111 protein-coding genes and 1 pseudogene (1 of these 112 only partly in view) are annotated in these 111,384 nt (G+C 60.9%); 50 read left to right on the top strand and 62 right to left on the bottom strand.

What is annotated here, in order from left to right; genetic code table 11:
• Positions 1-1,348: the start of a pyruvate, phosphate dikinase gene (gene ppdK, locus ACQZ40_RS08830; protein ID WP_448747784.1), read on the bottom strand. It extends 1,379 nt beyond the left edge of the window; only the first 1,348 of its 2,727 coding nucleotides appear in the window; the start codon lies at positions 1,346-1,348; its stop codon lies beyond the left edge, outside the window.
• A gap of 228 nt (positions 1,349-1,576) precedes the next feature.
• Between ppdK and ACQZ40_RS08825 the strand changes: the two genes are divergently transcribed.
• The gene (locus ACQZ40_RS08825; RefSeq protein ID WP_448747783.1) at positions 1,577-2,554 is read left to right on the top strand and encodes a VOC family protein; all 978 of its coding nucleotides are present in this window, start codon (positions 1,577-1,579) and stop codon (positions 2,552-2,554) included.
• A gap of 323 nt (positions 2,555-2,877) precedes the next feature.
• On the opposite strand, the gene ACQZ40_RS08820 is transcribed toward ACQZ40_RS08825, so the two are convergent.
• The 4 genes from ACQZ40_RS08820 to ACQZ40_RS08805 form a co-directional block, all read right to left on the bottom strand.
• Complete coding sequence (locus ACQZ40_RS08820; protein ID WP_448747782.1) at positions 2,878-6,345, bottom strand: chromosome segregation SMC family protein; 3,468 nt, start codon at positions 6,343-6,345, stop codon at positions 2,878-2,880.
• An 84-nt stretch (positions 6,346-6,429) separates the two neighbouring features.
• On the bottom strand, positions 6,430-7,110 hold the full coding sequence (locus ACQZ40_RS08815) for a DsbA family protein (protein WP_065654295.1): 681 nt from the start codon (positions 7,108-7,110) through the stop codon (positions 6,430-6,432).
• A gap of 207 nt (positions 7,111-7,317) precedes the next feature.
• A complete protein-coding gene (locus ACQZ40_RS08810) occupies positions 7,318-7,776 on the bottom strand; it encodes a hypothetical protein (RefSeq protein ID WP_448747781.1) in 459 nt (152 codons plus the stop codon).
• A gap of 112 nt (positions 7,777-7,888) precedes the next feature.
• Positions 7,889-8,419 (bottom strand): DUF721 domain-containing protein, encoded by a 531-nt coding sequence (locus ACQZ40_RS08805; RefSeq protein WP_448747780.1) that lies wholly within the window; start codon positions 8,417-8,419, stop codon positions 7,889-7,891.
• A gap of 97 nt (positions 8,420-8,516) precedes the next feature.
• Between ACQZ40_RS08805 and mutY the strand changes: the two genes are divergently transcribed.
• Both mutY and ACQZ40_RS08795 read left to right on the top strand, forming a co-directional pair.
• Positions 8,517-9,620 (top strand): A/G-specific adenine glycosylase, encoded by a 1,104-nt coding sequence (mutY, locus tag ACQZ40_RS08800; RefSeq protein WP_448747779.1) that lies wholly within the window; start codon positions 8,517-8,519, stop codon positions 9,618-9,620.
• Positions 9,617-10,231: an HAD family hydrolase gene (locus tag ACQZ40_RS08795; protein ID WP_448747778.1), complete on the top strand. Its 615-nt coding sequence runs from the start codon at positions 9,617-9,619 to the stop codon at positions 10,229-10,231. Before mutY ends, ACQZ40_RS08795 begins: the two co-directional genes overlap by 4 nt.
• Positions 10,232-10,561: 330 nt before the next feature.
• Here ACQZ40_RS08795 and ACQZ40_RS08790 read toward each other — a convergent pair whose 3' ends face one another.
• Positions 10,562-11,707 carry a site-specific DNA-methyltransferase gene (locus ACQZ40_RS08790; protein WP_065654299.1) on the bottom strand — a complete coding sequence of 382 codons (1,146 nt, stop codon included), beginning with the start codon at positions 11,705-11,707 and terminating at the stop codon, positions 10,562-10,564.
• A 237-nt stretch (positions 11,708-11,944) separates the two neighbouring features.
• Here ACQZ40_RS08790 and ACQZ40_RS08785 point away from each other — a divergent pair, with 237 nt between their 5' ends.
• Positions 11,945-13,045 carry a hypothetical protein gene (locus ACQZ40_RS08785; protein WP_448747777.1) on the top strand — a complete coding sequence of 367 codons (1,101 nt, stop codon included), beginning with the start codon at positions 11,945-11,947 and terminating at the stop codon, positions 13,043-13,045.
• Here the strand turns inward: ACQZ40_RS08785 and ACQZ40_RS08780 are convergent.
• Positions 13,005-13,466, bottom strand: coding sequence for a DUF1284 domain-containing protein (locus ACQZ40_RS08780; RefSeq protein ID WP_174035755.1), 462 nt, complete (start codon positions 13,464-13,466; stop codon positions 13,005-13,007). The genes ACQZ40_RS08785 and ACQZ40_RS08780 overlap by 41 nt on opposite strands.
• A gap of 45 nt (positions 13,467-13,511) precedes the next feature.
• Entirely contained in the window at positions 13,512-14,192 is a 681-nt protein-coding gene (locus ACQZ40_RS08775; RefSeq protein WP_448747776.1) for a GntR family transcriptional regulator, read from the bottom strand.
• A gap of 222 nt (positions 14,193-14,414) precedes the next feature.
• Here ACQZ40_RS08775 and ACQZ40_RS08770 point away from each other — a divergent pair, with 222 nt between their 5' ends.
• Both ACQZ40_RS08770 and ACQZ40_RS08765 read left to right on the top strand, forming a co-directional pair.
• Positions 14,415-15,104 carry an HAD family hydrolase gene (locus ACQZ40_RS08770; protein WP_003520496.1) on the top strand — a complete coding sequence of 230 codons (690 nt, stop codon included), beginning with the start codon at positions 14,415-14,417 and terminating at the stop codon, positions 15,102-15,104.
• A 13-nt stretch (positions 15,105-15,117) separates the two neighbouring features.
• A pseudogene (locus ACQZ40_RS08765) lies at positions 15,118-15,309 on the top strand (BrnA antitoxin family protein); the annotation flags it as partial.
• 253 nt (positions 15,310-15,562) lie between these two features.
• On the opposite strand, the gene ACQZ40_RS08760 reads toward ACQZ40_RS08765, so the two are convergent.
• A complete protein-coding gene (locus tag ACQZ40_RS08760; protein WP_448747814.1) occupies positions 15,563-16,102 on the bottom strand; it encodes a PilZ domain-containing protein in 540 nt (179 codons plus the stop codon).
• 264 nt (positions 16,103-16,366) lie between these two features.
• On the opposite strand from ACQZ40_RS08760, the gene thrC reads away from it, so the two are divergent.
• From thrC to ACQZ40_RS08740, 4 genes are all read left to right on the top strand, one after another.
• Positions 16,367-17,764, top strand: a complete 1,398-nt coding sequence (thrC, locus tag ACQZ40_RS08755; protein ID WP_448747775.1) for a threonine synthase — start codon at positions 16,367-16,369, stop codon at positions 17,762-17,764.
• 21 nt (positions 17,765-17,785) lie between these two features.
• Positions 17,786-19,084: a M16 family metallopeptidase gene (locus tag ACQZ40_RS08750; protein WP_065654303.1), complete on the top strand. Its 1,299-nt coding sequence runs from the start codon at positions 17,786-17,788 to the stop codon at positions 19,082-19,084.
• Between the two features lie 93 nt (positions 19,085-19,177).
• Positions 19,178-19,777 (top strand): GNAT family N-acetyltransferase, encoded by a 600-nt coding sequence (locus ACQZ40_RS08745; protein ID WP_174035709.1) that lies wholly within the window; start codon positions 19,178-19,180, stop codon positions 19,775-19,777.
• Positions 19,774-22,689, top strand: a complete 2,916-nt coding sequence (locus tag ACQZ40_RS08740) for a sensor domain-containing phosphodiesterase (RefSeq protein ID WP_125144714.1) — start codon at positions 19,774-19,776, stop codon at positions 22,687-22,689. Before ACQZ40_RS08745 ends, ACQZ40_RS08740 begins: the two co-directional genes overlap by 4 nt.
• Positions 22,690-22,885: 196 nt before the next feature.
• Here ACQZ40_RS08740 and ACQZ40_RS08735 read toward each other — a convergent pair whose 3' ends face one another.
• The 3 genes from ACQZ40_RS08735 to ACQZ40_RS08725 all read right to left on the bottom strand — a co-directional run bounded on the left by ACQZ40_RS08735 (position 22,886) and on the right by ACQZ40_RS08725 (position 25,066).
• Entirely contained in the window at positions 22,886-23,992 is a 1,107-nt protein-coding gene (locus tag ACQZ40_RS08735; RefSeq protein WP_448747774.1) for a zinc-binding metallopeptidase family protein, read from the bottom strand.
• Positions 23,993-24,160: 168 nt separating this feature from the next.
• A complete protein-coding gene (locus ACQZ40_RS08730) occupies positions 24,161-24,352 on the bottom strand; it encodes a CsbD family protein (protein WP_448747773.1) in 192 nt (63 codons plus the stop codon).
• Between the two features lie 108 nt (positions 24,353-24,460).
• Positions 24,461-25,066: a YqgE/AlgH family protein gene (locus ACQZ40_RS08725; RefSeq protein WP_448747772.1), complete on the bottom strand. Its 606-nt coding sequence runs from the start codon at positions 25,064-25,066 to the stop codon at positions 24,461-24,463.
• Between the two features lie 160 nt (positions 25,067-25,226).
• Between ACQZ40_RS08725 and ACQZ40_RS08720 the strand changes: the two genes are divergently transcribed.
• A complete protein-coding gene (locus ACQZ40_RS08720) occupies positions 25,227-26,075 on the top strand; it encodes a protein-disulfide reductase DsbD domain-containing protein (protein WP_065654306.1) in 849 nt (282 codons plus the stop codon).
• 199 nt (positions 26,076-26,274) lie between these two features.
• The gene (locus tag ACQZ40_RS08715; RefSeq protein WP_078051154.1) at positions 26,275-26,760 is read left to right on the top strand and encodes a peroxiredoxin; all 486 of its coding nucleotides are present in this window, start codon (positions 26,275-26,277) and stop codon (positions 26,758-26,760) included.
• Positions 26,761-26,989: 229 nt separating this feature from the next.
• Here ACQZ40_RS08715 and ACQZ40_RS08710 read toward each other — a convergent pair whose 3' ends face one another.
• From ACQZ40_RS08710 to coxB, 12 genes are all read right to left on the bottom strand, one after another.
• Complete coding sequence (locus tag ACQZ40_RS08710; RefSeq protein WP_065654307.1) at positions 26,990-27,298, bottom strand: Dabb family protein; 309 nt, start codon at positions 27,296-27,298, stop codon at positions 26,990-26,992.
• A gap of 135 nt (positions 27,299-27,433) precedes the next feature.
• Positions 27,434-27,874 carry a ribonuclease HI gene (rnhA, locus tag ACQZ40_RS08705; RefSeq protein ID WP_065654308.1) on the bottom strand — a complete coding sequence of 147 codons (441 nt, stop codon included), beginning with the start codon at positions 27,872-27,874 and terminating at the stop codon, positions 27,434-27,436.
• Complete coding sequence (locus ACQZ40_RS08700; RefSeq protein WP_065654309.1) at positions 27,871-28,839, bottom strand: homoserine kinase; 969 nt, start codon at positions 28,837-28,839, stop codon at positions 27,871-27,873. The genes rnhA and ACQZ40_RS08700 overlap by 4 nt, the downstream gene beginning before the upstream one ends.
• Before the next feature lie 92 nt (positions 28,840-28,931).
• Complete coding sequence (gene ispH / locus ACQZ40_RS08695) at positions 28,932-29,978, bottom strand: 4-hydroxy-3-methylbut-2-enyl diphosphate reductase (RefSeq protein WP_003521111.1); 1,047 nt, start codon at positions 29,976-29,978, stop codon at positions 28,932-28,934.
• A gap of 77 nt (positions 29,979-30,055) precedes the next feature.
• Complete coding sequence (locus ACQZ40_RS08690; protein WP_065654834.1) at positions 30,056-30,790, bottom strand: SURF1 family protein; 735 nt, start codon at positions 30,788-30,790, stop codon at positions 30,056-30,058.
• 10 nt (positions 30,791-30,800) lie between these two features.
• Positions 30,801-31,187 carry a DUF983 domain-containing protein gene (locus tag ACQZ40_RS08685; RefSeq protein WP_003521108.1) on the bottom strand — a complete coding sequence of 129 codons (387 nt, stop codon included), beginning with the start codon at positions 31,185-31,187 and terminating at the stop codon, positions 30,801-30,803.
• Between the two features lie 291 nt (positions 31,188-31,478).
• The gene (locus ACQZ40_RS08680) at positions 31,479-32,354 is read right to left on the bottom strand and encodes a cytochrome c oxidase subunit 3 (RefSeq protein WP_003521107.1); all 876 of its coding nucleotides are present in this window, start codon (positions 32,352-32,354) and stop codon (positions 31,479-31,481) included.
• Between the two features lie 61 nt (positions 32,355-32,415).
• Positions 32,416-33,033, bottom strand: a complete 618-nt coding sequence (locus tag ACQZ40_RS08675) for a cytochrome c oxidase assembly protein (RefSeq protein WP_065654310.1) — start codon at positions 33,031-33,033, stop codon at positions 32,416-32,418.
• Between the two features lie 32 nt (positions 33,034-33,065).
• Positions 33,066-33,197 carry a hypothetical protein gene (locus ACQZ40_RS08670; protein WP_003521105.1) on the bottom strand — a complete coding sequence of 44 codons (132 nt, stop codon included), beginning with the start codon at positions 33,195-33,197 and terminating at the stop codon, positions 33,066-33,068.
• Positions 33,197-34,150 carry a heme o synthase gene (gene cyoE / locus ACQZ40_RS08665; RefSeq protein ID WP_003521104.1) on the bottom strand — a complete coding sequence of 318 codons (954 nt, stop codon included), beginning with the start codon at positions 34,148-34,150 and terminating at the stop codon, positions 33,197-33,199. The genes ACQZ40_RS08670 and cyoE overlap by 1 nt, the downstream gene beginning before the upstream one ends.
• 385 nt (positions 34,151-34,535) lie before the next feature.
• Complete coding sequence (gene ctaD / locus ACQZ40_RS08660) at positions 34,536-36,236, bottom strand: cytochrome c oxidase subunit I (RefSeq protein ID WP_003521103.1); 1,701 nt, start codon at positions 36,234-36,236, stop codon at positions 34,536-34,538.
• Between the two features lie 16 nt (positions 36,237-36,252).
• Positions 36,253-37,116 carry a cytochrome c oxidase subunit II gene (gene coxB, locus ACQZ40_RS08655; protein ID WP_003521102.1) on the bottom strand — a complete coding sequence of 288 codons (864 nt, stop codon included), beginning with the start codon at positions 37,114-37,116 and terminating at the stop codon, positions 36,253-36,255.
• A 443-nt stretch (positions 37,117-37,559) separates the two neighbouring features.
• On the opposite strand from coxB, the gene ACQZ40_RS08650 reads away from it, so the two are divergent.
• From ACQZ40_RS08650 to ACQZ40_RS08635, 4 genes are all read left to right on the top strand, one after another.
• Positions 37,560-38,084, top strand: a complete 525-nt coding sequence (locus tag ACQZ40_RS08650; protein WP_003521101.1) for an invasion associated locus B family protein — start codon at positions 37,560-37,562, stop codon at positions 38,082-38,084.
• A gap of 82 nt (positions 38,085-38,166) precedes the next feature.
• On the top strand, positions 38,167-39,582 hold the full coding sequence (gene tldD / locus ACQZ40_RS08645) for a metalloprotease TldD (RefSeq protein WP_448747771.1): 1,416 nt from the start codon (positions 38,167-38,169) through the stop codon (positions 39,580-39,582).
• Between the two features lie 202 nt (positions 39,583-39,784).
• Complete coding sequence (locus ACQZ40_RS08640; protein WP_003521098.1) at positions 39,785-40,222, top strand: bleomycin resistance protein; 438 nt, start codon at positions 39,785-39,787, stop codon at positions 40,220-40,222.
• A 3-nt stretch (positions 40,223-40,225) separates the two neighbouring features.
• Positions 40,226-40,900, top strand: coding sequence for an HAD family hydrolase (locus tag ACQZ40_RS08635; protein ID WP_338810101.1), 675 nt, complete (start codon positions 40,226-40,228; stop codon positions 40,898-40,900).
• Here the strand turns inward: ACQZ40_RS08635 and ACQZ40_RS08630 are convergent.
• The gene (locus tag ACQZ40_RS08630; protein WP_065654313.1) at positions 40,889-41,197 is read right to left on the bottom strand and encodes a pyrophosphohydrolase domain-containing protein; all 309 of its coding nucleotides are present in this window, start codon (positions 41,195-41,197) and stop codon (positions 40,889-40,891) included. The genes ACQZ40_RS08635 and ACQZ40_RS08630 overlap by 12 nt on opposite strands.
• Positions 41,198-41,351: 154 nt before the next feature.
• On the opposite strand from ACQZ40_RS08630, the gene ACQZ40_RS08625 reads away from it, so the two are divergent.
• Complete coding sequence (locus ACQZ40_RS08625; protein WP_035263541.1) at positions 41,352-42,131, top strand: sulfite exporter TauE/SafE family protein; 780 nt, start codon at positions 41,352-41,354, stop codon at positions 42,129-42,131.
• Positions 42,132-42,161: 30 nt separating this feature from the next.
• On the opposite strand, the gene pdxH is transcribed toward ACQZ40_RS08625, so the two are convergent.
• Entirely contained in the window at positions 42,162-42,782 is a 621-nt protein-coding gene (gene pdxH / locus ACQZ40_RS08620) for a pyridoxamine 5'-phosphate oxidase (RefSeq protein ID WP_080852561.1), read from the bottom strand.
• 56 nt (positions 42,783-42,838) lie between these two features.
• Between pdxH and ACQZ40_RS08615 the strand changes: the two genes are divergently transcribed.
• The 4 genes from ACQZ40_RS08615 (at position 42,839) to ACQZ40_RS08600 (ending at position 46,189) form a co-directional block, all read left to right on the top strand.
• Entirely contained in the window at positions 42,839-43,288 is a 450-nt protein-coding gene (locus ACQZ40_RS08615) for an RT0821/Lpp0805 family surface protein (protein WP_065654315.1), read from the top strand.
• A 211-nt stretch (positions 43,289-43,499) separates the two neighbouring features.
• The gene (locus tag ACQZ40_RS08610) at positions 43,500-44,615 is read left to right on the top strand and encodes a DnaJ C-terminal domain-containing protein (RefSeq protein ID WP_448747770.1); all 1,116 of its coding nucleotides are present in this window, start codon (positions 43,500-43,502) and stop codon (positions 44,613-44,615) included.
• A gap of 131 nt (positions 44,616-44,746) precedes the next feature.
• Positions 44,747-45,565, top strand: coding sequence for an enoyl-ACP reductase FabI (fabI, locus tag ACQZ40_RS08605; RefSeq protein WP_003521090.1), 819 nt, complete (start codon positions 44,747-44,749; stop codon positions 45,563-45,565).
• Positions 45,566-45,595: 30 nt separating this feature from the next.
• A complete protein-coding gene (locus tag ACQZ40_RS08600; protein WP_065654316.1) occupies positions 45,596-46,189 on the top strand; it encodes a histidine phosphatase family protein in 594 nt (197 codons plus the stop codon).
• A gap of 246 nt (positions 46,190-46,435) precedes the next feature.
• Here ACQZ40_RS08600 and ACQZ40_RS08595 read toward each other — a convergent pair whose 3' ends face one another.
• Positions 46,436-46,696: a DUF1344 domain-containing protein gene (locus ACQZ40_RS08595; protein WP_003521088.1), complete on the bottom strand. Its 261-nt coding sequence runs from the start codon at positions 46,694-46,696 to the stop codon at positions 46,436-46,438.
• Positions 46,697-46,779: 83 nt separating this feature from the next.
• Here ACQZ40_RS08595 and ACQZ40_RS08590 point away from each other — a divergent pair, with 83 nt between their 5' ends.
• The 3 genes from ACQZ40_RS08590 to ribB all read left to right on the top strand — a co-directional run bounded on the left by ACQZ40_RS08590 (position 46,780) and on the right by ribB (position 49,432).
• Complete coding sequence (locus ACQZ40_RS08590; protein ID WP_448747769.1) at positions 46,780-47,103, top strand: hypothetical protein; 324 nt, start codon at positions 46,780-46,782, stop codon at positions 47,101-47,103.
• A gap of 42 nt (positions 47,104-47,145) precedes the next feature.
• The gene (gene aroC / locus ACQZ40_RS08585) at positions 47,146-48,240 is read left to right on the top strand and encodes a chorismate synthase (RefSeq protein ID WP_448747768.1); all 1,095 of its coding nucleotides are present in this window, start codon (positions 47,146-47,148) and stop codon (positions 48,238-48,240) included.
• A gap of 91 nt (positions 48,241-48,331) precedes the next feature.
• The gene (gene ribB, locus ACQZ40_RS08580) at positions 48,332-49,432 is read left to right on the top strand and encodes a 3,4-dihydroxy-2-butanone-4-phosphate synthase (protein ID WP_003521085.1); all 1,101 of its coding nucleotides are present in this window, start codon (positions 48,332-48,334) and stop codon (positions 49,430-49,432) included.
• 162 nt (positions 49,433-49,594) lie between these two features.
• Here the strand turns inward: ribB and ACQZ40_RS08575 are convergent, their stop codons facing one another.
• Positions 49,595-50,788 carry a winged helix-turn-helix domain-containing protein gene (locus tag ACQZ40_RS08575; RefSeq protein WP_448747767.1) on the bottom strand — a complete coding sequence of 398 codons (1,194 nt, stop codon included), beginning with the start codon at positions 50,786-50,788 and terminating at the stop codon, positions 49,595-49,597.
• A 113-nt stretch (positions 50,789-50,901) separates the two neighbouring features.
• Here ACQZ40_RS08575 and ACQZ40_RS08570 point away from each other — a divergent pair, with 113 nt between their 5' ends.
• The 7 genes from ACQZ40_RS08570 (at position 50,902) to dxs (ending at position 57,243) form a co-directional block, all read left to right on the top strand.
• Positions 50,902-51,582: an energy-coupling factor ABC transporter ATP-binding protein gene (locus tag ACQZ40_RS08570; protein WP_448747766.1), complete on the top strand. Its 681-nt coding sequence runs from the start codon at positions 50,902-50,904 to the stop codon at positions 51,580-51,582.
• On the top strand, positions 51,579-52,184 hold the full coding sequence (locus ACQZ40_RS08565; RefSeq protein WP_443405455.1) for an energy-coupling factor transporter transmembrane component T family protein: 606 nt from the start codon (positions 51,579-51,581) through the stop codon (positions 52,182-52,184). Before ACQZ40_RS08570 ends, ACQZ40_RS08565 begins: the two co-directional genes overlap by 4 nt.
• Positions 52,185-52,215: 31 nt before the next feature.
• Positions 52,216-52,779, top strand: coding sequence for a biotin transporter BioY (locus ACQZ40_RS08560; RefSeq protein WP_142843959.1), 564 nt, complete (start codon positions 52,216-52,218; stop codon positions 52,777-52,779).
• A 25-nt stretch (positions 52,780-52,804) separates the two neighbouring features.
• Positions 52,805-53,740 carry a histone deacetylase family protein gene (locus tag ACQZ40_RS08555; RefSeq protein ID WP_443405457.1) on the top strand — a complete coding sequence of 312 codons (936 nt, stop codon included), beginning with the start codon at positions 52,805-52,807 and terminating at the stop codon, positions 53,738-53,740.
• Positions 53,741-53,742: 2 nt separating this feature from the next.
• On the top strand, positions 53,743-53,997 hold the full coding sequence (locus ACQZ40_RS08550) for an exodeoxyribonuclease VII small subunit (RefSeq protein ID WP_003503059.1): 255 nt from the start codon (positions 53,743-53,745) through the stop codon (positions 53,995-53,997).
• A gap of 303 nt (positions 53,998-54,300) precedes the next feature.
• Positions 54,301-55,224, top strand: coding sequence for a pirin family protein (locus ACQZ40_RS08545; protein WP_065654322.1), 924 nt, complete (start codon positions 54,301-54,303; stop codon positions 55,222-55,224).
• A gap of 99 nt (positions 55,225-55,323) precedes the next feature.
• On the top strand, positions 55,324-57,243 hold the full coding sequence (gene dxs / locus ACQZ40_RS08540) for a 1-deoxy-D-xylulose-5-phosphate synthase (RefSeq protein WP_080856026.1): 1,920 nt from the start codon (positions 55,324-55,326) through the stop codon (positions 57,241-57,243).
• A gap of 41 nt (positions 57,244-57,284) precedes the next feature.
• Here the strand turns inward: dxs and ACQZ40_RS08535 are convergent, their stop codons facing one another.
• The gene (locus tag ACQZ40_RS08535; protein WP_433821938.1) at positions 57,285-57,647 is read right to left on the bottom strand and encodes a nuclear transport factor 2 family protein; all 363 of its coding nucleotides are present in this window, start codon (positions 57,645-57,647) and stop codon (positions 57,285-57,287) included.
• A gap of 107 nt (positions 57,648-57,754) precedes the next feature.
• Here ACQZ40_RS08535 and ACQZ40_RS08530 point away from each other — a divergent pair, with 107 nt between their 5' ends.
• Both ACQZ40_RS08530 and ACQZ40_RS08525 read left to right on the top strand, forming a co-directional pair.
• On the top strand, positions 57,755-58,549 hold the full coding sequence (locus ACQZ40_RS08530) for a helix-turn-helix domain-containing protein (RefSeq protein ID WP_448747765.1): 795 nt from the start codon (positions 57,755-57,757) through the stop codon (positions 58,547-58,549).
• A 5-nt stretch (positions 58,550-58,554) separates the two neighbouring features.
• On the top strand, positions 58,555-58,863 hold the full coding sequence (locus tag ACQZ40_RS08525) for a putative quinol monooxygenase (RefSeq protein ID WP_448747764.1): 309 nt from the start codon (positions 58,555-58,557) through the stop codon (positions 58,861-58,863).
• 45 nt (positions 58,864-58,908) lie between these two features.
• Here the strand turns inward: ACQZ40_RS08525 and ACQZ40_RS08520 are convergent, their stop codons facing one another.
• The 3 genes from ACQZ40_RS08520 to ACQZ40_RS08510 are packed head-to-tail and all read right to left on the bottom strand — an operon-like array spanning position 58,909 to position 60,195.
• The gene (locus ACQZ40_RS08520; protein WP_078051174.1) at positions 58,909-59,280 is read right to left on the bottom strand and encodes a nuclear transport factor 2 family protein; all 372 of its coding nucleotides are present in this window, start codon (positions 59,278-59,280) and stop codon (positions 58,909-58,911) included.
• Between the two features lie 39 nt (positions 59,281-59,319).
• A complete protein-coding gene (locus tag ACQZ40_RS08515; protein WP_220317971.1) occupies positions 59,320-59,703 on the bottom strand; it encodes an ACT domain-containing protein in 384 nt (127 codons plus the stop codon).
• A gap of 39 nt (positions 59,704-59,742) precedes the next feature.
• The gene (locus ACQZ40_RS08510) at positions 59,743-60,195 is read right to left on the bottom strand and encodes an Lrp/AsnC family transcriptional regulator (protein ID WP_078051176.1); all 453 of its coding nucleotides are present in this window, start codon (positions 60,193-60,195) and stop codon (positions 59,743-59,745) included.
• A gap of 119 nt (positions 60,196-60,314) precedes the next feature.
• Between ACQZ40_RS08510 and ACQZ40_RS08505 the strand changes: the two genes are divergently transcribed.
• A complete protein-coding gene (locus ACQZ40_RS08505) occupies positions 60,315-61,277 on the top strand; it encodes a nucleoside recognition domain-containing protein (protein WP_448747763.1) in 963 nt (320 codons plus the stop codon).
• 184 nt (positions 61,278-61,461) lie between these two features.
• On the opposite strand, the gene ACQZ40_RS08500 is transcribed toward ACQZ40_RS08505, so the two are convergent.
• Entirely contained in the window at positions 61,462-63,483 is a 2,022-nt protein-coding gene (locus tag ACQZ40_RS08500) for a methyl-accepting chemotaxis protein (protein WP_448747762.1), read from the bottom strand.
• A gap of 268 nt (positions 63,484-63,751) precedes the next feature.
• Between ACQZ40_RS08500 and ACQZ40_RS08495 the strand changes: the two genes are divergently transcribed.
• Both ACQZ40_RS08495 and ACQZ40_RS08490 read left to right on the top strand, forming a co-directional pair.
• The gene (locus ACQZ40_RS08495) at positions 63,752-64,504 is read left to right on the top strand and encodes a TlyA family RNA methyltransferase (RefSeq protein ID WP_448747761.1); all 753 of its coding nucleotides are present in this window, start codon (positions 63,752-63,754) and stop codon (positions 64,502-64,504) included.
• Positions 64,501-65,751, top strand: a complete 1,251-nt coding sequence (locus tag ACQZ40_RS08490) for a class I SAM-dependent RNA methyltransferase (protein ID WP_125144732.1) — start codon at positions 64,501-64,503, stop codon at positions 65,749-65,751. Before ACQZ40_RS08495 ends, ACQZ40_RS08490 begins: the two co-directional genes overlap by 4 nt.
• Here ACQZ40_RS08490 and ACQZ40_RS08485 read toward each other — a convergent pair whose 3' ends face one another.
• From ACQZ40_RS08485 to ACQZ40_RS08475, 3 genes are all read right to left on the bottom strand, one after another.
• Positions 65,752-66,075, bottom strand: coding sequence for a hypothetical protein (locus ACQZ40_RS08485; RefSeq protein ID WP_065654334.1), 324 nt, complete (start codon positions 66,073-66,075; stop codon positions 65,752-65,754).
• Between the two features lie 89 nt (positions 66,076-66,164).
• Entirely contained in the window at positions 66,165-66,923 is a 759-nt protein-coding gene (locus ACQZ40_RS08480; protein ID WP_448747760.1) for a crotonase/enoyl-CoA hydratase family protein, read from the bottom strand.
• A gap of 10 nt (positions 66,924-66,933) precedes the next feature.
• The gene (locus ACQZ40_RS08475) at positions 66,934-68,718 is read right to left on the bottom strand and encodes an acyl-CoA dehydrogenase (protein WP_448747759.1); all 1,785 of its coding nucleotides are present in this window, start codon (positions 68,716-68,718) and stop codon (positions 66,934-66,936) included.
• A 221-nt stretch (positions 68,719-68,939) separates the two neighbouring features.
• On the opposite strand from ACQZ40_RS08475, the gene ACQZ40_RS08470 reads away from it, so the two are divergent.
• A complete protein-coding gene (locus tag ACQZ40_RS08470) occupies positions 68,940-69,935 on the top strand; it encodes a transporter (protein WP_125144734.1) in 996 nt (331 codons plus the stop codon).
• A 57-nt stretch (positions 69,936-69,992) separates the two neighbouring features.
• Here the strand turns inward: ACQZ40_RS08470 and ACQZ40_RS08465 are convergent, their stop codons facing one another.
• The 4 genes from ACQZ40_RS08465 to ACQZ40_RS08450 all read right to left on the bottom strand — a co-directional run bounded on the left by ACQZ40_RS08465 (position 69,993) and on the right by ACQZ40_RS08450 (position 73,698).
• Positions 69,993-70,508: a BA14K family protein gene (locus ACQZ40_RS08465; protein WP_065654338.1), complete on the bottom strand. Its 516-nt coding sequence runs from the start codon at positions 70,506-70,508 to the stop codon at positions 69,993-69,995.
• A gap of 217 nt (positions 70,509-70,725) precedes the next feature.
• Positions 70,726-71,187: a BA14K family protein gene (locus tag ACQZ40_RS08460; protein WP_065654339.1), complete on the bottom strand. Its 462-nt coding sequence runs from the start codon at positions 71,185-71,187 to the stop codon at positions 70,726-70,728.
• Between the two features lie 176 nt (positions 71,188-71,363).
• Positions 71,364-72,446 carry an FAD-binding oxidoreductase gene (locus ACQZ40_RS08455; protein WP_035237666.1) on the bottom strand — a complete coding sequence of 361 codons (1,083 nt, stop codon included), beginning with the start codon at positions 72,444-72,446 and terminating at the stop codon, positions 71,364-71,366.
• Between the two features lie 7 nt (positions 72,447-72,453).
• Positions 72,454-73,698 (bottom strand): aromatic ring-hydroxylating oxygenase subunit alpha, encoded by a 1,245-nt coding sequence (locus ACQZ40_RS08450; RefSeq protein WP_078051484.1) that lies wholly within the window; start codon positions 73,696-73,698, stop codon positions 72,454-72,456.
• 332 nt (positions 73,699-74,030) lie between these two features.
• On the opposite strand from ACQZ40_RS08450, the gene ACQZ40_RS08445 reads away from it, so the two are divergent.
• From ACQZ40_RS08445 to ACQZ40_RS08435, 3 genes are read left to right on the top strand one after another with little or no spacing between them, the layout of a single operon-like run.
• Positions 74,031-74,639, top strand: a complete 609-nt coding sequence (locus ACQZ40_RS08445; RefSeq protein WP_065654341.1) for a DUF6656 family protein — start codon at positions 74,031-74,033, stop codon at positions 74,637-74,639.
• A gap of 53 nt (positions 74,640-74,692) precedes the next feature.
• Positions 74,693-75,670: an L-threonylcarbamoyladenylate synthase gene (locus tag ACQZ40_RS08440; protein ID WP_448747758.1), complete on the top strand. Its 978-nt coding sequence runs from the start codon at positions 74,693-74,695 to the stop codon at positions 75,668-75,670.
• Between the two features lie 50 nt (positions 75,671-75,720).
• Positions 75,721-77,154 carry an FAD-binding oxidoreductase gene (locus ACQZ40_RS08435; RefSeq protein WP_448747757.1) on the top strand — a complete coding sequence of 478 codons (1,434 nt, stop codon included), beginning with the start codon at positions 75,721-75,723 and terminating at the stop codon, positions 77,152-77,154.
• 14 nt (positions 77,155-77,168) lie between these two features.
• On the opposite strand, the gene ACQZ40_RS08430 is transcribed toward ACQZ40_RS08435, so the two are convergent.
• Positions 77,169-77,687, bottom strand: a complete 519-nt coding sequence (locus ACQZ40_RS08430) for a glycosyltransferase family protein (protein WP_003521054.1) — start codon at positions 77,685-77,687, stop codon at positions 77,169-77,171.
• A gap of 289 nt (positions 77,688-77,976) precedes the next feature.
• Here ACQZ40_RS08430 and ACQZ40_RS08425 point away from each other — a divergent pair, with 289 nt between their 5' ends.
• The 3 genes from ACQZ40_RS08425 (at position 77,977) to ACQZ40_RS08415 (ending at position 81,382) form a co-directional block, all read left to right on the top strand.
• Positions 77,977-79,134, top strand: coding sequence for a PA0069 family radical SAM protein (locus ACQZ40_RS08425; RefSeq protein ID WP_161987664.1), 1,158 nt, complete (start codon positions 77,977-77,979; stop codon positions 79,132-79,134).
• Positions 79,135-79,470: 336 nt separating this feature from the next.
• Positions 79,471-80,124 (top strand): ribonuclease HII, encoded by a 654-nt coding sequence (locus ACQZ40_RS08420; protein WP_448747813.1) that lies wholly within the window; start codon positions 79,471-79,473, stop codon positions 80,122-80,124.
• A gap of 82 nt (positions 80,125-80,206) precedes the next feature.
• Positions 80,207-81,382, top strand: coding sequence for a peptidase S41 (locus ACQZ40_RS08415; protein WP_448747756.1), 1,176 nt, complete (start codon positions 80,207-80,209; stop codon positions 81,380-81,382).
• Between the two features lie 111 nt (positions 81,383-81,493).
• Here the strand turns inward: ACQZ40_RS08415 and ACQZ40_RS08410 are convergent, their stop codons facing one another.
• The 13 genes from ACQZ40_RS08410 to ACQZ40_RS08350 form a co-directional block, all read right to left on the bottom strand.
• On the bottom strand, positions 81,494-81,658 hold the full coding sequence (locus ACQZ40_RS08410; protein WP_433821944.1) for a hypothetical protein: 165 nt from the start codon (positions 81,656-81,658) through the stop codon (positions 81,494-81,496).
• Between the two features lie 53 nt (positions 81,659-81,711).
• On the bottom strand, positions 81,712-82,197 hold the full coding sequence (locus tag ACQZ40_RS08405) for a F0F1 ATP synthase subunit B (protein ID WP_020810758.1): 486 nt from the start codon (positions 82,195-82,197) through the stop codon (positions 81,712-81,714).
• A 1-nt stretch (position 82,198) separates the two neighbouring features.
• Positions 82,199-82,840, bottom strand: a complete 642-nt coding sequence (locus ACQZ40_RS08400) for a F0F1 ATP synthase subunit B (RefSeq protein WP_059760786.1) — start codon at positions 82,838-82,840, stop codon at positions 82,199-82,201.
• Positions 82,841-82,919: 79 nt separating this feature from the next.
• Positions 82,920-83,147, bottom strand: coding sequence for a F0F1 ATP synthase subunit C (locus tag ACQZ40_RS08395; RefSeq protein ID WP_003494147.1), 228 nt, complete (start codon positions 83,145-83,147; stop codon positions 82,920-82,922).
• Between the two features lie 72 nt (positions 83,148-83,219).
• Complete coding sequence (locus ACQZ40_RS08390) at positions 83,220-83,969, bottom strand: F0F1 ATP synthase subunit A (protein ID WP_080856012.1); 750 nt, start codon at positions 83,967-83,969, stop codon at positions 83,220-83,222.
• 60 nt (positions 83,970-84,029) lie between these two features.
• Positions 84,030-84,395, bottom strand: coding sequence for an AtpZ/AtpI family protein (locus ACQZ40_RS08385; protein WP_035261818.1), 366 nt, complete (start codon positions 84,393-84,395; stop codon positions 84,030-84,032).
• 270 nt (positions 84,396-84,665) lie between these two features.
• Positions 84,666-85,829, bottom strand: a complete 1,164-nt coding sequence (locus tag ACQZ40_RS08380; protein ID WP_065654347.1) for a cell wall hydrolase — start codon at positions 85,827-85,829, stop codon at positions 84,666-84,668.
• 367 nt (positions 85,830-86,196) lie between these two features.
• A complete protein-coding gene (locus tag ACQZ40_RS08375; RefSeq protein WP_065654348.1) occupies positions 86,197-88,116 on the bottom strand; it encodes a potassium transporter Kup in 1,920 nt (639 codons plus the stop codon).
• A gap of 15 nt (positions 88,117-88,131) precedes the next feature.
• Positions 88,132-89,109 (bottom strand): magnesium transporter CorA family protein, encoded by a 978-nt coding sequence (locus ACQZ40_RS08370; RefSeq protein ID WP_065654349.1) that lies wholly within the window; start codon positions 89,107-89,109, stop codon positions 88,132-88,134.
• Between the two features lie 340 nt (positions 89,110-89,449).
• Positions 89,450-90,583 carry an Mrp/NBP35 family ATP-binding protein gene (locus ACQZ40_RS08365; protein ID WP_174043997.1) on the bottom strand — a complete coding sequence of 378 codons (1,134 nt, stop codon included), beginning with the start codon at positions 90,581-90,583 and terminating at the stop codon, positions 89,450-89,452.
• A 118-nt stretch (positions 90,584-90,701) separates the two neighbouring features.
• Complete coding sequence (locus ACQZ40_RS08360) at positions 90,702-91,925, bottom strand: CmpA/NrtA family ABC transporter substrate-binding protein (protein ID WP_174043995.1); 1,224 nt, start codon at positions 91,923-91,925, stop codon at positions 90,702-90,704.
• Between the two features lie 78 nt (positions 91,926-92,003).
• A complete protein-coding gene (locus ACQZ40_RS08355) occupies positions 92,004-92,744 on the bottom strand; it encodes a helix-turn-helix transcriptional regulator (RefSeq protein WP_078051191.1) in 741 nt (246 codons plus the stop codon).
• A gap of 211 nt (positions 92,745-92,955) precedes the next feature.
• A complete protein-coding gene (locus ACQZ40_RS08350; RefSeq protein WP_174043993.1) occupies positions 92,956-93,825 on the bottom strand; it encodes an IclR family transcriptional regulator in 870 nt (289 codons plus the stop codon).
• A gap of 71 nt (positions 93,826-93,896) precedes the next feature.
• Here ACQZ40_RS08350 and ACQZ40_RS08345 point away from each other — a divergent pair, with 71 nt between their 5' ends.
• Genes ACQZ40_RS08345 through ACQZ40_RS08330 form a run of 4 tightly spaced genes read left to right on the top strand, consistent with a single transcriptional unit; the run spans position 93,897 to position 97,130 of the window.
• On the top strand, positions 93,897-94,679 hold the full coding sequence (locus tag ACQZ40_RS08345) for an SDR family NAD(P)-dependent oxidoreductase (protein ID WP_065654354.1): 783 nt from the start codon (positions 93,897-93,899) through the stop codon (positions 94,677-94,679).
• Positions 94,679-95,593 carry a 2-dehydro-3-deoxygalactonokinase gene (locus ACQZ40_RS08340; protein ID WP_174043989.1) on the top strand — a complete coding sequence of 305 codons (915 nt, stop codon included), beginning with the start codon at positions 94,679-94,681 and terminating at the stop codon, positions 95,591-95,593. Before ACQZ40_RS08345 ends, ACQZ40_RS08340 begins: the two co-directional genes overlap by 1 nt.
• A 15-nt stretch (positions 95,594-95,608) precedes the next feature.
• A complete protein-coding gene (locus ACQZ40_RS08335) occupies positions 95,609-96,238 on the top strand; it encodes a 2-dehydro-3-deoxy-6-phosphogalactonate aldolase (protein ID WP_003521032.1) in 630 nt (209 codons plus the stop codon).
• Between the two features lie 4 nt (positions 96,239-96,242).
• A complete protein-coding gene (locus tag ACQZ40_RS08330) occupies positions 96,243-97,130 on the top strand; it encodes an SMP-30/gluconolactonase/LRE family protein (protein ID WP_080856007.1) in 888 nt (295 codons plus the stop codon).
• A gap of 268 nt (positions 97,131-97,398) precedes the next feature.
• Here ACQZ40_RS08330 and ACQZ40_RS08325 read toward each other — a convergent pair whose 3' ends face one another.
• Positions 97,399-98,751, bottom strand: coding sequence for a putative bifunctional diguanylate cyclase/phosphodiesterase (locus ACQZ40_RS08325; protein WP_003521030.1), 1,353 nt, complete (start codon positions 98,749-98,751; stop codon positions 97,399-97,401).
• Between the two features lie 86 nt (positions 98,752-98,837).
• The gene (locus tag ACQZ40_RS08320; RefSeq protein WP_448747812.1) at positions 98,838-100,457 is read right to left on the bottom strand and encodes a response regulator; all 1,620 of its coding nucleotides are present in this window, start codon (positions 100,455-100,457) and stop codon (positions 98,838-98,840) included.
• 409 nt (positions 100,458-100,866) lie between these two features.
• On the opposite strand from ACQZ40_RS08320, the gene mutL reads away from it, so the two are divergent.
• Positions 100,867-102,699: a DNA mismatch repair endonuclease MutL gene (gene mutL, locus ACQZ40_RS08315; RefSeq protein WP_448747811.1), complete on the top strand. Its 1,833-nt coding sequence runs from the start codon at positions 100,867-100,869 to the stop codon at positions 102,697-102,699.
• 148 nt (positions 102,700-102,847) lie between these two features.
• Positions 102,848-103,069: a DUF2093 domain-containing protein gene (locus ACQZ40_RS08310; protein ID WP_174038849.1), complete on the top strand. Its 222-nt coding sequence runs from the start codon at positions 102,848-102,850 to the stop codon at positions 103,067-103,069.
• A gap of 193 nt (positions 103,070-103,262) precedes the next feature.
• Here ACQZ40_RS08310 and lpxK read toward each other — a convergent pair whose 3' ends face one another.
• From lpxK to ACQZ40_RS08280, 6 genes are all read right to left on the bottom strand, one after another.
• Positions 103,263-104,309: a tetraacyldisaccharide 4'-kinase gene (lpxK, locus tag ACQZ40_RS08305; RefSeq protein ID WP_448747755.1), complete on the bottom strand. Its 1,047-nt coding sequence runs from the start codon at positions 104,307-104,309 to the stop codon at positions 103,263-103,265.
• Positions 104,310-104,458: 149 nt separating this feature from the next.
• Complete coding sequence (locus ACQZ40_RS08300) at positions 104,459-105,196, bottom strand: HAD family hydrolase (protein ID WP_448747754.1); 738 nt, start codon at positions 105,194-105,196, stop codon at positions 104,459-104,461.
• Positions 105,190-106,512 carry a lipid IV(A) 3-deoxy-D-manno-octulosonic acid transferase gene (gene waaA / locus ACQZ40_RS08295; protein WP_003521024.1) on the bottom strand — a complete coding sequence of 441 codons (1,323 nt, stop codon included), beginning with the start codon at positions 106,510-106,512 and terminating at the stop codon, positions 105,190-105,192. The genes ACQZ40_RS08300 and waaA overlap by 7 nt, the downstream gene beginning before the upstream one ends.
• Positions 106,513-106,728: 216 nt before the next feature.
• Positions 106,729-106,968, bottom strand: coding sequence for a DUF4170 domain-containing protein (locus ACQZ40_RS08290; RefSeq protein WP_003494094.1), 240 nt, complete (start codon positions 106,966-106,968; stop codon positions 106,729-106,731).
• A gap of 61 nt (positions 106,969-107,029) precedes the next feature.
• Positions 107,030-107,836, bottom strand: a complete 807-nt coding sequence (locus ACQZ40_RS08285; protein ID WP_080856002.1) for a 3'(2'),5'-bisphosphate nucleotidase CysQ — start codon at positions 107,834-107,836, stop codon at positions 107,030-107,032.
• Positions 107,837-107,929: 93 nt separating this feature from the next.
• Positions 107,930-109,276 (bottom strand): TldD/PmbA family protein, encoded by a 1,347-nt coding sequence (locus ACQZ40_RS08280; RefSeq protein ID WP_003522934.1) that lies wholly within the window; start codon positions 109,274-109,276, stop codon positions 107,930-107,932.
• Positions 109,277-109,392: 116 nt separating this feature from the next.
• Here ACQZ40_RS08280 and ACQZ40_RS08275 point away from each other — a divergent pair, with 116 nt between their 5' ends.
• A complete protein-coding gene (locus ACQZ40_RS08275) occupies positions 109,393-111,222 on the top strand; it encodes a monovalent cation:proton antiporter-2 (CPA2) family protein (RefSeq protein ID WP_448747753.1) in 1,830 nt (609 codons plus the stop codon).
• The last annotated feature ends 162 nt before the right edge of the window (positions 111,223-111,384 follow it).

The following is a 111,384-nucleotide window of genomic DNA, read 5'->3' as shown; positions in this document are numbered from 1 at the left end:
GAATATCTTCCGGGCTGGTTTCGATGCGCACCAGAATGACACGGCGGCCTTCGGCTTCCGCCGCAACCGCCTCTTCCGCAGTGAAGACGATTTCGCCCGTCGCCGCCCCCGGCGAAGCCGGCAGGCCGGAGCCGATGATCGGGCGCGATGTGCCGGGATCGATGGTGGGGTGCAGCAGCTGGTCGAGCGACGAGGGCTCGATGCGGCAGACGGCCTCCTCCTGCGAGATCAGCCCTGCCTCCACCATATCGACGGCGATCTTCATGGCCGCGCGGGTGGTGCGCTTGCCGGAGCGGGTCTGCAGCATCCAGAGCTTGCCGCGCTCGATGGTGAATTCCAGATCCTGCATGTCGCGATAGTGGTTTTCCAGCCGCTTGCAGATCGCCAGAAATTCGCTGAACGCCTCCGGCATCAGCTTTTCCATCGAGGGCTTGTCGGAGCCGGAGGCCAGACGCGCGGCCTCGGTGATGGATTGCGGCGTGCGGATGCCCGCCACCACATCTTCCCCTTGAGCGTTGACGAGGAATTCGCCGTAAAGCTCCGCCTCGCCCGTCGAAGGATTGCGGGTGAAGGCGACGCCGGTTGCCGAGGACGAGCCGAGATTGCCGAAGACCATGGCCTGAACGTTGACCGCCGTGCCCCAGTCGCCCGGAATATTGTGCAAATGGCGGTAGGTCACGGCGCGGTGGTTGGTCCAGCTGGCGAAGACGGCGCCGATTGCGCCCCAGAGCTGGACATGACAGTCCTGCGGGAAGGCTTCGTCCAGCTCATCCTCGATCAGCTTTTTATAAAGCGAAACGACATGCTGCCATTCGACGGCCGACATGTCGGTATCGTATTCGTGGCCGAGGCGGCCTTTCTCGTCCTCGAGAATTTCCTCGAACAATTCGTGGTCGAGGCCCATGACCACATCTGCATACATCTGGATGAAGCGGCGGTAGCTGTCCCAGGCAAAACGGGCGTCGCCCGCATCGTGGCCCAGCGCCTCGACGGTGCGGTCGTTGAGACCCAAATTCAGCACGGTATCCATCATGCCGGGCATGGAGGCGCGCGCGCCGGAACGGACGGAGATGAGCAGCGGCGAGTGGCTGCCGCCGAAGGTCTTGCCGGTCACGGTTTCCATGCCGTGCAGGCCAGCCATGACCTGCAGCTTCAGCTCTTCGGGAAGATCGCGGCCGTTCTTGTGATAAAGCGCGCAGGCATCGGTTATGATGGTGAGGCCGGGGGGAACGGGAAGGCCGAGACTTGCCATTTCAGCAAGGTTCGCGCCCTTGCCGCCCAATATCGCAACGTCACCTGCCCTGCCTTCGGCAGCACCGTTGCCGAAGGTATAAACCCACTTTTTCATTCCACGCTCTCCACCCAGAAGCGTTGTCATTTTTCTATCATCTACAGCATTGGCGGCACGTTGGAAACGCCGCAACGTGCAGTTTACATCGCAGTGCAGCATAATTGCGGCAAATTGCGCGCAAGAATTGCCGCAAAGGCCGAATAACGGCATGATTGACGCATTCGTGTAATGCGCTGAACTGGAGTGTTGCCTAAGCCATTCAAATCGCCGACAAAGAGATTATTCATGCAATTTACCCGCCGCCATACGCTTAAATTTGCCGGAATTTCCTGTGCCGCCAGCGCGCTTGCCGGGGCGCTCAGAGCCGAAGGCGCAGTGCCCGTCGCAGGCGCCGCCTCCGCCCTTCCCTTCGCGCTGACGACGCCGATGCATATCGGCCAGGCCGCGCTGCGCGTGCGCGATCTCGACCAGATGATCGAGTATTACCGTTCAGTGCTGGGCATGAACGAGGTGGAGCGCACGGCCAGAGGCGTGACGCTTGGCGTCGGCACCGTGCCGCTGCTCGATCTGGTGCACAAGCCGGCGGCGGATTTCGAAAGCCCCACCTCCGCCGGCCTGTTCCACATCGCCTACTTGATGCCCTCGCGCAAGGATCTGGCGCGCTGGCTGGTACATGCGGCGCTGAAACAGGTGCCGCTTACCGGTTTTGCCGATCACAATGTCAGCGAGGCGATCTATCTCAACGATCCCGAGGGCAACGGCATCGAGGTTTACAGCGACCGGCCGAAGGATACATGGGTGTGGAGCGGCCGCGTGGTGAAAATGGGCACCGAACCGCTCGATGTCGATGATCTGGTGAAGCTGACCGATACCAAAAGAAGCGATTACGAGGCTGCCCCGCCGGGAATGCGCATCGGGCATGTTCACCTGCGGGTCGGCGAAATCGCCCGCGCCCGTGCCTTTTATGAAACGGCCATCGGCCTGCAACCGACGCAGGATGCGCGCTCCGATGCCTCGTTTCTCTCTTCCGGCGGATATCATCATCATCTGGCGGTGAATACATGGAACAGCCGTGGCGCGAAGGAACGCAACGCCATGGAAACCGGCCTCGACTGGTTTTCCCTCACCATTCGCAACCCCGCCGATCTGGAGGCGCAGAAAACGCGGCTGCGGGCCGCCGGTTATGTGCTGGTGGAGATGGAAAATAACGTCGTGGAAGCGATAGACCCCTGGGGCACGCGGCTGCGGCTGGTGCCAGGGTGAGTGGTCCATACGCTCGATGCGAAGCGGGTGCTACAAAAAATGCTCACACAACGTCGTCTGAACACCACAGAGCCTCACCGCCCCCTTCCTCATCAAGTCAGTCGTATTCGTCAGCCGGCAAAAAGACCTTGCGAGGCCGTTGCAGCGGCCTCGCAAGGCAGTCCACCCGGTACAGGAAACCGGATGGCGGGGTTGGGAAAGCACACTGAGGCTCATGGCAAGACATAGCAAAATGCCGCGGGTTTGCGCTCACCCGAATGGGTGAGACGACGAGATAAATTCATGTTGAGCAAAAGTCAGGATCGAAATGCGGCCTGGCAGTTTCAGACGGCTTCGCGCAGCTGTTCGGCGGTCTGCAAATCGACAGACACCAGTTGCGACACGCCCTGTTCGGCCATCGTGACGCCGAAGAGGCGGTTCATGCGCGCCATGGTGATGGGATTGTGGGTGATGATGACGAAGCGGGTTTCGGTGGAGGCCACCATCTCATCCATCAGGTTGCAGTAACGTTCGACATTGTGGTCGTCGAGCGGCGCATCCACTTCGTCCAGCACGCAGATGGGCGCGGGATTGGTGAGGAAGACCGCGAAGATCAGCGCCATGGCCGTCAGCGCCTGTTCGCCGCCGGAAAGCAGCGTCATGGTCTGCGGTTTCTTGCCCGGCGGGCGGGCGAGGATTTCCAGGCCCGCTTCCAGCGGATCGTCGGATTCAATCAGCTGCAATTCCGCCGTGCCGCCCCCAAAGAGATGGGTGAACAGCCGCTGGAACTGCGAATTGACCACATCGAACGCGGCGATCAGCCGTTCGCGGCCTTCGCGGTTGAGGTTCTGGATGCCGGCACGCAGCTTGCGCACGGCATCGATGATGTCGTCGCGCTCCTTGATCAGCGCCTCGAGCTTGGCGGAAAGCTCGGCCTGCTCTTCCTCGGCGCGCAGATTGACCGCGCCCAGCCTTTCGCGTTCGATCTTCAGCCGGTCGAGATCGCGCTCGACATCGCGAATATCGGGCTTCGGCTGGTCGGGACCGAGGCCGGTCAGGCGCAACGCCATATGCGGCTCGGTATTCAGCGTTTCGCGGATGCGGTGTTCGGTTTCCTGCCGCTTTTCGCGGGCGGAGACCAGCCGTTCTTCGGCGCGGCCGCGCTTTTCGCGGGCTTCGGCCAGTTCAGAAAGCGCCGTTGCGGCCAGCCGGTCAGCGGCGCGCTGCAGGTTTTCCGCCTCGGCCAGCCGGTCGGCGGCCTCGCGGCGGGCATCTTCGGTCTTCTGCAACTCATTGAGGAGGTTGCGGCGTTTCTCGTCGAATTCTTCCGGCGCTATGTCCAGCTCGGCGATTTCCTCGCGCGCCTCTTCCTCGCGTTCGCGCAGGGTGGCGATGTGATCGGCCGCACTTGCCGCCCGCGATGCCCAAGTGGAACGCTCCTGCCCGATTGCCTGAATTCTGCGCTGGCGGCTTTCCGCCTCGCGGCTCACGCCTTCATGGCGGGCGCGGGCCTCCGCCAGAAGGCCGCGGTCGGTCGCGACTTCAAGCTGGCTTTCGCGCAGTCGCAGATCCAGCACGGAAAGATCGGGCGCGTCTTCCATTTCAATGCGGGCGTTTTCTTCCTGAACGGCGATCTCATCGATCTGCGCGCCGATCTGGTTCAGTGCTTCGGACACGATATCGCGACGACGCAGCAGATCGCCAGAGGCCCGTTCGGCCGCAGTCAGCGCCTCGCGCGCCTCGGCAAGATGGCGGGTCGCAAGACGGCTTCTGTCGCGCACTTCCGAGAGCCGCAATTCGCTGCTGCGGATATCTTCGGTTTTCGCGGCAAGCTGGTCTTCGGCCTCGTCCAGAATGGAGCGGGCCTCATCCAGTTCTGTCTCGATTTCAGCGAGGCGGTTCTTCTGCGACAGGCGAAGTGCTGCGGCACCCGGCGCATCGGCACTGGCAATGTGACCGTCCCAGCGCAGCAGCGCGCCTTCACGCGTCACCAGCCGCTGGCCAGCCTTTAAATGCGGCAGCAGGAGCAGGGCCTCCGCCGTGTCGGCGACGACGCCGATCTGCGCCAAAGCGCGGCGTAGGGCTTCCGGCGCCTGCACATAATCCAGAAGCGGTTTCGCGCCCTGAGGCAAGGCGGGATCACCCGCGCCATCGCCATTTCCGGCCCAATAGGCGGGTGCTGCGGGATCGAGCGGGCTTTCGAGATCGTCGCCGAGGGCGGCACCCAATGCCGCCTCGAAACCACGCTCCACCGTCATTTCTTCCGCCACCGGCGTAAAGCTGCCATTGGCGGCGGCGCTGGAGGCAAGGATTTTGGTGATGGTGCGCGCTTCCGTGTCAAGCGCGTTCAGCCGGTTCCGCGCCGTTTCCAGCGGCGCGCGCGCCAGCGCTTCGGCGGAACGCGCCTCCGCGACGGCGGCTTCGGCTTCCTCCACCACGATCAGGGCATCCTCGACCGCGATCTCCGCCGCCTCGACCGCTTCTCGCCGTTCGGAAGGATCGGGAAGACCGGAGAGCTTTTCGTCGATGGCATCGATCTCGGCGGATGCCTCCTGCGATTGCCGTTCCAGCCTCAGCTTGCGATCCGAAAGATCGCGGATCGCCCGCTCCAGTTGCTGGCGCGCGGCGGACGCCTCTGCCCGTTCGGCGGTAATCGCGGTGAAGATGGCTTCGCTTTCCGCCAGTTTGACAGCGGCGGCTTCAAAGGCTTCGCGCATCTCTTCCGCATGGCGGCCGGAATCGGAGAGGATTTCCAGAAGTTCGGCCTCTTCCTCATCGAGCCGCGCGAGTATCTGGGCATTATCGGAGACCAGCCGTTCCTCGCGGATAATATCCTCGCCAAGCTGCGACAGGCGGCGGGCCAACTCATCGCGGCGGCGCAGCAAGCGGTTGGCCTCGTCATCCAGCTGGGTGCGGGCAATCTGCAGGCGTTGCAGGGCGGCGGCGACTTTCGCCTCGTCCTCGCGCAGCTCCGGCAGCTTCAGGCTGGCAATGCCCTGCTGCTTGGCCGCTTCCATCTGGGCCTGCGCTTTTTCGGCGACGATGTTGGTGGCCTGATTGAGCGCGCTTTCCGCCTCGCCTTCGGCTTCCTTCGCCTCGACCCAGCGGATGTGCAAAAGGGTCGCTTCACGGGCGCGGATGTCGGCTGACAGCATCTTGAAACGGTTGGCCTGCCGGGCCTGACGTTTCAGGCTTTCGATCTGGCTTTCCAGCTGGGCGGTCACATCTTCCAACCGCTCCAGATTGGTTTCGGCGGCGCGCAGGCGAAGCTCGGCTTCGTGGCGACGCGAATGCAGGCCGGAAATGCCGGCCGCCTCTTCCAGCAGCTGACGGCGGGCCTGCGGCTTGGCGTTGATGAGTTCGCCGATGCGCCCCTGCCCAACCATGGAGGGAGAGCGCGCGCCGGTGGAGGCATCCGCGAACAGAAGCTGCACATCCTTGGCGCGGGCTTCCTTGCCGTTGATGCGGTAGACGGAGCCGTTTTCGCGCTCGATGCGGCGCGTCACCTGAATTTCATCGGCGTCGTTGAAGGCGGCGGGTGCGGTGCGGTCGGAATTGTCGAGATAGAGACCGACTTCGGCGGTATTGCGGGCCGGGCGATTGCCGGAACCGGAGAAGATGACGTCATCCATGCCGGAGGCGCGCATGTTCTTGTAGGAATTCTCGCCCATCACCCAGCGCAGCGCTTCGACCAGATTGGACTTGCCACAGCCGTTCGGACCGACAACGCCGGTAAGCCCCGGCTCGATGATGAATTCGGAAGGCTCGACGAAAGACTTGAAACCGACGAGGCGGAGCTTGTTGAACTTCATGCCGTCACGCCCCGGCAAGAATATGGGCAATAAAAAACGGGCGTGCGGAAATATCCGCCGCCCGTTTCTTTCAGGGTCCGGCGATCAGAGCAGCTTGTCGATGACAGCCGACATGGTTTCAACCGACATGTCTCCTGCGTATTTCTTGCCGTTGATGATGAAAGTCGGCGTGGAGTTGATGCCGAATTCCGTCGCACCGCGTTGCATCGTTGCGTTCACATCATCCAGAAGTTTCTGGTTCGTCAAGCAGGCCTCGAAAGACTCCTGTGAGAAACCGGCCATTTTCGACATTTGCAGCAGGGCGGCGCGCGCATCCTGTGCGACAGCCCAGCTCTGCTGCTGCTTGAACAGCATGGAAACGAAGGGGAAATATTGACCTTCCGGTGCGCAGCGCGCCAGCATGAAGGCGGCAGCGGCGCGCGGATCGAACGGGAATTCGCGCAGCACGAAATAGACCTTGCCGGTATCGATGTACTTCTTCTTGATCTCTTCGAAGGTCTTGTTGTGGAAGTTGGCGCAGTGCGGGCAGGTCATCGACATATATTCGACGATCTTGACGGGTGCGTTGGCATCGCCGAGCGCTGCTTCCGGCAGCGGGCCGGGCTTCATCACCGCAGCCATATCCACATCGCCGGTGGATTCAGGCAGTTCCTGCGCCTCGGCGATACCGGGCGTGAAGGCGAACGGCAGGGCCGTGGCAACGGCAGCAAGAGCAACGCCGCCGAGGAGGCTGCGTCTGGTAATATTCAATTCGGAAATCGGCATGGAAACACCCGTGTTGATTTGAAACTGCCTGATGCGCAATTCGCTAACCCGATACCACCAGCACCGGCAGCGCGACAAGCGGGCTATGGAACTTCCTTGTCAAAGAATCGTGACTTCGAGAAGGCGAAAACGCAAAAACAACGAAGAGAAACAAGCCCTGAATACAGAGGGTGCGGGCAATGGTCGCAGCGAGCGCCCCTTATGAGCTCAACGCGATAGACCAAACTGGATTTCGATATTGTGATAAGACGAGCCGTGCCCGTTCCAGCCGTGATAAATTTCACGGCTCTCACCCGAGAAATGGTGGCGAGACATTTCTATCTCCGCAACCAGCGGGGCATATCCTTTGGTGAATAACGATCTCAGCGATCCTTGATACACCCTGCTTGCAACGATGATTGGTTCGAGATGATGAAGCTCGATTGTCTCATCCCACTGCACGGGTTTTCTTATCGGGCGGCATATCTCCCAATCAAACAGGGTTTTGCTATCTCTTGGCAGGTTGTGGGAAATGAAAATCCAAGGCCCATCGGCTTCCAGGCGGTGCTCGGCCAGCTGTCTGTCTATGATTGCCGAATATTCGGCAGCAGCCTGCCTGACATCGGGTATCCGCGGACGTTGACCAAAACGCACACCCCACATTTCTGGTGTTTCCTTGATTTCCATCGGCATACTCCTTTGAGCCATGGAGTAATTCGGAAATCGTCGGCCAACAAATTGAAATCGAGAATGAAATTCTATTTACCGCGTAATCAGAAGCCGCCTCTGAAATTTCTTCCTATTTCAAAGTTCGTTGCGGTGGCTTCTTCTGCAATACCGCCGTGCCCAGCCTCTCCACCGCCTTGCGCAGCGCCTCGCTCTCGATGCCGTCCATCATGTCATCGAGACGTTTTGCCGCATCGCCGCGCAGGGGTTGCGGTTTGCGCCTGCGGGTAGTGGTTTGCGAGACCGGCTTCTGCACGATCCTGATCTGGCGCACCGCCGGAAAGCCGAAAAAGCCGTTGATGCGGGCAATCAGTTCGCCCTGCGCATGGGTGAGGAACAGGGCGCGCGCGCCTTCGCAGGCAATCGTCAGCACGCCCGGCTGATAACCGCCGCGATCCGGCCCCTCGTCGCGGCGCGGCCAGGTGATCTTTTCCGGCCGGGTGCAATCGGCGAAGTCGTCACCGGCGATCTCGTCCCAGGAACCGAGCAGCGCGGTGTTGATGCCGGCGCGTTTCGAGAGCACGGGGTCCATGATGCCATTGGCGACTTCGGCGATCTGGACGACGCCCTTCTTTTTGCCGGCGCCGCTCTGGGGATAACGCATGTTTCACTCGCGATTTTGGAGAGGGCGATCCACATTTTCTTGATCGCCCGCTACGGATGTCCCAACTATAGGCCAAATCGAACAGAAACGGCAAACAATGCTTCAAAAAACCGCCTCGTCGTCTTATGCGCAGATGCTGCTCGCATGGTACGACCGGCACCATCGCGAACTGCCATGGCGCACGTCTCCCGCCATGGCGGCACGGGGAAAACGCGCCGATCCCTATCACGTCTGGCTCTCCGAGGTCATGCTGCAGCAGACGACGGTGCAGGCGGTAAAGCCCTATTTCCTCAAGTTTCTCGCAGCGTGGCCAAGCGTCAACGATCTGGCGGCGGCACCAGTCGAAGATGTCATGGCCGCCTGGGCGGGGCTTGGATATTATGCCCGCGCCCGCAATTTGAAAAAATGCGCGGAAGCCGTGGCGAATGAGCATGGCGGCGTCTTTCCAGATACGGAAGAAGGTCTGAAGCAGTTGCCCGGCATCGGCGATTATACGTCCGCCGCCGTCGCGGCCATTGCATTCAATCGTCAGGCGGCAGTGATGGACGGCAATGTGGAGCGCGTCATTTCCCGGCTCTTTGCCATCGATGCTCCCCTGCCCGGATCAAAGCCTGCGATGAAAGCTAAGGTAGCAGAGTTGACGCCTGCCGACAGGCCCGGGGATTTCGCCCAGGCGATGATGGACCTCGGCGCAACGATCTGCACGCCGAAACGGCCCGCCTGCGCGCTCTGTCCGTTCAACGGCCACTGTCTTGCGCTTGCCCATGACGAGCCGGAGCGTTTTCCGGTCAAGGCCGCGAAGAAGGCAAAGCCGGTGCGGCTCGGGGCTGCCTTCGTGGCGGTGAATGAAAGCGGTGAAATCCTGCTCCGTCGGCGCATCGAAAGCGGGCTTCTCGGCGGCATGACCGAGGTGCCGACAACGGCATGGACCGCCCGCGTGGACGGCGGCACGGAGGCGAGCCATGCGCCCTTTGCCGCCGGCTGGCAGGCGGCGGGCGTTATCGTGCACGTCTTCACCCATTTCGAACTGCGGCTCACCGTCTATCGCGCGCAGGTGTCGGACGGCCTTAAAACCGGCCCGGATGACGGATGGTGGGAGCCGGTTACAAATCTTGACGCGCAGGCGCTGCCAACGGTGATGAAAAAAGTCATCACGCAGGCTATTCCATCCGCATTCGATGAAAGCAGGAAATTTCGATGACCAAGATTGAGCATATCGTATTCGACATCGGCAAGGTGCTGATCCACTACGATCCGCATATTCCCTATAGCCGCCTCATCCCCGATGCCGACGAGCGCAAATGGTTCTTCGAGAATGTCTGCACCCATGACTGGAACCTCGAGCAGGATCGCGGCCGCCGCTGGGAGGATGCCGAAGCGCTGCTGGTGGAGCAGTTCCCGGATCGGGAAGAGCACATCCGCTCCTTCCGCAAGTTCTGGCACGAGATGGTCTCGCATTCCTATGACGACAGCGTCGCGATCATGGTCGCCCTGATCGACAGCGGCTACGACGTGACAATGCTGACCAACTTCGCCTCCGACACCTTCCGCGAGGCGCGGAAAATGTTCCCCTTCCTCACTTTGCCGCGCGGCGTCACCGTTTCCGGCGATGTCAAGCTGTTGAAGCCTGACGTGGCGATCTATGATCTGCACGCGAAGGAATTCGACCTCAATCCAGCCAACAGCCTCTTCATCGACGATACGCTCGTGAATGTGGAAGGCGCGAAAGCGGCGGGCTGGCAGGCGGTGCATTTTACCGGTGCTGAGAAGCTAAAGCAGGATCTGCGGGACTTCGGGGTGGAAGTCCGATAAATTCCCAGATCGGGAAAAGAAATTGGCGCAGGCGGAAATGGCGGTCTCCGGCCTGCGCCAGTCCTGCCGCAAGCGGCATCGGACGCAATGTTTTTGTGATTTTTCCGAACCGGATTTTCACAACCATTGCTCTGATTTGAGACAGTATTGCCGATCTCTTGCGCGAAACTTGTCTTGCTAAAATAGTATACTCGAAAACACCAACGCCCGACACCGAAGTGCCGGGCGTTGGTCGTTCTCCATCCGGGACTGAAGGTACTAAACCGGACGGAGACATAGGCTGACAAGGGCGGGCGGTGGATCGTTGCGTCTAAGCCTTTTGGGCTTTGACTATTCGGCCTTTGCCAGTTCACTGCGGATGATCGCTCTCAGATCGTCGATCGGCTTCAGCGTGTCGCCGTCTTCGAAATGCCAGAACGTCCATCCGTTGCATGCGTCGAGACCCTGCACCTTCGCGCCGAGGCGGTGAATGGAGCCGGCGGTCCCGGCGGATGCCAGAGTACCATCGGCACGAATAATGGCGCTATAACGGCGTCTTGCATCCGTCAGCACCTGGCCCGGGCGGACGAGGCCGCTTTCCACCAGTGTGTTGAAGGCAACACGCGGCTCGGCCTTCTTGCCGGTCATCACGGTCAGTTCCGCTTTGCCGAGCGGCTCGACGGCGGCGATGCGGGCGGATGCCGCGTCGATATAATCCTGTTCGCGCTCGATGCCGACGAAGTGGCGGCCGAGACGTTTTGCAACGGCACCCGTGGTGCCGGAGCCGAAGAACGGGTCGAGCACGACATCGCCCGGCTTGGTGGAGGCCATGATGATGCGCGCCAGCAGCGCTTCCGGCTTCTGGGTCGGATGCACCTTCTTGCCGTCGTCACCCTTCAGCCGCTCGTTGCCGCTGCAGATCGGGAACAGCCAGTCGGAGCGCATCTGCACATCGTCGTTGGAGGCCTTCAGCGCATCGTAGTTGAAGGTGTAGTTCTTGGCTTTCGGATCGCGGCTGGCCCAGATCATGGTCTCATGCGCGTTCTGGAACCGGCGGCCCTTGAAGTTCGGCATGGGGTTGGTCTTGCGCCAGACGATGTCGTTCAGGATCCAGAAATCGAGGTTCTGGAGCATGGAGCCGACGCGGAAGATATTGTGATAGGAGCCGATGACCCAGATGGTGCCGTTCGGCTTCAGGACGCGGCGGCAGGCGAGCAGCCAGGCGCGGGTGAAGGCGTCATAGGCCTCAAAGGAGGCGAACTGGTCCCACTCGTCATCGACGGCATCGACCAGCGACTGATCGGGACGGTGCAGGGTGCCGCCAAGCTGAAGGTTATAGGGTGGATCGGCGAAAATCGCATCCACAGACTGGCTCGGGAGGGCATCCAAGGCAGCGACACAATCACCTTTGATGATGCTGTCTTTCCAGGCGTCGCTCTCGCCCGCACGATCAAAACCGGCACGCCGAAAATCGGCCAGCGGAAAAACTGCTGCCATTGGTACTCGCTCCATACGCTTACTCTCTACTGATGCTTATGGTTACCGAAGATGGTTATCAAAGCCTGAACAAGTCACGGAAAATGCGAAATAAATGGCTGTCGCGGCCTGCAGGCGCGATTTGCGGCGGCCGGCGGGGGAACCCGAAGTCGGGCAAAAACGTTGTGCACAACGGGTTCTTCTGTCCCCGCATATCGGCGCGGCAGGAAGAGCCATTATGGCAGGGGGTAATCCGCAATGGGGTCCGTGATGAAAATGGCTTCTTTTTCCATGAATGTCGTCTGCGCCGCACTTTTCGCAACGGCGCTGCCGGCGCCATCGCAGGCGCAGCAACCGGCCCCGCAATATAACGTCGTCACCGATGCGGTCCTGTTCGATGGCGGCCCCTCGCTCGGCAATAGCGACAGGGTGCGGTGGGATTTCTACAAGGCGGACCGTTCCGGCGGGCTTACCGACGACAATGCCGGCGGCTCCTATGACGCCACCTTCGAGGCGAAACTGCCGGCGGGCAAATATGTCGGGGTGGCGGCGCTGGGCAATGTGACCCGCGAAGTGGCGTTCGAGGTGAAGGACGGAAGCATCGCGAGGCCGAAGGTGAATTTCGACGCTGCGGAATTGACCGTCGTGCCGAAACGTAGCGCCGGCGGCGATGTGGAAACGCAGGCGAAGACGGAAATCACCAAGGACGATTTCAAGGACAGCGTCTACGGTCAGAATACCGTCTTCGTGCCGGCCGGAAACGTCGTCCTCACCGGCAGCATCGGCCCGGCGCGGGCTGAGGAGACGCTTGCCATCAAGGCGGGCGAAAAGATCAGCCACGAGCTGGTCATTCCAAGCGGCGTGGTGATCGCCAAGGCCGTTTATGCGGAGGGCGGCAGGGCTGTGGAAACGGACGATATCCGCTTCGAAGCGATGTCGGCCAAGGAAACGCTGGACGGCACGCGTGAGACCATCAACGGCATTTACGGCACCGGCAAGATCATGGAAATGCCCGCCGGCGATTTCGTCATGCGCGCGCGTCTGGGCAAGGTGACGGTGGAACAACCATTCACCGTGACTGCCGGAAAACGAACCGAAATCACCCTCGATCTCGATGCGGGCGTTCTCGCCATCAAGGCGCCCGGTGCAGAACGGATCGATATCGTTGAAACCACCAGGGATCTTCAGGGCACGCAGAAGGAGATTTCCGGCCGTTACGGCACGCAGCATCAGGAAACCCTGCATCCCGGCGAATATTCGGTGAAGGTGAGCTACGACAAGAAATCCGGCCGCGAGCCGAAGGAGATCAAGGCGACGGTCAAGGCCGCCGAGAGAACCGAGACGGATGTGCCGGAGTAGGTCTCGGCCTCCGGCCGGCCGAAAGCTCCGGACGTTCGCCGATTTTCACGCCTGCGAAACCTGATGCCGCGATACGGTCGCACAGTCTTATCCACTGACAGCCTCGACAGGCAGGCCTGATCTCGCCTGCGGCGAAAGCCAGACGCATCTTCGCAAGAAAGTCGGGCGTTGCCTGCAACCGCTTGCCGGCAGTCAGTGCCTCGCCCAAAAGCGCCGACACCGAAAGGCGGGCTGTCTCATCCCGCTGCACCACGCCTTCGTTGAAACAGTGGGCATGGCTTTCACACAACAGGCCCTCGCAAATATCGTCCGGGCCCTCCACCAGCTCGATATCTTCCTCACCGGCGTTCAGGCGGGCGGCGACACGGTCGTAATTTTCGACGAAGCCGGACGTATATCCCTTGCCCACATAGGTGAGCATACAGAGAAGATGGTGGGGCCGGAGGCGGACGGTCACGGGCCCGCCCTATCCGACGATGGCGAAGGCGTCGCGCACCGAGCCGGACGAGGTGCGGATCGCCTTGCGGCCGATCCATTGCACATGCCCGTCAAGGATACGCACCGCCTCTTCGGCGCGGCCGCCGCGCAGCGCATCGATGATCGCGCGGTGATCGGTATCGGTGCGGCGCTCCCAGCCGGCGCGCCAGGCGGAAAACAGGAAGCGGGCGCTCGCCGCATGCAACCCGTCGATTGCCTCCATCAGGCGCGGCATGTTGCAGGGCGCGGTGATGAGACGATGGAAGCGGCGGTTGGCCTCCTCCCAATGCTGCACATCGACGGCGCTGTCGCCCTCGAGCGTTGCCGCCTCCGCGTGGTCGAGAATGGCGGGCGTCATGTTCGGAATGGCGTGGCGCAGCGCCAGAACTTCAAGGGCGGCGCGCATTTCCGCCACCTCGCGCACATCGTCAAGGCCGAAATCCGCCACCCGGACACCCCGGCGCGGAATGCTGGCGGCAAGCCCCTGCGCTTCCAGCCGGCGGAATGCCTCGCGCACCGGCACATGCGACGCGCCGAATTCGGCGGCGATGTGATCCTGCCGCAACCTTTCGCCCGGCGACAGCTCGCCGCGAACGATGCGCTCGGCGAGCGTGCGGCTGATGCGCGCGGCGATGGTGTCTTCGGGCGTGTTTTTCACTGTCTTGGGCATAACATCCCATAACGCATATGGCGCGACCGTGTGTAGCGGTTTTTGCGCGAAAGAGGAACGCCAAACCAAATATTCGAGGCGGCACAGTCGCTTACTCAGGCCGACCGAGCTATGAGCCTGATGGGACCGACCTTTGCGGGTGAACCGGTTGAGCTTGGCGCGGACATGGTCTAAAAGCCCGGCATCATTTTCTTCCAGCCAAATCCGATACAGGGAGCGCCCATGAGCGGCTTCGACCTCATTATTTTCGACTGTGACGGCGTTCTGGTCGATTCCGAAATCATCGCGGCGCAGGTGGAATCCCGCCTCTTGACCGAAGCCGGATATCCGATCTCCGTAGAGGAAATGGGCGAGCGTTTCGCCGGCATGACCTGGAAGAACATTCTTCTGCAGGTGGAAAGCGAAGCCAGCATTCCGCTCTCCGCCTCGCTGCTCGACAAATCGGAAAAGCTGCTCGACATGCGGCTGGAACGCGACGTGAAAATCATCGAGGGCGTGAAATTCGCCCTGTCGCGCCTGACCACGCCGCGTTGCATCTGCTCGAACTCATCGAGCCACCGCCTCGACATGATGCTGACGAAGGTGGGCCTGAAGCCCTATTTCGCGCCGCATATCTATTCCGCCAAGGACCTTGGAGCCGACCGCGTGAAGCCGAAGCCCGACATCTTCCTGCATGGCGCGGCGCAATTCGGCGTTTCCCCCGACCGCGTGGTCGTGGTCGAGGATTCCGTGCACGGCATCCATGGCGCAAGAGCCGCCGGCATGCGCGTCATCGGCTTCACCGGCGCATCCCACACCTATCCGAGCCACGCCGACCGGCTGACGGATGCGGGCGCCGAAACGGTGATCTCGCGCATGCAGGACCTGCCGGCCGTGATTGCGGCGATGGCGGAGTGGGAAGGCGCTTTTTGAGGAGGTAGCTGTGGTGGCATCCCAGACGCAAAAGGAATTCGTACCCGGCCAAGGCTATACCGAAGCGGATTGGGATGCTGTCGACTTTCCCGAAATGACAGATGAAGAGCTGGCAAATGCGCGTCCCGCGAGGGCCGTTTTGCCGCCAGCTTTTTTTGAGGCTGTGGAGGAGTATCGAAACTCCCGTAGCCGCCCGTCAGCGGAGAAGGCGACGGCTGTGGGAAAACCCTCCGGTTAAAACGCATGGAAAGTCGTAGACCTCTCCTCCGTCATGCCGGACTTGATCCGGCATCCAGTCACGGCGCGTCTGCGCCGTGAGAAGAGTCTTTTGCGATCAATGACTTGATCGCGCTGGACCCCGGATCAAGTCCGGGGTGACGGAATTCGGACCTTTGCGCGCAATCAGAACCGAAGCCTGCCGAGCAGCCTCCGGTTTTTTTGACATTTCGCCCGTCAAATCACCGGCGCTTGGTCTTGGCCTTTGCGCCCTGCTCCGCGAAGCCGATGAAGACGCTGACCGACTTCGGTGCGCCGCCCGGTCCGTTGGGGATGGCGACGTGGTCGTTGTTGAAGATGAACTGCGTGCCGGCCCCGCCTGCCGGAACATCGACGGCAAAGGCGGTGGTGTCGCCGTATATCTCGCCGTCGCCGTCCTTCACCGTCACGCGGATCGGCACGGTCACGCGGCCGGGCTTGGCCATCGGGCCGGGAACGAGGCGGCCCTGGGCCAGCACGTTTACGGTGAGCGTCGATTCATTGGCGGTGCACGAACGCGTCGTATCGGACAGCGAGACCTGATAGGCGAGTTTCTGCGGATCGTCCTTGGCGCCACCGGCGTAGACGCGATGAACGGCGTTGGCATCGAGAACCGTCACGGCCGGGCAATTGGCCTGAACCACGGCAGCCGTCGGTGCGGCCTGCGCCGCCGGCGGGTTGACGGCAAGCGAGTCCGACGGGTTGGAGGAATTGCATCCTGCAACAACGACGAGAAGCGACATCGCGGCGGACAAACGCAAGAAATTCCCTGACACTCTTCTAAATCCTCTCCCTTGTCCCGGAACAGAACCGGAGACGCTGTTTATTGACCTTTCACCCAGGTTGGCGATGGTCTATAGCAGCGACGCCGGAAAAAATCGATTGGCATGTTCGGTTTTGCTTGAATTTTCAGAAAAGCCCTTCATTAGCTCGCCAATCGCCTCATTCCGGTGAGACGCTGCGGACAAAGACGCCGATCGCATCGGTAACGGATAAGGGACTATCTCGTGGAATATGTATCGACCAGGGGTGCGGCCCCTTCGCTTGGTTTTTGCGACGCGCTTCTGGCGGGCCTTGGCCGTGACGGCGGGCTTTACGTTCCGCGCAAATGGCCTTCCATGTCGAAGAAGGAAATCCGCAACCTGCGCGGCAAGTCCTATCAGGATGTCGCCTTCGAGGTTCTCTACCGTTTCACCGGCGGCGAGATTCCGGCAGACAAGTTCAAGGCGATGATTGACGACGCCTATGCGACCTTCCGCCATCCTGCCGTCGTGCCGCTGACGCAGACCGGCCCGAACACCTTCGTTCTCGAGCTTTTCCACGGCACCACGCTCGCCTTCAAGGACGTGGCGATGCAGCTTCTCGCCCGCCTGATGGACTATACGCTTTCCGAACGCGGCGAGCGCGCCACCATTGTCGGCGCAACCTCGGGCGATACCGGCGGCGCGGCCATCGACGCCTTTGCCGGGCGCGAGCGCACCGATATCTTCATCCTTTTCCCGAACGGCAAGGTCTCTCCGGTGCAGCAGCGCCAGATGACGACCTCGACCGCTTCCAACGTGCATGCGCTGGCGATCAACGGCAATTTCGACGATTGCCAGACGCTGGTGAAGGAGATGTTCAACGACGTGAAGTTCCGCGATGGCGTGAAGCTTTCCGGCGTCAACTCCATCAACTGGGCGCGCATCATGGCGCAGGTGGTCTATTATTTCACCGCGTCGCTTTCGCTCGGCGGCCCCGACCGGAAGATTTCCTTCACCGTTCCGACCGGCAATTTCGGCGATATCTTCGCCGGTTACGTCGCCAAGAAGATGGGCCTTCCGATCGACAAGCTCGTCATCGCCACCAATGACAACGACATTCTGGCGCGCACGCTGAAGACCGGCCGTTACGAGATGCGCGGCGTCAAGCCGACCACCTCGCCTTCGATGGACATCCAGATTTCATCCAACTTCGAGCGGCTGCTGTTCGAAGCCTATGGCCGTGATTCCGCTGCGGTAAAGGCATCGATGGACGGCCTCAAGCAATCCGGATCCTTTGAAATTCCGCCGCACGCGCTGAAATTCATCAGACGCGATTTCCGCGCCGGCCGCGCCACCGAAAAGCAGGTGGCGGCAACGATCCGCGACACGCTTGAGAAAACCGGCTACCTGATCGACCCTCATACGGCGACCGGCGTTTTCGTGGCGGAAAAGTACGAAAAGGCGTCAAGCCCGATGGTCGTTCTGTCGACCGCTCACCCGGCTAAATTCCCGGCCGCTGTAAAATCCGCTTGCGCAATCGAGCCTGCGCTTCCAGTATGGTTAGCTGACATTATGAACCGGGAGGAGCGTTTCGACATTCTGGATGCGGAGCTCAAAGCCGTGGAAACCTTCATCGGCAAAAACGCACGCGCCGGCAAATAGAGACGCGGAAAGACGTTGAGTATGAGAGTAAATGTGACCCGGCTTTCGTCCGGGTTGACCGTTGTGACGGAAAAAATGCCGCATCTCGAAAGCGTCGCTCTTGGGGTGTGGATCAAATCCGGTTCCCGCAACGAGACGACTGCCGAACACGGCATCGCCCATCTTCTCGAACATATGGCTTTCAAGGGCACGGCGCGCCGCACTGCCCGGCAGATCGCCGAAGAAATCGAAAATGTCGGCGGCGAAGTCAACGCCGCGACATCGACCGAAACGACCTCCTACTACGCCCGCGTCCTGAAAGACCACGTTCCCCTCGCCGTCGATATCCTTGCCGACATCCTGACGGAATCGCTGTTCGACGAAGACGAGCTGGAGCGGGAGAAAAACGTCATCCTGCAGGAAATCGGCGCGGCGACCGATACGCCCGACGACGTGATCTTCGACAATTTCTCCGGTGTCGCCTATCGCGACCAGACCATCGGCCGCCCGATCCTCGGCACGCCGGAAACCGTTCAATCCTTCACCACCGGCCAGATCAGGCATTATCTCGCCCGCAACTACACGACGGATCGCATCTTCGTCGTGGCGGCCGGTGCTGTCGATCACGAAAGCTTCGTGAAGCAGGTGGAAGAGCGTTTCGCCTCGCTGCCGCAGCTGCCCATTGCCACACCGGTTATGGAAAAAGCGATCTATACCGGTGGCGAAATCCGCGAAACCCGCGACCTGATGGATGCGCAGGTGCTCCTCGGCTTCGAGGGCAAGGCCTATCACGCCCGCGATTTCTATTGTTCGCAGATTCTCGCCAATATACTGGGCGGCGGCATGTCCTCCCGCCTGTTCCAGGAGGTGCGCGAATATCGCGGCCTCTGCTATTCCGTCTATGCATTCCACTGGGGCTTTTCCGATACCGGTATCTTCGGCGTGCATGCGGCCACCGGCGGCAACGACCTGCCGGAACTGGTGCCCGTCATTCTGGAGGAACTTCGCAAGTCCTCGCAGACCATCCATCAGGAAGAAATCGACCGCGCCCGGGCGCAGATTCGCGCGCAGCTGCTGATGGGCCAGGAAAGCCCGGCCGCCCGCGCCGGCCAGATGGCCCGCCAGATGATGCTTTACGGCCGGCCCATCCCCAATGAGGAGATGATGGAGCGGCTTGGCGACATCACCCGCGCGCGCCTGACCGATCTTGCGGGACGGCTGTTTTTCGATACAGTTCCGACATTGTCCGCAATTGGCCCGCTCGAACATCTGCCGCCTCTTTCCGACATCACTGCGGCGCTTTCCGCGCAGCAGCCCGCAAGGATAAAGGCGAACGGATAAACCGATATGAGAGCGGGATTTAAAGGCGAAGACCGCTCATCTTTTTCGCCATCCCGCTCGCGGATGGCGATGTCTGCCGCACAGGGATCGTGAATGCTGCGTTTTCTTTCCCGACATAGCGACACGCCCGAACTGCGCAACGCCAATCACCTTCTCAGACTGCCGCGCTACGGCGATTTCAAGCAATGGCATGTGCTGCGCTCCGAAAGCCGGCAGTTTCTCCAGCCCTGGGAGCCGACCTGGCGGCCAGACGAACTGACGGAAGGCGCCTTCCGCATGCGCGTGGTACGCAATGGCCAGGAATTTTCCTCCGGCACCGCCGTTTCCTTCCTGCTGTTCGAGAAAGAAACGCTGCTGGTCGGCGGCATCACCATCGGGTACATCCGCCGGGGTGCGGCGCAAAGCTGCATGATCGGATACTGGATCGGCGAGCGGCACGCCGCCCAAGGCCATATGTCTGCCGCATTAAAATTGGTAATACCATACATCTTTAACGGACTTCAGTTGCACCGTATCGAGGCAGCCTGTATTCCGGAAAACTTCAAAAGCATCCGGCTTCTCGAAAATGCCGGGTTCCAGCGGGAAGGCCTCCTGCGGGAATATCTGAAAATCAATGGCCAATGGCGGGATCATATGATGTTTTCCCTTCTTGCCGACAAGCAAAGCTCCGGCGGAACGAAGTACGATACATGACCTACAATCACACTGCGCCTTGCCTTGCGAAACGTCTGGCGGCAATCGCGCTGGCTGCGCCGTTTTTCCTGCTTTTCCTGCTTTTCTCTTCCTATTCCTACGCCTTCGAGCCGGTGAAGATTTCCCGTGACGACACGGCGCTCGACCTGACGGCCACCACCGATATCTATGCCAACCAGGGCGAAGCCTTTCAGGTCTCGACCGCGCCCGGACCGGACGGTATCCGCCGCCGTATCGAGGTGCGCGCCAGTTCCACCGACCACCAGGGCGACTGGGCGGTTTTCGCACTCGCCAACGTCTCCGAAGAGCAGCTGGAGCGCGTGATCGTCGCGCCGCATTTCCGCCTCGTGAATTCCAAGCTGTTCTGGCCCGATCTCGGCTCGCAGCGCATCATGGCGATCACGCCGAGTGAGGGCTTTGCGCTCGACCGGCAGCCGAGCCCGGATGCCGACGTGTTCCGCATCACCCTCAATCCCGGCTCCGTCATCACCTTCGTCGCCGAGCTTTCCACGCCGCAGCTGCCGCAGCTTTATCTGTGGGAGCCGGAGGCCTACAAGGACACGATCAACGCGTTTACGCTCTATCGCGGCATCGTGCTCGGCATTGCCGGCCTGCTCGCCGTGCTTCTGACCATCCTTTTCGTGGTCAAGGGAACCTCCGTTCTGCCGGCCTCGGCCGCGCTCGCATGGGCAGTTCTAGCCTATATCTGCGTCGATTTCGGCTTCCTCGAAAAGCTCATCACCGTCACCTCAAGCGATCAGCGAATATGGAGGGCGGGCGCGGAAGTGGCGCTCGCCTCCAGTTTCGTGGTCTTCCTGTTCACCTATCTCAATCTCAATCGATGGCATGCGCATCTCGGTTATGCGACCTTTGCCTGGGTGGTGGGTCTGGCGCTGCTGTTCGGCGTCGCCATCTACGATCCCTCGGTCGCCTCCGGCATTGCGCGCGTGTCCTTCGCGCTCACCGCAACGGCCGGCATCGCCCTCATCGTCTATCTCGGTTTCAACAAATATGACCGGGCGATTTTGCTGGTTCCCTCCTGGGCGCTGATCCTCGTCTGGCTGTTCGGCAGCTGGCTGACGGTGACGGGACAACTGGACAACGACATCGTGCAGCCGGCGCTCGGCGGCGGGCTGGTGCTGATCGTGCTGTTGATCGGCTTCACCGTCATTCAGCACGCCTTTGCCGGCAGCGCCTATCAGCAGGGTCTCTTCTCCGATCTCGAACGCCAGTCGCTGGCCTTGACAGGCAGCGGCGATACGGTGTGGGACTGGGATGTGACGCGCGACCGTATTGTCACCACGCCCGACATTTCCAACCGGCTGGGGCTGGAACCCGGCGCCATGCACGGTGCGGCACGCAACTGGCTGCCGCGCCTGCACCCTGATGACCGCGACCGGTTCAAGGCGACGCTCGACGTGCTGCTTGACCATCGCAAAGGCCGCCTCAACCACGAATTCCGCATTCGCGCCGAAGACGGTCATTTCCACTGGCTGCAAATCCGCGCCCGCCCGGTTCTCGGCTCCAACGGCGAAATCATCCGCTGCGTCGGTACCATCACCGACATCACCGAGCAGAAGAACTCCGTCGAGCGGCTGTTGCAGGATGCGATGAACGACAATCTGACCGGGCTTCCGAACCGGCAGGTTTTCCTCGACCGCCTGCAATCGATCCTCAACCTGTCTTCCGACAGCGACGGCGTGCGCCCGACCGTGATGGCCATCGATATCGACCGCTACAAGCTGGTCAACGATACGCTCGGCATTGCCGCCGGTGACAATATCCTCATTGCGCTGACCCGTCGTCTGCGCCGCCTGTTGAAACCGCAGGATACGCTGGCGCGTCTTGGCGGCGATGAGTTCGGCCTGATCCTGACCTCGGAGCGCGATCCGCAGCGTGTGGCCGATTTCGCCGATGCGGTGAACAAGGCGATCATGGTGCCGATCAATTTCGCCAATCGCGAAATCATCCTCACCGCTTCCATCGGCCTCGTTTCGTGGATCGACCAGCAGGAAAGTGCGGCAGGACTCTTGAGCGATGCGGAACTCGCCATGTATCGCGCCAAGCGCGCTGGCGGAAACCGCGTCGAGCCCTTCCGCCCTGCCTTCCGCACGTCGGGCACCGACCGGCTGCAAATGGAAAGCGACCTTCGCCGCGCCATCGAGCGCAAGGAGCTGTCGCTGGCCTACCAGCCGATCGTCAAGCTCGACGATGGCGAGCTGGCCGGTTTCGAAGCGCTGATGCGGTGGGAGCACCCCAAGCGCGGCAATATTCCGCCGAGCGAGTTCATTCCGATTGCGGAGGCCTCCGGCCTGATCGAGCCGCTCGGCATGTTCGCGCTGGAACGGGCGGCGACCGATCTGATGGACTGGCAGCACGCCATCGAGAAGATGCCGATCTTCATTTCCGTCAATATTTCCAGCGCGCAACTGCTGAACAATGAATTGTACAACGACGTGCGCGGCATGCTGACCCGCACGCGCTGCAATCCGCAGCAGCTGAAGCTGGAACTGACGGAATCCGTCGTCATGGAAAACCCGGAGCAGGCGCGGCTGGTGCTTTCCAAGCTCAAGGAGACGGGCTTAAGCCTCGCCATGGACGATTTCGGCACCGGCTATTCATCGCTTGCCTATCTCACCCGCTTCCCCTTCGACACAATCAAGCTCGACAAGGCGCTGGTTGCCAATACCAGCGACAAGCGCAATGTTCTCCTGCGCTCCGTCATCGCCATGGCGCGGGCGCTCGACATGCAGGTCGTGGCGGAAGGCATCGAGACGCCCGAGGATGCTGCCGAACTGGCGCGCATGAACTGCCATTTCGGCCAGAGCTTCCTGTTCGGCACTCCGGTTTCGGGCGATGCGGCGCTGAAGCTTCTGCGAGAACGGTTCCAGCCGACGAAGCGGGCTTCGTAAGCGGAGTATTGGAACGCGAGGTAGGCTACCTCCGTCATTCCGGCCTTGAGCCGCAATCCAGCCGCCGCGCGTCTGCCCGGCGGAAAGACTCCTTTCAGCCCAAGGACTTGGGCTGGCTGGATACCGGCTCAAGGCCGGTATGACGGGAGAAGAAAACCGCGCTTCTCCTGATCAGGACACTCCGCCTGCCGCACATTTACTGCACTACCGCATTCTGCACGGCCATCGGCGACTCATCCGCCGTCACCCTCCCATGCAGCAGGTCATGAATGAATTCCATCTTCACCACCACCGGCGGTGTCAGCACGAAGGGATAGAGGTCAGCCTCCCCCATGCTGCGCTGGATGGAATTGATGGCGACACTGAGCGGAATCCACGCCTTGACCAGCTGCGCGGCGCTGCGGGCTTTGTAAGGATCAAACGTCACCTCGGCCGCCATTTCCTCATGCCCATCAGGATCGATTGCGACGCCGAAGGCGCGCGCCGTCTCCAGCGTATCGACGATATGCAGATAATGGGCGAAACACTCGGCGAAATCCTCCCACGGGTGGACCGAGGCATAGGAGCTGATGAAGCTTTCCTGCCAGTCGGGGCGTGGTCCGCCATCGTAATTGCGTTGCAGGGCAGCGCCGTAATCCTCGCGCTCATCGCCGAAGACGGCGCGGCAGGCTTCCAGCCGGTTTGCGTCCCGCACCAGCTTATTCCAGATAAAGTGCCCTACCTCATGGCGGAAATGGCCAAGCATGGTGCGGTAGGGCTCGTTCATATTGGCGCGCACCTGCTCGCGCGTTGCATCATCAGCCTCTGCGGCGCGAATGGCGATGAGGCCCTCATCGTGACCGGTCATGGCGGGAATGACGGAACCATCGGGCGCCACCGCATCCACCAGAAAGTCGAAGACGAGGCCACCGGCAGGGTCCGCATCGCGGTTGGGATGCGGCAAGCCAAGCCGCAGGATCGAATAGAACAGATGCCGCTGAGCCTGGCTGATGCGGCGCCATTGCTCAACCCCCTGCTCCGTCGCAATATCAGGCACCAGGCGATTGTGGCTGCAAGCCGGACAAAAGGCGCTTTCGCTTTCCGCCGGCACCGACCAGTTGCAGATGTCGTTCACCTCATTGGCGCAGAACCGCACCTGTTTTTCCGGCTGCGCGACGATCTGCCAGTTCGGTTCACCCGCGGGCGCCAGCGCCTCCATGGAAAGCCGTTCCGGCACAAAGGCCAGGCGATGGCCGCAGGCGACGCAGAATCGATTGTCGAAATGAACAGGCTGGCCGCAGGATGCGCAGGAGAAAAGCTTCATGGATGAAACCCTTGCGATGGTTCGGGAGAAGGAAGGAAGACATGAAATGCGAAGGCGACTGCGTGGCGACTGGATCGCCCTATTCCCTCACACGACAAGAGCGCATGTGCGAGAACACATGCGCTCCGCGCGCCGCATCGTGAGAGAGGCGTCATGCTTCATTCGGAATTACATGCGGTCGACAGCGCCCTTGACGGCATCCTTCGCCTTGCCAACGGAGGTCTGAACCTTGCCCTTGGTTTCCTGGGCCGCACCCTTGGCGCGCAATTCATTATTGCCCGTCGCTTCACCGACGCTCTTCTTCACCTTGCCAGCAACTTCGTTGGCTTTACCGGAGATCTTGTCAGATGTGCTACCCATATTACTGCTCCCTAGTTGAGCCGTACTGTCTGTTCGGCTTTCCGCGTTAGTAACGTCAGGGGTCAGGATTTGGTTCCAGCCAAAAAATGGTCGAGAATAAAAGTGGGTTCAGGCGTGTCCGGCATCCGTGGAGAGCATGCGGGCATCGACACCCATCAGGGCCAGCGCCCGCTCATATTTATTGTCCAGGCCACGGTCGAAAATCAGCTCTTCCGCGGCGGGGCAATTCAGCCAGCCATTATTGGCGATCTCGTTTTCCAGCTGGCCCGGACCCCAGCCGGCATAACCGAGCATCATGGTCGCCTTTTGCGGGCCGCGACCGTTGGAAATGGCGCGGACGATATCGAGCGTTGCCGTCAACGAAATGTCATCGCTGACCGGAATGCTGGATTCGCTTAAATAATCATCCGAATGCAGCACGAAACCCCGGCCGGATTCCACCGGGCCCCCGCACTGGATCGGGAATTCGCGGGTGCGGTTGGGCAGCATGATGGCGTCGTTGCTGTCCACCAGTTTCAGGTGCAGCAGAATATCCGTAAAGGTGATCTGCTGCGGCCGGTTGATGATGAACCCCATGGCGCCGGCATCCGAATGGGCGCAGATATAGATCACCGAACGGGCAAAATTGCCGTCGTCCAGCCCCGGCATCGCGATGAGGAACTGACCATCGAGAAAGCCACGTTCGCGTTTGTCCATCAGGGTTGAAAAGCTCACCGGCGCCTCCAGCAGACCGCATTCCGTCATTTAACGAAAACGGCGTTCGCACTTCGACAAAGGACAGGATGCGGCATCGCGCCCGATCAATCAACCGAAAATGATGAACCGCACGAATTCGTAACTGGTCCCCCGGGCGATGTTGGGTTAGACGGAAAGCATGAGCGCCAGAATATTCTTTCGATTTTCACATTTCCGTTTTGCAGCGGCATTTGCTGCCCTACTTGGCGGCGCTGAAGCCGCCCAGGCCGAGATTACCGACTGGGCGAGAAGCGAAGGCGGCCAGATGCGCGTGGCGAGCCTTGCCATGGATGCCGACGGCGTGGTGCGCGGCGTGCTGCAGATCGAGCCTAAGGACGGCTGGATCACCTATTGGCGCGAACCGGGCGAAGCGGGCATACCGCCGCAGATCACGCCCGATCCGGCAAGCGGCGTAACGCTCACCACCATGGCCTATCCGGTTCCGAAGCTGATCGAAAACGGCGACATCACCGATATCGGCTACGACCACGCCGTCAGCCTTCCGTTTCAGCTGAAAGCCACGGACCCGGCGGCAGGCGGGAAAATCGATCTCACCGCCTTCATCGGCGTGTGTCAGAATATCTGCATTCCCTTCGAGGCGAAGTTTTCAATCGAGCGCGGCAATGCCGGTGATGACGACCACGAGGAGCGGCGATTGCTGGAGGAGGCGCGCGAAACGCTGCCCGAGGCGGCCTCCGACGATTTCAAGGTGATCGATTTCCACATCACGCCCGACAAGACCATGCTCGGCGTGCAATTGCAGCTTCCGGAAAACGCGCCGAAGGAGACCGAAATCTTCATCGCCGGTCCCTCGGGCTTTGCCTATTACGAGCCGCAGAACCTGGTGCGCGACAAGCGCAAGCTCTCCTTCTACATGAACATCAAGGGCCTGCCGAAAACCTATCAGGTGCAGGGCAATAGCTGGCCTATCCTGGTCAAATCCGGCGATCGGGCCATGGAAACCATGCTGAACTTCCCGAAACCCTGAGCAGCGTTTCAGCGCTGGAAACCAGCTCGAAAACCGCATGGCAGATTTCATTTCCGTGCTCAGGATCCTGTCAGCTTCATTCTCAATCTGACGGGATCCGGACGCCTTGTTTTCGTTTGTCTGCCCGGGAAAACCGGGTTCCACTTTTCCCTGCCAAACTCTATAGTCGCGCGAACCGAACGGCTATAGGAGCACGGACATGACCATCAAGATCGGCGAAAAACTGCCTTCCGCAACTTTCAAGGAAAAGACGGCCGACGGCCCGGTGGAAACCACCACGGACGCGCTTTTCGGCGGCAAGAAGGTGGTTCTCTTCGCCGTTCCCGGCGCTTTCACCCCCACCTGCTCACTGAACCATCTGCCGGGTTATCTCGAAAACCGCGACGCCATTCTTTCCAAGGGCGTGGATGACATCGCCGTCGTCGCCGTCAATGACTGGCACGTGATGGGCGCATGGGCGCAATCCTCCGGCGGTCAGGGCAAAATCCACTTCCTCGCCGACTGGGACGCGGCTTTCACCAAGGCGCTCGGCCTCGATGCCGATCTTTCCGCCGGCGGCCTCGGCGTGCGCTCCAAGCGCTATTCGATGCTGGTGGAAGACGGTGTGGTGAAGTCGCTCAACGTGGAAGAGAACCCCGGCCAGGCGACGGTCTCTGCCGCTGCGGCGATGATCGAGCAGCTTTGAGGGCGAGCCTGGTCCCTCGTTGCATGTAAAGGCTCCTGCTTCCCGTCATGCCGGACTTGATCCGGCATCCAGCCACGGCGCGTCGGCGCCGTAGGAAGAGTCTTTCGCGATCAAAGACTTGATCGCACTGGACCCCGGATCAAGTCCGGGGTGACGGCGCCTTTCATGATACGATTCTGCTATAGGCATTCACATTGCAGGAATAAAGGGCGGCCCCGCCGCCCTCCACTCAAACATTCATATCGAACACCAGAAGCCCGGCCAGACCGCCATCGGTGAGCGACACGAGACGTTCCCCCACTTCCATGTGCTTGGGATGGGCGAGATAGTCGTCGCGGGCCTCGGGGCTCTCCAGCGTCACGATGAAACCGTCGACAAAACCGCCATTCAGCCCCTCGGGTGAGACATTCTGGCCGTATTTCACATCGATGATGCCGGGTATCACATCCTTCAGGGCGGCAATCGCCTCGAATATTGCGTGTTTTTCAGAAGCGGCCGTTGCAGCCTTGAAGCGTAGAAATACACAATGCAGGATCATCCGGATTTCTCTCCTCCGTTGAGCGCTACCGGAGCGCCCCTTGACGACAAGATAGGTCGGGTTTCGGTTTTCACAACCCCCGATAACGGGGCCGCCGGCTCGGATTTGCCCGGCCTGAAATAGAGCAGGCTTCCATTACCGCCGTTTGAAGGGCTCCATGCCCTTTCGCGCCAATTCGTCGGCGCGTTCGTTTTCCGGGTGGCCGGCATGGCCCTTGACCCAGTGCAGGGTAACCTTATGGCGCTGCTGCGCCGCTTCCAGCGCCTGCCATAGTTCAACATTCTTGACCGGCTTGTTATCGGCGGTTTTCCAGCCCTTCTTTTTCCAGCCGAAAATCCACTTGGTGATGCCGTCCTTCACATAGGCGCTGTCGGTATAAAGATCGACCTCGCAGGGGCTTTTCAGCGCATTGAGCGCCGAGATCGCCGCCATTAATTCCATGCGGTTATTGGTGGTCTCGGCCTCGCCGCCCAAGAGTTCCTTCTCCACCTCACCGTAACGCAGCACGGCGCCCCAGCCGCCGGGACCGGGATTGCCGGAGCAGGCGCCATCGGTGAAAATGTCGACATGTTTCATTCGCCCGCCAGCCCATATTCGGCGACAGTGGCGATGGAACGGTGGAACCGCAGCTTGCGCAGATATTCCAGCGGGTCCTTCTTGACCACCAGCGCGCCTTCCGGCGTCGTCAGCCAGTCATAAAGGCGGGTGAGGAAGAAACGCAACGCGGAACCGCGCGCCAGAAGCGGCAGCGCCTCCAGCTCCGCTTCGCTCAGCGGGCGCACCGACTGGTAACCTTCCAGCAGCGCCTTGCCCTTGGTGACGTTGTAAGCGCCATCCTTTTCGAAGCACCAGGCATTGAGGCAGATCGACACGTCATAAGCCAGCAGGTCGTTGCAGGCGAAATAAAAATCGATCAGGCCGGACAGTTCATCGCCAAGGAAGAACACATTGTCCTGGAACAGATCCGCATGGATGACGCCGGCCGGCAGATCTTTCGGCCAATGGGCGGCGAGATAATCGATTTCCGGGCGAATCTCGTCTTTCAGGCCCTTCTCCACCTCGTCGGCGCGGTCTTCGGACTTGTCCCAAAGCACCTTCCAGCCTTCGACGGAGAGCGCATTCGGCCGCTTAATTTCGAAGCCTTCACCCGCCAGATGCATGGCGGCCAGCGCCTTGCCGACTTCGCGGCAATGTTTCGCTTCCGGCTTTCTCAGCCACATGCCCTCGAGAAAGGAAATGAGCGCCGCCGGCCGGCCCGATAGCTCTCCCAGCAACTCGCCATCCTTGCGCGGCAGCGGCAGGGGGCAGGACAGGCCCTTGGCGGCCAGATGCTGCATGAGGCCGAGGAAGAAGGGCAGATCGGATTTCTCCACGCGCTTTTCATAAAGCGTGAGAATCAGCGGGTCCTTGGTGGTATGCAGCAGGAAATTGGAGTTTTCGACGCCTTCGGCAATGCCCTTGTAGGAGGTGAGGCTGCCGACGTCATATTGCGTGAGGAAATTCCTCAGATCATCTTCGGTGATGTCCGTATAAACTGCCAATTTCAAATCTCTTGATGAAGGATGGAGTGGAAATCTCGGGTGGAGATGACGCAGGTGGGACGGAAACCGCCCGCATTCAGCGCCATCCCGCTTCAGATGCCGGCGGCGGTTTTCGGCGGCAGCGCATCATTGGCATTGCCGTTCACGAAAGCCATGTCGTCCGTCGTCAGCTCGATGCTGCGTAGCTCGCGATTGACGAGGAAATGTTCCGTTTCCTCGACCGTCACGGCGAGATCGAGCGTCGTATCGAAACGCGCCTTGAAGGCCTCGATGATCTCATCGACGATGACCTCCGGCGCGGATGCGCCGGCCGAAAGGCCGACGGTGCGAATATCGCCGATTTCATTCCAGTCGATTTCCGAGGCCCGCTGCACCAGCACGGAGCGCTGTGCACCGGCCCGCAGCGCCACTTCCACAAGCCGCTTGGAATTGGAGGAATTGGGGGCGCCAACGACGATGAAGAGGTCGCAACCGGGGGCCGCCTGCTTCACCGCATCCTGACGGTTGGTGGTTGCGTAACAGATGCTGTCGGCGGCGGGCGCCTGAATGGCCGGGAAACGTTCCTGCAGCCTGGCGATGACGCCGGCCGTGTCATCGACCGAAAGTGTCGTCTGGGTGACGAAGCCGAGATTTTCGCGGTCCGCCGGTTCGTAACGGCCGGCATCTTCCACCGTCTCGATCAGCGAAACCGTTCCTTCCGGAAGCTGGCCCATGGTGCCGATGACCTCGGGGTGGCCGGCATGGCCAATCAGCACCACATGGCGGCCAAGGCGCTGGTGGCGCATGGCCTGCTTGTGGACCTTGGAGACCAGCGGGCAAGTGGCATCGAGATAAAACAGATTACGCGCCTGCGCATCCTCCGGCACGGATTTCGGCACGCCGTGGGCCGAGAAAACCACCGGCTGCTCGCGGTGCTCGGCCGGAATTTCATGCAGTTCCTCGACGAAAACCGCGCCCTTGGCTTCCAGCCCTTCCACCACATAACGGTTGTGCACGATTTCGTGGCGGACATAGACGGGTGCGCCATAGGCCTTCAGCGCCAGCACGACGATCTGGATCGCCCGGTCCACGCCCGCGCAAAAGCCGCGCGGTCCGCACAGCCTTATCGTCAAAGGGGGTTTGGAAACGGCGATGTTCATTCCAGCTCCTTGGCCTGCTCCTTGGGCCGTGCTTCATGGCCTTGCCCGACAAGCTGCCTTACCGGACGGGCTGTGCTTTATTCACCCTGCGCCTTACCGTTCCGGAAATAGGCAAAACCGGCGACGATGACAAGGGCCGCCGCCAACCCATACCACGTTATCGCATATTGCAGGTGATTGTTGGGCAAATCTATCAGCGTCACGCCACCCTGCGGCCAACCGCCCGGGTTAGGCGCGGTGTCAGCATCCACGAAGAGGTGGACCAGCCGGTCGGGCGGGATATCGGCGCTGGAGGCCATGGCCGCCAGATCCTTCCAGTAGAAGATGTTCTTGGCGATATCGTTATCGGGCAGCAGCGAGGACGGTTTGGCAACCAGCGGCGCGCGCGAAAGCCCGGTGATCGTCACCTCACCGGCAACCTGCCCGTTGGGCCGTTTGGCCGGTTCTTTCATCTCGAAGGGCACGAATCCGCGATTGACGAAGAGAATGCGGCCATCGGCGAGTGTCAGCGGCGTATAGATGTAATAGCCCGTTTGCCCCTGATGGGTGGCGAAGAAATGCCGCTCGCGGGCATGATCGAAGGTGCCGGAAAGACTGACCGTGCGGTATTCGATATCGCCGCCGCTTTTCGCGATCGCCTCTATATCGGAGAGGGGCACCGGGCTCGCGCTCCGCCGCTCCTCGATATCGGCAATCAGCGCCTCTTTCCAGTAGAGACGCTTCACCTGCCAGGTGCCGAGCCCGAGAAGAATGGCAAGCGCCAGCAGCACCAGCGGCGCGGCGAACCAGACCCGCCTTTCCGCCGCCTTCATGTGGGAAACGTCATTCACGATCAAGCCTGCCTTCGCTTGCATTGTTGCGGTATTGCAGCGCAATCATGATCCCTTTCAGCTTGCGCAGCAGCACGAGGGAGACAATCACCGTAAACGGCAACCACAGCATGACATGCACCCAGACCGGCGGCGCAAAACGCTGATCGAACCAGAGCGCCAGCCCGACGACCAGAAAACCGACGATCAGCATGACGAAAACCGCCGGGCCATCGCCCGCATCGGCAAAACCGTAATCCAGTCCGCAGGCGCTGCAGGCGGGTTTTATGGTCAGAAAGCCGTCGAACAGCCGTCCGTTGCCGCAACGCGGGCAGCAGCCTTTCAAGCCCACCTTGATGGGATCGACCGGCGCGAAATTGCCGTTTGATGGTTCAGACATGACGACCTCCCGCGAAGTTGCCCAAAGCCCGAGGACGACAGCGAGCCTGTTGGAAGCGTGCTTCTAAACCAAGGCAGTCATCTGTCGCTCGGCTTTGCTGCTTGTTTCTTCTCCCCGCCGGGGAGAAGGTGGCCCGAAGGGTCGGATGAGGGGGCTAGCTCTCCGAATATCTCTACCGTAGCCCCCTCATCCCGCTGCCGCGGACTTCTCCCCGGCGGGGAGAAGAAACACGTGGCACCTGCTCGCTCCACAGGATGCCTTGCTGCGGACCCAGTCCTCTATCCGACGCAATCAGCCGTGCAGCGGCGCGCCCCAGCCACCCCAGATATAGATGGCGAAGAACAGGAACAGCCAGACGACGTCCACGAAGTGCCAGTACCAGGCAGCCGCCTCGAAACCGAAATGCTGCTTGGGCGTGAAACCGCCGCCAACGGCGCGGAACAGGCAGACCAGCAGGAAGACCGTGCCGACGAAGACGTGGAAACCGTGAAAACCGGTGGCCATGAAGAAAGTCGCGCCGTAGATCGAATTCTTGAAGTCGAACGGCGCGTGCATGTATTCGTAAACCTGCACGGTGGAGAACAGGACGCCGAGCGCGACGGTGAGCAACAGACCGGTGATCAGGCCCTTGCGGTCATTGTGCAGCAGGGCATGGTGCGCCCAGGTGACGCAGGTGCCCGACAAAAGCAGGATGACGGTGTTATAGAGCGGCAGGTGCCAGGGATCGATCACCTCGATGCCCTTGGGCGGCCATTGCCCGCCGGTATATTCGAGGCGCGACGCCTGAATTGCCTCGTGCGGGAAGAGGCTGGCATCGAAATAGGCCCAGAACCACGCCACGAAGAACATCACCTCCGAGGCGATGAACATGATCATGCCGTAACGCAGGTGAAGCGAGACGACGCGGGTGTGGTTGCCCTCATGGGCTTCCTTGATCGTGTCGGACCACCATGCGTACATGGTGTAAAGCACGATGACGAGGCCGATATAGAACAGCCAGGGATTGGCCAGTTCCGCGCCGAACAGCTTGAAGGAGCCGCCCGACAGGTAACGCATGTAACAGACGCCACCGAAGGTCAGGATGAAGGCGCCGATCGAGGCCAGAAGCGGCCAGGGGCTTGGATCGATAATGTGGTAGTCGTGGTTCTTCTGATGCGTATCTGCCATTGCGACAATCCCCGAATGTCTCTTCCCTGATCCGGCCTTCGATAAAAGGCCAGATCTCCTCTCACAATTTGCTTTCGCCAGATGAAGTCTTTACCGGCAAGGACGCAACCGGTTTTTCGGTTTTGGCCGGATAAAACGTATAGGACAGCGTTAAAGTATGAATGCTCTTGGTCTCGCGCGCCGTGGCGATGTCAGGATCGACGAAGAACACCACCGGCATCTCCAGCGTTTCACCCGGCTGCAGCGTCGTTTCGGTGAAGCAGAAGCACTCCACCTTGTTGAAATAGGCGCCGGCTTCCATCGGCGTGACGTTGAAGACCGCCGTGCCCGTGGTCGCCACGGGTGAACGGTTCGTCGCCTTGAACGTCACCTGCACCGTTTCGCCGATCTTCGGCATGACCTTTTTGTCGACCGGCTGGAAATCCCAGTTGAGGCCGTTCGACGTATTGGCGTCGAAGGTGACGTTGATGGTCTTGTCGAGGATGACGTCGGAATATTGCTCGACGCGCTGGGTGGTGCCGTTATAGCCGGTGACACGGCAGAACAGCGTATAAAGCGGTACGGCGGCATAGGCCATGCCGATCATGGCGCAAAAAAACACCAGACAAAGCACGAGGATGGAGCGATTGCTCACCCGCTGCCTGCCGGTGCCTGCCGTCTGCGCTTCCATATTCGCCATCTCCTCCTCCTCCTCTCCCCTCAATCAGCGCGTCAGTGCGAGCCGATCTTGATGATGGTGATGATGTAGAACAGCACCACCAGGCCGGCGAGCAGGACGCCGAGCGCGATGTTTCGCCCACGTCTCGATTTTTTCTGCGCCGCGCTCAGTTCCACCGTTTCCATCACAGGACTCCCGACATGACGGCCTTCAGGGCCGGCGCGAAATGATCGGCCAGAAGGCCGGAGAAAATCGCAAAAAGGTAAAGCACCGAATAGGCGAACATCTTCTTGGCCGGCAGCATCTTCTCGTCGCCCTCAGGCATGCGCCGGACATCGAGCGAACAGTAGACGAAGATAGCGCTCAGAACGGCGGCGAAAATGCCGTAACCGGCACTCGCAAGGCCGGTGAAATAAGGCGCAACGGCCGCGGCCGCCGTCAGCACCGCATAAACGATCATCTGGTTCTTGGTGGAGCGTTCGCCGACCACGTTCGGCATCATGGGAATGCCGACGGCGCCGTAATCGCGCATCTTGAACAGCGCCAGCGCCCAGAAATGCGCCGGTGTCCACAGGAAGATGATGAGGAACAGGATGATGCTGTCCAGCGAAACGCCGCCGGTGACGCAGGCCCAGCCGAGCATGGGCGGGAAAGCGCCGGCCGCGCCGCCGATGACGATGTTCTGCGGCGTCGAGCGTTTCAGCCACATCGTATAGATGACGGCGTAAAAGAAGATGGTGAAGGCGAGCAGGCCGGCGGAGAACCAGTTGACCGCAAGGCCGAGAATGACCACCGAAAAGGCCGACAGCGTCAGCCCGAAGGCCAGCGCCTCGCGCGGCGCGATGCGGCCGGACGGGATCGGCCGCCGGGCGGTGCGGCTCATCACGGCGTCGATATCGGCATCGTACCACATGTTGAGCGCACCGGATGCGCCCGCGCCAACGGCGATGCAGAGAATGGCGATGATGCCGAGCACCGGGTTGATTTCACCCGGCGCCAGCACGAGACCCGCAAAGGCCGTGAAGACGACGAGCGACATGACGCGCGGCTTCAGCAATTCGAAATAATCGCGCGCGCCGGCTTCCGAAAGTTCGGAGCCCTTCACGCCCAGCATGTCGCGATTGTCGATAATGCTCATTTCCTGTCCTGTTTCCTTCGAACGCCGCGTGAAGCGACGTCCCCTGCACCGGCCCGAAAAAAATGTGATTTCCGGCATGCGCGATGCGTCAATTCATGGGTCCCGAACGTCCTGGCATGAGCGGCGCCGGGCAAAACCGATGCCATTTTCCGGCTTTTCGCCGCACCCTGCCGCCATTCGTCTGCGCTTGCATTTCATAAAGGCCAGATTTGGCATTTATCACGTCCGGGGCATGTATCACGTCGGACGGCAGGCATCGCTTGGACAAAATGTCACGCGGCAGGAGAGCCTGCCCGTTCGGGAAACGGCACGGACCGAACCGCGCCGTCCCTCATTTTCAGCGCCGGGAATTCGCAGGCCCTGCCCGCGCCTTCCGGCCCGCGCATCAGCGAATGCGCGGCAGCTGTTCCCACTGGTGGTAGGGCGGCGGCGAAGACAGCTGCCATTCAAGCGTCGTCGCACCTTCACCCCAGGGGTTGTTGCCGGCGATCCGCTTCTTTGCGAAGGCTTCCCAGACGCAGAAGAGGAAGATCAGCACGCCGACGGCCGAGATGTAGGAACCGTAGGAGGATACCATGTTCCAGCCGGCATAGGCATCGGGATAATCGATGTAGCGGCGTGGCATGCCCGCAAGACCGAGGAAGTGCTGCGGGAAGAACACGAGGTTCACGCCCACGAACATGACCCAGAAATGCAGCTTGCCGAGGAACTCGCTGTACATGTAGCCGGTGATCTTCGGGAACCAGTAATACCAGCCGGCAAAGATCGCGAAGACCGCGCCGAGCGACAGAACGTAGTGGAAGTGCGCCACCACGTAATAGGTATCGTGCAGCGAACGGTCGAGACCGGCATTGGCGAGCTGGACGCCGGTGACGCCGCCGACCGTGAACAGGAAGATGAAGCCGATCGCCCAGACCATCGGGGTCGAGAAGGTCAGCGAACCGCCCCACATGGTCGCGATCCACGAGAAGATCTTGATACCCGTCGGCACCGCTATGACCATGGTGGCGAAGACGAAATAACGCTGCGCTTCGAGCGACAGGCCGACCGTGTACATGTGGTGGGCCCAGACGATGAAGCCGACGGCGCCGATGGCAACCATGGCATAAGCCATGCCGAGGTAACCGAAGACCGGCTTCTTGGAGAAGGTGGAGACGATGTGGCTGATGATGCCGAAGCCCGGCAGGATCAGGATGTAGACTTCCGGATGGCCGAAGAACCAGAACAGGTGCTGGTAAAGGATCGGGTCACCGCCGCCTTCCGGCGAGAAGAATGCCGTGCCGAAGTTGCGGTCGGTCAGAAGCATGGTGATGCCGCCTGCCAGAACCGGCAGCGAAAGCAGCAGCAGGAACGCGGTGACGAGGACCGACCAGGCGAAGAGCGGCATCTTGTGCAGCGTCATGCCCGGGGCGCGCATGTTGAGGATGGTGGTGATGAAGTTGATCGCACCGAGGATCGACGACGCGCCCGAAACGTGCAGCGCGAAGATCGCCAGATCCACCGCCGGTCCCGGCATGCCGCTGGTCGATAGAGGCGGATACATGGTCCAGCCGCCACCGACACCGTAGGCGCCCGCAGGGCCCTCGACGAAGAGCGAGAGAATGAGAAGGATGAAAGCCGGAACGATCAGCCAGAAGGAAATGTTGTTCAGGCGCGGGAAAGCCATGTCCGGAGCGCCGATCATGATCGGGATCATCCAGTTGGCGAAACCGCCGATCAGCGCCGGCATGACCATGAAGAAGATCATGATCAGCGCGTGCGCGGTGGTGAACACGTTGAACATGTGCTTGCCGCCATCGATGGCGGCGTCACCCTCGAAGCCGTAAACCATGGACGCCAGACCGTGGAAAATCTGGATGCCCGGCTCCTGCAGCTCCATGCGCATGACGACGGAAAGCCCGCCGCCGACGATGCCGGCGATGATCGCGAAGATCAGATAGAGAGTGCCGATGTCCTTGTGGTTGGTCGACAGGAACCAGCGGGCGAAGAAGCCCGGCGTATGGGAATGATGCGCATCATGCGAATGATCGTCATGTGCGGAATGACCATGCGAGTGATGATCGTCGTGTGCGGAAGGTCCAGCCATTGTCCTCACTCCAGAGTCAGTTGGTTTCGTTGGCGGCAACGTCGACGGTGCGCGGAGCGCCATCGACAGAGGCCATCAGCGCCCGGTTCGCGCCGCTCAGGTCAGAAGCGGCGGCGGTGAGCCAGGTGTTGTACTGCTGTTCGGAAACCACCCGAATGGCGATTGGCATGAAGGCATGGTCCTTGCCGCAAAGCTCGGAACACTGACCGTAATAAAGGCCCTCTTTTTCCGCCTTGAACCAGGTTTCGTTCAGGCGGCCGGGAACGGCGTCGATCTTGACGCCGAAAGCCGGCATGGCGAAGGAATGGATCACATCCGTCGGTGCGGCGGTGACGAGCAGGCGAACGGTCTTGCCGACCGGAACGACCATTTCATTGTCTACCGCCAGAAGACGCGGATAGCGGGCCCTGTCTTCCTTGCCCGCGGCGGCGCGATCCTGGTCCTTCAGCATGTAGCTGTCGAAGGAAACCGGCTCGGCGCCTTCGGCGGCCGTATATTCATAGCTCCACAGCCATTGCGTGGCGGTCGCCTTCAGCGTCACGTCGGGGTTTTCCGGCTGCGTGAGCTGCGCGTTCAAGAGATTGAACGACGGGAAAGCAAGGAACAGAAGAATGAGAACCGGCGCCAGCGTCCAGACCACCTCGATCGCCGTGTTATGGCTGGTCTTGGAAGCCACCGGATTTTTCGCGGCGCGGAATTTCAGGGCGACGACGATGAGCAGCGCAAGAACGAAAAGCGTAACCGGAACAATGAACCAGAGCGTATATTGTTCAAACCAGCGTATTTCGTGCATGATCGGCGTGGCGGCCTCCTGCATGCCCATTTGCCAATGCACCGGCTGATCGGCGTGGGCGCCGACAGCCGTGAGCAGACAGGTCATCCCCGCCAGTGCTGCGTAAATCCTATTCGTCACGGTACCCTCTCCCTCACGCGTCTGATCTAGATCAATCACAGACGCAGAATCCATGCTTATGGTACTAACTTCAAACCACAGTTTGTCCTCTGCCGCAATATGCGTCGGGACACGGATGCGCCCCAATTTTGCCATTGGTCAATCCACGGCGACTTTCTCTCACCTCATGTCTCGCCGGACCGGCCGAACGCGGTTTCAAACAGCCCAAATGCGACAAAGTCCCTTCTCACAGCCGGTTTTGCCGCCAGTTTGATCGCCGGATAATGAATGTCGCGCCGGGCAAATCAGACGCCCATACCGCAAGACAGGTCCTATTTCCGCCCAACTCCGCTGGAATTGAAGGCCTGAGGCTTTTTTTTCCGGATTATGGCGTCAAAATAGCCGCACTGATTCGAATCCCAGAGGTATCCATGCGTCTTTCCCCGCTCGCGCGCACTTTTCTTGCCGCCGCCGGTCTTGCCATCATCGCTCCCGCCGCTGCGGCGCTGGCGCAACAGCAGCCGCCCGGCACGCCGAAGTCGACGCACGGAGCATGGTCTGTCATCTGCGACAAGCCGGCGGGCGCGTCCGAAGAACAATGCGCGCTGATGCAGAACGTGATCGCCGATGACCGCCCGGAAGTGGGGCTTTCGGTGGTGGTGCTGAAGACGGCCGACCGCAAGTCGCGCATCCTGCGCATCCTCGCACCGCTCGGCGTTCTTTTGAAGGATGGCATGGAGCTTTATATCGACAATAATAATATCGGCCGCGCCTATTTCACCCGCTGCTTCTCCGAAGGCTGCTATGTGGAAGTGGATATTGACGACGAGCTGCTGAAGGTTCTGCGCGCCGGCAAGAATGCGGTTTTCGCGCTGCGCGAAGCCGTGGATCAGGATCGCGTGGGTATTCCGATCGAGCTTTCCGGCTTTGCCGAGGGCTACGACGCGCTTCCTTAAAGCCTGCCATTGCCGGACAGCCTTGCGTCCGTCCGCTCCAGTGCCTAAATCGGTCATTGAACGATAATGACTGGAGCCTCCCATGACCGACGATCTTGTAAAACTCTTCGATTGCGACGAAACGCAATTGCGCAAGCTCGTCGGCGAGGCGCTCGCCGGCGCTGACGATGGCGAGCTTTTCATCGAACATGCCCAGGCCGAATCGCTGACTTTCGATAATGGCCGGCTGAAGGGCGGTTCCTTCAACACCGATCAGGGTTTCGGCCTGCGCGCCGTCGCCGGCGAAACGGTGGGCTATGCCCATGCGGGCGAGCTGTCGCAGGGCGCGCTGAAACGTGCTTCCGATGCGGTGGGTGCGGTGACCAAAGGTTATTCCGGCTCCTATGCCGCAGCACCGCAGCGCACCAACAAGAAGCTCTACGGCGACGAGAACCCTATCGGCAGCCCGAGCTTCGAGGAGAAGGTGAAGCTCCTCACCGATATCGACGCCTATCTGCGCGATAAGGACGACAAGGTCCGGCAGGTGACGGCGACCATTTCCGCAAGCTGGCAGGTGGTGGACATCCTGCGGGCCGACGGCCATCGCGTCAGCGATATCCGGCCGATGACCCGCATCAATGTTTCCGTCGTGGCGGGCGAAGGCGACCGGCAGGAAAGCGGCTCCTACGGCATTGGCGGCCGCGTCGGCTTCAGCGATTTCATCACCACGGAAAACTGGCAGCACGGTGCGGATGAAGCGCTGCGCCAGGCGCTCGTCAACCTCACCGCCATCGACGCGCCGGCCGGCACCATGGATGTGGTGCTCGGTTCCGGCTGGCCGGGCGTGATGCTGCACGAGGCGGTGGGCCACGGTCTGGAAGGCGATTTCAACCGCAAGAAAACCTCGGCCTTCGCCGGCCTGATGGGCGAAATGGTTGCCGCCCCCGGCGTGACCGTCGTGGATGACGGCACCATCGACAGCCGCCGCGGCTCGCTGACGATCGACGATGAAGGTACGCCTTCCGGCTATAATGTGCTGATCGAGAACGGCAGGCTGGTCGGTTACATGCAGGACCGGCAGAACGCCCGGTTGATGGGCGCCAAGCCCACCGGCAACGGCCGCCGGCAGGGCTACGCCTATGTGCCGATGCCACGCATGACCAATACCTACATGCTTTCAGGCGACAAGGCGCCGGAAGAGATCATCGCCTCCGTGAAGAAGGGCATCTATGCCGTTTCCTTCGGCGGCGGCCAGGTGGATATCACCTCCGGCAAATTCGTGTTCGGCTGCACCGAGGCCTACCTCATCGAAAACGGCAGGATCGGCGCGCCGGTAAAGGGCGCGATGCTGATCGGCAACGGGCCGGATGCGATGAAGCGCGTCTCGATGATCGGCAACGATTCCAAGCTCGATACGGGCATCGGCAATTGCGGCAAGGCCGGACAATGGGTGCCGGTCGGCGTCGGCCAGCCGCATCTGCGCATGGACCAGATCACCGTCGGCGGTACGAAGGCTTAGTTCCGCGGTGCATGGGCGGTCGTGGGAGACGTCGAACCTGTCGTGACAGTCCTCACCCGCAGCGTTGCCGCGCTGGCAGCCCAGAACCCCACACATGGCTGCCATGATGAGGTTTCCTCTGGCATGCGGCCGGTAAGACGGTAAGATCATCCCTCATGGCAGGCCCCTCCTCCCAACCCGGGCCTGCGCGGCAAAGGAGACCATGACCATCATACGAAATGCCCTCGTTCCTGAACTCGCCGTCAGCGACTGGCAGAAAAGCCGCGCCTTTTATTGCGACCTGATCGGTTTTCACGTGGTCTATGAGCGCCCCGAGGAGGGTTTCACCTATCTGGCGCTGGGGGATGCCCAGCTGATGATCGACCAGATCGGCGCGACCCGGACATTCGTGACGGACAATGCCGCGCTCGAATTTCCGCTCGGCCGCGGCATGAACCTGCAACTTGCCGTCCCTTCCCTGCAACCCATTCTCTCCCGGCTGGAGCGATCCTCCATCGACCTCGTCATGCCGCTGGAGGAAAAATGGTACAGGCGCGGCACGGTCGAAGTGGGCAACCGGCAATTCATCGTCGCCGATCCGGACGGTTATCTGATCCGCCCGTTCGAGAGCCTCGGCGAACGCCCCTTCCGGTTCGGTTAAGCCATGCTGCCTTTTCTTCCGCAGGCCGTGGTTTTCGACATGGACGGATTGCTGATCGAGAGCGAGAGGCTCTATCGCGATTCATTTCTGGCTGCCTCGGATGAAGGCGGCCATGGCATGAAGGTCGAGACCTATCAGAAGGTCTGCGGCAGCCCGTGGGACGTCATCACCGGCACCATCTTTGCCGACTATGGTGCGGATTTTCCCATCGACAGCTTCCGCGACGCCTGGCTCCGGCATCTTGGCATGCTGATGGCGGAGGGCGTGGCGCTGAAGCCGGGCGTCATCGACATTCTCGATCTGCTCGACCGGCTCGATATCCGCCGCGCCATCGCCACCTCGTCGCGGCACGATTCGGTGACGCGCCATCTCGGGCCTCACGATCTTCTCAAACGTTTCGACACCATCGTCGCACGCGGCGACTATACCGAACCGAAACCCGCACCCATGCCCTATCTCACCGCAGCCCGACGGCTTTCGCTCGATCCGGGCCGCTGCCTTGCGCTGGAGGATTCGTACTCAGGCGTGCGCTCCGCGACATCGGCGGGCATGATGACGATCATGGTGCCGGATGTGGCGCCGCCGACCGAGGAAATGCGGAAGAAGTGCATTGCCGTTGCAAGCGACCTGCATGCGGTGGCGGCCATGTTGGAAAAGCTGGAGCCTTCAGGGTTTTGACGGCGTAAAGCGCCACTTACGCTCGATTGCTCCTTCAATATCGAGACCGTTATAATGGGCCAGCAACAGCACATGGCCGAGCAGATCGGCGGCTTCATCGGCCAGATCCCGCTTCATCTCCTCTTTGCTCCTGCCCTTAATGCGCCCCCGTCCTGTCAGCCGATTCCAGGCCTGTGTGACCTCGCCAACCTCTTCCTGAAGCTTCAGCATGTACCAGTCCGGGTCGCGGAATATTCCGTTTTCAGCGGCATATTTTTGCGAGGCCTCTTCAAACCGAGGCATCATGTCAGCAAACATTTGTTCATCCTTTGTTCATGCGCTACAACTCTAATCATGATTCTCTGACGGCGTCGACCCGTCAGGGCGTCACGCCGCCATGAACTGAAATTTCCGCGACATGTACATGCAGGCGGGATAGAGAAAACATATTCGAACAATCGTGCCATCGCCCATGTCCCACCTCGATTTTTTCTCGTCCCTCATCACCGCGCATAGTCCGACTCTGCTCGCCATGTTTGCGGGCGCCGCCTTTCTCGCCGGCCTTGCCCGCGGCTTTTCCGGTTTCGGTGCGGCGCTCATCTTCATCCCGCTCGCAAGCGCCATCGTCGGGCCGCGTGTCGCCTCGGCAGTGCTGCTGGTGGTGGACGCCGTGCTGACGCTCGGCATGATACCGCCCGCATGGCGCATGGCGGACCGACGCGAAGTCTTCATCATGGCGGCCGGCGCCTTTGTCGGCGTGCCGCTTGGAACCATGCTGCTTTCCAACGGCGATCCGCTGACGCTGCGCTGGATCATCTCCGCCGTCGTCGTGATGCTGCTGTTGTTTCTGCTTTCCGGCTGGCGTTACAGCGGCCGGCCGAAGACGCCGCTGACCCTCTTCACCGGGTTTCTGGCCGGGCTGTTTTCGGGTGCTGCGCAACTGGGCGGTCCGCCGGTCGTCGCCTATTGGCTCGGCGGCGCGCTCAAAGGCGCCTTCGTGCGCGCCAATGTCATTTTATATTTCGCGATTTCGACCGTGATCTCCACCGGCAGCTATTTCGTCAGCGGCCTGTTCACCGCCGATGTCTTCGTCTTTTTCCTGCTCGCCCTGCCCTTTTACGGGGCCGGGCTTTATGCCGGCGCGCGACTGCACGGGCTTGCCGACGAGGCGGCGTTCCGGCGCATCTGCTATGGGCTGATCGCCATCTCCGCCGTCATCGGCCTGCCGCTGTTCGATTCGCTGCTGAAATAAGCAGGCCGAAAATGGCCTGCCCGACCGCCCTTACGGATACATGCGGACCTTGGACCATGCACCGTCAGGCGTCTCGCGGCGGAATTCGATGCGGTCATGCAGGCGGAACTTGCGGTCGTGCCAGAATTCGATGCTAAGCGGCCGGATGCGGAAGCCGGACCAGTAGGACGGGCGCGGAATATCGCCGATGGCATATCTGGCGGTATATTCCGCCACGGCCTTTTCCAGTGCGAAACGGCCTTCGAGAGGACGTGACTGCTTGGAAGCCCAGGCGCCGATGCGGCTGCCGCGCGGGCGCGAGGCGTAATAGGCATCCGCCTCTTCGTCGCTCACGATCTCCACCTCGCCGCGCAGGCGCACCTGTCGCCGCAGGCTTTTCCAGTGGAAACACATGGCCGCTTTTTTCTGGCCGAGGATCTCCTGGCCCTTCTGGCTTTCGAAATTCGTGTAGAAAACAAAGCCGCGGTCGTCGACGCCTTTCAGCAGCACCATGCGCACATTCGGCAGGCCATTTTCGTCCACGGTGGCAAGGGCTACCGCGTTGGGATCGTTGATTTCGGAAGCCGTCGCATCTTTCAGCCATTCGGCAAAAAGCGTGAACGGTTCATTTTCTTCCGTGAAGTCACTGGATGTTAACCCCGTTTCCGACATATTGACTAAAATGCTCCCGAGCTGATTTGGACCCCAGAGATGATCTCTGGTGAAAGATGGTGACCGTCATAGCAAAGTCGAACAGTCGAACAAAGAGCCTCCTTTCGTCGGTAGCGGAAGTTTCCGCCGTCGTGTCAATGCTTGTGGTGCTGAGCGGCTGCGTAAGCCTCGACCTGTTCGGCGGCGACAAGGTCGACCGCTCGCTTTCCACGGCCTCCATTCCCAACCAGCCGAACAATGCGCCGCAGACGGACGATGCGACGATCCGCAATGCGGTGACGTCGGCCGATCTCGCCAAGCTCGCCGACCAGCCGCTTCCCTGGGCCAATGCCGCCACCGGCAGCGCCGGCGTCGTCACCGCCATTCACGAAGACAAATCCAGCGGCTTCGTCTGCCGCGATTTCAGGACGACGCGACACTCCTTCGAGGGCGTTGCGAGCTATGCGGGACAGGCCTGCCTCTCGGAAACCGGCGAATGGCTGCTGACCCGCTTCGAGCAGAAATAATCTGTTTACCCTTAAATATGGAATAGAGCCGGGCCGGGTGCGGCGCGCTTCCTCCGTAAAGGAGTGATTAGCAACTTATTGCAACAGTCGACGTTGATTAAACCGAGGGCGTGCAGGCGAATGATCGCGGGCATCCCTTTTCGGAGGGGTTAGTTTCAGGATTGCGCCATGAAGGGCGGCAGCGCCTGAGCCAACGTAACTGGTGTTTCGCATGCGCGATCCATATTCTATCCTCGGCGTAAAACGTGACGCCCGCCACGAGGAAATCAAGGCCGCCTGGCGCACGAAGGCGAAGACCGTCCATCCGGACGCCAATCGCGACGATCCCGACGCATCGGCGCGATTCGCCGAGATCGGGCAGGCCTATGATCTTCTCAAAGACCCGAAAAAGCGCGATCTCTACGATCAGGCCCGCAGGGCAGCCGAAAAGAAGCAGCGCGGCGAAACCATCATGCAGCAGCGGGAAGCCGCGCGCGAGGCTGCCGAGCGCGCCAAGGCCGCCGAAAAGCTGATGGAGGAACTGGCCCGTGCGGACGCCCGCAACCGGGCGCAGACCGGCCAGAAAACCGACGCCAAGGCGGAATCCGCCGAAGATATCGTCGAACGGATTTTTGGCGCGGAAGCACAGAACGATCCCAAGGTGCAGCAGGCGGCCGAAGCGGCAAAGGCTGCCGCGGGCACCGCAAAAAGCGATATGCCGGGTGCCGGCGAGACCGCGCAGCCCGGCGCCGGCGATGACAGGACAGCGCCCGCATCGCTCGCCGCCAATCTTTTCAGCGCTCTGGTGCGCCGTTTCCGCACGCCGCAGCCGGCTGCCGAAAAAGCGCCGGACATCACCGCGGAGGCCACCGTCACGGTCGCCGATCTGCTGGAACACAAGTGGATTACCGTGTCGCTTGCCGACGAACGCGAGGTTCGTTTCCAGCTCGAAGCCGGCATGAGCGACGGACACGTGGTCCGGCTGAAGGGACAGGGGCTGAAGCTACCCAACATGGCGCGCGGCGACCTTGCCGTGACATTGCTGACCGCCCGTGACGACGCGTTTTCCCTTCGTGGCTTCGATATTCACACGACGCTGCCGATCTCGCTCAGCGATGCGGTTCTGGGGTGTGAAACGAAAGTCAGGACTCCGCTCGGTGAGGAAAACATCACCATTCCGGCCTGGTCCGGCTCCGACCGTGTGCTGAGGCTTACCGGCAAGGGGCTCGCCGACGGCAAGGGCGGACAGGGCGATCTCGTCATCGAATTGCGCATCGTTCTCTTGGAAAAGCCGGACGAAAAGGTGACCGACCTGATGCGGCACATGCGCGAAGGCCTTTATTTGTGAAAGTTTTGCGAATAGCCGGGACAACGCACCCTTTGTTACGCTCCCTAACAGTTGATGATCTTTGGCAATCTTGAACAGGATTGCAGCCTATGCCATAGGCAGGACCGATCAAAAGTACTAGGGAGCATAAAATGGCTCAGGCATCCGGCCTCATGGCTGGCAAACGCGGCCTCATCATGGGTGTCGCCAATAATCGTTCCATCGCTTGGGGCATCGCCAAGGCCTGTGCCGACGCGGGCGCGGAAGTTGCGCTGACCTGGCAGGGCGACGCGCTGAAGAAGCGTGTCGAGCCGCTGGCGCAGGAACTGGGCGCCTTCATGGCCGGTCACTGCGATGTGACCGATCTCGAGACGATCGATGCGGTTTTTGCCGGGCTGGAAAAGCACTGGGGCAAGATCGACTTCGTCGTGCACGCCATCGCCTTTTCCGACAAGGATGAGCTGACCGGCCGTTACCTCGATACCAGCCGCGACAATTTCAACCGCACCATGGACATTTCCGTCTTCTCGCTGGCCGCCGTTGCCAAGCGCGCCGAGCCGGTCATGAATGACGGCGGCTCGATCATCACGCTGACCTACTACGGCGCCGAAAAGGTCATGCCGAACTATAACGTCATGGGCGTGGCCAAGGCTGCTCTCGAGGCCAGCGTGCGTTATCTCGCCGTCGACCTCGGCAATCGCGGCATCCGCGTCAACGCCGTTTCCGCCGGCCCGATCAAGACGCTTGCAGCTTCCGGCATCGGCGACTTCCGCTATATTCTGAAGTGGAACGAATACAATGCGCCGCTGAAGCGCACCGTTTCCATCGAGGAAGTCGGCAAGTCGGCGCTTTACCTGCTGTCCGACCTTTCGACCGGCGTGACCGGCGAAATCCACCATGTCGATTCCGGTTACCACACCATCGGCATGAAGGCGGTGGATGCGCCTGACATTTCGGTGGTGAAGGACTAAGCCTGAAAAGTGTAAGAACGGGGTATCGCCTTGCTCGTCTATGTGATCCGGCACGGACAAACGGACTGGAATGCGATACGCCGGCTTCAGGGCCAGAAAGACATTCCGCTCAACGATTTCGGCCGCCAGCAGGCGGTCGGTAACGGCAAACTGCTTGCGCAGCTGCTGGGGGAACAGGCCACGGATTTCGACTACGTGGCAAGCCCGCTCGGGCGCACGCGCGAGACCATGGAACTGATGCGCGGCGCGATGGGCCTCGATCCCAAGGCCTATCGAACCGACGATCGCCTGATCGAAGTTTCGTTCGGCGACTGGGAAGGGCAAACCCTGCCGGAGCTGAAAAAAGAGTTCCCGGACCGGGTGAAGGCGCGCAAGGCCAACAAGTGGGATTTCATTCCCCCCGGCCAGGATGCCGAAAGCTATGAAATCCTCTCCTGGCGCATCGGCGCATGGCTTTCCTCCGTCGAGGTTCCGACGATATGCGTCTGCCACGGCGGCGTCATCCGCTCGATCTTCCGGCTGGTCTCCGGCATGGACAAGGACGAGGCGTCAAGGACGCAAATTCCGCAGGACCGGATTTTGAAGGTCGAGATCGACAGGAACAGCGCGGAGTGGATTTGGTGAGGCGCAGGGCATAACCCTCTGCATCGTCCTACTCGAGCAGCCCGTATATTTGGCGCAAAGGCCGCCGCGTATTTCTTCTCCCCGCCGGGGAGAAGGTGGCCCGAAGGGTCGGATGAGGGGGCAACTATAGCTATAGACCGCACCCTTGCCCCCTCATCCCGCTGCCGCGGACTTCTCCCCGACGGGGAAGAAACAAGAGGCATCCGCTCGTTTCAGAACGGAGGTTTTGGCGTGAGGGGCTGGTGCTTACTGCACGACCTGAAGATCGTCGACCACGCGTTTCCCATCCACTTCCGTGTAGAAAACCACGACCTTCACGCCCGCTTTCAGACCTTCGAAATTAAACTCTTCCGGCACGCGATAGGTCTTGCCGTCGTTGAGCGTAATGCTCAGCCCATTTGCATCGATCTTGCTGATCGTGCCTTCCACGTCGACGCTCTGGGCGTAGCCGTTGATCGGCATCAGGAGGTTGGCGGTGGCCAGAAGGGCGGCAATCATCATACGCATCGATCTAGCTTTCGTGGATTTGCGTGAAAACCTTACATGCATGAAGAATTGCCTTTCGAATGTGGCGGAAATTGCCCGCAACCATGACATTTTCGGCCCAATTGATGAACGGATTTGGGATCGTGTTCAAGCCGTTAGTGATTTTTACACCGCATTTCCCGGCAATATTGGAAAACTCCGGATTAACGTGGAAAACGACGGCGCTTTTACATTTTCGTCATTTCGAAAAACGTCTTCGGCCGGCGCGAATCGCCCCGTTGCCCTCTTCCCCGTGCCACGCCAGAGATGAGGGCGCGGACATGCGGGTCTCCAGTCAGGGCGCCGTGCCCTGCACTTATCCCGCCGCAGCGAAAGAAAGGCTTTTGCCTTGCCCGGATTTTCCACTAAGACAAATCCGCTTGTTTTAAACGGCGCTCCCCGCAGGCGCCCTGTTTTCCGGTTTTGAAAATATGTCGCATAACAGTTTCGGTCATCTTTTCCGCGTTACCACCTGGGGAGAAAGCCACGGGCCTGCACTTGGCTGCGTGGTGGATGGCTGCCCGCCCGGCATTCGCTTCACCCTTGACGAGGTGCAGCACTGGATGGACAAACGCAAACCGGGCCAAAGCCGTTTCGTGACCCAGCGCCGCGAGGATGACATCGTCAAGGTTCTCTCCGGCGTGATGCTGGATGAGGACGGCGAGACGATGATAACCACCGGCACGCCGATTTCCATGCTGATCGAAAATACCGACCAGCGCTCCAAGGATTACGGCGAGATCGCCAAGCGCTTCCGCCCCGGCCATGCGGATTTCACCTATGACCTGAAATACGGCATTCGCGACTATCGCGGCGGCGGACGTTCTTCCGCGCGCGAGACGGCGGCGCGTGTCGCGGCCGGTGCGATTGCCCGCAAGGTGGTGCCGAGCCTCAATGTGCGCGGCGCGCTGGTGCAGATCGGCAAGCACAAAATCAACCGCGACAACTGGGATTGGGCTCAGGTCGACCAGAACCCGTTCTTCTGCCCGGATGCCGCCATGGTGCCAGTGTGGGAAGAGTATCTCGACGGCATCCGCAAGGCCGGCTCCTCCATCGGGGCCGTCGTCGAAGTGGTGGCGGAAGGGGTTCCGGCCGGCATCGGCGCGCCGATCTATGCCAAGCTCGATCAGGATATCGCCTCCAGCCTGATGTCGATCAACGCCGTCAAGGGCGTGGAGATCGGCGAAGGTTTCGCCTCGGCCGAGCTTTCCGGCGAGGAAAATGCCGATGAGATGCGCATGGGCAATGACGGCAAGCCGATCTTCCTGTCCAACCATGCCGGCGGCATTCTGGGCGGCATCGCGACCGGCGAGCCTGTCATCGCCCGCTTTGCCATCAAGCCCACCTCCTCCATTCTGACGGAGCGTCTTTCCATCGATACCGACGGCAACAATGTGGATGTGCGCACCAAGGGCCGCCACGACCCCTGCGTCGGCATCCGCGCCGTGCCTATCGGCGAAGCGATGATCGCCTGCACCGTTGCCGACCATTATCTGAGGGATCGCGGCCAGACCGGCCGGCTTTAGCGGACCGAAAAGTGTGAAGCGGTTTTCGGACAATCCGCTAAAGAAACAAAAAGAGCAACGAACCGTTGCTCTGAAGTGAGGGGATATCGCCATGGCCTATGACCAGAAACGCGTCGTGGACGCCATCCGCGCTTTCGAAGCCGGTGAAATCGTTGTCGTGACCGATGATGACGACCGTGAGAACGAAGGCGATCTGATCATTTCGGCGGTTCACTGCACGCCGGAGAAGATGGCGCTGATCGTGCGCCACACCTCCGGTATCGTCTGTGCGCCCATGCCGCGCGAGGAAGCCAAGCGGCTGAACCTCAACGCCATGGTGGCGGAAAATGACAGCGCGCATACCACGGCCTTCACCGTCAGCGTCGATTTCAAGCACGGCACCACGACAGGCATTTCCGCCGATGACCGCACGCTCACGGTGCGCAACCTTGCCAATCCCAATGTCGGCGCTTCCGATTTCACCCGGCCGGGCCACATCTTCCCGCTGATTTCCCGCGAGGGCGGCGTCTTGATGCGCTCCGGCCATACCGAAGCGGCGGTCGATCTCTGCCGGCTCGCCGGCCTGCCGCCCATCGGCGTCATCAGCGAGCTGGTGAATGACGACGGCACGGTGATGCGCGGCCCGCAGGTGCTGGATTTCGCCGAAAAACACGGCATGAAGCACGTTTCGGTCGCCGATCTCATCGCCTATCGCCAGCGCAAGGAAACGCTGGTGGAGATGGAATCCTCCTTCACCATCGAAACGCCCTTCGGACCAGCCAAGGCGCAGACCTATTCCCTGCCCTGGGACCCGATGCAGCATATGGCGGTGATTTTCGGCGATATCCGCGACGGCATCGACATTCCCGTGCGCCTGCACCCGGAAAATGTCGCCGACGACGTGTTCGGCGACCGCCAGCCGGTGCGGCATTATATGCAGAAGATCGCCGAAGAAGGCCGCGGCGTCATCGTCTATCTGCGCGAAGGCTCGGTCGGCGTCGGCCAGGTGGCCGGACGTCGCAAGGCCCGTGATCCGGATGAGGCGCATGCGCAGGCCCGTTCGCGCGAAAACGAATGGCTGGAAATCGGCCTCGGCGCGCAAATCCTGAAAGACCTCGGCATCAGCTCCATCAAGCTGATGACCACCCGCGAGCGGCATTACGTCGGTCTCGAGGGGTTCGGCATCAAGATTTCGGCGACTGATATCGGTTGATTTGGGGTCGTCGCGGGAGCGCTTCGGTTTGGTGCGCTCTCCGCCCGCTCTACGTCATCCTCGGCCTTGTGCCGAGGATCTGCGAACGCTTTCAACACGTTGTCCGTTGCAGATGCTCGGGACAGGCCCGAGCATGACGAAAGACCGTGGCCTGGGAAGCAATTATACCTCCCGCCACCCCTCCAGATAGTTCACGCTCTCGACCCGTGTGAACTTCGCAAGCCGCGACAATTCCGCATCGAGCTTCTCCAGCCGACCAGCCGAGGCACGGACACCAGGCTCCAGCCACAGGCGGCGCACATCCAGCGTGCCGCGCTTGCGATCCGCCTTCATGTCGATGCGGCCGATCAGCCTGTCACCCTCCAGAAGCGGGAAGACATAATAGCCATATTGCCTTTTCGGCTCGGGCACGAAGACCTCGATGCGGTAATAGAAGCCGAACAGCCGCTCCGTGCGATTTCGGTCGCGCAGCAGCGGGTCGAAGGGGCTGAGAACACGGACGCGGGCGGAAGGTTCCGGCACGTCGGTCAGGTCGGCGGTGAAATCGGCAAAGGCAAAAGACGGGCGGGCATTGTCTCCATCGCTGGAGAGAAGCGAGACCTCGCAGAGTTCATCGCGATGGCTTTTGACCCAGTCCCTCGCCTCCTGCGGGGTGACGAGATCGAAAAAGGCAGCGATTTCGCCATGGGTGGCGAAACCCAGACGCTTCAGCGCCTCGCGGCAGGCCCAGTCGACAAATTCAGCGTACTCCACCTCGGTTTCGTGATGCTCGCCGGGAATCACCCGTTCGGCGAGATCATAGACCTTCTGGAAATTGACGCGGCCGGCAATCGCGAGCTTGCCGGTGTGCCAGAGATATTCAAGTGCGGTCTTGGAGGGATGCCAGTTCCACCAGCCGCCGGACTGGTGCCCCTCCTCCTTCAGCTCCCGCGCCAGAACCGGACCGGTGGCGGCAATCCGCTCCAGCGTTTCGCCGAAAGCCGCATCGAAACCCTCGCCGTGCCATTTGCGCCACCGCTCCTGAATAATCGGCTCGCGACGGCGGAAACGGTGCTTCCAATAGGGATAAAACTCCATCGGCAGGATGGAGGCGTCATGTGTCCAGTGCTCGAAAAGCGCGCGATCCTTTTCCAAAAGCGTGGTCAGATGGCCGCGCCTGTAGGTCTGGTTGCGGGAGAAAATAATCTGGTGGTGGGCGCGCTCCACCGTGCCGATGCTGTCCACCTGCACGAAACCGATATCGGTGATGAGCTGCAACAGGCCATCCTTGGAAAGCGCCTTGCCGGGCGGAGAGGAAAGCCCCTGCCGCGCCAGAAAAATCCGCCTTGCCGCTTCGTTCGAAACCTTGATCGCCATGGCACAGAAGGTAGAACGGCTTTTTCAGGATTGCAATGTTCTTTTTTTGTTCCTTGTTTCACTTCTGTTGATGACGGGGTATAGAACCGGAAAAAGAGCGCGAGGATGTAAGCTTGGAAATCCGTTTTAACGCCGCCGGCGTCGCTTTCGAGGGCCGGCAGGCCCTGCAGCCGCTGTCTGTGACATTGACGGAACGGCGCATCGGCGTGATCGGCCTCAATGGTTCCGGCAAGACCACCTTTGCGCGGCTGATCAACGGGCTGAACAAACCGAGCGAGGGCAAGGTTTCGGTGAACGGCCTCGACACCGTGAGCGACGCCAAGGCGGTCTTGCAGGCGGTCGGCTTCATCTTCCAGAATCCGCAGAACCAGATCATCCTGCCAATCGTGCGTGACGATGTCGCCTTCGGGCTGAAGCGGCTCGGCCTCGGCAAGGCCGAAACCGAAGCCCGGGTGAAAGCCGTTCTCGCCCGGCTCGACATACCTCACCTCGAAGAACGGCGCGCGCATGAGCTTTCCGGCGGCGAATTGCAGCTTGCAGCGCTGGCGGCGCTTCTGGTCACCGAACCGCAGCTCCTCATTCTCGATGAGCCGACAAACCAGCTCGATCTCAAAAACCGAGCCACCGTGGAAAAGACCATGGCGGCGCTGTCGCAGGCGCTGATCGTCATCACCCACGATCTGCCGCTGGTTGCGGGTTTCGACCGGGTGCTGGTTTTCCATGAAGGCGCGCTGGTTGCCGACGCCGCCCCCGAAGAAGCGGTGGCGCGCTATCTGGAGGTGGCATCGCGATGAAATCGCTGCATGTGGAAGGCACTGGCTGGCTCTACCGCGTCTCGCCGCGCCTCAAGCTGCTGATGCTCATGGGTTTCAGCATCGCATTGTTCCTCACCCGCGATCTGCTGGCTCTTGTATGCGCGACGGTTCTGGCCGCCCTTATTCTGGGCGCTACGCGGCTGCCTTTCAAGGATATCGGCCTGCGGCTGCGGCCGGTGATGCTGACCATCTTCCTCGTCGCCGCCTTCAGCTACCTCCTGCTTCCGGCCCATGATGCCAGTGTCAATCTTTTGCGGCTGACGGCGCTGGCGCTGCTTGCCACCGCCGTCACCATCACCGTCAGCATCTCGCAATTCATGGACGAGATCGCGCTCGCCGCCGCCCCGCTGGAAAGGCTGGGGCTGGTGAAGGCCGCCGATATCGGGCTTTCGGTCGGGCTCGTCGTGCGGTTCGTGCCTGAAATCGTCAACCGTTACCATGCGGTGCGCGATGCGCATCGGGCGCGCGGCCTGCCTGTGCGGATGGCCACCATCATCGTGCCGCTGGTGATTATGACGTTGAAGGATGCCGATGCCATTGCCGACGCCATTGACGCGCGCGGTTTCAGAGGCCAAAGCTGACGGCCAGATAACCATCCGGAGTTTCCGAGCCATGACGACCCGCGACCTTGTGCTGATTTCGCTGTTTTCCGCCATCATCATCGCACTCGGGCTTCTGCCGCCGATCACGCTCGGTTTCATCCCCGTGCCGATCACCGCGCAGTCGCTCGGCGTCATGCTGGCCGGTGTCGTGCTGGGCGCGAAACGCGGTACGCTGGCGGTTCTCCTGACGATCCTGATTGCCGCCATCGGCCTGCCTGTGCTTTCGGGCGGGCGCGGCGGCCTTTCCATCTTCACGACGCCGACCACGGGCTTCCTGATCGGCTGGATCGCGGCGGTTTTCGTCACCGGCACGCTCTCGGAAAAACTCGTCAATCGCGGCCAGTCCGCTCTGACACAGGGCATCGGTTTCTTCGTCGCCAGCCTGATTGGCGGCGTGGTCGTGCTTTATGCTTTCGGCATCACCTATCTGGCGCTGGTCGTCGGGCTCGGTTTCGAAAAGGCCTTCATGGGTTCGCTCGCCTTTATCCCGGGCGATGCGCTGAAGGCCGTGCTCGCCGCACTTGCCGGCCGCGCCGTGATGGTCGGTTATCCGCTTCTGCCGCAGCGCGCCTGAACGGACTTTCTTCGGGAGGAAAAGAATGGCGACGCGTTTATACGAACATCCGATCTTCCTGGAGCATATCACGCCTCCCGGCCACCCCGAGCGGCCGGACCGCCTGCGGTCGCTGAACATCGCGCTCGAACACCCGAATTTCGAGCGGCTGGAACGCAAAGAAGCGCCGCAGGCGAATGAGGATGCGGTGCTGCTGGCGCATCCGGAGGAGCATCTGCTTGCCATCATGCGGCAGATCCCCGAAGAGGATGGCGAGATCAACCGCGTCGAGGCCGACACCTACGTCTCGCAAAAAAGCCTGCAGGCGGCACTGACCGGCATCGGTGCCGCCATGGCGGCGGTGGATGACGTGTTTACCGGCGCTGCCGATAATGTCTTCGTCGCCGCCCGCCCCCCCGGCCACCATGCGGAAACCGCAAAGGCCATGGGCTTCTGTCTTTTCAACAATGTGGCGATTGCCGCCCGCCATGCGCAGAATGCGCACGGCGCGGAGCGCGTCGCCGTCATCGACTGGGACGTGCATCACGGCAACGGCACGCAGGATATCTTCTGGAACGACACCTCCGTGCTGTTCTGTTCCACCCACCAGATGCCGCTTTACCCGTGGAGCGGCGACAAAAACGAAACCGGCGTGAAGAACAACATCGTCAACGCGCCGCTTTCGCCCAACACCGGCAGCGAATATTTCCGCGAGGCCTTCAAATCCCGCGTATTGCCGGCGATTGCCGATTTTTCGCCCGATCTCATCCTCATCTCCGCCGGTTTCGACGCGCATCACCGCGATCCGCTGGCGCAGATCAACCTGGTGGGCGAGGATTTCGACTGGGCAACGGGCCGGCTTCTGGAAATGGCCGATAAATACACATCGAACCGGGTCGTCAGCCTGCTGGAAGGCGGTTATGATCTGGAAGGGCTGGCGGAATCGGCAGCCATGCATATTTTGAGAATGATGAAGGGTTGAACATGACGGAAAATGCCAACACAGCCGATGTCAGCGGTTATTCCTTTGAAAAAGCCGTCGCCGAGCTGGAAAGCATTGTCGCACGTCTGGAACGCGGAGACGTGGCGCTGGACGAATCCATCGCCATCTATGAGCGCGGCGAAGCCCTGAAGAAGCATTGCGAAACACTGTTGAACGCTGCCGAAAAGCGAATCGAGAAGATTCGCCTCGACCGGGCCGGCAAGCCGCAGGGTGTAGAGCCGCTGGACGGGGAGTGATTGTCCGGCAGGCGGAACGTTTCGTTGCTTCGACAAACGACCCCACCCTCCCTCATTCCTGTGCTTGTCACAGGAATCCAGTCGACGCGCGTCTGCGCGGCGGGGAAAGTCTTTTCAGCCCAAGGACTTGGGCTGGCTAGATTCCTGTGACAAGCACAGGAATGAGGGAGTTTGTAGGTTAAGCAGAGTTAAATTCGCTCCCCCCATCTGCTAACGACGCACAAACACAGCGTTCGATATCCCGATGCTCCCCCGCACCATCAGTTGTGATAAACTCCCGTTCGAAGATACGAGGAGCAAAATATGTCCTTCTTTCCCGGTAACGATCCCGTCGCGGGTGATGCCTTTGCCTGCGACGCCATCGAAAACCTCATCATTCCGCGCACCAGCGACATTGGGGGCTTTGCCGTGCGTCGTGCGCTGCCGACCCGGCAGCGGCGTCTCGTCGGCCCCTTCATCTTTTTCGATCGCATGGGCCCGGCGATCCTGAAGGCCGGAGAGGCACTCGACGTCAAACCGCATCCGCATATCGGGCTTTCCACCGTCACCTATCTGTTCGACGGCGAAATCAAGCATCGCGACAGTCTCGGCACCGAACTCGTCATCCGCCCCGGCGACATCAACCTGATGACGGCCGGGCGCGGCATCGTGCATTCGGAACGCACGCCGGAAAACCTGCGCGGCCATCCGCTTTCCATGTCCGGCCTGCAGACATGGCTTGCCCTGCCGGACCATATGGAAGAAATCGACCCGGCCTTTGCTCATACGGCCAGGGAAGACATGCCGCTGATCGATATCAAGGGCGCTACCGGCCGGGTGGTGATCGGCGAATTCGAAGGCCTCACCTCCCCCGTTTCGGCCTTTACCGATACGCTTTATGTCGACCTGACGCTGGAGCCGGGTGTGAAATTTCCCTTCTCAGCCGATCATGAGGAGCGGGCGATCTATATTCTGTCCGGTTCTCTCGATGTGGCGGGCGATATCTTCGCCGCCGATCAGCTCCTCGTCTTCCGGCCGGGTGACGACATCACGCTTCAGGCCGGCAGCAATGGCTGTCACATCATGATCTTCGGCGGGGCCGCGCTCAATCAGCGCCGCTACATCTGGTGGAACTTCGTTTCGTCATCAAAAGAACGCATAGAGCAGGCCAAACAGGAGTGGAGAACCGGACGCTTCGATATCGTTCCCGGCGACGAAGAAGAGTTTGTCCCTTTGCCGGAAGGTTGAAATTCTATAGAAGTGTACGACATGCAGGAATGGACCGTCGGCTTTCACCATGAAAGACGCTCCGGTGCCCCCTGCTGACCACGAGAAAAGGCCGAACGATTGACCGGAATGCCCCAGACCCCACTGCTCGACCGGGTGAATTTTCCCTCTGATCTCAAGGAGATCGACGATCGCGACCTGCCGGAACTGGCACGGGAACTGCGCGACGAGATGATTGACGCGGTGTCGAAGACCGGTGGCCATCTGGGAGCCGGGCTTGGCGTGGTGGAATTGACGATTGCCATTCACAAGGTCTTCAACACGCCCGAAGACCGGCTGATCTTCGATGTCGGCCATCAATGTTATCCGCATAAAATCCTCACCGGCCGTCGCGACCGCATTCGCACCCTGCGTCAGGAAGGCGGGCTTTCCGGCTTCACCCGGCGGGCCGAAAGCGACTATGACGATTTCGGCGCCGGCCATTCCTCCACCTCCATTTCCGCCGGTCTCGGCATGGCGGTGGCGGCGGGTCTGGATCAGAGCGACCGCAAGGTGATCGCCGTCATCGGCGACGGCTCGATGTCGGCGGGCATGGCGTTCGAAGCGCTGAACAATGCCGGCGCGCTCGATGCGCGGCTGATCGTCATCCTCAATGATAACGACATGTCGATTGCGCCGCCGACGGGCGCGATGAGCGCCTATCTGGCGCGCCTCGCCTCCGGCCGCACCTATATGGGCTTCCGCGATTTCGGCAAGAAACTCACCGCCTATCTCGGCAAGACCATCGACCGCGCCATTACCCGCGCCGTGACCCATGCGCGCGGTTACGTGACCGGCGGCACGCTGTTCGAGGAGCTTGGCTTCTATCACATCGGCCCGATCGACGGTCACTCCTTCGATCACCTGCTGCCGGTGCTGCGTAATGTGCGCGACAACCAGAAAGGCCCTGTTCTCATCCATGTGGTGACGCAGAAGGGCAAGGGTTATGCGCCGGCGGAAGCGGCGGCCGACAAATATCACGGCGTCAACAAGTTCGATGTCATCACCGGCGCGCAGGCGAAAGCCAAGCCGAATGCGCCGAGCTATACCAGCGTCTTCGCCGAAGCGCTGATTCAGGAAGCCACCCTCGACGACAAGATCATCGGCGTCACCGCCGCCATGCCGAACGGCACCGGCCTCGACAAGATGGCCGAGCTTTTCCCGGCCCGCACCTTCGATGTCGGCATTGCCGAGCAGCACGCCGTCACCTTTGCGGCCGGACTTGCGGCGGACGGTTACAAGCCGTTCTGCGCGCTTTATTCCACCTTCCTGCAACGCGGTTACGACCAGCTGGTGCATGATGTGGCGATCCAGAGCCTGCCGGTGCGTTTCCCCATCGACCGCGCCGGTTTTGTCGGTGCTGACGGGCCGACCCATGCCGGTTCGTTCGACACGACTTTCCTCGCCACCCTGCCCGGCATGGTGGTGATGGCGGCGGCCGACGAGGCCGAGCTGAAACATATGGTGCGCACGGCGGCGGCCTATGACGAAGGCCCGATTTCCTTCCGTTACCCGCGCGGCGAAGGTGTGGGCGTCGAGATGCCCGCGCGCGGTGAGATTTTGCAGATCGGCAAGGGCCGCATCATCAAGGAGGGCACCAAGGTTGCGCTGCTCTCCTTCGGCACGCGGCTGGCGGAATGCCTTGCGGCTGCCGAAGACCTGGATGCCGCCGGCCTTTCCACCACGGTTGCCGATGCGCGCTTCGCCAAGCCGCTCGATCTCGACCTCATCCGCCAGCTTGTGGCCCATCACGAAGTGCTGGTGACCATCGAGGAAGGCTCCGTTGGCGGTTTCGGCGCGCATGTGCTGCATTTCATGGCGAGCGCCGGCCTGCTCGACCATGGCCCGAAGGTGCGGACGCTGACCCTGCCCGACCAGTGGGTGGAGCAGGCCAAACCCGAAACTATGTATGCCAATGCCGGCCTCGACCGGGCCGGCATCGTTTCCACCGTGTTCAATGCACTTGGCCAGCGTCAGGCCGGCGTGGGATTTGCGGGCTGAAAGATTGCGGGGACAGGAGGCGGGACGATCCCGCCTCTGCCTCAGGATGCAGCGCCATCAAGAAAACCGACAACGTTTTCGATCCGCCCCTCCGCATTCAGGCTGACGACATCGGTTCCGCCAGCGACATTATCCCCATCAGGCGAAATGAGCCGCCATGAGAAACGGGTGAAATTGCCGTGGCCATCCGGGGTGCCTGTGAGTACGAAACGATATCCCGGAAATTTCTGCCGCGCCGCCTCGATCATCGCGGCGATCCCCTGTTGTCCCTCGCCCTGCATCAGCGGATCGACATAGCGCGTATTTTCTGCCCATGCCTGACCGACGAGATGCCTGCGGCGTTCATTGTCCTCCTCGTTCCATGCTGCGAGATAGGTTTCGGCGATTGCGAGATGCTGCGTCATGATTGCGCTCCTTCTGGTTGGCGGCCCAAACATGCCGGGGGTCGGGAAGCGGAACAATTACCTCAGAGGTAATCGCATTGCCGCTCTCTTCTGTTAGGCTGCGGGGCATGACACATCATCGAGAACATGTCGGCCAGGTGCTGAAGGAATGGCGTGCGCGCCGCAGGTTGAGCCAGCTCGATCTGGCGATGGAGGCGGACATATCCGCGCGCCATCTGAGTTTCGTGGAAAGCGGGCGATCATCCCCCAGCCGCGAGATGCTCGCGAAACTGGCGGAGCAGCTTTCCATGCCAGCCCGTGCCGCCAACCGGCTGATGCTGGCGGCGGGTTATGCGCCTGTTCATTCCGAACGGCCGATGGACGCGCCCGACATGGCGGCGGCCCGGCAGGCGGTCGAAACTGTGGTGCACGGGCATATGCCCTTCCCCGCCCTTGCCGTTGACCGGCAGTGGAACGTCGTTCTCGCCAATGGCGCGATCACGTCGCTTCTGGCCGGCGTTTCAGAAGAGCTGCTTCTCCCGCCGCTCAACGCCTTGAGGCTGAGCCTGCATCCGCAGGGCCTGAGTTCGCGCATCGTCAATCTTGCCGAATGGCGTCATCACCTGCTGGAACGCCTGCGCCGTCAGGTCGAAGAGACGGGAGACGAGGTGCTTTCCCGGCTGCATGCGGAGCTTGCGGCCTATCCTGCACCAAAGGCCTCGCCGCATGCCGCCGGGGCCGACCCCCTGGCCATACCGCTCCAGCTTCGCGATCCGTCTTCGGGCGGCATATTGAGCTTCATTTCAACCACCACGGTTTTCGGAACGGCCACAGACGTCACGCTGTCCGAACTGGTGCTGGAGTGTTTTTATCCCGCCGACGCGGCAACCCGCGAAGCACTGATGCAAGGCACAAAGGAGTAAGACCCGTGCACACCACCTATCTCATCGGCTTTCAGGTCCGCCCCGGCCAGCGCGAGCGCTTTCTCGAATTGCTGAATGTGCTGCTCGACGCCATGCGGCATGAAAAGACCTTCGTGAACGCAACCCTGCACCGGGACGGTGAAAACGAGAACCGCTTCCTGCTGCATGAGACCTGGAGCGACCATCAGGACGTCATCGACGTTCAGATTCACCGGCCCTATCGGCAGGCATGGCACGACGCCCTGCCCGAGCTTCTGGACGCCCCGCGCGATATTTCCGTCTGGCACCCCATGCGGGCGGATTACGCCGCATAGCGGCATGGATCATAAGAAATCCCACGCGCGCACCCTTTGCGCGCGCTAGGATTTTCGCGACAATATCCGCGGTTCGCCGATTTTGAACCAGGCCTTGGCGATCCTGCCGTTCTCAACTTCATAGATGCAGGCAACGTCGACCTCTCCCTTTCCTTCCGGAAAGTTGCGGGTAACCGTTTCGTGGTCGATGACGACATTGTCAACGACAATGCGCGTCAGCAGTTTCCCATAGAGATCCGGTTCCTTGAAGCGCTCGATGTGACGTTCCCGAATCTCTGCCGCGCTTCCCGCCAGAAGCGTCGCCGGGAAAGCGTAATACTGACAATCATCCGCCCACCAGAGCATGAAGGCATCGATGTCACGGGCATTGTAGGCCTCAAGCTGCTTTTGCACCGGCAGTTCGATTTCACTATTCAAAACGCACCTCTTCAAAAAACGTCGTGGCGAAATGGATTCCTAGACGAGCGAATGTCCTGCATTTGCCAGCAGGTCGAGCGCTTTCTCCAGATCGTTCGACTTAACCAGCAGATGGTCGCCATCGAAAGTAGAAACCACGAATATTCCTATCCCATTGGTCGACAACGGCGCGATGACCGACAAAACGATACCGGTCTCATCAAAGGCAAACGGGCCTTGAAACTTGAAACACGACCAACCTGCATCGACCCGCACATCATGCGGCATGCGCTCTGCCCGGCAGACGATGGAAAGCTCGTCATCGGTCCGGGTAATACTGACAAATCCATCGCCATCGGCCCATGCCGGAATGGCTTCGGACGCATGAAGCCGGGCTATCCCATATGAACCGTCCAGAATGTGTAGCTTAACGCGAGGCGCCATCTGGAAATTACCTTTCTGGAAAACCGCGAAGGGCTCCGGTTAAAGCCTTATGGCCGTTTCCTCTTTCGCCGTCTTGATGACGACCATGGTGACAAAGCGCGCAACATTGTGCTGGTCGCGGAAGAGCCGGTCGCACAGGGCGTCGAATTCTTCCATATCCCGCAGGCGCAGCATCAGTACGACATCGGTTGCGCCGGTGACGGCATAGGCCTGCGACACGGCCTCTTCGGCGCTCACAATATCCAGAAAGCGGCGCATATGCTGCTCGCCGTGCAATTTCAGCTCCACCGTCACCAGAGCCTTGATCACCCGTCCCGCCTTTGCGGGGTTGAGGATCGCCACGATGCGGTCGATCACGCCAGACTTGCGCAGCCGCTGCAGGCGGCGCAGGCAACTGGATGGAGACAGCCCGACTTCATCGGCCATATCCACATTGGTGCGCGACGCATCGTTCTGCAAAAGGTTCAGAAGTTTCCGGTCGATCCGATCCATGCCGGCAGCATATCGCTCGCCACTCGATTTGCAATAAAATTGCATGAAACTGCAATCTTTGACCGCAAATGCGAACGCGCCGGGATTAGTGAATGGGAACAACCTTCAGGGAGCCTCACATGTCACTTTTCCTGCCCGTCTGGCAAAAAACGCGGGAAACGCTTGCAATCTACTGGGTGCTTGTGCGGATCACGGTTCCCATCGCCATTCTGACCGAGCTGTTGTCGAGGATGGGCGCAATCGAGGCGGTGGCGCCTGCCTTTGCGCCGGTCATGAACCTCATCGGGCTGCCGCCGGAGCTTGGTCTTGCCTGGCTGACAGCAATGCTGGTCGGCATATGGGGTGCGGTGCCGCTCATCTTCACGCTTGTGCCCGCATCGCCACTCACCGTTGCGGATATCACCGTTTTTTCGGCACTCATCCTGTTCGCCCATGGCCTGCCCATCGAACAGAAGATCATTGAAAAGGCGGGACCGGGCATGATCGTCACCACGGCGCTGCGCGTCGGCGGCGGATTGCTCTATGCCTTCATGCTGCATCACGTTCTGGAGGCGATGGGATGGCTGTCAGGCCCGGTAAACCCCGCCTGGATTGCGATGAGCGCCACGCCTGAATGGACCGCCTATTTCCTCGGTCTCGGGGAAACCATGGTCTGGATGCTCGTCATCCTGCTTGCACTTTCCCTTTGCCTTGAAATCCTCAGGCTGACCGGCCTTCTGGCGCTAATGATGAAAGCGCTCTCGCCCCTGCTGCGTCTTGCGGGCATTCGCGGCGAGGCTGAACATCTTACCGCGATCGGCTTGTTTCTCGGCATTTCCTACGGCGCCGGCTTCCTGATCCGCGAGGCGCAATCGGGGACGATCTCGCCGCGGCAGGTGTTTCTGTCCTGCGTGTTCATGGGTTTTGCCCATAGCGTGATCGAGGACACGCTCGTGGTGATGTCGCTTGGCGCGGATGTTTATGGCGTTCTCGCCGGGCGGCTTGTTTTCGCCATTGCCGCGACCGCCGGTATTGCCGCCCTGCTTCACCGCCTGTCGGACGAGCTGTTCTTTGCGCGGATGTTCCGGCTACAGGGCACATAGAACATTTCCAGAAAAAGTGGACCCCAGTTTTCCGTCCGGAAATGCGCCAAAACAAAGAGTTAGAGTGTTTTCGCGATTCGAAGAAAAGCGAAAAAACTCCAAGCGGCGTTCCCCATCTGAAAAAGCCGATGCAAAAAGGGGGCCTTTCGGCCCCCAATTCTTAGGTTCAATCTGAAAGCCCGGCTCAGAACTCCGTCCAGTCCTGATCCTTGGCAGCCGGCGCTTCGGCCGCACCGCCGAAGGCGCGGGCGAGGCTCTGGCCAAGCGCACGGGCCGGCGAGGCGACAGGCCTTGCGGTTGCGGAGGCCGATTTTACCGGAGCCTTGCGGGCCGGTGCGGCCGGCGCGGACTGGAAGGCGGGTCTGGCGGAAGACTGGCGCGGCGCGGAATAGCCGCCGGCACTGGCAACGGCAGCGCGTGCGCCATCCATTCTGAACTGGCCGAGCAGGCTGTTCAGCGCTTCCGCTTCGCGGGCCAGCGAATGGCTGGCGGCGGTCTGCTGCTCCACCATGGCGGCATTCTGCTGCGTGCCCTGGTCCATGGTGTTTACGGCTGTATTGATCTCCTGCAGGCCGGTCGCCTGTTCGCGGGCAGCGACAACGATGGCGCTGACATGGGCATTGATCTCCTCGACTTCCGCCACGATGAGTTCCAGAGCCTTGCCGGTCTCGTCGACCAGATTGACGCCGTTTTCCACCTGCTGGCTGGAAGCGCCGATCAGCGTCTTGATTTCCTTGGCGGCATTGGCGGAACGCTGGGCAAGTTCGCGGACTTCCTGCGCAACCACCGCAAAGCCCTTGCCGGCATCACCCGCGCGGGCGGCTTCGACGCCGGCGTTCAGTGCCAGCAGGTTGGTCTGGAAGGCAATATCGTCGATGACACCGATGATGTTACCGATTTCGCCCGAGGACTTCTCGATTTCGCGCATGGCGGCGACCGCCTTGCGGACCACGACACCGGACTTTTCCGCACCGGCGCGAGCGCGCTGGACCAGATTGCCGGCATCTTCCGCGCCGCGGGCGCTATCGCGCACCGTGGTGGTGACTTCTTCCAGCGCTGCGGCGGTTTCCTCGATGGAGGCCGCCTGCTGCTCGGTGCGGCGCGACAGGTCGTCGGCGGCGGAGAGCATTTCCGAAGCACCGGCATTGATCGCGGCAGCGTTCTCACCGACGGTGCGCAGCGCCTGCTGGAGTTTTTCGACGGCGCTGTTGAAATTCACGCGAACAGGATCGATGGCGGGCGCAAAAGGCGTCTCGATGCGATAGGAAAGATCACCATCCGCGAGAGCGGCAAGGCCCTTGCCAAGCTCGGCGCTGGCAAAAGCGCTGGCGGCTTCATCCTTGGCCTTTTCTTCCTCGTTGCGGCGGCGTTCAGCCTCCGTCGCGGAGCGCATGCGATCGGTCTCGCCGGCAAGGCGGGATTTTTCCAGCCCGGCTTCCTTGAAGACCAGAACGGCCTTCGCCATCTTGCCGACTTCGTCGCCACGATCCGTGGCGGGAACTTCCGTCGTCAGATCGCCATCGGCGAGCCTGCTCATCGCCGCCGTCATGCCAATGATGGGCGTGACGATGGAGCGCGACAACGCCCAGATGAGGGCAACGGCCAGAAGACCGGCGACAGCGCCGCCACCCAGAAGCGCATATTTCAGGTTCAGTGCGGCTGCCTGCTGTTCTGCCGCGTAAGCGGCGGACAGGCCGTTCAACTGCTCCTTGATCTTGGCGGCGGAGGCGCGGAAGCCATCGAGCTGGCCCTTGGCCTGATTGCGGCCGATTTCGATGATTTCGGAAATCGGCGCTTCGGTCGTCTTGCGTGCGGCGATCTGCGGTTCCGCCAGTTCCTTGAAGAACACGGTGGCGGATTTCTGCATGTCGTCGATGGATGTCAGAATGTCCGGCCGGCCGACGGCCAGCGCGCGGGCCTCATCGAGCTTCTTCAGCATCAGGTCGCGCTGGGCGAATACATCGTTATAGGTGCTGTCGCTGCGAAACAGCAGGAAGCCACGCTGATTGACGGCCTGTTCCAGCATGGCTGCCGTCGCGCCATCCACGGCCTGGATGATATCCTTGGTACGGTTGTTTTCGATCGTGACACGCTCGCTCCCCAGCGTCTGCCAGAATACGACCGCGGAAGCGAGCAGGCACACGCTCATCAAGGCACAGAAGGTGGCTATGAGCTTCAGATTGATGGGGAGGTTTTTAAGCGACATCGCAAACTCTCTCGGCGACCCGATGCCTCGAAGCAAGCGTCTGCGCTGCAACGGCCGCAATTTTGTGGATGGGAGGAGATGCCGTCATGGCAGGTTCCGGTGGCCGCACGGGCCTTGTGCACAAAGTGCAATACAAGCCTTTATATTGGATTAATCGAACATTCTGACTTTGCGGTGCAACATCAATGGGCGACAGCGGGCATCGCCGGCCTCTTTCAGCGATAAATCGCTTGCATCGGCGGGGTTTGGCGGTCATTGACACGGGACCATGTCCAAAACATCTGAAAATGAACGGCTTGACCAGCTTCTCGTGTCGCTCGGCCACTTTGCCAGCCGCTCGCGTGCGCGCGACGCGGTTGCGCGCGGCACCGTGAGTGTCAACGGCAAAATCGTCACCAAACCGAGCCAGACCGTCGCCGGCGATGCCGAAATCGCCATCAGCGATCCGGCGCAGGCCTATGTTTCGCGCGCAGCGCTGAAGCTCGTGGCCGCGCTCGATCATTTCCGGCTCGATCCGAAGGGCCATGACTGTCTCGATGTCGGCGCTTCGACCGGCGGCTTCACCGAGGTACTGCTGGAGCGCGGCGCAAAACACGTCACCGCCATCGATGTCGGCCACGGGCAGATGCATGCCAGAATCGAGAACGATCTGCGCGTGACCAATCTGGAAGGGCTGAATGCGCGCTTCCTGACGGCGGAAGATATCGATGACCGGCCCATCGGCTTCATCGTCTCCGACGTGTCCTTTATTTCGCTGAAGCTTGCGCTTGCGCCGGCACTCGAGCTTGCGGAAACCGGCGCTCTCGCGGTTCTGCTGGTGAAGCCGCAATTCGAGGCGGGGCGTGACGCCATCAGCAAGGCCGGACTGTTGAAAGAACCGGAAACGGCGCCTGCCGTGGCCGCCGAACTGGAACGCTGGCTGACCGAGGACATGGGCTGGAAAAGCCTCGGCCTCATTCCCTCGCCGATTTCCGGCGGCGACGGCAACATCGAATTTCTTCTCGGAGGCGAAAAGCCATGAGCACACAGACCGTCACCATCAAGAGCCTCGGCGCGCAGGGCGACGGCATCGCGCACTGTCCCGACGGCCCGGTCTATGTGCCCTTCGCGCTGCCCGGCGAAACGGTCGCGATTGCGAAGGTGAAAGATCACGGCACCGTCATGTCGATAACGGAAGCCTCGGCGGAGCGCCGTGAACCGGCCTGCCGCCATTTCGGACCCGATGGCAAGAACGGCACCTGCGGCGGCTGTTCGCTGCAGCACCTCGCCGACCAACCTTACCATGTCTACAAACGGGAGCTGGTGGTTTCGGCACTGAAATCAAAAGGCCTGACGCCGCCGGTGGAGGATCTCGTCATCTGTCGCCCCGGCGAGCGCCGCCGCGCGGTGTTCGCCGCCCGCAAGACGGAAAAGGGCCTGCTGCTCGGTTTCAGCCAGGCGAACAGCCATCACATCGTCGCTATCGAGGAATGTCCCGTCACCTCGCCCGGCATCGTTTCGCGGCTGGATGCCATCCGCGCCATCGGGCTTTCCATGGTGGCGAATGCCGAACCGTTTCGCATCACCGTTCTCGAAACGCTCTCCGGTCTCGATATTTCGGTCGAAGGCATCAAGTCGGTCAGCGACAAGCAGCGGCGCACCCTCACGGAAACGGTGCTCGCCATGCGCGGCATTGCCCGTGTTTCGCTCTCAGGTGAAATCCTGATCGAACCGCAAAAGCCGATCATCGAATTCGGCGGCGTTGCGGTTTCACCCCCGGCCGGCAGTTTCACGCAGGCGACGAAGCAGGCGGAAGACGCCATGGCCGAGCTGGTGCTTGCCCATATCGGCAAATCGAAGCGCATTGCCGATCTCTTCTGCGGTTCCGGCACCTTCGCGCTAAGGCTCGCACGCATCGGCAAGGTGCATGCGGTGGAAGCAGAAGACAAGCCGCTGAAGGCGCTGGATTTTGCCGCCCGCAACACGCAGGGCCTGAAGCCGGTGAGCGTCGAGAAACGCGATCTCTTCCGCCGGCCGCTGATGACAAGCGAACTGAAGAATTACGATGCTGTCGTGTTCGATCCGCCGCGCGCCGGTGCGGAATTCCAGTGCAAGGAACTGGCCCGCAGCACAGTGAAGAAGATCGTTGCGGTGAGCTGCAATCCGCTGACGCTTGCGCGCGATCTCACCATCCTTATGGAAGGCGGCTATCGCATCACCCGCGTCACGCCGGTCGACCAGTTCCTGTGGTCGCCGCATGTGGAAGCGGTGGCGACGCTGGAGAAATAATCACCAGGCCGTATCGACCGTGCCGTTACCGACCACGCCCGAGCAGCGGCAGGCGCCGCCCACGCGGCCCCGCTCGATAGGGCAGACATAGGGCCGGCGGCGATTGGCGCTCTCCGGCGGGGTGATGACGCAGACGAAACGGGCGCGGCGCTGGCGGTCGCGATTGCGGCCGGAATAATAATCCGAGCCATCATCTTCGGTAATGACGGATTGCGCCAGAATGATATTGCCGGCGGAAGCCGCCGGAGGGCGCGTTATCGCCGCCGCTTCGGTGACAGTGGCGGCGCAGAGGAAGACGGACAGGGCGAACACGACGTGACGCATACGGGTGGCTTTCGGGCGATGACGTTGCATTATTTAACCCAACCCATATTGCCCGGTTGCTTAACCGCAAGGAATTCCTGCCGGAACGCTTAACGGCGCATGAATGCCTCGAAGGCGGCGCGCGCTTCGGCGCTTTGCAGCTGCGCGATGAAATGACGGCCTTCCTCTTCGATGCGGGCGAGAAGATCGTCCGGGTTGCCACGGACAAGATCGCGGGCGATCTTCAGCGCCTGCTGCGGTTTGGCCGCAAGCCGGGTGGCAAGCGCCAGCGTTTCGCTCTCCACATGTTCAGGGGCGACGACTTTCCAGATCATCCCGGCCTGCAACGCCTGTTCAGCAGTAAAACCTTCGCCCATGGCAAGCAGCGCAAAGGCGCGCTGGTGTCCCATGAGCTTCGGCACGAGCAGGCTGGAGGCCGCTTCCGGCACCAGCGCCAAATCCACGAATGGGGTCTTGAACAGGCTGCGGCTGGAAGCGACCGTCAGGTCGCAATGCAGGTTCAGCGTCGTGCCGATGCCGATGGCGAGCCCGTCGACGCCGGATACCATTGGCTTTTCGAAAGCGACGAGCGCTTTCAGAAGCTCGAGCGCGGCGAGCTTGCCCTTTCCGCCCGACATGGCGAAGGCCAGAAAATCGGCCATGTCGTTACCGGCGGAGAAGCAGCCTTCCGTGCCGAGAAAGACGACGACGCGAATTTCCGGGTCCGCATTGGCGGTCTGCAGGGCGTCTGCCATGCGCAGATACATGGCATCGGTGATAGCGTTTTTCTTGTCCGGCCGGTTGAAGCGGATGGTCAAGACTTCCGGCGCATGGCCGACGCGCTCGACGAGAATGTGTTCGTCCGACATCTGAGCCTCCTCAAGCCAATACGGTGCGGGCGGCGGCAAGGCTTGCCGCGCCGGCGATAACGCGGTCCTTCAGCGCTGCCGTTTCCGCCAGCAGATTTTCCGCCGCGAAACGGCAAAGGGCTGCGCGATGCCCGCTCCTGCCATCATCGACGGCGGCCAAAGCGCCCTTGGCGAGATAGGCGCCGGTGAGCGCCAGGCCGAAAAGGCGCTGATAGGGTGTCGCGCCGGCGAGCGCGGTTTCGGTTTCGCCTGCCTTGATGCGGTCCAGCAGCCAGTCGGTCGCCGTTTCCAGATCGGCAAGGCTTGCTTCGAGATAACGGCCTGTCTCGCCGAGATCGTCGCGGTTCGAAGCGGCTGTGCGGGCGGCGACCTCACGCAATTCGGCGATGAAACCGCGCACCTGCGCGCCTTCGGAGAGCGGCAGCTTGCGCAGCACCAGATCGATGGCCTGAATGCCATTGGTGCCTTCATAAATCGGCGCGATGCGGGCATCGCGCAGATAACGCGCAGCACCGGTCTCCTCGATAAAGCCCATGCCGCCATGCACCTGAATGCCCATGGAGGCGACATCGACGCCGGCATCGGTGGAGAAGGATTTGGCGATGGGTGTCAAAAGGGCAGCGCGCTCCTGCCAGTGAGCGCGCTGCGGGGCGTCTTCGCTCGCATGCGCCATGTCGATGGCGTGCGCGCAGCTGAAGGAAATTGCCCGCGATCCTTGCGTCAGCGCCTTCATCGTCAGAAGCGTTCTGGCGATATCGGGGTGTTCGATGATCGGGCTCATGCCGGAACCCTGCCAGCCGGGCGCCTTGCCCTGCGTGCGCTCCCTGGCGTATTCGATGGCCTTCTGGGTGGCGGCTTCGCAGATCGCCACGCCCTGCATGCCGACGGCAAGGCGGGCGTTGTTCATCATGGTGAACATGCAGGCGAGACCCTTGTTCTCTTCACCGACCAGCCAGCCGAGAGCGCCCTTCCCTTCGCCGAATTTGCCATCGCCGAAGATCATCGTGCAGGTGGGCGAGCCGTGAATGCCGAGCTTGTGTTCGAGCGAATGGCAGAACAGATCGTTACGGCTGCCCGGCGCACCGTTTTCATCGGGCAGGAATTTCGGCACGAGGAAAAGCGAGATGCCGCGCGTGCCGGCCGGCGCATCCGGCAGGCGGGCGAGAACGAGGTGGATGATATTGTCCGCCGCATCGTGTTCGCCCCAGGTGATGAAAATCTTCTGCCCGAAGATGCGGTAGGTCCCATCACTATTGCGCTCCGCCCGGGTCTTCAGGACGCCGAGATCTGAACCCGCATGCGGCTCGGTGAGGTTCATCGTGCCGGTCCATTCGCCGGAGACGAGTTTCGGCAGATAGGTGCGCTTGAGGTCATCGCTGCCGTGGGCGACAAGGGCTTCCACCGCGCCCATGGTCAGCGTCGGGGCCAGCGCAAAGGCCATGGAGCCGGAATTCCACATTTCGAGTGCGGCGACATTCAGCATATGCGGCAGGTTCTGGCCGCCGAATTCTTCCGGCGCCGTCAGGCTGTTCCAGCCCGCTTCCGCCCAGCGGCGGTAAAGATCGGCCCAGCCATCCGGTGTCGTCACCTTGCCGTCGGCAAGCTTTGCGCCCTGGCGGTCGCCGATCTCGGCGAGCGGCGCGACCTCTGAGGTGGCGAAACGGCCGGCTTCGTGCAGAATGGCATCGACCAGATCTTCCCCAAGGTCTCCCAGCGCACCCGCAGAAAGCGCGTCTTCAAGACCCGCTACATGTTTGAGTGTAAAGGCGATATCGTCCACCGGCGCGCTATACATGCTGCCTCCTCCCGAAGCTCTGGCATCTTGCTACTGCCTTCGGGCTAAATGATTTTTACGTAAACGTCAATTTGAAAATTCCCGTCATTTCGGCGGGATTGTTATAAAACTGTCATATGAATTTGCTCAGCATGCGCTGAAAGGCGCCTCGCCGCACGCCGCTCCCACCCCGGAACGACAGACGCCTCCCTACTCCCATCCAGCCGGTCAGGACTGCCACGATGGATCTCGTAACACCCGTTATTCCCGGCCTTGTCTGGGCCTATCAGTTTCATCCCGGCACAGCCCCGTGCCGGCGGCTCGCGCCCGATGCCGGCTTTCACGAAATGGCCGAGTGCGAAGGGTTCTTCTGGCTGCATCTCAACCTCGCCGATCAGCGTGTGGCAGGTTTTCTCGAGACCATCGACGGTCTCGATCCGGCGGCACGGGCAAGCCTTACGACCCATGAGACGCATCCATCCATCGTGGTCGATGAAAAATCGCTTTACGGCACGCTTGTCGATTTCCAGCGGGAATTCGACAAGGAAACGCGCGATTTCGGCTGGCTGCATTTCGCGGTGAGCGACCGTTTCATCATCACCACCCGACTGCAGCCGCTGCATTCGGTGGACCGGCTGAAAGCGGCAGTCGACAAGAATTCCAACCGTTACCTCACGCCATCACATGTGTTCGAGGGGCTGGTGGCGGAATTCCAGCGCTCGCTCATCAATCTGGTGATGGAGACGACGGAAGAACTGAACGCCATCGAGGATATGGTCTATGACAGCGAGAACCGTGACGAACGGCGGCGTCTTGCCCCGTTGCGCCGCACGGTGGTTCGCCTGCACCGGCATCTGCGCACCGTCCTGACCCTGATGCGGCGGGCTTCGGCCGCCGATGATGACGAGATGCCGAATGGTTTCGAGGATGTCGCCTCACGCCTGATGGGCCGTCTGGAGGCTGTCGACCACGACGTCTACGCCCTGCAGGAGCGGGCAAGGCTGCTGCATGAAGAAATCGATTCCAAACTCTCGTCCGAAACCAACCGGCACCTTTATATCCTGTCGCTGATGACGGCATTCCTGCTGCCGCCCTCGCTGGTCACCGGTTTCTTCGGCATGAATACGGATGAGCTGCCGTTTACCGTCGGCACGGGCGGCACATTGTCGGCCAGCATCTTCATCGCGATTTCGGTTGCTCTCGCCTGGTTCGTGCTGAAACGCGCGCGAATCCTGTAACGCAAAGAGCCGCCCGGCAATGACCGGACGGCTCTTTCAATTTCAGCCTGTATTCTATCAGCTGTAAGGCGAATAGCAGGGCTGGCGCGGACCATGGTAAGGCTGGAACGTGTTGCTATAGGCATCGTAGGAACGATAGCGGCCATAGCACCAGTTCACATGCGCCTGGCTCAGCCCGCCGCGGCGGACCGGGCGATATTCGCGATAGACCGGGCGCGGGCGATATTCCGGCACCGGACGGTAGACTTCGCGAGGCTGCGAAAGAGCGCCGCCGATGATCGCGCCCGTCGCAAAGGCTGCGAGCGGGAACCAGTAACCGTCATGGTGACGATAGCCCGGACGGTAATCGCGATAACCACGGTGGCCGCGATACCAGCCGCGGCGATCGCCCCAGCCATCGCGATCACGCCAATATTGGACGTTGACGATGTTCTTGCTGGCGTCGTTGCCGGTGGATTCAACGCTCTTCGGCGCGACGGGCACCGGCATGGCGGCTTCGGCCGGAACGATCGCGCCTGCAACCACGATTGCAGAAAGACCGACAGCCAGGATATTCTTCACATAGCTTTTCATCTGACTTCCTCCATTCACGACGGTCGACAGGCCGTATAACGTGAATTTCTGTTGTTCTGATTTCCGCCTTTGTGTGGGCGGTGTCGTATACTTCTACAGCCTAGGGACGTGTGGCTGAACCCACGATTAACGGAGCGATCACGCTTCGTTTATCAAAACCCCGACAATTCCGGGCTCAGACAAAAGCCCGGTAAAGACCGGGCTTTTGCTTTTGCAATTAACGGCTGTATGGCGAGACGCAGATGCGACGCGGGCCGCTGTTGGGCTGATAGGTGTTGTCGTAGGCGCGATACGAACGCCAGCGGTTCTGACACCAGGAGACATGGCTGCCGCCATACGCCGGACGGGGCTGCTGCATTGCGCCGCCGATGATAGCGCCGGTGGCAAAAGCAGCGAGCGGGAACCAGTAACCGTTGTGATAACGGTAGCCCGGACGACGGTCACGGTAGCCGCGGTGACCATTGTAAAACCCGTCGCGATGCGGGGGCGGACGACGCATATGACGACCGTCCCAATGGCGGCGGCGATCCCACTCACGGTACTGTACGGGCACAACGTTTTCGGTCGCTACCGCCGGCTTGGAGATTGGCACCGGCACCTGAAACGCCTGCGATGGCGTGAAGCTGGTGAAGAACACGACAATCGCTGTAGCGACGCTCGTTGTCCGGAAATTCAGCATGATCTTCCTCCATTTGCTTTGACGCCTTTGTCAGCGCCTTTCACCGCTCTCTTGCCGGAGATCAGGGTCAGCCCCTTGCCCGAGAAGAATTCGATGACGTGCAAACGAGTTTCGGAAAATTTGGTTCCAAGACACCCATCCGGTGAAAGACGTATGAAATGAAACGCCTGCTCGTATCAGGCTTCCACCTTTACGTCGGTCAACGGGCGTGAGCAGCAGGCGAGAATATAGCCCTCCTCGATTTCCTCATCGAGAATGCCGCCATTGTGGTTCATCTCTACCTCACCGGAAAGCTTCAGCACCCGGCAGGTGCCGCAAATCCCCGATTCGCAGGCCGCCCCGATACGGACCCCGGCGGCGCGCGCCGTCATCAGAACCGTCTGGCCGGGCTGACAGGGCATTTCTTTGCCGGAAAGGGTGAAGCCCACCATCGACAGCGCTTCGCCATCCGCACCGGTGAGAACTGTTTCACCAACGGTGACCGGCGCGGCCGGCGCGAAGCTCTCCTGATGATAGCGGCTCATGTCGAAGCCGGAGGCATCGAGCATCGAGCGGACGGCGGCCATGAACGGCTCCGGCCCGCAACAGAAGACGGTGCGCTCCATGAAATCATGCGCGAGCAGCGCGATCTTGGCCTTGTCCACCATGCCCTTGAGGCCGGACCACAGATCGGTGCGGCCGCATTTCTCGACAATGAAGCCGAGAGACAGGTTCGGCATGAAGCGGGCGAGATATTCCAGCTCGTGACGGAAGACGATATCGCCGGGTGTGCGCGAACAATTGATGAAGGCAATATCGCTCTGCGGGGCGCGGTCGCTCATATCGCGCACCATCGACATCATCGGCGTAACGCCGGAGCCTGCCGAGATGAACAGATATTTGTCGCCGGGATGTTTGACGTAGGAAAAGTCGCCGAGCGGTCCGAGCGCCCGGATTTTCATGCCGGGCTTCAGATTGTCGAACATCCAGCGCGTGCCGATGCTATTGGCCTGCGCCTTGACCGTCACCGACAGCGCATAGGGCCGCGACGGGCTGGAGGACAATGTGTAGGTGCGGTAAAGCGGCTCCTTGCCCACCGGCAATTCCAAGGTGACGAACTGCCCCGGCAAATAACGGAACCAGTTCTGATCCTCCGAGCGGAACAGGAACGTCATCACATCAGGCGTCTCGGGCGTCACCGAGATGCACTCCAGAAGCTGGAGCTTGTCGCTCCATGGCTTCATCTCGTCAATATGCTTATAGGTCACAACCATATTCATCTTCGCATCACGCTACAGCCGAAAGCCGGGCCTTATCGCCGGAGAGCCGGTCGACCATGAAATCGGAGTACCAGTTGACGAACTGCATCACGCCGCCCTCGTCCTCCATGGAATAGGGGCCCGGCTCATAGGCAGGGGAACGAATGCCGAAGGCATTTTCCTCGACGATGCGGCGGTCCTGATCGTTGGTCTCGTTCCAGACATGGGTGAGGTCCTCGAGATCGTAGTCCACGCCTTCGACGGCATCCTTGTGCACCAGCCATTTGGTGGTGACCATGGTTTCCGTGGCGCTGAGCGGCAGCACCCGGAAGGAAATGGTGTGGTCGCCGAGGAAGTGGTTCCAGGTCGTCGGATAGTGGAACAGGAGCAGCGCGCCGATATGGCTGATGCTGACATCGTCAGACAGCGGCCGGCGCACGGCGCGCTTGCCGGACATGGTGTAGCTTTCCGCCTCGCCGATCAGCGGCATGCGGGCCACGCGGAACTGGCCCTTGGGGTCGATCTTGAAACGGCTCGGCAGGCCGGCGGCCTCGCAGCGTGCCCAGTGGCCGCCGATCTCTGGATCGCTCGCCCCGCCGTCCGTTCCCGTCACGCTCGGGTTTTCGGGATAGGTGCGGCAGAGTTCCGGATGGTTGGCGGCGCAATGGTAGCACTCGCGGTTATTTTCCCAGACGAGCTTCCAGTTGCCCTTTTCGATGATCGTGCTCTCATGCGCGACCTTCGCCTCCCAGATGCGGTGCGGCGCCATGTAGCTCTCGACTTCCTTGCGCATGGGCTCGAAATCGGCCGGCTGATCGGCAAGGCAGATGAAGACGTAACCGGCGACGGTTTCGCAGGCGACCGGCTTCAGGCCGAAATCGCCCTTGTCGAACTCTTCGCCCATATGGCGCGCAAACAGCAGCTTGCCGTCGAGATCGTAGGTCCACTGGTGATAGGGACAGACGAGGCGGGCCGACTGGCCCTTCTGTGTGGTGCAGACGCGCGAGCCGCGATGGCGGCAGGAATTGTGGAAGGCGCGGATCTGCCCGTCACGGCCGCGAACGATGACCACGGAATAGGCCCCGACCTGCACGGTGAAATAGCTGCCGGATTTCTGCACTTCGCAATCATGGCCGACAAACAGCCAGTCGCGATACCAGATCGTTTCCATATCCAGCTTGAAATAATCCGGGTCCGTGTAGAAGGGCTGTTCCAGGCTGAAGCCTTCGCGGCGGTTTTTCAGCTGGCGCAATACGGTATCACGCAATTCCATGGCCAAATCCTCGATCAAACCGCCCTGCCCGACACCATTTGCGGGGTTGCGGAAGCATGTGCTCATCTAAACACCGGCGCTCATTTGCGGCAGCACAAACAGCGACATTACCTTCCGCATTGGCGACAAATTGCGACATGCTCAATTCGCCCTCTCAGCCCATTCCGCTGGGAAATCCAACAGCTATTCAATGACGGAAATGACGTCGCAATATGACGCATGATGGCGCGCGTCCTGCTCCCCACCCGTTAGAAAACGGGGGATGCGGCGCAACGGAGTATTAACGCGCCCTAAATTATCTTGCCGGATCGACAGCAACGAGGGTGTTCCCGGTGGAGAAGGCGACACGCATACGCTATTTCGATGCGAGCAGGCATTCGGTCACACCGATACGCTCGAAGACCGCGCATTCCGATTTTCTGCGCACAGGGCGTATCAGCCGTTATGAAGAGCGATGGCTGCCGAAAGAACGCGTCTATTACAGCCATGACGAAGTGGCTGCGCTGACCGGGCGAAAGCTGGAAGCTGCCGCCGATGCCACCCACAGCCGTCTGAACGGCTTTCACCAGTCCATCCGTTTCCCGAAGATGGTTTTTCACCATCTGCTCAATGACCGGCCGCATCTCGGCTATTGTCACGTCACGGCGGCGAAAACCAGCTTCGATGCCGAGCGCCATGTGCTCTGGTCCTTCTATTTCGCGAATTTCTTCGCCGAGCTGAGCGGGGCCGAAAACTTCTTCGAAAATATCGATGCGCGCTATTCGCGGATGTATTTCGCCGTCGCTATCAACGCGCTTCCCGATCAGGAACTCGCCGTCGATACCTCCGTACATCGCGGCGGCCTGCTGTTCCAGACCCACGATCCGCGGGTGGCGCTGAAAAACGTGCTCATGCTCGGCGCGCGGTCCGAGGAGATGCGCAGGATCATCAAGGCGATATAAAACTTTCCATAAGCCTCTGAAATACGCTATTGACCGCCCTGAAAGGCAGTATCATGGCGCGTCATATCGATATAGACAACGAGCGGGAAACGGCCCTGCAGGCATCCGTGGCGGAGCTTGCCGCCGGCCAGCCCATCGCCCTGCCGACGGAAACCGTCTACGGCCTTGCCGCCGACGCCACCAATCCGGCGGCGATTACCCGCATTTACGAGACAAAAGGCCGGCCGCAGTTCAACCCCCTGATCTGCCACATGGCCGATATCGCCATGGCCGAACGTTACGCCGTCTTCGACCCCATATCGCTGAAGCTCGCCGAGGCCTTCTGGCCCGGCCCGCTGACGCTGGTGCTGCCGCTGAAACCGGCAAGCGACATTCATTCGCTGGCGACAGCCGGTCTCGACACGGTCGGCATTCGTGTGCCGCAGGGTTTTGCCGGTGATCTTATCCGCCGCTTCGGCAGGCCGCTCGCCGCCCCCAGCGCCAATAGTTCCGGCAAGATCAGCCCGACAAGTGCCTCCCATGTGGAGGCGGATCTCGGCCAGAAGATCAATCTCATTCTCGATGGCGGGGCCGCCGCTGTCGGCGTCGAATCCACCATCGTCAAGGTGGAAGAGGATGGCCGGGTGCGGCTGCTTCGTCCCGGCGGCATCGTCACCGCGGACATAGAGCGCATTGTCGGCAAACGGCTCGAACGGCCGAAAAAAGCCGCCGCCGCCATTGAAGCGCCGGGAATGCTGGCCTCGCATTACGCGCCGGGTGCGGCCGTGCGCCTTCACGCCACATCGGTTCTGCCGGGCGAAGCGCTGATCCGCTTCGGCGGCATCACCGTTGCCGGCGAAGAGACGGCGCGCACCGTGCTCGATCTCAGCCCTTCCGGCGATCTTTCCGAGGCCGCCGCCAATCTGTTCGATTATCTGAAAGCCGCCGATGCAAGCGGCGCAGACATGATCGCCATCACCGCCATTCCCACCCATGGTCTCGGAGAGGCGATCAACGACCGCCTTTCCCGCGCCGCCGCGCCGCGAGGCTGACGGCACTCACCCATTTCGCCCATGTTTCAAGAGACAGCGAGACGCCGCCCATGACGACCACCGCCATCCCCTCCTCCGACATCCTCGACCGCTTTGCCGCCATTGTCGGCGAAAAGAACGCGGTCCGCGACCCGGCGGAAATGGCGCCGCGTCTGGTGGAAAATCGCGGGCTTTATCGCGGCGCCTCGCCGCTGCTCATCAAGCCCGGTTCGGTTGAAGAGGTTGCCGCCATCCTGAAGCTCGCCAGCGAGACCGGCACCGCCATCGTGCCGCAGACCGGCAATACCGGCCTAGTGGGCGGCCAGACGCCACGCGCCGAAGGAACGGACATAATCCTGTCGCTGGAGCGCATGAACCGCGTTCGCGATATCGATCCCGTTGCCAACATCATCGTCGCCGATGCCGGCTGCATTCTCGATTACATCCACAAGGCTGCTGATTCCGTGGAGCGCATGTTCCCGCTGTCGCTCGGCTCTCAAGGGTCCTGCCGCATCGGCGGCAATCTCGCCACCAATGCCGGCGGCACGGCGGTGCTCGCCTATGGCAATATGCGCCAGCTTTGCCTTGGGCTGGAAGTGGTGCTGCCGACCGGCGAAATCTGGAACGGGCTGCGCCGGCTGAAAAAGGACAATACGGGTTACGATCTGCGCGATCTCTTCATCGGTTCCGAAGGCACGCTTGGCATCATCACCGGCGCGGTGCTGAAACTCTTCCCGAAACCGCTCGGCCATCAGGTAGCCTTTGCCGGTCTCAGCTCCACCGAAGATGCGCTGAAGCTGTTCGAGATGGCCTCTAACCTCTGCGGCACGGCGCTGACCGGTTTCGAACTCATGCCGCGAATCGGCGTCGAATTCACCGCGCAGCATATTCCCGGCGTGCGCGATCCCCTGGAACAGCCGCATGAGTGGTACGCGCTCATCGATATTTCCACCTCCGACTCGGCCGAAACGGCAGATAGCATGATGCAATCGCTGCTGGAGCGCGGTTTTGAGGCCGGGCTGGTTCAGGATGCGGTGATCGCCGCGTCCGAAGCGCAGCGGCAGGCGCTCTGGCACATGCGCGAAAGCATGTCGGAGGCGCAGAAACCCGAAGGCGGCTCGATCAAGCACGATGTTTCCGTTCCGGTGTCGAAAATACCGGAATTCATGGCGACGGCGGAAAAGGCGGTTCTTGCCGCCATACCCGGCGCCCGCGTCTGCGCCTTCGGACATCTGGGCGACGGTAATATTCACTACAATATTTCCCAGCCGGTGGGTGCCGACAAGGCCGAATTCATTGGCCGCTGGCGGGACATGAACGAGATCGTGCATGGCATCGTGCTGTCGCTCGGCGGTTCCATTTCGGCCGAACACGGCATCGGGCAGTTGAAGCGCGACGAACTGGCCGCCATCCGCCCCGGCATCGAAATGGAACTGATGCGGCGCATCAAGCACGCTTTCGACCCCGCCGGCATCATGAACCCCGGCAAGGTTCTGGCCGGGTAAAGCGGCCGCCGAGGTTAGGCCGAGGCCCGCAGCGCCCAGGCGGGCACCATTTCCGCATTCAGCCGGCGCGGTTTCTGCGCGCCGACAAATTGCGTCAGGCTCATGCCCGATTTCGCAATCGACACGGCATGTTTCTTTGGCAGAAGATATCCGTGTTCCAATGGCGGAATACGCCGCAGCATACGGCTGAAGACATTGCGCCGGTGATAGCGCGAGGGCGAGAAACGGGCCGGCTGCGCGCAGATCGCCACATATTCGAGAATCTCGTCGATCCAGCCCGCCTGCGGGCGCGCGCCCGGCTCGATCAAAAGCAGCCAGCCGCCGCGTGCGGACTTCACCACGTCTTCGATATCCCACTGCCCATAAAAACGGCAGCCGGCGGCATCCGCGACACGCGACGATCCATCGCGCGAACCGTGATCGAGAATCACAACATCGCTTACAAGCCCTTCCACGGCCCCGGTTACAAGCGCAGACAATGTGTGCGCCAGTTCCGGCTCGTGATCCCGGCATTCCATTATGACTGTCAACATCTGCATAGCTCTAACGCATCGCACAATAAATTGCCACTATGCTCATCGCGGTAAAAATACGCGGCTTCCCATGCCCACCGACCGCACGGTCTCCGACGTGGCCCTGCCCGTCGCGGTCACCCATCCATCTCTGAAGAACGGCCGAATTTGCAATTTTGTTCTTGTATTGTTCTCATTCCTGATGTAGGAATTTAATCATTCGGAAGGCGGTTGAAAGCCTGTCCGGATGGAAACGGTTTAGGGCGTTGAGCGTGCCTCAAGAGGCGTGCGGCGTCCTGGGAGCATCCAGATGAGAAACCATACGCTTTCGGGGCAGGCTGCCTTCCAGCCGAGCCATATGCCGGATATTGCCAATGCGCTGGCCGATGCATCCGGCCTGCGCATCGAGATAGACCGTCGTCGCGGCCGTGGCGCCGGGCTGAACCCGGATGGACGCTTCGAGACCCTGCAGCACGAGGTTTTCGACGATGGCTGGCAGACTCTCGAGGACATGCCGGAATTCCGCACCGAGGTGCAGGTGGAAAAGCCGCGCAGCATCATCACCCGCAATGAATCGCCCGACATCCCCTTCGACCGCTCCATCAATCCCTATCGCGGCTGCGAACATGGCTGCATCTATTGTTTTGCGCGCCCTACGCACAGCTATATGGGGCTTTCCGCCGGGCTGGATTTCGAGGCCAAGCTTTTCGCCAAGCCGGATGCGGCGAAGCTGCTGGAACGGGAACTGGCAAAACCGGGCTACAAGCCGCGGGTGATCGCCATCGGCACCAATACCGATCCCTATCAGCCGATCGAGCGCGAATGGCGCATCATGCGGCAGATACTGGAAGTGCTGGCCAAGGCCGATCATCCCGTCGCCATCGTCACCAAATCGGCGTTGATCAAGCGGGATATCGATATTCTGGCGCCCATGGCGAAAAAGGGACTAGCCAAGGTCGGTATTTCCGTCACCACGCTGGACCGGAAGCTCGCGCGCAACATGGAACCGCGCGCCGCCACGCCCGAGAAGCGGCTGGAAGCCGTCAAGGCGCTGACCGATGCCGGCATTCCCGTGGCCGTGATGATGGCGCCTGTCATCCCGGCGCTCAACGATCATGAGATCGAGCGTATTCTGGAGGCCGGGAAGGCCGCCGGCGCCACCGAAGCGTCTTATGTGCTTTTGCGCCTGCCGCTGGAGGTGAGCCCGCTGTTCCGCGACTGGCTGCTGCGCAACTATCCGGACCGCTACCGTCATGTCATGTCGCTGGTGCGCTCCATGCGCGACGGCAAGGATTACGACGCGGAATTCGGAAAACGCATGAAGGGTGCCGGCCCCTATGCCTGGCAGATCGGCAGGCGTTTCGAGATGGCGACAAAAAGGCTCGGCCTCATCCGCCGCGGCATCCATCTGCGCGACGATCTCTTCGTGCCGCCGGGCGGTGCAGGCGTGCAATTGTCGCTGCTTTGAAAGACCGAGGCTGAAAACAACTCCGCCTGATCGAAGCACCATACGGAACGTGCGGCGATATCAGGCAGAACATGACAGGAAGCGGCGGCCTCTTTTTTAGACTGGCCACGCTCCCACGACATGCCCGGCAGGTTTTCCCTGGCCCGCCGGACATCGCTCCCGGAACCGCCGCCTCGCGTGCGATCGTTTTTCCTCCGCCGCCCCGTTGGAGGATCAAAGGTCATGATGACCTTCGGGGCACGGCGAGCCACGCCCCTTGACCCCGGCTCACCGCGCCTGTCATCGCCCGCTTCCGGGGGCTTGCAGGAGATCGGGTGTGTGTGCCAGTTTCGCCGCATGAAACGCACGGCCACACCCGATTCTCCTGCTCTTTTTGATATTGCCGATACCGGTCCGGATTTTTCCTTCGAACTGGAAGCGAAAAAGAAGGGCCTCTGGCCCGTGGCCGGCACGGATGAGGCAGGACGGGGACCTCTGGCCGGACCGGTGGTTGCGGCCGCCGTCATTCTCGATCCGGACAATATTCCCAAGGGGATGGACGATTCCAAGAAGCTGACGAAGCAGAAGCGGGAAAGCCTGTTCGTACAGATCATGGAAACCTCGATCGTATCCGTCGCCTCTTCCGGCCCCGGCCTGATCGACAATATGAATATCCTGCGCGCCAGCCTCGACGCCATGCGCCGCGCCGTGCTCGGTCTCGAACTCTCCCCTGCCCTCGTTTTGGCCGACGGCCGCGACCGCCCGCCCGGCATCGCCTGCGAGGCCAAAGCCGTCATCAAGGGCGATTCCCGCTCCCTCTCCATCGCCGCCGCCTCGATCATCGCCAAAGTGACCCGCGACCGGATGATGGAACGCGCGGGTGTGGTGCACACATCCTACGGCTTTGAAGGCCATGCCGGCTACGGCACTCCAGCCCACCTGCGCGCCATCGAAAGCCACGGGCCTTGCCCGCTGCACCGGATGAGCTTCAGGCCGCTGAAGCGGGATTGATGACAAATAATGGAGTTCCAGCCAGAACCTCCGCTATCGACCCGATCTGGACATCAACGAGCAACTATGTGCACCGTAAATCATGTCCCTGACGCAAGACCTCGAGAAAATTCTGGAAACTGTCCTGCCAACCGATCCCAGTTTTCGGCGGATCGAACAGGCGACGATAGACAGCTGCATTTGTGACACTCGACGATACGCTTTGGAGGGCTCCAAAGAGGCCTTTCTGTTCTCCGCGATGCGCCTGCTCGCACTTCCCGACAACGGACACACACGGCTGATCCCGAACGATTCCATCTCGGTGCTCCCGCTGAGGTTTGTGAGCGTCGGGACGGTGGTACAGTTAACTGACACGGCACTGGAAACAACTGCGACAAGAGGAGAGCTGATAGCAGTCAACGGCACACCTTTGGGCCAAATTGATGCCGCCGCAGAGAAATTTCTGGCGGGAACGCGCCAGAGGAAGCGGGTCATTGGACCGCTTCTTCTCGCGTGGCCGTATGCATTGGCCCACCTCGGTTTTTCTTCAAAAGAAAATACGACCGAATATCGCTTGAAAGACGAGAATGGGCAGATAACCGATTTGAAAGTGGAGAACGGGCGTACGGTTCCTGCATCGATGCTCTACCCGAGAAACGAGCATGGCAAGGCTGATCCGGCATGGAAGCCCGAGAGTTTTTTGGAGATCAAGGACTGGCAGGGGCTTGGGCTTTCAATATCATTGCCAAGTTTCTTCGATCCAAGCGAAACTGCGTTGCCGAAAGCCATCTCTGATGCAGCGGAGCATGTAAGCACCTGCTCAAACCAAAAACTCTTGATTGACGTTCGCGGCAACACCGGTGGCGACTTCCTTCAAACGATGCCATTGATCGACGCCATCTCTGAAAACGCTAGCAGGCAGGTTGCTGTGCTTGTCGACAAATTCACGTTTTCCGCAGCGATAGTGTTTGTAGCCATCCTCAAACATCGTTTGGGACATAGGCTCAAACTCATCGGGGAAGAAATGGGCGACGGGTTGAATTTTTTTGCCGAGGGAGGGTTGCTCGATTTGCCGATCAGCGGAGCGGTCGTTCGATACTCATCAGCCTTTCACGACTGGGAGAACGGAACCAGCGACGAAACCACACCGGCTGAAATCGCGCAGCAACTGGTCCCGGCAGGAAAACTGAATTTGGATTGGGAATGGGTCGTAAGGTCCACTGCTGAGAATGCAGAAGGCGCGTTCTATCAACAAGTTCTAAAGAGCCTGAACGATTAGGCGAACGGCGCTCCGCCGACGCTGTTGACGGTCAACCCTCGGAAAATACTGCGCCAGGTATGGAACGGCCGCCTTCGCTTTCGGCGCCGCGACAATCAGGCGACGCACACTTCATCTGTCCGCTTCTGGCGCAAAGCGGAAGCGCAATCCGGCATTCAGTATCAAAACAATAAAGCCGATCACCGCCACCTCCGAGGGAGGCCCGCTGGAGCGCATGCCGGATTTCCATAGTACAGGCGGCACCATATCCCGAACCAGCTTTTCCACCTCAAACAAAAAACCCCTCGCGGCTTGCGCCGGAGGGGTTTTGAACAATACCGAGATAAATCTCAATTCAGCTTCGACTTCACTTCGCCGATTGTGGCGGTGAAAAGCTTGGCCTTTGCGGCGGCGGTGGTCTTTTCGGCAATGAGCTTCTCGGAAGCGGCAATGGCGATATCCACGGCGGCGGCGCGGACGGCGCCGATGGCGTCGTCTTCGGCCTGCTTGATCTTCTGTTCCGAAAGGGCCGTGCGGCGGGCGACGAATTCTTCCGTCTTCTGCTTGGCTTCTTCCGTCAGGGCTGCGGCCTCACGCTCGGCGGCGGCAACGATACCTGCGGCTTCGGCTTCTGCTTCCTTACGCTTGCGCTGATATTCGGCCAGCAGGTGCTGGGCCTCTTCGCGCAGGCGCTTGGCTTCGGCCAACTCGTCCTGAATGTTCTGGGCGCGCTCGTCCAGAGACTTGGCGAGCATGCCGGGAACCTTGAGATAGGCGACCAGAACGAAGAAGAGGACGAGACCGACGAGAGCGAAAAATGATGCATCAAATGCCATATCAGGCTCCCTTCACGTTCGAAGCGGCGGCAATCGCTGCCTTCACGTCCGTGTCCTTGACCTTGGCGCCGACCAGCTGGTCGACGATGGCGGTCGCGGTTTCTTCGGCGATTGCGCCGACATCGGCGAATGCCTGTTCCTTGATGCCGGCAATGCGCTTTTCGGCGGCGGCAAGCTTTTCGGCAAGACCGGCTTCGATAGCGGCGCGGTCGGCATCGGCCTTCGCCTTTGCGGCGTCACGGGCCGCAGCGCCGATGGAGCCTGCCTTGGCGCGGGCTGCCGCGAGTTCTTTTTCATAGGTTTCGACGGCAGCGTCGGCTTCGCTTTTCAGCCGTGCCGCTTCATCGAGATCCTGTGCGATGCGTCCGTGACGGTTTTCGAGAATGCCGCCGACGCGCGGAACGATGACCTTCTGCATGAGCAGGTAGAAAAGGCCGAACGTGATCGCCAGCCAGAGAACCTGCGATGCATAAGTAGACTGATCGAACGGCGGGAATACGCCGGAAGCGCCGTGTTCGGCGCCGTGCGCCACACCGGTTTCCGTGTGCGTGGCTTCCGGTTGCGGCTGGCCGACAGCCGGAGTTTCCGTATGCGTTTCACCTACGGTCGGTGCTGACTGGGCATAAGCCTCGGTCACGAACATGCTCACCTCCAGGGGTACTGCAAATGCGAAGGATCACGGCACGCCATTTGCGGGCCGTGATCCAGACCTGATGCCGATATTAGACAGCGAACAGGAGAAGGAGAGCAACGAGCAGCGAGAAGATGCCCAGAGCTTCCGTAACGGCGAAGCCGAATACCAGACGGCCGAACTGGCTGTCGGCAGCAGAGGGGTTGCGCAGTGCGCCGGACAGGTAATCACCGAAGATACGGCCGAGTGCGAGGGACGTACCAGCCATGCCGAGGCATGCGAGACCTGCGCCGATGTACTTTGCTGCTTCCGCTTCCATGTGAGACTCCTTGAGATATTGGTTGTTGCGGCTGTTTTTGACGCCCGTTGCCGGGGCCAGCGACTTTACTTCTCAGTGACCACCATGCACGGCGTCGTTCAGGTACATGCAAGTCAGTACCGCGAAGACATAAGCCTGCAGGAAGGCAACGAGAAATTCGAGAGCGGTCATGGCGACCGTCATGATGAGAGGCAGGACTGCACCGCCGACGCCGAGCGCGCCGAGCGCGCTCATGGAGGCGACGAAGCCTGCGAAAACCTTGAGCGTGATGTGGCCGGCCAGCATGTTCGCAAAAAGACGAACCGAAAGGCTGATCGGGCGCGACAGGAACGAGATCATTTCAATCGACGCCACAAGCGGCAAAAGCGCCTTGGGCACGCCCGAGGGGGCGAAGATGCCGAAGAAATGCAGGCCATGCTTCCAGAAACCGTAAACCACGACCGTACCGATGACGAGGCAGGCGAGCGCGAAGGTGACGATAATCTGGCTGGTGACCGTGAAGAAATACGGGAACATGCCGAGAAGGTTGGCCGTCAGCACGAACATGAACAGCGAGAATACGAAGGGGAAGAACACCATGCCCTTCTTGCCGGCGCCTTCGCGCAGCATGGAGGCGATGAATTCATAGGACATTTCAGCAACGGACTGCATGCGGGTCGGGATAAGACCGCGGTTCGACGTTGCGAAATAAAGGAAACCGGAAGCCGCAGCCACGGTCGCGACCATGAAGAGCGACGCATTGGTGAAGGAAAAATCGACGCCGCCAATTTCGATCGGAATGATCGGCTGCACCAAGAACTGATGGGTCGGATCGTTTGCCACCGGCTGCCCTCTTTACCTGTCGCCGCCTGTCGCGGCATCTCAACTGCAAGAAAAAACAGCTTAAACGCCGCCTTTTCCACCCTCGTCTCGCCTGTCCGCCTTCTCCAGCAGCGGCGGCTTGGCCACCGCGCCCGTCGAGCGCAACACATTCAATACGCCTGCGCAGAAACCGAGAAGAAGAAGAACGATCATCCCCCACGGCGTCGTGCCGGCAAAATAGTCCAGAAGATAACCCAGCATAGCGCCGACCACGATGGCCGAAATGAACTCCGATGAGAGCTTAACCGCCATCGCAAAGCCCTTTCGGCTTTCCGCAGCGTTGGTCTCCGCCCTCACTTCCGCCTCATCCTCCGCCTTCACCTTGGCCAACTCGTCAGCAAGGCGCTTGCGGCGCTCGTCCAGACTATCGTCACGGTTGCCAGTCATCTTAAAATCCCACCCATTTTCTCCGTTCCAGCCATGCCAGAACCCTTTGGAGTTGTAAACGGTGACGGATTAAGCCTGTTCCAGCCCGCTCTGAAGTCGCGCGCAACATAGTTTTAGGGGCTTCTCTAGTCAAGGCACTGGCGACGGATGTTGCAGCACAAATTAATCATGCAAAAACAACAGCTTGACCTCAAATCGCCGTTTGACCGCGATGTTTCGCAAAGGAATCGGCATTTTTGACACGCAAAATGCGACAAATCGGCGGTGGTATCAGCTCCAGCCGCCACCATAGGTACGGTAAAAGACGTGCAATCCGATTCTGCCAACCTTCTTCATCGTGCGGCCCCAGGCGGGACGCACATAAACGGCGTGATAATGGGTCGCCGAACCCACTTCCTTCATCCAGATTTTGCCGGCGGTGGTGGCCATGGCCACTTCGCGCGCCATTTTCCAGTGGCGTTCGGAATTCACGCGGTCCTTGATATTGTCGCAGGCGAAGGAAAACTGGCAGCGGTTACGCCAGTCCTTGTTCTGATAGACGACGCCGCAGATGGTTTTCGGATAGGCGGGATTGCGCACGCGGTTAAGAATGACCTGCGCCACCGCCGCCTGTCCCTTCACCGATTCTCCCCGCGCCTCGAAATAGATGCCGGAGGCAAGGCATTGCTGTTCGGCTGCGGAAAACACCGTGGCGGGCAGCGGGGTGGCTGCCCAGGCGTGGTCGTCCTCAGCGATCTGCGGCACGAAACGGCCAGCCTCGGGCTTTTTGAGAATGGCGTCGAAGGGCGACTCGCGGGCAAAATCCGGTTCGGCCGGCGCATAGGCCGTGGCGAGAATATCCGGCGTGCGATTGGTGATGAGCTCGGCCAGCATCGGCGAGACGCTTCTGTCCGCCTTCTTTTCCTCGCGGCGGAAATAGAAGGAGGCGAGTTCCACGTCCTTGCCGCGCTTCGGCTTGACGAAAGCGGTGCGGTCCTTGCGCTTCAGCGGCTCGATATCCAGCATGCTGGTGCGCTGCAGGACGGAACCGGCGGTGAAGGCCTTGGGCGGCTGCATGATTTCGGTGGCGACGATGCGACCCTTCTTCGCGGCGCGGTTGACGCGCTCGCTGTCGGGCGTCGTTGCCTCGCCCTTCTTGTTGGTGACGAAGGCGACCTTGCTGCCATTGGGCAGGGTCATGCCGCCGCCGTGCAGCGCCGCCTCCCCTGCCGCATCGTTGAAGGTGAGCGAGGCATTGTGCACCGAGCCCGCCGGAGAGGCCGTCAGCACCATGCGCCATTGCTCGCCGCCCTTGTCCAGACCAGCCAGAAGCGAGGCCAGATCCGCGCGCGCAGCGAGGGAGGGAAAAACCAGCCAGGCGGCAAGGCCGAAGACGACGGGCGAGGTCCATTTTGACGCCCACCCCTGAAGGGACACGGGGGACCGACGACGCATTACTCTTTTCGAACGCAAAACCAGCACTCCGAACACCGACAACCATATTTGCTACAGGTGTTCGAGAATCTCTTATTAACCTTGATGCTTGGTTAACGCCGCGCGTGGACGCGGCTTCACGTTAATGTGTAACCATCTTCTAATGCGCGTGGCGTGGCGTCGAGTTCGCTTGTGCCGATCATAACTGTCCCGCAGGGCATCTCCACATCCGTCATTCCGGCCTCGAGCCGGAATCCAGCCGACGCGCGTCCGCGCGGCGTAAAGACTCCTTTCAGCCCAAGGACTTGCGCTGGCTGGATACCGGCTCAAGGCCGGTATGGCGGAAAGAAGGAGACCGCCCAGCTACATTGAGGGCATGCCCACTTCATCAGACGACGACGTGCGAGCCCAGTTCCACCACGCGGTTGGCTGGCAGACGGAAATAATCGGACGGATCGGCGGCGGTTTCGGCGAGCGCGATGAACAGGCGGTTCTGCCAGCCCGGCATCCCCGATTTCGGGTCCGGCACCAGCTTGCGGCGGCCGAGATAAAACGAGGTCGACATGATGTCGAACTTGTAGCCGGTGCGCCGGAGATAGCCCAGCGCCTGGGTGACGTTCTGGGTTTCCATGAAGCCGAAATGCAGTTCGACCACGGCGAAACGGTCGCTCAGTTTCGTCAGCGTATATCGTTCGGCAGGATGAACGCGGGGCTGGTCTTCAGTGCGGATCGTCAGGATGACGTTCTTGTCGTGCAGCACGTGGTTATGCTTGAGATTGTGCAACAGTGCGGCCGGCGCTGTCTCGGGATCGCCGGTGAGGAAGATGGCGGTGCCGGGCACGCGCACCGGCGCATGCGGGCTTTCCTTTTCCACAGAGGCGACGAAGGCCTTCAGCGGCACATCGGTGCGGCGGGTCTTGGCGAAGAGGATTCTTGAACCGCGCTGCCAGGTGGTCATGATGACGGTGAAGGCGATTGCCAGCAGCACCGGCACATAACCGCCGTCGTGAATCTTCAAGAGGTTCGCGCCGAGGAAGATCAGCTCCAGCGCCAGAAGCGGAGCCAGCACGGCAATGGCCAGCCAGACCGACCATTGCCAGCGCTTGCGCACGAATTCGAAGAACATCAGGCTGGTGACGACCATCGCGCCGGTGACGGAAATACCATAAGCGGTGGCCAGCGCATCCGAACTCTTGAAGGTGAGCACCAGCGCCACAACGCCGAACAGCAGGATGGTGTTGACGGCCGGCAGGTAAATCTGCCCGGTATTGGTTTCCGAGGTGAAGAGGATTTCCATGCGCGGCAGGTAGCCGAGATGGATCGCCTGACGCACGAGCGAAAACGCACCTGTTATGACCGCCTGGCTGGCGATGATGGTGGCGGCAGTCGCCAGAATGACGGCCGGCAGGATCGCCCATTGCGGGAACATCAGGTAGAAGGGATTGGACATTGCCGCCGGGTCTTTCAGCACCAGCGCGCCCTGCCCGAGATAATTCAGCGTCAATGCCGGGAAAACCAGACAGAACCACGCCCACTGGATGGGACGGCGGCCGAAATGGCCGAGATCGGCGTAAAGCGCTTCCGCCCCGGTAATCGTCAGGAAAACCGCGCCAAGCACAACGATGCCGTAGAAGCCTTCACTGGCCAGAAACTCCACCGCATGCCACGGGTTGAAGGCGAAGAGGATGCTGAAATCATCGGCGATATGAAGGAGACCGGCCAGACCCATGACGATGAACCAGACGGCAGTGATCGGTCCGAAGAATTTCGCCACCGTGCCCGTGCCGTGGGACTGGATGGCAAAAAGGCCGATGAGAATGCCGACTGAGATCGGGATGATGAAGGCGTCCATTTCCGGCGTGACGAGCTTCAGGCCCTCCACCGCCGAAAGCACCGATAGTGCCGGCGTAATCATGGCGTCGCCCAGAAACAGCGCCGCGCCGATGAGGCCGAGCACGATGAGAACGCCGCGATGGGTGCCCGCCGTTTTCATCAGCAGCGCCAGCAGCGACAGCGTGCCACCCTCGCCGTCATTGTCGGCGCGCAGCAGCAGGGTAATGTACTTGAAGGTGACGATGATGGTCAAAGACCAGATCATCAGCGATGTGAGGCCGATGACTTCTTCCTGCGTCACGCCGTCATAGGCGATGGGCCGCAGCGCCTCGCGGAAGGCGTAGAGCGGGCTGGTGCCGATATCGCCATAGACGACGCCGATGGAACCAAGGATCGCGGCATAAAGCCCCTTGTTCTTGTGCTCGTCATCCGCATCCGGTTTCTCGGCAACATCCTTGTCAGCGATCTGGGACATGATGATCCTGGCTCCTCAGAGCCAGCCCTTCCAACGAAAAAAGAGAAACGGGATGATGGCGGACATCAGCATGACGATGAGCGCGAGTGGGTAACCGAATGTCCAGTTCAACTCCGGCATGAGCTGAAAGTTCATTCCATAAACAGAGGCCACCAGCGTCGGCGGCAGGAACACCACCGAAGCGATGGAGAAAATCTTGATGATGCTGTTCTGCTCGATGTTGATGATACCAAGCGAGGCATCCAGCAGGAAGGTCAGATTGCCGGAAACGAAGGAGGCATGTTCGTTCAGCGACTGAATATCGCGGCCGATCGACTTGCCCTGCTCCCGCGCGCCCTTGTCTTCGCGCACCTGATCGCTGGTGGACAGAAAGGTCTGCAGGCGCGCCAGAGATGCGAGGCTCACGCGGACCTTCGATATCAGCCGGTGATAGGCGGCGATGTTGCCGAGGCGGTCTTCGAGATAGCGCGGCGCCTTGCGTTTGGAACGAGCCTGGCTGCCGAGAATGTCGGCAGCGAGATTGTCGATGCCGGCGACAGAGTTTTCGAGAATTTCCGCCGTGCGGTCGACGATGGTTTCGAGCAGCTTCAAAAGCAGCGCCGTGCCGCTGCGCATCTCGTGCGGCGCGCGGGTAATGGCGGCAATGAAAAGGTGGAACGATTTCGGCTCGGCATAACGGATTGTCACCAGACGCTTGCCAACCAGAACAAAGGCGACGTCGGTGAGACGGGGATCATCCGAATCCGCCTTCCATACCAGAGACGCGGTCATGAAGACATTGGCGTCTTCCATATAGAGACGACTGGAAGGCTCGATATCCTTCAGGTCTTCGCGCGTCGGCAGTTCCACGCCCAGCAGCTTTTCCACATGCTGCTCTTCCGCCCTGTCCGGATTGACGAGATCGATCCAGACGATGTCGTCGGGAATCTGTCCGGAGCCGTCGTCTGACGACAGGCTGATCGCCTCGCAATTGGCGCGATAGGCTTTTATCAATCCGTTTCTCCGCTCCACATTGCAGGCTTCAGCCGCAATGCTGCTTAACATATCCTGTTTGCGCTCGGCAAACCCTTGGACGACACTTCAGGGAACGCCGGAACGAGCGGGATTTTCACAATCTCGCCAGCCCGATGGACCAAGAGCCAAACGGCGCAGGCGTATGCGCCCAAAGCGAGATGCAATCAAGCAATATTTTTTCTCGACAGCATTGCAGGCGAAGCATTTCTGCAGCTCAAATCCGGAAAGCCTGCCCGATACTGGCGATTAGTCTTCTGTTTTCAAAGGATTATTCAAAGCGGGCAGACACCTGCCCGATTTTGTGTCCATGATTGCCGCGCTATTCGAAAACGATCTTCGGCGCCGCTTTTCTCTCGCCCGCACCGATGCGCGCCCAGACTTTTTCGGCAATATCGCGATAGATCGCGGCCTGCGGGCCATTGGGCTCGGCGGCGACGACCGGCGTTCCGGCGTCCGACATTTCGCGGATGGAGATGGTGAGCGGAACTTCGCCGAGGAAGGGCACGCCGATCCTTTCAGCCTCCGCCTTCGCGCCGCCATGGCCGAAAATATCGTAGCGCGCGCCGGTATCGGGCGCGATGAAATAGCTCATGTTCTCGATGACGCCCAGGAGCGGAACCTCCACCTTGCGGAACATGGTGATGCCCTTGCGTGCGTCGATCAGCGCCAGATCCTGCGGCGTGGAAACGATGACGGCGCCGGCGAGCGGCACCTGCTGGGCGATGGTCAACTGCGCGTCGCCAGTGCCGGGCGGCATGTCCAGCACCAGCACATCCAGTTCGCCCCAGGCCACTTCGCGCAGCATCTGCATCAGGGCTGACTGCACCATCGGCCCGCGCCAGATCATCGCGGCTTCCTCATCCACCAGAAAGCCCATGGACATGACCTTCAGCCCGTAATTTTCCATGGGAAGAATGATGCGGTCTTCCTGCTGCTGCGGGCGGCCGGAAATTTTCAGCAGTCGCGGCAGCGAAGGGCCGTAAATATCGGCATCGAGCATACCGACCTTGAGGCCGAGGGCCTGAAGACCGAGCGCCAGATTGACCGCGGTGGTCGACTTGCCCACCCCGCCCTTGCCCGAGGCGACGGCGATGATGGCCCGCACACCCGGAACACCCACCTTCGAGGAGCCGGGCTGTTGGGCCGGCCGGCCGGCTGCGGCGGCGGGGCGCGCGGTGGGTGCGGGTTGCTGCTGGCCGGGCTTGCGGTCGGCCGTCAGCGCCACGACCGCGCCGACGATACCTTCCACGCTTTTGGCCGCCTGTTCGGCGGCAAGCCGCAGCGGCTCCATCTCCGCAGCCTTGTCAGCCGGGACAGTGATCGAGAAATAGGCCTTCGCATCGGCGATGAAGATTTCCGAGACCATGCCGAGTGCGACGATGCTCTTGCCGCTGCCGGGATAAATTACCGCTTCCAGCGCCTTTTCCACCTGGCTCTTGCTGACCTCTGCCATATTCCTGCTCCGCTTCATCATCCGACCCGTATTGCGTGCCATCCATAGACAAGCCGGAGCACTTCGCCAATGCCAAAGCGCGACAGTCGGGCATTCGCGACGATTTAACGCTGCGGTTTCAGATTTCGTCGTCCATCGCCAGCGTTTCCGGATCGAAAACATGGCCGTCGAAAAAACAGTCGGGGCCTAGCACCAGACCCGTTCGCGATGCGCCGACGTGAACAGGCTCGCGCAGCGTGCCCTCGAGCTTCAGATTGGCACCCGGCACCGGCACGAAAAGCGGCTTCATTGCCTTGCGGAAAATATCCGGCCGGTAGGCGTTGCGGGCCGCCTCCACCACGGCGGGATCGAACCGGTAATCGGCGGAAACCTCGCCCCAGCGCAACATCTGGCTGAAGAACCACAGGGCCTGGCTCTGCCATGGAAAATTGGCGGCCTTGGCGCTCGTCACGAAAAACTCCTGAAAACGCTGCATGTCCCGCTGCGAGGTTGAAATATAGCCCGTCAGCGCCGGCAGCAGGAATTCGCCGTTCTCATCCATATATTGGGGGGCGGCGAGGATGCCGGCCAGTTCCTCGATATTGGCGGCATTGGCGCACCATTCGCCGGCACGGTAAAGGGCACGCAGCAGCCCCTCCAGAAGGGCGGGATTGTCCTCCACCCAGCGCTTCTTCGCGGCCAGTATCTTTTCCGGCGCATTATGCCAGATCAACGCCCCGGTGGTGACGATCCGGCCCGCGCCGCCGAGCACCACGGCGCTGCCCGCGGGTTCGGCGGTACAGAGCGCATCGACCTTGCCGCTTTCCAGGAGCGCCGGCATCGCCTTCGGCAGGGCCTCGACGATTTCCATATCCCGGCCGAGCAGCACGCCGCAGCTTCCGAGCAGGTAACGCAGCGCATAAAACGGCGTGGAGACGATATCCTCGACCGCAAAGACCGGCGGATTTTTCCCCGCCGCCCGGCGCGCGGCGCAGACACGGGCCATGGCGCGTCCAAAAGTCGCCGGGTCCGGCAGCTTCAGCCCTTCGCGGTAGAGCTCTTCATAAAATCCGTGGGAAACGGTCGTCGCGGATCCACCGAGCGAAAGCGTGAAAACGCCGACAATATCGGCCGGCAGGTCATCGAGGCCGACAGCGGAGCCGACGGGAACCGGAGCGGGCAGATGCGCGACGTGAACGCCACCATCGCCAAGCGACGCAAGCACGGCGCGGGCGGACTGTTTTCGGAAAAGTTCGAGTTCTATGCCTTCATCGGCAGCAAAGCCTTTTTCGGCAGCGGCTATCAGCACGGCGCAATCGATAGTCGGAGAAAATCCTGCTTTTACCTTATGCCGTTCCGGCAAACGATTTCTCCTTTCCGGTGATTCGAAAAGAGGATCGCCCAGGAAGCGGTTTATCACAATGATAAAATTAAGATTTCGCTATTTTATCAGGCCGACCCGCAGCGCTTTTGCAACGGCCTGGGTGCGGTTGACCGTGTCGAGTTTTTTCGTCGCACGGTTCAGGTAATGATTGATGGTATGTTCCGACAGCATCATGATTTCAGCGATTTCGGCGCTGGTCTTGCCGGCGGCGGTCCAGTTCAGGCAGTCGATCTCCCGCTCGCTCAAGGTTTCGGGAACCCTGAGATCGAGGCGGCGGATTTCAGACAGCCGGGCAAAGACATGGCTGGAAATGTAAAAAAGCTCCGCAAGCCGGCTGGCGGGCACAGCCGTCTTGTTGCCGGAAAAGGATACCGCGCCGCGCCGCATGGTGATGTCGTGAACGGGGAACCAGACCGAATTGATCATCTCGAACCGTTCGAAAAGGTTGATTACGGTTTTCCTGGCGATTTCTCCGTCGCCCCTGACCAGAAAATCCATGGAGACGGAAAAGGGCACGGTCGATTTTTTCAACTGCGCCATCACCCGGCTGGTCTGGAGCATGCCCTCTTCATCGTAACGCTGCAGAAGCTCGGCCGGCCAGCTGGTGATGATCGTATATTGCGACAGTTCGCTCGCCACTTCCGAAGACAGGTCGAGCACCATGAAAGCCTTGAATTCCCAGGCCTCCGTCAGCCGTTTCAGAAACCGGAATATATCGAACTGCGTGTTGAGATCGGCGATCTCGCGAACGCAATCAACACCAATCGACTGAACGGCGGCCGTCTCTGTTTTCTGCATCAAAGCTGTTCTTCGAGAATGAGAAAATGCCGCCGCAAAGGCCCGCCCTTGCCCGGAAATCGTTGCGGATGTTACTCAGCAAAACGATTCATGCAAACAAAAGTTGAAAACTTAATTCATAATAGTCGAAAATAATGTCGAACGCATAAGAATGGGTGCATGGCCGGCGGTTCCGGACGGGCAAATCCAGGGACTGCGCGCCCTGTTTTCTTCAACCATCCGCAACCGGGGATAATCTGCAGGCTAGATCGTCGGAAATCCTGTCGGCCGTCTCGCGCACCAGGGGGGCCCATTTGCGAAGCTGTTCCACATCCACGCGATAGGCCGGACCGGTGACGGAAATCGCCGCGCGAAAATTGCGGCCGGGCGCCCGGACGGGTGCTGCGACGCAGTGAATTCCGATCTCGTGCTCCTGAAGGTCGAACCCGTAGCCGTTGTCGCGAATGGTCGCCACCTCCGCCATCAGCGCTTCCGGCGTCGTGAGCGTGCTTTCCGTGAAGCGATGAAAATCCAGCTCCGCGGCCAGCTGCGCCAGATCGTCGGCGGAGAGCAGCGACAGCGCCGCCTTGCCCACGCCGGTGCAATAGGCTGGCGAGGTTTTGCCGACCTGCGAATGCATGCGCAATGTATGCTGCCCCTCCATCTTGTCGAGATAGGTGACCTGTCTGCCGTTCAGCACGGCGAGATGCACGGACTCCTGCGTCACCTCCTGCAACGCCGCCAGATGGGGGGCCGCGACGCTGCGCAGGTCGTTGCCGCTCCAGGCCTTCGCGGCCAGTTGCAGCAACCTCAGCCCCACGGCATAGGTCTGATCGGCAGCGTGATCGACAAGGCCTTCGGCGACAAGATGGGCGAGCTGGCGATGAACCGTGCCGCGCGGCTGGCCGCAGGCTTCGACCACATCGGTAAAGCGCATCGGTTTTTCAGCAAAGGCGATCAGCTCCAGCAGCGAGACGGCCTTGCCGAGCGTGCCCGTGTCAACTCCGGCTTTCCGTTGCGTCACCGGAACCGCATCAGGCTTTTGCCTATTGGGCTTTTTATTATCGGGCATGGCAACATCCACCATCATCTGCCTTGACATAAGCGTGACGCCAAGAGAATAATTCCATTTAGTAAAATCTAGTTCCAAATAATGGAACTATCAAGCCTTTCATGGACGAGATGACGCCGATGACGCAAGCCCAATTTCCGGACCTCAAGGATGCGGGCGTGCTCGTCACCGGCGGCGGTTCCGGCATCGGGGCATCGCTGGTGGAAGCCTTTGCGATGCAGGGCGCGAAGGTTTCGTTCATCGATATCGCCGAAGAGCCGAGCCTTGCGCTCGTCAAGCGGCTTGCACCGACGGCGCCGCATCCGGTCCACTTCTTCAAGACCGACCTTCGCGATATTGCGGCGATCGGAAAGACGGTGGAGGCCGCGGCCTCCGCCACCGGCGGCATAAAGGTGCTTGTCAACAACGCCGCCTGGGACGACCGCCACGACATAGACACGGTGACGGAAGCCTATTGGGACGCCAATCAAGCAGTCAATCTCAAGCAGATGTTCTTCACGGTTCAGGCAGCCCTGCCCTATCTGCGGCAGTCGAAGGACGCCTCCATCGTCAATTTCTCGTCCATCTCGTTTCTGCTCAACATGGGCGAGTTGCCCTCCTATGCGGCGGCCAAGGCCGGCATTATCGGGCTGACGAAAAGCCTCGCCGGCCGGCTGGGCCCGGAAAACATCCGCGTTAACACGCTGCTGCCCGGCATGATCGTGACGGAGCGGCAGAAGGAACTTTGGCTGACGGATGAGGGCATTGCCGCCACCACCGCGCGGCAATGTCTGAAACGCACGCTCGTCGCCGCCGATCTGGCGGGCCCGTGCCTGTTTCTCGCATCATCGGCATCGAGCGCCATCACGGCGCAATCCATAATCGTAGACGGAGGCCTCCTATAATGTCTGAACCCGCTTTCATCGCCGTCGACTGGGGCACGACCAGTTTCCGGCTCTGGCTCATGAGCCGATCGGGCGCGGTGCTGGCGGAGCGCAGAAGCACGGAAGGCATGACCACCGCCATGCGGACCGGTTTTGCCGATGTGCTGCAATCGCACCTCGACGCCATCGGCGCGCCGGAAGGTTTGCCGGTTCTCGTCTGCGGCATGGCAGGCGCGCGGCAGGGCTGGGTCGAGGCGGGTTATATCGATGTGCCGGCATCGCTTTCGGCGGTTCTCGATGGCGCGGTTCGCGTGCCGGGCCAGGCGCGGGATGTGCGCATTCTGCCGGGGCTGGCGCAACGGGACAAAAACGCGCCCGACGTCATGCGCGGCGAGGAAACGCAATTGCTTGGCGCTCTCGCTTCCTCGGATGCCGGTGAAAAGCTCGTCTGCATGCCCGGCACCCATTCCAAATGGGTGACCGTTAAGGATGGCGGCGTGACGGGTTTCGCCACGTTCATGACCGGCGAACTTTTCGAAGTCGTCTCGAAACAGACGATCCTTTCCCATGCGGTGGCCGAGGCCGAAGCCTTTACCGGCGAGCATGCGGCTTTCACGGCCGCGGTGCGCGACATCTACGCCAATCCGCAGCTTGCGACCAATCGCTTTTTCACCCTTCGCTCCGGCCAGTTGCTGCACGGCCTCACCGCCACCGACGCCAAGGCCAAGCTTTCCGGCATCATGATCGGGCTGGAAATCGCCGGCGCGCATTCCACCGCCCGGCGCGAGACGCCGGTGGTGCTGATCGGCTCCGGTGCGCTCGGCGCGCTTTACGAAGGCGCCTTCACCGCCCTTGATATCCACTATACGGTCATCGATGCAGACGAGGCCGTGCGGCGCGGATTGCTGGCCGCTGCAAATGCCATCTGGCCATAAGAAGAAAGATCGACCATGCGTATTCCCTTCCCTTCCATCAAATATCCGCTGATCGCCATCCTGCGCGGTCTGAAGCCCGAGGAGACCGAAGGCGTCGTTGGCGCGCTGATCGAAACCGGCTTCCGGGCCATTGAAATTCCGCTCAACTCGCCCGATCCGTTCCGCTCCATCGAGATCGCCGCGAAGATGGCGCCCGCCGATTGCCTGATCGGCGCGGGCACCGTGCTCAGCGTGGAAGACGTGGCCTCGCTGGATGCGGCCGGCGGCAAGCTGATGGTGAGCCCCAATGCCGACGCCGATGTGATCGTCGCCGCGCGCGTCAAGGGCATGGTGACGATGCCGGGTGTTCTGACCCCCACCGAGGCGCTGGTGGCCGCGAAGGCCGGTGCGACGGGGCTGAAGTTCTTTCCCGCCAGCATCATCGGCCCCGCCGGCATCAATGCGATCCGGACGATCCTGCCGAAGGATCTGGTCATCGCCGCCGTCGGCGGCGTCTCGGACAAGAATTTCGCTGAATATACCTCGGCCGGTATCGTGGCTTTCGGGCTTGGCACCAGCCTTTACAAGCCGGGCATGACGGCGGCGGAGGTGCGCGAACGCGCCACTGTCACACTTTCAGCCTATGATGCAGCCATCGGAGGATAAGAGCTTGGCGACTGTTTTTCCCTTTGCCGGACGTGTTCTGGATGAAACGCCGATGCTGCTCGGCGAAGGCCCGACCTTCGACCCTGCGACCGGCACCGCCTGGTGGTTCAATATTCTCGAGCGGGAACTGCATGAGCTGCATCTCGCCTCCGGCCGCAAGACCGTGCACGCTTTGCCCTTCATGGGCAGTGCGCTCGCCAAGGTCAGCGACAGCAAGCAGCTGATCGCCTCCGATGACGGGCTTTTCCTGCGCGACACGGCAACCGGCGTGCTGACGCTGCATGCGGAGCTGGAGAAGGATTTGCCCGGCAACCGCTCCAATGACGGGCGCATGCACCCCTCCGGCGCGCTGTGGATCGGCACCATGGGCCGCAAGGCGGAGACCGGCGCGGGTAGCATCTATCATGTCGCGAAGGGTACCGTGACCAAGCTGTTTGCCGAGATCAGCATTCCGAATTCGATCTGCTTTTCTCCCGATGGCGCGACGGGATATTACGTCGATACCAAGGTGAACAAGCTGATGCGGGTGCCGCTCGATGCCGAGACCGGCCTTCCCGCAGGCAAGGCTGAAGTCTTCATCGATTCCACCGGTATCAAAGGCGGCATCGACGGGTCGGTCTGCGATGCCGAAGGGCATATCTGGAACGCCCGCTGGGGCGTGGGCGCTGTGGATCGTTACGATGCGGACGGCAATCACATTGCCCGATATGAGGTGCCCGGCACACAGACGACCTGCCCGGCCTTCATCGGCCCCGACGCATCGCGCCTTCTCGTCACCTCGGCGCGCGAAAATCTCGATGACGACGCCCTTGCCGCCAATCCGCAGCACGGGCTGACGTTCGAGCTGGGGGTTGAGGTGAAGGGCCGGTTCGAGCCGCTTTACAGGCTCTAAGGCGCGGCGCAGGCCGCACGCAACAAAACGTGGAGAGCCTTCTGGCAAGGGTTGTTCCCGAAACGACCTCCCTCATTCCTGTGCTTGTCACAGGAATCTAGCCAGCCCAAGTCCTTGGGCTGAAAGGAGTCGTTTCGCCGCGCAGACGCGCGTCGGCTGGATTCCTGTGACAAGCACAGGAATGAGGGTTGTGGGGATGCGCCGGCGCACACAAGCTTGGCCGAGATGCAGTTTTCTCCAACAAGCGTCACGGCCAAGCCGTACCGCCTCAGGAAATATCCGACAATATCTCGCGGTAATTCTCGTGCAGATAGCGCTGGGTCGCGGCGGCATCGGCGGGGCGGCCGTAGAAATAGCCCTGGCCCATGGCGCAGCCGAGTGCGCGCAGCTTTTCCTCTTCCGCCCGTTCTTCGATCCCTTCGGCCACGACTTCGAGATCGAGCCCTTCGCACATGGCGACGATCGCCTTGATGATATGTTCGGAAGGGCGGTCGCTGCTGATGCGCGAGACGAAGGCGCGGTCGATCTTCACCTTGTCGAAGGTGAAATCGCGCAAGCGGCCGAGGCTCGACTGGCCGGTGCCGAAATCATCCAGAGAAATGCGAACGCCGGCGCTCTGCAACTCGCTGATGATGCGCTGGGCGGTATCGGCGGAAGTCATCACAGCCGTTTCGGTGATTTCAAGCTCCAGCCGGTGCGGATCTAGGCCGACACGCGAGAGAATGGAGAGAATATTGTCCGCCGTGCTGGGGTCCATCAATTGCGCGGAAGAGAGGTTGAAGGACAGGAAGAGTTCACGCGGCCAGAACAGGGCTGCCTCCGCCGCCTTTCGGAGCAGAGCTTCCGACAGCGCGTCGATGAAGCCGCGCTCTTCGGCAAGCGGCACGAAAACGGCGGGCGATACGAAACCGAGGTCCGGATCGTTCCAGCGGGCCAGCGCCTCGAAACCGATGACCTTGGCCTCTTCCAGCCTGACGATGGGCTGGAAATGCACATCGATGGCATCGGTGATGATGGCGTTTCTAAGCGCCTGTTCCAGTTGCGTGGCGCGCTTCATTTCCTGCGCGATTTCACGCGAATAGACCGTGATCTGGCCGCGGCCACGTCTCTTGGAGCGATAGAGCGCCGTCTCGGCGCTTTTCAGTAAATCCTCGAATTCATCGCCGGCGAAGGGATAGATGGCAAAACCGAAGGAGGAGGACAGGCGGACGTTACGGTCGCCGAGATCGTAAGGGGCCGAAAGCACGTCCTTGATCATGTTGCCGATGCGCTCGGCACCGGTGCGCTCGAACACCAGCGGCAGCACGAAGGCGAATTCGTCGCCGTCATGGCGCGTCACGACCGCGCCATCGGGAATGCAGGCCTTCAGCCGGTGCGCGACCTGACACAGGATTTCATCACCCGCCTGCACACCGAACAGATCGTTGATGGGTTTGAAGCCGTCTATATTGGCGATGCCGACCGTGAAAGGCGCGGGATCGCTGGAGCGCTCGCTGGCAAGCATGCGAATCTTGTCCCGCAGACGGTAGCGGTTGCCGAGCCCCGTCAGCGGGTCACTGTAGGCCATCGCCTGCAGCTCGTTCTGGCTGACCTGCAACGTTTGCGGCTCTGCCCGTTTCATTCCTGCATCTCGTGAATCCTGTGTCGACCGCGCTCACAATGCAGGGCAAGTATTAAAAAAGCCATAGCCTCCCGACAAAGGCAATGTCAGGCCTGCAGCCGCAGGACATCCTTGCCGAAAAGCCGCAGGAAAACCGCCTCTACCATATCCGGGCTGACGGGCTTCAGCAGCATGTCGTCCATGCCGGACGCGCGGCATTTATCGAGATCGCCCTCGAAAGCGTGGGTGATGACACCGACGATGGGAATGTGCTTTTCGCCGCAAAGGCTGCGCATGCGGCGCGCGACCTCGAAGCCGTCGATATCGCCCAGCGTCGTGTCGAGCAGGACGGCGGAAGGCGGCTGTTCGGCAAAGAGACGCAGGGCTTCCTCGCCCGAGGTGGCGAGCCGCCAGGAAAGCCCGAGACCCTCGAGTATCTGCGAAAAGACGATCTGGTTGACCCTGTTATCCTCGACGAGAAGTATATCACAGACGCCGCCGGTCTTGAGGATTTCCGGAAGATCCTCCGTCATGATCTCCCAGTCCTCGTCGGCGGTTTTCTCCTTCGGAGACGATTGCAGCCCGGCCGCAAGATAATGCAGCAGCGAAGCGTCTATTTCCTCTTCCTCGATGGTGACGACGGGCAGATCATGCGCGGCGGCAATATCGAGGCAGGCGACGCTCATCTGGGCGTCGACAACGACCACATCGATGCTCACACCGGCGGAGGCCGCGACATCGATGAAGGCGCGCTGCTCGTCCTCGCTCGTCACCGCCGCATGGTCCATGCCGCCAGCCGTCAGCCGGCGACCGGCCGCTTCCGCAAAGCGTCCGTTTTCAGAGACGATCAGCACCGCCTTGCTCTTTAAAACCCCGCCGCGCTTGTCCGTTTCCTCATCCCTGCCGTAAGTGGAGGCGACGAAAGGGACATGTTCGAGCGAGGGGATGACGGGCATGCCGTTGGCATCGATGGTGGCGAGAGCGGTCACGTCCTCCATCGTCGTCACCAGGAAATATCGGCCGGGCCTGCCCACACGCTGTTTGCGGGTGATGGTCAGCACCTCTTCGCCGTTCAGCCGCCGCACCCTTTCGGGGATGACGCTCGGCGTGCCGCTATCCAGCACCATGCGATCGGCAATATCGATCCGTCCGGCGACCTTGCGCGAGTGGAGATCGAAAACGGTGCGGCCGAGAATGCTCTCGGGGCTGGTTTCGACCAAGGCGCAGGCGGATTTGTTGACGGCAGCATAGGCCATGTTCCGGTCCTTGACGAAGACGGGAAACGGCAGATTGTCGAGAATATCCTCGATGAGCTGTACGCGCTCGAGGTCGATGCGCCATTGCTCCTCACGCTTCTTCTGTTCGGAAATATCCGCCACCACGCTGATGCCGAGGCCCGACGGCAGGCGGTTCATGACGAAGCGCAGGAAGCGTTCTCCCTTCAGCCGCTCGGTTTTTTCCGATCTTTCCTTCCAGTGCAGCGCCAGCCGCTCGCCGATCCATTCCTCCCGGCCGAGCGGGCGAGCATTGGCAGCGAGGCTTTCCGCCTCGAGCAGATAACAATCGTAAAGCGCGCTCAGATAGTCGCGCAGCCGTGCGCCAGGGCCGATGACGGCCTCTTCCAGCGGAAAAAAGCTCAAGAGTTTCCGGCTTGCGAAAATAATGTGATCGTTCCGGTCGTAAACGACGATCGCCGCGCCAAGCGCGTCGCAAAGGGCATCAAGCATCACCGTATGAACGCCCGCGCCAGAGGACGCCAAATCACTCAACTGCAAACTCCCGCCTGTTTTTCAGGGGTCAGGCTTATGTTTCTAGTGGAATCGTCCGGGGCTGATGCCGGGATGAAACGAAAAATTCCGAAAAAGAGGCATCAGGGTTTGCAACTTGAAGCAGTCTTGAGGGGAAGATGACGCTCACCCATATTCGACGTCACACACCGCCCGGCGAAGGCGGCCCCGTTCCTGCGGTCATTTCAAGCCGCCTCACCATAATCAAGGCCGATTAAAGGCGGATTAACGCTTAACGCCAAGTTGACGGAAATGATCGAATGCCGGACAGGCCGCAAAACATGTGCAAATTTCCGCAGTTCGAGTTTTTTGCTTTCGAAGCCACGGCGAATCCGCGAAAATGACGATCATGGCCATCAAGCAGCTTTCAGAAACCCTCATCAACCAGATCGCCGCCGGCGAGGTCATCGAAAGACCCTCCAGCGCCACGAAGGAACTGGTGGAAAACGCCATCGACGCCGGCGCGACCCGGATCGAGATCGCCACGGCGGGCGGCGGCAAGGGGCTGGTGCGGATCACCGACAACGGCTGCGGCATGTCGCCTGCCGATCTGGAGCTTGCGGTCAGGCGTCACTGTACCTCGAAGATTTCCGATACGCTGGACGATATCCGCACGCTCGGGTTTCGCGGCGAGGCGCTGCCCTCCATCGGCTCCGTCGCCAAGCTGACAATCACCAGCCGCCAACAGGGCGCGGAACAGGGTTCGGTGATTTCCGTCACCGGCGGCAAGGTGTCCGATGTGCGGCCCGCCGCCTCGAATGCCGGCACCATCGTCGAGGTGCGCGACCTGTTCTTCGCCACGCCGGCGCGGCTGAAATTCCTGAAGACGGAACGGGCGGAGGCGGCAGCCATCACCGAGGTCGTCAAGCGCATGGCGATCGCCTTTCCGCATATTCGTTTCGTGCTCTCCGGCACCGACCGCTCGACGCTCGAAATCCCTTCGACCGGCGACGATCATCTCGCCCGCATGGCACAAATCCTCGGTGCCGAGTTCAAGGACAACGCCATCGAGATCGATGCCGGGCGCGAGGATGTGACGCTCACCGGTTTTGCCGGTGTGCCGACCTTCAATCGCGGTAACTCGGCGCATCAATATGTCTTCGTCAATGGCCGCCCGGTGCAGGACAAGCTGCTTTTATCCGCCATTCGCGGCGCCTATGCCGAAACCGTGCCGCATGGGCGATATCCGGTCGCGGTGTTGTCCATCACGCTCGATCCCGCCTTTGTGGACGTGAACGTGCACCCGGCAAAATCCGATGTGCGTTTCCGCGATCCCGGCCTCATTCGCGGGCTGATCGTCGGCGCGATCCGGCAGGCGCTGACCCGTGACGGCGACAGGGCCGCAACGACGGGCGCGAGCCAGATGATGAACGCCTTCCGCCCCGGCTACAGCCCGTCCGGCCTCCGGCCCTCGCCTTCCATGGCAGCCCCTGCGCCATGGTCCGCGGCCACGTCCCCGTCGCGGCCGCTCGCCGTTTCCGGGAACATGCAATTTGCCGAAGCGGTGCAATCGCGCTTTTCCGATATCACCATGCCGACGGCGCGGGCCGAACCGCGCGAGGCTTACGAGGCCTCCCCTAACTCTTCACCAGAGCCGGTGGTGTATCCGCTTGGAGCGGCACGGGCACAGCTGCACGAGAACTACATCATCGCGCAGACGGAAAACGGCCTCGTCATCGTCGATCAGCATGCTGCGCATGAGCGGCTGGTGTTCGAACAGATGCGCAATGCGCTGCATTCCAGGCGGCCGCCTTCGCAGGTGCTGCTCATCCCCGAGATCATCGACCTGCCGGAAGAGGATTGCGACCGGCTGATGGATCATGCCGCCGGTTTCGATGCGCTGGGGCTTGTCATCGAGCGTTTCGGGCCGGGCGCGGTTGCCGTTCGCGAAACGCCCGCCATGCTGGGCGAGGTCAATGTGCAGGGGCTGGTGCGCCAGCTTGCCGACGAGATCGCCGAATGGGACGCCGCCTCCACGCTTGCCAACAAGCTGGAATATGTCGCAGCCACCATGGCCTGCCATGGCTCGGTGCGGTCCGGCCGGCGCATGCGGCCGGAGGAGATGAATGCGCTTCTGCGGCAGATGGAAAACACGCCGGGTTCCGGCCAGTGCAATCACGGCCGCCCGACCTATATCGAACTGAAACTTTCCGATATAGAACGGCTCTTCGGCCGTAGCTGACGCTTCATACACGCACGAACGGTGGGGCTGGCCTTGCGCCGCGCCGGGCTATATAAATTTGAGATACTGGAGCACCCAATTGTTCAGGAAAACGCTGCGCCGTTTCGGACTGGGTGCCCTGACGGGACAGAGCAGGAGACGAAAACGGATGAACAGATTTGAAGGAGGCGGCAACCGCCTCGCCGTCATCGAATATCTCGACGGTGACTTCCGCATCGTCCAGACCGGCTCGCACGTCATCTGCGCCGTGACAGGCAAGACAATCCCCGTAGATGAGCTGCGCTACTGGAGCGTGGTGCGGCAGGAGGCCTATGTGGATGCGGCGGCTTCGCTGGAAGCCGAAAAGAAGGCTGGCAATTTGCCGGCGTGAGTTGGGAAGCGGCGCATTGAGTATGGCGCGTGTGCCTCCCCTCATCCCTGTGCTTGTCACAGGGATCCAGCCAGCCCAAGTCCTTGGACTGAAAGAACTCTCCCCGCCGCGCGGACGCGCGTCGACTGGATTCCTGTGACAAGCACAGGAATGAGGGGAAGTGAGTATACGGCGGTTTATCTTCTTCGGTGCTCTAAAGCGACGTCCGCGCATTGTCCCGCAGCAGACGCGCACGGCAGTTCCTCACCGCCGTATCGATGATCGTCGCGGCCGCGTTGGGGTCGTCGAACACCATGTCGATTTCGATCACCAGGCTGTTCCACAGCAATTCTTCCGCCCGGCCGTGGTGCCCGTTAAGCCGTACCGCGTCCTTGGCCGTCGTCACCAGTTGCAGGTTCTCTTTATCGGCGTCCTGCAGAAGATCGGCGATCTCGTCGTCGCTGAAATGGTGATGATCCGGGAAGGAGCGCTGCAGCACGATATCGCCGCCGAGCGCCTCGACGGTTCGATAAAACTTGGCCGGGTCGGCGATGCCCGCATAGGCCAGCACGCGTCTTCCCCTGAAATCCTGCGGCTCCTGCGGCGTGATTGCCGCCACGAAGACGGGTTTGGCGGCCTTTGCCGCCTTCCGGACCAGGGCATCGGCCGCATGGCCATTGCCGACCTTCAGGAGCCCGGTCATGTGCCGCATCTGCTCGGCAAGCGGCGCCCTCACCGGACCGCCCGGCACAAGATGGCCGTTGCCGATGCCGCGCATCGTATCGATGACGACGAGCGCATAATCCAGCGTCAGGCGTGCGCTCTGGAAGCCGTCATCCATGATGATGAGATCGACGCCTTCCTTCACCAGCCGGTGCGCGCCTTCCACGCGCTTGCGGGAAATGACCGTGACCGCCTCCCGCGCCAGGAGCAGCGGCTCATCGCCGACATCGGCCGAGCGGTGCTGTCCGGGATCGACAAGGGTGGTGACGTCGAGCGTGCCGCCGTAACCGCGGCTGAGAAATCCGGGTTTCAAGCCCTTTGCGGCGGCGGCTCTCGCAATTGCCATCGCCGTCGGTGTTTTGCCGGCGCCACCCACGGTGAAGTTGCCAATGCAGATGACCGGAACGGCAACGCTTGCCCTCTTCGCCGTTCGCATCCGCCGGCCGGCGATCTTGCCGTAAAGAAGCGAGAAAGGAGACAGGAGCCACGCCTGCCAGCCCGCTTTCTGCCACCAGAACGGCGGCGCTTCAGAAACCATCTATTCCCGCTCCCGGCCGCGTCGCCCACGGCATTCCGTTCGCCCGTCACATGTCAGGAGGTTGTTTGCCAGAAAAAACCGTAAATTGCAAAAATGGAATAAACGGGCTTGATGGAGCCGCACCCGGCCCGGCGGAAATTCCACCGGGCTCAGAGAGCCCGTTCCGGCAAAAGCGCTTCAAGCGCCGTGATGTCATCGAAACAAAAATCGGCATCTGCGCCAAGGCTTTCGCGTGAGCCTGTTCCGGTCAAAACGGCGATACGCAAACCGGCACCGGCGTTCTTCGCCATATGCAGATCGTGATTATTGTCGCCGACCACCGCCACACGCTCCGGCGGGAAGCCTATCGCCTCGCAGAAACCGAGAACCATGCCGGGCTGCGGCTTGGTGCCGTAACCGCTGTCATATCCCGCGACAAAATCGACGTCCTTTTCGAAACCGAAGCGGATGGCCGTCTGGCGGATGGAGTTTTCATTGTCGCTGGAGGCGATGCCGAGCTTGTAGCCGCGGGCCTTCAGCCTTGCGAAAAACGCCCTGAGATCGGTCACCGGCACGGATTTATCCGCCGCCTCGGTGAACAACCGGTCGAGGCGCGCCGTCAGTTCCCCGACATCGCAGGGCGAGCCGGCGGCAACCAGACCGGCGGCGATTTCAGCCGTATTGCCGGCGGCCAGAAGGCTGTCCGGTACCACATGACCGGTAACGGGGTCCATGCCGCAGGCGGAAAGAAGCCGGTCGGCAAGAGCGGGATCGCCCTTGGCGGCAATCGCCGCAAGCTCGCGGTTCACCGGACCCCAGCTGGCGTCATAGCCGAGAAGCGTGCCGTCCTTGTCGAAAAGGACTGCGGCAATCGATTGCGCCGCGTTGAGTTCGATATCCGCTACCATGAACCGATGGCGCTCCGCGGTTGCAGCTTGGCGGAAACGGTAAGCGGATTGATATAGGGTTCCAGCGCCTTGACGGTGGAGGACAGCGCACCGCGCATATCCTGAATGACCCGGTTGCCGGCATCGATCATCTTGTAACGCTCATTGTCGTTGACCAGCAGATAATGAACCGCCTTGGCCAGCATCTCCACATCGCGGATGATACGACCGCCGCCGGCGCGGATCAGTTTCTGATAGGCCTCGCGGAAATTCTGCACATGTGCGCCAGACAGAACGGCGCAGCCGAGCATCGCAGGTTCCAGCGGGTTCTGCCCGCCCTCGGCAGTCAAGGAGCGGCCGACGAAGGCAAGCTCGGTCAGGCGCAGATAAAGCCCCATTTCGCCGATGGAATCGCCGAGGAAAATATCGGTTTCCGGCGTAATCACGTCATTGCGGCTGCGGCGGGCGACCGAAAGATTCATGCCCTTCAGCATCGCCTCGACATCGTCGCCACGCTCGGGATGGCGCGGCACGATGATGGTCAGTTGCCCATTGCGCGACTTGATCGCCGCATGAACGGTGGCGGCAGCCTTCTCCTCGCCGTCGAAAGTGGAGATGGCGGCCCATGTCTTGCGATTGCCGACCTGCTTGCGATAGCTCTCCAGCAGCGCCTCGTCGCATGGCGGCGGGTCGGTGTCGCCCTTGAGGTTACCAGAAATCACCACCGGCCAGGAGCCGAGATCGCGGAAGCGTTCGGCATCGAGATCGGACTGCGCAACCACCAGCGCCAGCTTGGAAAACAGCGATTCAGCAATGTCATGCCGGGCTTTCCAGCGGTCGAAGGAACGGTCGGAGAGGCGCGCATTGACCCGGATCTGCGGAATGTGCCGGCGTTCCAGCTCCATCATCGTCACCGGCCAGATTTCCGATTCCGCAGTGATGGCTGCATCCGGTGCCCAGTAGGTCAGGAAACGGTTGACCGCGATTTTGATATCGAGCGGCACATATTGATGGATCACATCGTCGCCCAGCCGCGTGCGGGTCAGTTCGGCCGAGGTGACGGTGCCGGTGGTCAAAAGCACGAAGATATCGCGCTTGCGGATTTCGCGGATCAGCGGAATAAGCGCCAGCGTTTCACCCACGCTTGCGGCATGGAACCAGACCAGCGGCCCGCGCGGGCGCTCGGCGCTGGCATAACCGAAACGCTCAAGCCGACGGCGCTTGTCTTCCTTGCCCTTCGCCGCCCGATAGGAAAGATAGGGCTTCGCGAACGGGTAAGCGGCGATACCGGCAATGCGGTAACCGGAAAGAGCGAAACGTGCGATACGGCTGCTCATGACATTCTGCCCTTGATCATTCCGCGCAATGCCCTTCCCCTGTTTTTGGTTGTTATCGCCGCCTACTTCTTCTCAAATTGCGTCATTTTTTGTCATCGGAAACGAAAGCGCGATCACATTTTCTCGCCGCGGTATTCCCGGCCTGCGCCGCTCGCGCAGGAATCACGGAAAAACTCGCTTTCACCCAATAGTATTACAACGCAAGGGCAAAAGGACTCAAATTTTGTCGTCCGGATTGAGAAGACGGTGCATATGCACGATAAAATAACGCATATGGGCGTTATCGACGGTCATCTGCGCCTTGGACTTCCATGCGGTGAGCGCGGAAGCATAATCCGGATAGATGCCGACGATATCGAGCGCGTTCAAATCCCGGAACTGAACATCCTGAAGGTTTTCCAGTTCGCCGCCGAATACGAGGTGCAGCAGCTGTTTCTGTTTGCCAGATTCCGTCATGTCTTTGTCTCTTTCTTAAACTCTGAGAGAGGCCTTCATCTGCGGGATTTCCCGGCAAACGTCAACTGTCAGACAGATGTGAAAACGCTTTCAAAAGTGCAGGCAGCGCATAATCTGCTGCAGCGCACAATGCGGGGTGGTTCACCTGCCGGCGATTATACATCAGAGGTTTTCCATCGAGCCCGACCAGCCGGCCGCCAGCCTTCTCCAGAATGAGGTCGGCAGCGGCGAGATCCCACTCGTGCGAGTTGGCCTTGACCAGCGTTCCGTCGATGCGGCCATCCGCCACCATGGCCAGCCGGTAGGCGAGCGAGGGTACGTGCGGAATGCGCTTGACGCCACCCCGCACCTCTTCCGGCAGATGCGTGATTACGTCTTCTGGCGCCGCCAGATGGAAGATGCCGGCATTTTCACGCGCGGCAAAAACGGGCGCTCCGTTTTTCAGCGCTTCGCCGCCTTCCAATGCGGTGAATTCCTCGGCAAGCGCCGGGGCGACAAGGGCCGCTACCACCGGCCGGCCCTCATGCACCACCGCGACGCTGACGCACCAGGTATCCCGACCGCCGATGAAGGCACGGGTGCCATCGATGGGATCGACGACGAAGACGGTGGAGCGGGAAAGCCTGTCCGTATCGTCATCCGTCTCTTCGGAGAGCCAGCCGTATTCCGGCCGGGCGGAGCGCAGGATGGTTTCGAGAATTTCATTGGCGGCGTAGTCGGCCGCGCTGACCGGCGAAAGCCCGCCATTCTTCCACCAGACCTCGGGATCCTTGCGGAAGAAACCGAGGGCCGTCTCGCCCGCCTTGCGGGCGGCTTCGAGGACCAGCCTCAGATCGGAGGCCCAGCGGGCCTCAGCCATATCGTTCATTTTGCCGTCTTTTCCGCGCGCCTCACACGGCGCGCCTGTTTTTCTCTTCGCACTTGCACACAAAGTGCCGGCGAAAACAACCCGCAGGCCGTCTCACTTGCCCGCGATCGTCATGCCTTCAATGGCGAGCGTCGGGGCAGCGACGCCGTATTTACGGTCGATGTCATTAGCCGGCGTGACCCGCATGAACATGTCCTTCAGGTTCGAGGCGATGGTGACCTCGGAAACCGCAAAGGTCTTTTCACCATTCTCGATCCAGAAACCGCTCGCCCCGCAGCTATATTCACCCGTGATCATATTGGCGCCGTGGCCGATCAGCTCGGTGACGTAAAAGCCGGTTCCGACCTGTCGCAGCAGGTCCTCCGGCGAGAGATCGCCCGGCTCCAGCGCCAGATTGGTGGAGGCCGGCGAAACCGCCGTGCCGCCGCGCACGCCGCGACCGTTGGTTTCAAGGCCGAGTTCCCGCGCCGCCGAGGTGGACAGGAACCAGTGCTTGAGAACACCGTCCTCAATCATCGTCATCTTCTCGCCGCGCACGCCCTCGCCATCGAAGGGACGCGAGGACGGGCCGCGCACGATCTGCGGATCGTCGGTGAGATAAAGGCCCTTTTTCAGAACCTGCTGACCCATCTTATCGCGCAGGAAGCTGGTCTTGCGGGCAACCGACGCGCCGTTGATGGCGCCAGCAATCGCACCGACAAAACCGCGGGCGATGCGCGGATCGAAAACCACGGTGATGTTGCTGCCGGTATCGACCTGGCGCGGGCCGACACGGCGCACGACTTTTTCCCCGGCGCGGCGGCCGATTTCTTCGGCGGCATCCAGATCGGCATAATAAAGGCGGCTGTCGAAATCGTAGTCGCGCTCCATCTTCGTGCCTTCGCCGGCAATGACGCTGACGGAACGGCTGAAGCGGCTGCCCATATAGCTGCCGGAAAAACCGTGCGAGGTGGCAAGCACGAGGCCGCCCATGCCGCTCGATGCGCCGGCGCCGGAGGAATTGCTGACACCCTTGACCGCAAGTGCTGCCTCTTCCGAAGCAAGGGCTGCCTCACGCAGCTGATCGGCCGACACTTCCGTCGCATCGAAAAGCTGAAGATCGTCATAGGAAGTGGCCAGCCGTTCCTTGTCCGCAAGGCAGGCAAAGGGGTCTTCCGGCGAAACCTTCGCCATCGCCACGGCCCGCTCCGCCAAGGTCTTCAGGTCGAAGCCCGGATTGGCCGAAACGCTTGCCACCCGGCGGCCAACGAAGACGCGCAGGGAAAAATCGTCGCTTTCGGAGGATTCGGTGCTTTCCACCTTGCCGAGCCGCACGCCGACCGATTGCGAGCGGGAGCGGACGACAACGGCATCCGCCTCATCGGCACCGGCGGCGCGGGCAAGATCGACAAGCTGGCTGGCGCGATCGAGAAGTTTGGAAGAATCTATTTCTGAGGACATGAGTTGGCCTTTCATTCCTGTTCCATTTATTGTGCCAAGAACCCCGCATCAAGGGCGAAACGCCGCTTTCTCCATTCGGACGGTATTGTCGCCACCCTATTCGAAAGTCCGCCCGCATGACCGAGCACGACGCTCTCTTTTCCGAACCCCTGCTGCTTCTCGCCGGCGCGGTCATCGCGGCCTCGGTTTTCCGCAAGCTTGGCCTTGGCACCGTGCTCGGTTATCTGGTGGCCGGCATCATCATCGGGCCGTTCCTGCATCTGGTCACGGATGCGAAGGACATCTTCAACGTCTCGGAACTTGGCGTCGTTTTCCTGCTCTTCATCATCGGTCTCGAACTGAAGCCGTCGCGCATCTGGCAGATGCGGCGCGATATCCTAGGGCTTGGGATGGCGCAGGTGCTGGTGACGGGCAGCGTGCTGGCGGCCATTGCCTGGTGGGCAGGGCTGATCGACTGGCGCGGCAGCCTCGTCGCCGGTTTCGGCCTTGCGCTTTCCTCCACCGCCTTTGCGCTGCAAATCCTTGCCGACGACGGCGACATGAATACGCGGCACGGCAACCGCTCCTTTTCGATCCTGCTGTTTCAGGACCTCGCCATCGTGCCGCTTCTTGCCCTCGTCACCATTCTTTCCAACCGGCCGGATGTGCCGACGGATTCGATGGTGTCCGATCTCATCGCCTCCGTCGTTGCCGTGGCCGGCATGGTGCTGGCCGGGCGGTATCTGCTGACGCCGATGTTCCAGATCATCGCCCGCACCGGTGCGAGGGAGGTGATGATTGCCGCTGCCCTCTTCGTCGTCATCGGCGCTGCCGCCGTCATGGAGGCGGTGGGCTTGTCGATGGGCATGGGCGCGCTGCTGGCGGGGCTGATGCTGTCGGAATCTTCCTACCGGCACGAGCTGGAAGCCGATATCGAGCCGTTTCGCGGCCTGTTTCTGGCGCTGTTCTTCATGGCGGTCGGCATGTCGCTGCATATCCATATCGTCTATGAACATATTTTGCTCATCCTGATCGCCGTGCCGGCGATGATGGCGGTGAAGGCGGCGCTGATCTATGGCCTTTGCCGCATCGCCGGCTCGTCGCGTTATGCATCGAGCCGCATCGCGCTGCTTCTGGCGCAGGGCGGCGAATTCGGCTTCGTGCTCTTCACCACCGCTGCCGCCTCCGGGCTGTTTCCGCAGGCGACGGCCTCGATCCTCGTTGCCGTCGTCACGCTTTCCATGGCGCTGACGCCGCTTCTGGCGGTGATTTCACGCCGGCTGACGGCGGAGGATGCGGAAGAGGACAAGCTGGAAGAGGATTTCGACGGGGCGGGCGCGGATGTGCTGATGATCGGCTTTTCCCGCTTCGGCCAGATCGCCTCGCAGATCCTTCTCGCCGGCGGGCGCGACGTGACTGTCATCGACAGCTCGGCCGACCGCGTCCGGCAGGCCGCCCGTTTCGGCTTCCGTATCTTTTTCGGCGATGGCACCCGTAAGGACGTGCTGATCGCCGCCGGCATCGAGCGGGCCGATCTCGTTGCGGTCTGCACCCACAAGAAGGAGGTGACCGACCGTATCATCGACATGATCCAGTCGGAATTTCCGAGCGTGCGCATCTATGCCCGCTCCTATGACCGCGTGCATTCCCTCGACCTCAGAAAAAAGGGCGTGGAATATGAAATCCGCGAAACGCTGGAATCGGGCCTGCTGTTCGGCAGGCGCATTCTGGAGGGGCTGGATATGGATGGCGAAAGGGCGCTGGCGATTGCCGACGACATTCGCGAACGCGACGAGGAGCGGTTGCAGCTACAGGCCGTGGAAGGCCTCGCCGCCGGCCGGCAGATGCTGCACAACAAGCCGGTGCGCGAGGTGAAGCCCGAACCGCTGATGAAGCCGAAGACCAAAGCGGAAAAGTGGGAAGAAGAAGAGAATGCGGAGGACAGCGAGACGGAAGTTTCGCTGTGAATTGAGTTCAACTTAGTGACTGGGAGCGCAGCGCTTGTTTCTTCTCCCCGCCGGGGAGAAGTCCGCGGCAGCGGGATGAGCGACTGTCTTTGATGTCAAGCGTTTTGCCATGGTTTGTTGTCTCTGATGATGGCGTTGAGCATTGTCAGAAGCTTTCGCATG

Source organism: Agrobacterium sp. 16-172Ci, assembly GCF_053522725.1.
Note: the sequence above shows the minus strand (reverse complement) of the source record. Positions and strands in the feature narration are given on the sequence as shown.

Excerpts from the sequence above, each read along its gene's own strand:
- ACQZ40_RS08825 (WP_448747783.1), top strand. The coding sequence starts at position 1,577 with ATGCAATTTACCCGCCGCCATACGCTTAAATTTGCCGGAATTTCCTGT.
- ACQZ40_RS08820 (WP_448747782.1), bottom strand. The coding sequence starts at position 6,345 with ATGAAGTTCAACAAGCTCCGCCTCGTCGGTTTCAAGTCTTTCGTCGAG.
- ACQZ40_RS08815 (WP_065654295.1), bottom strand. The coding sequence starts at position 7,110 with ATGCCGATTTCCGAATTGAATATTACCAGACGCAGCCTCCTCGGCGGC.
- ACQZ40_RS08810 (WP_448747781.1), bottom strand. The coding sequence starts at position 7,776 with ATGGAAATCAAGGAAACACCAGAAATGTGGGGTGTGCGTTTTGGTCAA.
- ACQZ40_RS08805 (WP_448747780.1), bottom strand. The coding sequence starts at position 8,419 with ATGCGTTATCCCCAGAGCGGCGCCGGCAAAAAGAAGGGCGTCGTCCAG.
- mutY (WP_448747779.1), top strand. The coding sequence starts at position 8,517 with ATGCTTCAAAAAACCGCCTCGTCGTCTTATGCGCAGATGCTGCTCGCA.
- ACQZ40_RS08795 (WP_448747778.1), top strand. The coding sequence starts at position 9,617 with ATGACCAAGATTGAGCATATCGTATTCGACATCGGCAAGGTGCTGATC.
- ACQZ40_RS08790 (WP_065654299.1), bottom strand. The coding sequence starts at position 11,707 with ATGGCAGCAGTTTTTCCGCTGGCCGATTTTCGGCGTGCCGGTTTTGAT.
- ACQZ40_RS08785 (WP_448747777.1), top strand. The coding sequence starts at position 11,945 with ATGGGGTCCGTGATGAAAATGGCTTCTTTTTCCATGAATGTCGTCTGC.
- ACQZ40_RS08780 (WP_174035755.1), bottom strand. The coding sequence starts at position 13,466 with ATGCTCACCTATGTGGGCAAGGGATATACGTCCGGCTTCGTCGAAAAT.
- ACQZ40_RS08775 (WP_448747776.1), bottom strand. The coding sequence starts at position 14,192 with ATGCCCAAGACAGTGAAAAACACGCCCGAAGACACCATCGCCGCGCGC.
- ACQZ40_RS08770 (WP_003520496.1), top strand. The coding sequence starts at position 14,415 with ATGAGCGGCTTCGACCTCATTATTTTCGACTGTGACGGCGTTCTGGTC.
- ACQZ40_RS08760 (WP_448747814.1), bottom strand. The coding sequence starts at position 16,102 with ATGTCGCTTCTCGTCGTTGTTGCAGGATGCAATTCCTCCAACCCGTCG.
- ACQZ40_RS08750 (WP_065654303.1), top strand. The coding sequence starts at position 17,786 with ATGAGAGTAAATGTGACCCGGCTTTCGTCCGGGTTGACCGTTGTGACG.
- ACQZ40_RS08745 (WP_174035709.1), top strand. The coding sequence starts at position 19,178 with ATGCTGCGTTTTCTTTCCCGACATAGCGACACGCCCGAACTGCGCAAC.
- ACQZ40_RS08740 (WP_125144714.1), top strand. The coding sequence starts at position 19,774 with ATGACCTACAATCACACTGCGCCTTGCCTTGCGAAACGTCTGGCGGCA.
- ACQZ40_RS08735 (WP_448747774.1), bottom strand. The coding sequence starts at position 23,992 with ATGAAGCTTTTCTCCTGCGCATCCTGCGGCCAGCCTGTTCATTTCGAC.
- ACQZ40_RS08730 (WP_448747773.1), bottom strand. The coding sequence starts at position 24,352 with ATGGGTAGCACATCTGACAAGATCTCCGGTAAAGCCAACGAAGTTGCT.
- ACQZ40_RS08720 (WP_065654306.1), top strand. The coding sequence starts at position 25,227 with ATGAGCGCCAGAATATTCTTTCGATTTTCACATTTCCGTTTTGCAGCG.
- ACQZ40_RS08715 (WP_078051154.1), top strand. The coding sequence starts at position 26,275 with ATGACCATCAAGATCGGCGAAAAACTGCCTTCCGCAACTTTCAAGGAA.
- ACQZ40_RS08710 (WP_065654307.1), bottom strand. The coding sequence starts at position 27,298 with ATGATCCTGCATTGTGTATTTCTACGCTTCAAGGCTGCAACGGCCGCT.
- rnhA (WP_065654308.1), bottom strand. The coding sequence starts at position 27,874 with ATGAAACATGTCGACATTTTCACCGATGGCGCCTGCTCCGGCAATCCC.
- ispH (WP_003521111.1), bottom strand. The coding sequence starts at position 29,978 with ATGAACATCGCCGTTTCCAAACCCCCTTTGACGATAAGGCTGTGCGGA.
- ACQZ40_RS08690 (WP_065654834.1), bottom strand. The coding sequence starts at position 30,790 with ATGAAGGCGGCGGAAAGGCGGGTCTGGTTCGCCGCGCCGCTGGTGCTG.
- ACQZ40_RS08685 (WP_003521108.1), bottom strand. The coding sequence starts at position 31,187 with ATGTCTGAACCATCAAACGGCAATTTCGCGCCGGTCGATCCCATCAAG.
- ACQZ40_RS08680 (WP_003521107.1), bottom strand. The coding sequence starts at position 32,354 with ATGGCAGATACGCATCAGAAGAACCACGACTACCACATTATCGATCCA.
- ACQZ40_RS08675 (WP_065654310.1), bottom strand. The coding sequence starts at position 33,033 with ATGGCGAATATGGAAGCGCAGACGGCAGGCACCGGCAGGCAGCGGGTG.
- ACQZ40_RS08670 (WP_003521105.1), bottom strand. The coding sequence starts at position 33,197 with ATGGAAACGGTGGAACTGAGCGCGGCGCAGAAAAAATCGAGACGTGGG.
- cyoE (WP_003521104.1), bottom strand. The coding sequence starts at position 34,150 with ATGAGCATTATCGACAATCGCGACATGCTGGGCGTGAAGGGCTCCGAA.
- ctaD (WP_003521103.1), bottom strand. The coding sequence starts at position 36,236 with ATGGCTGGACCTTCCGCACACGACGATCATCACTCGCATGGTCATTCC.
- coxB (WP_003521102.1), bottom strand. The coding sequence starts at position 37,116 with ATGACCTGTCTGCTCACGGCTGTCGGCGCCCACGCCGATCAGCCGGTG.
- ACQZ40_RS08650 (WP_003521101.1), top strand. The coding sequence starts at position 37,560 with ATGCGTCTTTCCCCGCTCGCGCGCACTTTTCTTGCCGCCGCCGGTCTT.
- tldD (WP_448747771.1), top strand. The coding sequence starts at position 38,167 with ATGACCGACGATCTTGTAAAACTCTTCGATTGCGACGAAACGCAATTG.
- ACQZ40_RS08640 (WP_003521098.1), top strand. The coding sequence starts at position 39,785 with ATGACCATCATACGAAATGCCCTCGTTCCTGAACTCGCCGTCAGCGAC.
- ACQZ40_RS08635 (WP_338810101.1), top strand. The coding sequence starts at position 40,226 with ATGCTGCCTTTTCTTCCGCAGGCCGTGGTTTTCGACATGGACGGATTG.
- ACQZ40_RS08630 (WP_065654313.1), bottom strand. The coding sequence starts at position 41,197 with ATGTTTGCTGACATGATGCCTCGGTTTGAAGAGGCCTCGCAAAAATAT.
- ACQZ40_RS08625 (WP_035263541.1), top strand. The coding sequence starts at position 41,352 with ATGTCCCACCTCGATTTTTTCTCGTCCCTCATCACCGCGCATAGTCCG.
- pdxH (WP_080852561.1), bottom strand. The coding sequence starts at position 42,782 with ATGTCGGAAACGGGGTTAACATCCAGTGACTTCACGGAAGAAAATGAA.
- ACQZ40_RS08615 (WP_065654315.1), top strand. The coding sequence starts at position 42,839 with ATGGTGACCGTCATAGCAAAGTCGAACAGTCGAACAAAGAGCCTCCTT.
- ACQZ40_RS08610 (WP_448747770.1), top strand. The coding sequence starts at position 43,500 with ATGCGCGATCCATATTCTATCCTCGGCGTAAAACGTGACGCCCGCCAC.
- fabI (WP_003521090.1), top strand. The coding sequence starts at position 44,747 with ATGGCTCAGGCATCCGGCCTCATGGCTGGCAAACGCGGCCTCATCATG.
- ACQZ40_RS08595 (WP_003521088.1), bottom strand. The coding sequence starts at position 46,696 with ATGCGTATGATGATTGCCGCCCTTCTGGCCACCGCCAACCTCCTGATG.
- ACQZ40_RS08590 (WP_448747769.1), top strand. The coding sequence starts at position 46,780 with ATGACATTTTCGGCCCAATTGATGAACGGATTTGGGATCGTGTTCAAG.
- aroC (WP_448747768.1), top strand. The coding sequence starts at position 47,146 with ATGTCGCATAACAGTTTCGGTCATCTTTTCCGCGTTACCACCTGGGGA.
- ribB (WP_003521085.1), top strand. The coding sequence starts at position 48,332 with ATGGCCTATGACCAGAAACGCGTCGTGGACGCCATCCGCGCTTTCGAA.
- ACQZ40_RS08575 (WP_448747767.1), bottom strand. The coding sequence starts at position 50,788 with ATGGCGATCAAGGTTTCGAACGAAGCGGCAAGGCGGATTTTTCTGGCG.
- ACQZ40_RS08565 (WP_443405455.1), top strand. The coding sequence starts at position 51,579 with ATGAAATCGCTGCATGTGGAAGGCACTGGCTGGCTCTACCGCGTCTCG.
- ACQZ40_RS08560 (WP_142843959.1), top strand. The coding sequence starts at position 52,216 with ATGACGACCCGCGACCTTGTGCTGATTTCGCTGTTTTCCGCCATCATC.
- ACQZ40_RS08555 (WP_443405457.1), top strand. The coding sequence starts at position 52,805 with ATGGCGACGCGTTTATACGAACATCCGATCTTCCTGGAGCATATCACG.
- ACQZ40_RS08550 (WP_003503059.1), top strand. The coding sequence starts at position 53,743 with ATGACGGAAAATGCCAACACAGCCGATGTCAGCGGTTATTCCTTTGAA.
- ACQZ40_RS08545 (WP_065654322.1), top strand. The coding sequence starts at position 54,301 with ATGTCCTTCTTTCCCGGTAACGATCCCGTCGCGGGTGATGCCTTTGCC.
- ACQZ40_RS08535 (WP_433821938.1), bottom strand. The coding sequence starts at position 57,647 with ATGACGCAGCATCTCGCAATCGCCGAAACCTATCTCGCAGCATGGAAC.
- ACQZ40_RS08530 (WP_448747765.1), top strand. The coding sequence starts at position 57,755 with ATGACACATCATCGAGAACATGTCGGCCAGGTGCTGAAGGAATGGCGT.
- ACQZ40_RS08515 (WP_220317971.1), bottom strand. The coding sequence starts at position 59,703 with ATGGCGCCTCGCGTTAAGCTACACATTCTGGACGGTTCATATGGGATA.
- ACQZ40_RS08510 (WP_078051176.1), bottom strand. The coding sequence starts at position 60,195 with ATGGATCGGATCGACCGGAAACTTCTGAACCTTTTGCAGAACGATGCG.
- ACQZ40_RS08505 (WP_448747763.1), top strand. The coding sequence starts at position 60,315 with ATGTCACTTTTCCTGCCCGTCTGGCAAAAAACGCGGGAAACGCTTGCA.
- ACQZ40_RS08500 (WP_448747762.1), bottom strand. The coding sequence starts at position 63,483 with ATGTCGCTTAAAAACCTCCCCATCAATCTGAAGCTCATAGCCACCTTC.
- ACQZ40_RS08495 (WP_448747761.1), top strand. The coding sequence starts at position 63,752 with ATGTCCAAAACATCTGAAAATGAACGGCTTGACCAGCTTCTCGTGTCG.
- ACQZ40_RS08490 (WP_125144732.1), top strand. The coding sequence starts at position 64,501 with ATGAGCACACAGACCGTCACCATCAAGAGCCTCGGCGCGCAGGGCGAC.
- ACQZ40_RS08485 (WP_065654334.1), bottom strand. The coding sequence starts at position 66,075 with ATGCGTCACGTCGTGTTCGCCCTGTCCGTCTTCCTCTGCGCCGCCACT.
- ACQZ40_RS08480 (WP_448747760.1), bottom strand. The coding sequence starts at position 66,923 with ATGTCGGACGAACACATTCTCGTCGAGCGCGTCGGCCATGCGCCGGAA.
- ACQZ40_RS08475 (WP_448747759.1), bottom strand. The coding sequence starts at position 68,718 with ATGTATAGCGCGCCGGTGGACGATATCGCCTTTACACTCAAACATGTA.
- ACQZ40_RS08470 (WP_125144734.1), top strand. The coding sequence starts at position 68,940 with ATGGATCTCGTAACACCCGTTATTCCCGGCCTTGTCTGGGCCTATCAG.
- ACQZ40_RS08465 (WP_065654338.1), bottom strand. The coding sequence starts at position 70,508 with ATGAAAAGCTATGTGAAGAATATCCTGGCTGTCGGTCTTTCTGCAATC.
- ACQZ40_RS08460 (WP_065654339.1), bottom strand. The coding sequence starts at position 71,187 with ATGCTGAATTTCCGGACAACGAGCGTCGCTACAGCGATTGTCGTGTTC.
- ACQZ40_RS08455 (WP_035237666.1), bottom strand. The coding sequence starts at position 72,446 with ATGAATATGGTTGTGACCTATAAGCATATTGACGAGATGAAGCCATGG.
- ACQZ40_RS08450 (WP_078051484.1), bottom strand. The coding sequence starts at position 73,698 with ATGGAATTGCGTGATACCGTATTGCGCCAGCTGAAAAACCGCCGCGAA.
- ACQZ40_RS08440 (WP_448747758.1), top strand. The coding sequence starts at position 74,693 with ATGGCGCGTCATATCGATATAGACAACGAGCGGGAAACGGCCCTGCAG.
- ACQZ40_RS08435 (WP_448747757.1), top strand. The coding sequence starts at position 75,721 with ATGACGACCACCGCCATCCCCTCCTCCGACATCCTCGACCGCTTTGCC.
- ACQZ40_RS08430 (WP_003521054.1), bottom strand. The coding sequence starts at position 77,687 with ATGTTGACAGTCATAATGGAATGCCGGGATCACGAGCCGGAACTGGCG.
- ACQZ40_RS08425 (WP_161987664.1), top strand. The coding sequence starts at position 77,977 with ATGAGAAACCATACGCTTTCGGGGCAGGCTGCCTTCCAGCCGAGCCAT.
- ACQZ40_RS08420 (WP_448747813.1), top strand. The coding sequence starts at position 79,471 with ATGAAACGCACGGCCACACCCGATTCTCCTGCTCTTTTTGATATTGCC.
- ACQZ40_RS08415 (WP_448747756.1), top strand. The coding sequence starts at position 80,207 with ATGTCCCTGACGCAAGACCTCGAGAAAATTCTGGAAACTGTCCTGCCA.
- ACQZ40_RS08405 (WP_020810758.1), bottom strand. The coding sequence starts at position 82,197 with ATGGCATTTGATGCATCATTTTTCGCTCTCGTCGGTCTCGTCCTCTTC.
- ACQZ40_RS08400 (WP_059760786.1), bottom strand. The coding sequence starts at position 82,840 with ATGTTCGTGACCGAGGCTTATGCCCAGTCAGCACCGACCGTAGGTGAA.
- ACQZ40_RS08395 (WP_003494147.1), bottom strand. The coding sequence starts at position 83,147 with ATGGAAGCGGAAGCAGCAAAGTACATCGGCGCAGGTCTCGCATGCCTC.
- ACQZ40_RS08385 (WP_035261818.1), bottom strand. The coding sequence starts at position 84,395 with ATGACTGGCAACCGTGACGATAGTCTGGACGAGCGCCGCAAGCGCCTT.
- ACQZ40_RS08380 (WP_065654347.1), bottom strand. The coding sequence starts at position 85,829 with ATGCGTCGTCGGTCCCCCGTGTCCCTTCAGGGGTGGGCGTCAAAATGG.
- ACQZ40_RS08375 (WP_065654348.1), bottom strand. The coding sequence starts at position 88,116 with ATGTCCCAGATCGCTGACAAGGATGTTGCCGAGAAACCGGATGCGGAT.
- ACQZ40_RS08365 (WP_174043997.1), bottom strand. The coding sequence starts at position 90,583 with ATGGCAGAGGTCAGCAAGAGCCAGGTGGAAAAGGCGCTGGAAGCGGTA.
- ACQZ40_RS08355 (WP_078051191.1), bottom strand. The coding sequence starts at position 92,744 with ATGCAGAAAACAGAGACGGCCGCCGTTCAGTCGATTGGTGTTGATTGC.
- ACQZ40_RS08350 (WP_174043993.1), bottom strand. The coding sequence starts at position 93,825 with ATGTCAAGGCAGATGATGGTGGATGTTGCCATGCCCGATAATAAAAAG.
- ACQZ40_RS08345 (WP_065654354.1), top strand. The coding sequence starts at position 93,897 with ATGGACGAGATGACGCCGATGACGCAAGCCCAATTTCCGGACCTCAAG.
- ACQZ40_RS08340 (WP_174043989.1), top strand. The coding sequence starts at position 94,679 with ATGTCTGAACCCGCTTTCATCGCCGTCGACTGGGGCACGACCAGTTTC.
- ACQZ40_RS08335 (WP_003521032.1), top strand. The coding sequence starts at position 95,609 with ATGCGTATTCCCTTCCCTTCCATCAAATATCCGCTGATCGCCATCCTG.
- ACQZ40_RS08325 (WP_003521030.1), bottom strand. The coding sequence starts at position 98,751 with ATGAAACGGGCAGAGCCGCAAACGTTGCAGGTCAGCCAGAACGAGCTG.
- ACQZ40_RS08320 (WP_448747812.1), bottom strand. The coding sequence starts at position 100,457 with ATGCTTGATGCCCTTTGCGACGCGCTTGGCGCGGCGATCGTCGTTTAC.
- mutL (WP_448747811.1), top strand. The coding sequence starts at position 100,867 with ATGGCCATCAAGCAGCTTTCAGAAACCCTCATCAACCAGATCGCCGCC.
- ACQZ40_RS08310 (WP_174038849.1), top strand. The coding sequence starts at position 102,848 with ATGAACAGATTTGAAGGAGGCGGCAACCGCCTCGCCGTCATCGAATAT.
- lpxK (WP_448747755.1), bottom strand. The coding sequence starts at position 104,309 with ATGGTTTCTGAAGCGCCGCCGTTCTGGTGGCAGAAAGCGGGCTGGCAG.
- ACQZ40_RS08300 (WP_448747754.1), bottom strand. The coding sequence starts at position 105,196 with ATGGTAGCGGATATCGAACTCAACGCGGCGCAATCGATTGCCGCAGTC.
- waaA (WP_003521024.1), bottom strand. The coding sequence starts at position 106,512 with ATGAGCAGCCGTATCGCACGTTTCGCTCTTTCCGGTTACCGCATTGCC.
- ACQZ40_RS08290 (WP_003494094.1), bottom strand. The coding sequence starts at position 106,968 with ATGACGGAATCTGGCAAACAGAAACAGCTGCTGCACCTCGTATTCGGC.
- ACQZ40_RS08285 (WP_080856002.1), bottom strand. The coding sequence starts at position 107,836 with ATGAACGATATGGCTGAGGCCCGCTGGGCCTCCGATCTGAGGCTGGTC.
- ACQZ40_RS08280 (WP_003522934.1), bottom strand. The coding sequence starts at position 109,276 with ATGTCCTCAGAAATAGATTCTTCCAAACTTCTCGATCGCGCCAGCCAG.
- ACQZ40_RS08275 (WP_448747753.1), top strand. The coding sequence starts at position 109,393 with ATGACCGAGCACGACGCTCTCTTTTCCGAACCCCTGCTGCTTCTCGCC.